Here is a 114,980-nt window from a genome sequence, read left to right on the forward strand (position 1 = left end):
CATCATCGGCGGCGAGATGCCTTTCGCTTTCAGTAGAAATGGCAGAAAGGTCAATAAGCCCATGCGCACGGCGGTGTCGAGTACGCCGATCGTGAACAGCAGTGAGAAGCCCGAGCGCGAACCGTTGCTGTTCTGGCTCGGCGCTTCGGCTGCGGACGGCTCGCTTGCTGGTATCGAAGGGAGAAAAAGTGCAATCACGGCCGCGACTAAAACGCCGATGGCCGACATCGCCCAGAGCGCATGGCGCCACGGCATGACGGTGATCAGAAGCGAGATAGCCGCAGGAAGCGCGGATTTTCCGAGGTCGCCTGCGAAGTTGTAGACGCTCAGCGGCCCGCGAGCGTTGCGCCCATACGCGCGCGCGACTGCTCCCGAAGCCAGTGGATGTTGCGTGCTCGAACCGCTTCCCGAGAGGGCGAGCGCGACGCACAAACCCAAGAGCGTTCCCGACATGCCGGCGACTGCATAGCCCAGCGCGGCCAGCAACGTACCCAACGCGAGCGTCACCGGCGTGCCCCACGCGCGCGCGAGGCGTCCGGCGGGCAATTGCAGCGTCGCCATCGTGCCCGCATAGACGCCGCGCACGATAGCGAGGGCGCCATAACCGAGTCCGAAGTCCGTCTGCCAGACCGGCAACAATGCGTAGATCATGTCGGTGTAGCCGTCGTGCAGCGCGTGCGCCGTGCATGACAGCCAGAGCACGCGCGTGCGTGACACGGAGGACGAGTTACCGGATGCGTTGGCCGCCGCCGTCGTTGGCAACGAAGAAGAGAAAGGTCTCATGTTTCAATCGAGTGGTGAAAGCGCGCGGCCTGGCGACTGCTCGAGCGTTTGTTGAGGCGCACCCATAGTCTATGGGTCGTCGGGAGCGACGCACAACTGACGTAAAATAGCGTCAGCCGGGAGAAAAAGTCACCACATGGACATAGACGAACGCACGGGTATGCACGCCGGAAACCTGCCTCCGTTGAATGCGTTGCGGCACTTCGAGGCGGTCGCGCGGTTGGGCAGTTTCGCTGCGGCGGCGGGCGATCTGCACGTCACGCACTGGGCGGTCGGCAAGCAGATCCGAATGCTGGAAGACTGGTTCGGCGTGCCTCTCTTTGAGCGGCGCTCGCGCGGCGTCGTCCCGACCGACGAGGGCGCCGCTCTGCTCAATGATGTCAAAGGTGCGTTTTCGCGGCTGAGCAGTTCGGTCACGCGGCTGCGCCACGAATCGATTACGCGTCGTGTTACCGGCGTCGTGCGCGTGAATACGCTGGCGAGCTTCGCGTTGTGCTGGCTCATACCGCGTCTGACCGATTTCCGCGCTCTTTATCCGGACATCGATGTGCGGCTTTCGACAACCTCACGCAAGCTGCGTTATGTCGGCGGCGCGTTCGACATCGGCGTGCGTTCGGGACCCGAGGACGCAGCGGGCCTCACGTCGACGCCGCTGATGCCCGACCTGCGCCTGCCCGCCTGTAGTCCAGCGGTGCTGCAAAGCCATCCGATCAGGACGGTTGCCGATTTGCGAAATCACACGCTGCTTCACTCGATGAGCACGCGCACGGCATGGTCCGACTGGTTACGCGAGGCCGGCGCGCCGGGCTTGCAGGGCGCGGGCCATCTCGACTTCGATCATGTCTTTCTGCAACTCGGCGCGGCGGCGGAAGGGCTCGGCGTGACGTTGGCATCGCTGCCGCTGATCGAGCGCGACATCGCGACCGGGCGTCTTGTGTGTCCGATATCCGAGCCGGCGGGGCGCGGACCCGATTACACCCTGGTCGTGAACACCGACCGGGCCCGCGACGACGCGGTCATCGCATTCGAGAAATGGATTCTCGCGGCCGCAGCGCGCAGTTCAGTGGTGCCGGCTCGACGCACATCGCGCAGGAAAGGGGCGCGGCGCTAGGTGGGTCGGCCACGCGACGCGCGGACTTATCGATCAATCCGGCGATGCAGGTGCGACCGACGCTCCCGCAATCCCATGTCGCGCCAGTGCTTCGGCGACGAACCCGGACGCTTTCATTTCCTCGACGAAGCTGCGCAGCGCGGATGCGGCCGCTTCGCCGCGGCTTTTCGGCGTGCCCATCGCCTGTTGAATCACCATGAAGCGTTCGTCGAGCAGGCGCAGCCCGGAAGCGGCTCGCGCATCGGCTTCGAGTTGCTGCTTTACGCCCGCGGCGACTTCCAGTCCCTGTTCGAGGAACGTTTGCACGACCGTCGGCGACGTCGGCGCGCGAACGATTTGCGCGGCCTTCAACTCTCGCGTGAGAAAGAGATCGTAAGCGCTGCCTTTGCCGACCGCGACGCGGTTATGCGGCTGATCGACGTCCGCATTGGTCCGCACAGGCGAGTCGTCGCGCACCAGATAGAAGCCTTCGATCAGCACATACGGCGCCGTGAATGCGATGGTCTCGCCACGCAACGGATCGACGGCGAAAAAGCCGAAGTCGGCGCGCTCTTCGCTGACGGCCTGCACCGATTTGCCCGCGGCGTCGAACACCACCAGTTCGAGCTCGACGCCGAGCTGCCTCGCGAACGCTCGCGCGAGATCGACGGAAACGCCGAACGGCTCGCCGGTTTGCGGGTCCTTGTTGGCGAGGATCGGATTGCCTAGGTTGATCGACGCGCGTAGTTTGCCGGTCGGGGTGAATGCGGAAATGACGGGTTGGGTGAGGGTCATGGTGTTGTCTCGTTGCGCTTGCGCATCGCGCGCGCCGTTCGGTTAGAGGACCGGTACAAGGTTCGAGGATTGCACTGATTCGCGAGAGTGCGTCGAGCGTCCATTCTTGAGCGAACGCGTCAGGCTCTCGTGAACCTACGTTAGAAGAATATCGTACGTTTGTGGATGTCGTGATTTCACGCGGATGCGGGTTTTGGGGGGCTTGTTGAATGAGGAGCTCTGTTTAGCTACGCAGCGTAGCTGCATGTTTTTGGGGCGGTCATCTTTGGTACGTCTCGGAGCGACAAGCATCGCTTGTGAGGCGTTTTCGTCTACTCCGGTTTTTGCTCGGACGTTTCCTACACCCGGTGAACAGCTGTTGCGGGCGGACGGCTGCCAATCTCGGTTATCTGGCTTCGGGTGGCCGATGCGGTTGTCGTGACGCACGGAAGGGCCGTTTGCCGCCGTTCGAGCCTCTCGGTCTATGACATTCAGTCGCCGGCTCCAGTTCGGATAGCGTACACTGAGGCGAAATGCGGTCCGGCAGATCATCGGCGTATTACGTCGCTCGGCGCAAGCATACTGAGTAGCGGAAAGTCCATTCAGCATCGTTTCTCACCATTGAGTCGCTCCTCCCCGCATCGCTCCAACTCGGGAGTTAATGTCGCGGCGAGGCCATTTACATTCCCCTATTTATAATGCCTGCTGTAGTGCCCAATCACGGTGATGCGGTGTGTGCGTTTCCAACAAGCGTTGGTGGTGTTGAATGGCCGCTCGACCTCGGGCCCAATGATGACGCGATATGCGCAAATCGGACTGGTACTGACGCAACGAACGAACCCCTTCGACATGGTCCAAGATGAGTAACGTGTGCGCTCTAGACAGAAGTGAAATACTGGCGAGGGCGGCTGATGGAACGCTCGTCGACGCCTTATTCAACGAGTACGGTCGCGTTTGCTTGAAAGACGACAGTCCTATGATCGGGCTGCTCATAGAAATGCACAACACGGGCGAAATCGATCTGCTCGCTGTCATTACACCAGAGGTAGTCGAGCGTCATCAGGGAACACGGTTCTTCGTTGGGCAGCATGTCTACGAGCGGCTAATCCCAACGATTTCGGGATCGGTCAGGGAAATGCTTCGCGTCGTCGAGGTTCTTCGAGTTGGCGGCGGCGACGACATGGCGGCCGGTCTCCATATCGAAAAGTTCGCCGCGTGGTGCGGAGCCGAATCGACGCGACCCGCGGATCTGCTTGCGTTAATCGACGAAGGCGTTCCGAACGCAGACAGCTATCTTGTCATCGCCATCAAAACCGGCGTCGAGGTCGACCACGCACTCTTCATGAGGCGTGCCTATGCGTTTCTAGAAAGCGGCACCGAGCGGCAGCGGTTAAGCGCGCTCAGTGCGTTGGGCCAAATCGAGATGCCGGACGCTGCTGAGTGGGACCGTCTACTAGTTGCACTCGCGGCGGCACAAGGTGCCAACGACAACGACGCGTTCCGCGGGCAACTGCTTTATGCCGCGGCGACCAAGGCTAAAGGCGCACCGGCCGAGCGCGTCGCGGAGCTTGAGCGGATCGCCGCCATAGCTGTCGCTGAAGGAGGGAGCCAGACGCTGCACTTTGCGGCCAGGATTCTTGCCTTCGAAGCTGAGTTCTTGACCGAGGATCTGCGGAAGAAGCTTCTGCACGCGCTTCTCGGAGTTGCAGGCCAGAACAACCGGACCATCGACCTGCTTGACATGGCGCTCTCGAAACTTGTCAAGGCGGGAGAAGTTGATCCAGTGCGTGAAATCGTCGAGAAGCTGCTCACCCGGCCCGAGGACGTCTTCGAACTAAAGAGCCTGGATTCGATGGTGCGCGCGGTCGTCGAAGATGCGGGCCATGCTCTTGCGGACTGGATGGTTGCATGGCTGCTCAACGGGGACTACCGCCTGTGCAGTGCGATGGACAGCGCCATGTTTGACGCTGGCCGGGACGAGCGAGCGCTTTCGGTCGACTTCTCTCGCTACGGATTGAGCGATGCGGAATATCCATATTTGGCGCGCAAGGCTATAGCAAGCTTTTTCCTGAAGCCGCTCCTCATGGTATCACTGCTAACTTCGCTGCTTCGTACAGCGTCGATGGCAGCGGCCATCAAGGTCGAAGAGCTGCTGATCGATCCCGTCCTGCGCAATTATGAGCGCGCATCGAGGGAGTATCTCGTGTCGGTCGCCGACGATGCGAACGATTCCGCCGCGGTAATGGCGCGGCGTGTGCTTGACGCACATGACATCTATCTCGAGGGTCTGAACGCGCCCGGACGGGTGCCTGAACTGCACCCGTCCGAACACGAGCGACAGCTTGAGTGGGAGCGGCGCACGGACAGTATGTCAGACGCAATGAGGAAGGCCCGAAAGGATTCCATCTTCACACAGATCGCAACCGAGTCGATGATGCTGTACGGCAATCGCGCGGTGAGCTGGATCGGTCTACCTGGCGAAAAGCCTCACCGGATCGAAACACAGCTGGGCAGCGTAAGTACGTCGTTTGAGATGCCCCGAGTCGACATCGTCGATCCCATCGGACTTCAGTTAATGCTCTTAACGTTCCAGTCAGAGGAGCCACCGCAATGAAGCTGGTCTTCAGACAGTATCTGGCCTCACTCAAGGAGCGGAAGGAGCTCGATGCCGTCCTCCCAGACCTCTTAAGCGAGCTCGGGTATACGGTGATCTCCCGGCCGACGGTCGGAACCCGCCAGTATGGAGTCGACGTTGCGGCTGTCGGCAAAGACGGCGACGACCGTCGAAAGTTGTTCCTCTTCTCGATCAAACAGGGAGATCTGACCCGCGCTGACTGGGATGGCAATCCTCAGGCGATGCGCAGTTCGATCAACGATATCCTCGACGTCTACATCCCGACACGCATTCCCGAAGCGTATGCAAAGCTAGAGATCGTGATCTGCCTTTGCTTCGGAGGCGAAATTCAGGAGGCCGTACGCGACAGCGTCACGCAGTTCACCAAACGGCATACGAGGGACGGCATATCGTTCGCGGAGTGGAACGGCGACTACATGGCCGGCCTGCTCGTTGACGGGGTTCTTCGCGAGCAGTTGGTCGACAAGGGTCTGCGCAACAGTTTCCAGAAGGCCGTTGCCATGATCGACGAGCCACAGGTCGCGTTCAAGCATTTCACAGCGCTCGTGCGAGGGCTTTGCGATGTCTCGGACACGACCCCGAGGCAGCGGGCGACGATTGTGCGGCAAATCTATATCTGCCTATGGGTCCAATTCGTCTGGGCCCGAGACGCCGAGAACGTCGAAGGTCCGTACCGAGCCAGCCAGTTGTCTCTCCTTTTGGCGTGGAACCTCATCCGTGACGATGTTGAGAATTCGACCAAGGCGGCGGAAGACGTCGGCTTGGCCTTCGCGGAGCTGGTGAAGCTTCACTTTCTGATTGGGGACGAGCTGCTAGGACGCAAGATCCTCCCGTTCGTCGACAAGGAGCATGCGATCTCGATGGCGGTCGAATCCGCATCGTCGGTAGACGTCAACCTGAAGCTTTTTGAATTGCTCGGTCGGATTGCAATGCGGGGGCTGTGGCATCTCTGGTTTGCTGCGGGACTCGATTCGCTGCCGACGTCTCGGGATGATTGGGACTGCCCGGAAGCGTACGAACTCGCGCAGAAGATCATCCAACTCATCAGAAACAATCCGATCCTTCTTACACCGGTAGCAGATGAGCAGTCGATCGAGATCGCGCTAGCGCTTGTATTCCTCACGATGCTAGGCGATTGGAGTAAGGCAGCAGCCAACTATGCGGCTAACATCATTGAGCGGACGACGTTCGCATTCAGGTCGAACAGCCGCTATCCCACTATCTACTCCGACTACCGCTCTTTACTCGCCCATCCTCGCGAAAATGCGGACGATTATCGTCAAGCGCAGACTAAGGGCAGCACTCTGTACCCGCTGCTTTCGCTTTGGGCGTCTTCGTTCGGTGAGGATGAAAGTGCAACATACCTTGCCAGTTTTGCAGCAAAGAACCTCGCCCATTGCAACATGCAGTTCTGGCTGGCTGCCGATGACAGTGAGGACAGTATTTACACGGCTAGCGGCAATCACGGAATTTCACTAGGCAATATTCCGATTACCGCCGACGCTGAAAGCGCGCTGAAAATCGTGGCGGACGAGTGCGCTCAATCTACCTCCTTCGACAAGTTGTCTGCCATCAGGCTAGGGCATTGGCCCATCCTTGCCATGGCATGTCAGCATCACCGCCTTCCATTGCCGCCCAATCTGTGGCTAACGCTCCTAAGAGAAAAACGCGCGAAAAGCCAAAGCGGTGATTGTGAACTTTGAAATGGCGGCAGCTAATGGCGGACGTTAGGCACGGCGTGGACTTCGGGCACCATCGACGTAGAGTCATCGCCAACAACAACTGCGCCGGATTCCCAAACACCGGCAGTCGCGAGTTGGACATCGCTGTGGTCAAAATGTGGGTTTGCCTGCTCTCGATATCATTCGCGCATCAAACATCCGCGATGTCAGATGATGCCTTAGACCATTAGACGGCCGAATTGATCTCCTGAGCCGCCGCGGAAATTACTGTGCTTCGAAGTCCGGATTGATGTAGTCGTTATGCGAGAACTACACGCGCGGATAGAGCAAGTCGAGTACGTACGGTCGATTCAGTGTGATTGAATGTCCGTTCGACTCGGACAACAGCTGCTGCCTAGCTCAAATGCGGATGGCAGGTAAGGACCGATCTGCGTCCGACGCTAACACGCACATCGCGTAACGCCTCACCTCCTACCGCCTCACGACCACCCGTCTACGAACCCCCGGCATTCCTCCACCCCACCACCGCCACCCCACCACCCCCACCACCCCCCGAGCCCCGCCACAATTTCATGGCATCATCGTATCCGCCTCTATTCCACGCTCAGGAGCGTACGCCATGCCGACTTATATTGTCTTCACGAAGGAAAGCACGCAGGCTCAGGACGAGCTCGACATCTACCAAAGCAAGGTGGGGGAGACCTTCAAAGGTCATCCCGTGAAGATTCTGGCTGCATACGGACCTCAGCAGGTCCTCGAGGGTGACGCGCCGGAGGGCGTCGTGATTGTCGAGTTTCCGTCGACTGAGACCGCGCGTGCGTGGTACGACAGCCCTGCGTATCAGGAAGTCGCACAGCATCGATTCAAGGGCGCCAAGTATCGCGCCGTTCTAGTGGAAGGCGTGTAAGAAAGGGCGGCGACGCGCGGGGTCGTGGACCTCAGCGGGCGATCACCACAATCGCAGCCTCACGTTGGCTGCGATAGTTCGACGTTCGTTCCTCGCTCATGTTTCTTTTCATTCGTCCGATGCGCGACGGCGCGCGTCGCGCGCACCTTCGGCTGCCGGTCGCGTAGCAACAGCGGCATCAAACGCCGATTCGCGGTCTGCGCCGCCCATTCGCAGTACGCGGCGCCGCCGAGCACCCAGCCTTCGAGGGTCGACTGCATCAGGTTATCGACGTCGTGATCGTCAAGACGCTGCGCGGCCAGATTGCGGTAAGCCTCGTGGCGCTCGATCGGCGTATCGCCGAGCGCCCGGTAGACCGGATGCTCCTTGATGAACCTGTCGATGCGCAGCCCGACGTGGTGCGCATAGCTCGACCACGGGTATTGTCCTGGCTCAGCCGCAAGGCGGTTGCGCACCGGCGCATGATCGATGACGTGGCTCGCGAGCAGAAAGTATCGCTCGGGCTCGATCACTGTCGCCGAGTACCCGCCACGCCAGATCATGCCGCGGCGTCCGTGGCGTCGGTTGAAGGTCTCGGCATAGCGGCGGCTGACCGCTTGCATCGCCATCGCCAGGCTCGACTCATAGGAAGGCGTGACGAGCAGCTGTACCGCGTCGGGCATCAGGACCCACGCGTGGACGGCCAGACCGGCGACGCGCGCTGCGTCTGCGAGGCAGGCGATGAAGTACAGATAGTCGCCTTCATCCAAAAACGCGTGCCCCGTGAACCCCTGCAAGATAACGTGCTGCGGTTGTTCTGGGACGTAGTGCCGTGCAAGCCGTGTCATGCTGAATTAACCGGAAATCCGATGTGAAAAAGCGATCCGACCGGAGTCGAACGTGTGGCGGTGTGTAACTGCCTATAGGACGAAATTCTATCGGCGGTGTGCGCGCGTTACGTGGCGAACAGGCCTTTTTTCCGGCCTCTTTTCATTGATTTGCCGATCGCAGCCGGTGTCCCTTTTGTGCCACCGCGGAAGAGCGGCGCCGCGTTTCACACCGCTTGACGCTCCGGTGTTTGGACCCGAAGGCGCGCAGCGCGATGAAGCGCAAAACATAATGTCGTTATGCTGCTAACCGACGTCGCATTCGCGATATGCCGGCGAGGCGGCGGACCGCTACATTCGGAACTCGAAAGCCCCAACGTCGCTAAACGGTGCCGCGCAGGACGAACGAGACTCAGCACGAATGAAACAGGCACCGGAACCGGCTGTGTGTCAACCAACGGGCACGTCCTCTTTAACGGACTTGCTACCGCTCGCCGATTGCGGAGAAAGGGCCGCGCCCCTCGCTGCCGCTGTCGAGTCACGCGAGCCGGCCTTTGGAAGCTTGCGCTCCACCGCGGTCCTGCTTCTCGGCTACGCGATTCTCATCACCGGCAACGGCCTGCTGGGCACGCTCATCTCGCTGCGCCTCTCGCAGCAGCAGGCGCCGTCGATCGTGATGGGCGTGGTGCAGTCGGCGTATTACGTCGGCTTCCTGTTCGGCGCGCTGTACGGTGGCGCGCTCATCGCGCGGGTCGGTCATCACCGCGCATTCGTGACATTGGCTGCGTCGTCGGCATGCTGCGCGCTCGGCTATGCGGTGTGGAGCGCGGCCTCGATGTGGGTGGCCTTGCGCTTCGTAACGGGCTTCTGTCTCGTCGGCATCTTTACGATCGTCGAAAGCTGGTTGCATCAGGTCGCGACGAACGCTCAACGCGGCCGCGTATTTTCGGCTTATCTGATCACCAATTATCTCGGCGTCGGCACCGGACAGTTCCTGATCGGACTCGCGGACCCCGGCGGCTTCGAACTCTTCAGCGCGGTCGCCGCGTTGTTCGCGGCGTCCCTGATTCCCGTCGCGCTGGCAGGCACCGCGCCCGCACCCGGCCACGCGCTCGAGGCGGCCGCTGCGTCCTGCGGCTCTCGCCTCGCGCGCGGACTGTCGGGGCTGCAGACCATCTACCGTTGGGCGCCGCTCGGCGTGCTCGCGTGCCTGTCGGCGGGTGTGCTCAATAGCGCGTTCTATACGATGCAGCCGGTGTTCATGCGGCGCCTCGGCTATCCGGTGCCGGAGGTGTCGCATTTCATGGGCTTCGCGCTGCTGGCCGCGCTGGTGCCGCAATGGCCCGTCGCACGGCTCGCCGACCGCTTCGATCGGCGCAAGGTGTTGTTGTGTCTCGCGGTCATCGCCGGATTGCTGAGCGTGCTGTTGTTTCTGCTGCGCGACGGCGCTCTGGTCCGGGCCTTCGGCTACCTCTATGTCGCGGTGGCTTTTTCCATGTACGGCGTCGTGACCTCGTATGTGAACGACTGCATTCCCGCCGATCAGCGCATCGCCGTGAGCGCCGGCCTTCTGCTGATCTTCTCCGTCGGCGCGAGCGCCGGCCCGACTCTCGCTTCCGCGACGATGGCGCTCGCGGGTCCGGCGGGGCTTTATCTGTTCACCGCGCTCGTCACAGGCGCGCTTGCCACGTTCACGCTGCGCAGCGTCTGGCGCCAGCAGGGAAGGTAACGCAAAGCCGCGCCTGGTCATGGGCGACCTCGCCAACCATGCGCTTAGTTGCCCGCCGATTTGCCCGCCGCCAGCGCCTCTTCTCGCTTCTTCCTGATTCAGTCACCGCACCGACCTGTCGCTTAAAGGACGGGGATAACCCTTAGCGATGCATAGCCCGTTCCCCGTGCCGCAAGGGAAACGCACCACGGCTCAATCGCGATGTCGCTTCCGTGACAAACGACGTCGAATGCAGATGAAGGGTTCCGGGTTTTGTCCGGATATCTTTGCCCGGTGGCGAAGCACACGGACACGCAACAGCGGAACGGAGACAACGTGGATACCCTTGCTTTCATGATCGACAACCTTGCGTCGATCATCAGGCTCACCGTTGAGCACATCGAGATCGTCGGGGTGGGCGTCGGTTTTGCCATCCTCACCGGCGTGCCGCTCGGCATCGCGATCACGGCCAATGAGCGCGCCGCGAGAGTGGTGTTGTACCTCGCGGCGATCCTGATGACTATTCCGTCAGTCGCGCTATTCGGTCTGATGATTCCGGTCCTGTCGTTGATCGGCCAGGGCATCGGCTTTCTGCCGACGGTCATCGCGCTCTTCCTTTATTCGCAACTGCCGATCGTGCGCAACACGTACACGGCGATCACTAACATCGATCCGGCGCTGCGCGAAGCGGCGCGCGGCATCGGCATGACCACGCGCCAGCGTCTGTGGAAAGTCGAGATCCCGATTGCGCTGCCCATCATCATGGCGGGCGTGCGCATGGCCGTGGTGATCAATGTGGGCATTGCCGCCGTCGCCGCCTATATCGGCGCGGGCGGCCTCGGCAAGCTGATCAGTCGCGGCATCTCGCAGTCGGACCCGCGTCAGCTGATTGCCGGCGCGATTCTCGTGAGCGTTCTGGCGATCGCCGCCGACTATGGCCTCGGCTGGGTGCAGCGCCTGTTGACGCCGAAGGGCCTTCGCAGCCCGTCGCGTACCGGCAGGCTTGCAGTGCGTCTCGGCGCGTGGGCGTCGTTCCGTAAATCTCCTCATCACGCGCAATAACCATGATCAAGCTCTCCAGCATCTCGAAGCGCTATGAAGGCGCCAGCGCCCCGGTGGTCGACGGCATCGACATGGAAGTCGGCGCGGGTGAAATCTGCGTTTTGCTCGGCCCGTCGGGCTGCGGCAAGACGACCACGCTGAAAATGATCAACCGTCTGATCCAGCCGACGTCGGGAAAGATTTTCATCGACGGCCGCGATACGGACGAGTTCGAAGTCGTCGAATTGCGCCGTCAGATCGGCTATGTGATCCAGCAGATCGGGCTCTTTCCCAACATGACGGTCGAGGAAAACATCAGCGTGGTGCCGCGTCTGCTCGGCTGGGACAAGACGAAAGCGAAGCGCCGCGCGGCCGAATTGCTGGAGATCGTCGCACTCGATCCGTCGATCTATTTGTCGCGCTATCCGAAGGATCTGTCCGGCGGGCAGCAGCAGCGCGTCGGCGTCGCGCGCGCACTGGCAACCGATCCGCCCGTCATGCTGATGGACGAACCGTTCGGCGCGATCGACCCGATCAATCGGGAGCTGATCCAGGACGAGTTTCTGCGCATCCAGCAGCAGGTCAAGAAGACGATCATGTTCGTGAGCCACGACATCGACGAAGCCGTGAAGATGGCCGACCGCATCGCGATCTTTCGCGCAGGCCGGCTCGAACAGTTCGATACGCCGGACACGATTCTCGCGAGGCCCGCTAGTCCGTTCGTCGCCGGCTTCGTCGGCGCGGACCGGGCATTGAAGCGGCTGCGCCTCGTGCGTGCAAAAGATGCTTTGTCCGCCTGCGAGTGCGCCGCGCGGGTAGGCGACAGCAGCGTTCGAGCGCGGGCGCTGCTCGAGCGGCACGGCGTCGAGCAGATCGTGTTGCTCGATGCCGCAGGCAAGCCGCAGGGCTATCTCGGCGCGGCGGAACTCGCGGCAATAGACGGCACGCTGACGGCGGCGCATGCCAGGCCCATGCGCGGCGTGGCGCGCGATTGCGACGATCTGCGCAGCGTGATTTCGTCGATGTTCGCGCTCGGACAAGCATGGCTGCCCACCGTCGACGACGAGGGCCGCTTCGTCGGCTACGTGAACCAGGCGCATATCGTCGACATGTTGCGTTTGCCCGCGGAGGTCTGCGCATGAAAAACATGAGAACACTGCTTTCACGCTGCGCAGTCCTCTTCGCGTGCGCTGCGCCGCTGCAGGCCCGCGCGGAGAACTGGCACAACTGGCTCGCGTCGATCGCGCAATATCGCAGCGATATCGTCTACCAGTCCATCGCGCAGATGACGATGGTCGCCATCGCGGGCAGCCTCGCGATCGTCGTCGCAGTGCCGCTCGGCATCTATCTGAGCCGCGAGTCGGGCAAACAGGCTCGCGTCGCTCAGGCGCTGATGCAGACGCTGAACATGGGGCAGGCCGTGCCCAAACTCGCGCTGCTCGCGCTCGCCATGAGCGTGCTCGGCATTGGACGATGGCCGTCCATCTTCGCGCTGTGGGTGGCGACGTTGCTGCCCATCGTGCTCAACACGCTCGAAGGTCTGCGCGCGGTTCCGCGTGCGCTGATCGAAGCGGCCACCGGCATGGGCATGACGCCTGCGCAGGTTCTATGGCAGGTGGAATTGCCCAATGCGCTGTACGTGATCTTCGCGGGCATTCGCACCGCGCTCGCCATTACCGTCGGCACCGCGCCGCTCGCGTTTCTCGTCGGCGGCGGCGGGCTCGGTGAACTGATCTTTACCGGCATCGACATGAACGACTTTTCGATGCTGCTGGCGGGCGCTATTCCAACCGCGGTCCTCGCGGTTCTCACAGACGTGCTCGTCGGACAGATGCAGGTGCATCTCGTGTCGCGAGGCGTCGCTTCCCAACGCTAGTTCCATCCCACGCATACGCGTTTTCCGAGGAAATCATGAAGACTACTTTTTTCAAGCGGGCCTGCGCGCTCGTCGCTCTCTCTTTTGCGTCCTCGTGGGCCATCAGTTGCGCGGCGGCCAGCGTGGTGGTCGGCGGCAAGAACTTCACCGAGCAGCAACTGCTCGCCGAAATGACCACGGAGCTACTGCAGGCAAAAGGCTTCACCGTCACGAAGAAGGATGGCCTGGGCAGCGCGGTGCTGCGCTCGGCGCAAGAGAATGGACAGGTCGACGTGTACTGGGAATACACGGGCACGTCGCTCATCACGTACAACAAGATCAATGACCGCCTGTCGCCGGAAGACACCTACAGGAAGGTCAAGGAACTCGATGCAGGCAAGGGCCTGGTATGGCTCGACCCTTCGCGTGCGAACAACACGTACTCGTTCGCGATGAATCAGGACGAAGCGAAGAAGCTGGGCATCGCGACCCTGAGCGATCTTGCAAGGGCGATTAAAGCAGGCAAGACGCTGACCTTCGCGTCCAATTCGGAGTTCTATGCGCGCCCCGACGGGTTGCGTCCGCTGCAAAAGCTGTACGGCTTCGAATTTTCGCAGGACGAGGTCAAGCGGATGGACTCCGGCCTCACGTATCAGGCGCTGAAGGATCGTCAGGTGGATATCGCGCTCGTCTTCGCGACCGATGGCCGCGTGCCCGCATTCAACTTCGTCATTCTGAAGGACGACAAGGGCTTCTTTCCGTCCTACGCGCTCACGCCGGTGATCCGCAAGGCGACGCTCGACGCCAATCCGAAGCTCGGGCCGATCCTCAACTCGCTGTCCGCAAAACTCGACGCACCGACGATGGCGCGCCTGAACGCATCCGTCGACGTGCAGAAGAAATCGTTCAGCGAAGTCTCGCATGATTTCCTGAAGCAAGCCGGTCTGCTGTAACGCACGCGACCCGATCAGATCAGAGAGACGAGAACATGCCTTCGCCTTCCCCCGAAGCGCCGCGAGACGGCGCGCTAAAAGTCGCGGCCGCGCAGATCGACAGTTCGTATGGCGATCTCGACACCAACCTCGGCAAGCATCTGAGCATGATCGACGAAGCGCGCCGGCGCGGCGTCGCGATGCTGCTCTTTCCGGAATTGTCCCTATGCGGCCATAGCGCGGGCAAGGACGCGCTGCAGCTTGCAATGCGTGTCGATCACCCGGCCATTGCGGCGCTTGCGCAAGCGAGCGTTGGTCTCCATACGTCGTTTGGTTTTATCGAAGAAGCGCCTGGTGGCCAGTTCTACAACAGCCAGGCGAGCGTGACGGAAGGCGCAATCGTGCACGTGCATCGCAAGATTCAACTGGCGACCTACGGCAAGCTGCGCGATGGCCTTTATTACGCGCCGGGAGCGGATCTCGGCGCGTTCGGCATCGACCGCGACTGGCGCGTCGCCACGCCGATCTGCAACGACCTGTGGAACCCCGCGCTCGTTCACGACCTGATGTGCGACGGCGTCACGCTGCTCGCCGCGCCGATCAGTTCCGCGCGCGAAGCGGTGGGCGGCGGCTTCGACAATCCGTCCGCGTGGGAACTGAACCTGCGCTTCTATGCGGTCACGTACGGGGTCGCGGTGGTCATGGCGAATCGCATCGGCACCGAAGGCATGCTGCGTTTCTGGGGCGGCTCGCGCATTCTCGATCCGTTCGGCAACACGGTCGCGATGGGCTCGACGACCGACGAAGAACTGGTGGTCGGCGAACTCGACTATGCGGCGCTGCGCGAAGCGCGCTTCCTGCTGCCGACCGTGCGCGATGCACGCGTCTATGCGGCGCGGGGCATCCGCGCGGCTCATTCACCTGTCAATACCTGAAGCGTCGTCTGCCATGCAAGATTTTCTCCTTACCGACGAAGACCGCGCGTTTCGCGCCGAAGCGCGCGCGTTCCTGCAACGCGAACTCGCGCCGCGCGCCGCGGACATAGAAGAGCGCCGCGACTGGGACGCCGTCAAACGCGTGGTGCGCGCGCTGGGCGAAGCCGGCTATTTGCGGCTGATGTTCGCGGACCTGTATCGCGGCTCGCTGACAAAGCCCGGTCTCACGCACGCGACGATCCTCTCCGAGGAAGCGTCCGCCATCAACTATGCGTTTGAGACCACCATCGCCACCGCGCTGAGCTGCGCCTATCCGCTGCATCGTCATGCCAGCAGGGAAGTGCGCGATGCGTATCTCGAACCGATTCTGGATGGCCGCGCGATCGGCGCGATCTGCGTGACCGAGCCCGGCACGGGCAGCGATTCCGCCGACATGCAAACGCGCGTCGAATACGACGCCCGCACCGACGAATGGGTCATCAACGGCTTCAAGCGCTATATCTCGAACGCGTCGGTTGCGGACGTCTATATCGCCTACGGCATCACGCCGCGCGATGGCCTGGAACGGCCGGGCATCACCGCTGTGGCCGTGCCCAAAGACGCGCGCGGCATCAGCTTTCCGCGCAACTATACGTTCATGGGCAGGCACGGCTGCATCGTCGGCGAAGTGAAGTTCGACGATTGCCGGGTCGGCGCGGATCACCTGTTGGGCGTGGCCGGCGAGGGCTTCGCAATCATGCGCGGCATGTTCAACTTCGAGCGCGCGATTCTGGGCGGCTCGGGCCTCGGCGTCGCGCGCAGTGCGTTCGACATCGCCCGATCGCATGCGCAAAGCCGCAGGACGTTCGGGCAGCTCCTCGGCTGCAAGCAACTGATCTGGGACAAGATCGCGCAGATGAGCTGGCGGATCGACGCCGCCGAACTCCTCACGTACCGCGCCACGAAGATGTACGACGCGGGCGCCGACGGCAAGGCGCTGATGAAGGAAGCGGCCATGGCCAAGCTCGTCGCGACAGAGACAGCGAATTTCTGTGTCAACGAAACCGTGCAGATATTGGGTGGCGACGGCCTTACCAAAGAATGCGGCCGGGCCGAACAGCTCTATCGCGACGCGCGCGCGCTGACGATTGTCGGCGGAACGTCGGAAATGGCGAAATACCTGATCGCCTCGCGCGATCTGCCCGATCTGAAGATCAACCTCTGAGCGCACTCCATTTCCATCATGCTGACCATTACCTCGCTGTTCGAAAACACGGTTGCGAAGTACCCCGACCGTCTCGCGCTGGTCTGCGCCGACGCGCGCTTGACCTACGCGCAATGGGACGTGCGCGTACGCGGACTCGCGCAGGCGCTGTTCGATCTGGGCGTGCGGCAAACGGATCGCGTAGCCATCTTCCAGAAGACATCGGATGCAACGGCCACCGCGTATCTCGCCTGTCAGTTACTCGGCGCGATTGCAGTTCCAATGAACTACCGGATGTCCGCGAACGACGCGGCGTTCATCATCCGCGATGCCGGCGCGCGGGCGCTGATTTACGACGATTCGATGCAGGCCGTCGCAGCGAAGGTCGAACAGGGCTTGCCCGATCTGCGCATCTATGTGCGTGTGACAGGACACGGCGGCCACGGCGATGAAGTTCCCGGCGACGGCGATGCGCCATCGCATCATCACGACTTCGATTCGCTGATAGACGGCACGCGTCATCGCGATGCGCCGCTGCCTCCCGTCACGCCCGAGGACATCTCGGCGCTGGTGTACACGTCCGGCACGACGGGGCGCCCGAAAGGCGCGATCCACACGCATGGCAACGACGTCGCGATCGCCACGAACTGCGTGATGGAGTACAGCCTGACGAGCACCGATTCGGCGCTTCATATCGCGCCGCTGTACCACGTCGGCGGCATGCAGGCGTATTTCATGCCGCACCTGATGGTCGGTGCGGCCAACATCGTTCTGCCGCGCTACGATCCCGAGCGCACGCTCGCCGCGATCGGCGAACATCGCATTACGACGCTCTTTGCCGTGCCGACGCAGATCCAGGACATGCTGTTCCATCCATCGTTCGCGCGGACCGATCACAGCAGCCTGCGGATGATCACCACGGGCGGCGCGGCCATTCCCGCCGCAGCGATGCAACGCGTCATCGACGAGTTCTGTCCGAATGTCTACAACGGCTACGGCATGACCGAAGCGAGCCTGACGCTGCTGCTGCATCCACGCGATGCACTGTCGCGCCTCGGGTCGTGCGGCAAGCCGACGCTGATCAGCACCTGCCGCGTCGTGACGAACGATGCGGAGCGCGCCGTGCCATCCACGGAAAGCGTGGCTCCTGGCGAAGTCGGTCAACTGATCGTACGCGGCCCGCAACTGGCGCGCGCGTACTGGAACAATCCCGTCGAAACGGCAAAGAAGTTTCGCGACGGCTGGCTCTATACGGGCGATCTCTTTAGCGTCGACGCAGGCGGCTATTTCCACTTTCACGGCCGCGCCGACGACATGATTGTCTCGGGCGGCGAAAACATCTATCCGCGGGAAGTCGAAGAGGTGCTGTATCACTGCCCCGGCGTGCAGGAGGCCGCGGTGATCGGCGTGCCCGATCCGAAGTGGGGCCAGGCGGTCACGGCGTTTGTCGTGCGCAGCGACGCACAGTTGACGGAGGACACCGTCATTGCGTTTTGCAAGGCGAGCGACGACCTCGCGCCATACAAGCGGCCCAAGAAAATACTGTTCGTGGAGCGCTTGCCGCTGAACCCGAGCGGCAAGGTGCTGCGCCGCGAACTGGCCGCATCGGTCGCCGAAGAACTTCTGCGCACGGGAACCTGAACATGAACGAACCGGTACTTTATGAACTGGACGGTGGCGTCGCCACGATCACGCTGAACCGTCCGGCAACGCGCAACGCACTCACCGAAATGGAAGTGGTCGACGCGCTGGTAGCGAGCCTCGCGCGCGCGCAAGCCGATCTGAGCGTCCGCGCAATCGTGCTGACGGGCGCGGGCCCCGCCTTCTCGTCGGGCGGCAACATCAAACACATGCGCGACGAACTCGGCACGTTCGCCGGCAACGCGGCACGAATACGCGAGAACTATCGGCGCGGCATTCAACGCATTCCGCGCGCGTTTCATGAACTGGACGTGCCTTGCATCGCCGCGGTGAACGGACCCGCGCATGGCGCGGGCTGCGATCTCGCGCTGATGTGCGATATCCGTATCGCCGCAGAAAGCGCGCTGTTCGCGGAGAGCTTCGCCAAGGTCGGCATCATTCCTGGCGACGGCGGCGCGTGGCTGCTGCCGCGTGCAATCGGTCTTTCGCGCGCCGCGGAAATGATTTTCACGGGCACGCCTATCGATGCCCAATGCGCGCTCGCGTGGGGGCTCGTCTCGCGGGTGGTGCCGGACGCGGAACTGCTGTCCGCGGCGAAGGAACTGGCGGCGCGAATCGCCGTCAATCCGCCCAACGTGCTGCGCATGAGCAAGCGCCTGATCCGCGAAGGACAGCGGATGGACCTGCCGAGCCTGCTGGAACTCTCGGCGGCTTTTCAGGGCATCGCGCATCGCACGGAGGATCATCGCGAGGCGCTCGCCGCGACTTTCGAAAAGCGTCCGCCGAATTACACCGGCGATTGAGGCGGGCCCGATAGCGCTTGCGCGCTCATGCGGCGATGGACCGGCGCGGCCCGATATGCGACAGTTTCCTCACCTTGGCCAATCCAGCATGGACATGCGCAGGAAAATGAACGATGAGGGTCCGCAACCGGCTTCCGCCCGCAGTCAAAAGTGGCCACGGGCGGAGGAGGGCGCACTGGCCGCCGCACTCGCCGCCGCGCCCACGGAAAGCACGGCGGATTCGAGCCGGGAGCGACGGCCCGACACGGAACGCATCGGCTTTTTCCTCGTACCCAACTTCTCGATGATGGCGCTCAGCTCCGCGAGCGAGCCGCTGCGCGCGGCTAACCGGGTGAGCGGCAAGCCGCTGTATAGCTGGCATCTCATCAGCGCCGACGGCGAGCCCGTGTCGTCGAGTTCCGGATTTTCGCTGCAGCCTGAATCCGCAATGACGTCGTCGATTGCCGTGGACCAGTTGTTCGTGGTGGCGAGCATCGGTGTGGAGAACTACCGCAACGAGCGGGTGTTCGACTTTTTGCGCCGCTATGCCGCGACAGGCAAACCGCTCGGCGGCGTGAGCCTCGGCACGATGATCCTCGCGCGCGCCGGGCTGCTCGACAAGCGGCGTTGCACGATTCATTGGGAAGCGTTGAAGGCGCTCGCCGACGAGTTTCCTTCGCTCGCGGTCACGCGCGACCTCTATTGCATCGACGGCGACCGGCTGACATGCGGCGGCGGCACCGCGGCGATCGATCTGATGCTGGACGTGATCGCGCGCGCGCATAACCACCGGCTTGCCGCCGATGTCGCCGATCAGTTCCTGCATACGCGGATTCGCGCGTCGCAGGAAAGCCAGAAAATGGCGATCCAGTGGCGCTACGGTATCGAGGATCGGCGCATCGTCAATGCGATCACGCTGATGGAGCAGAACATAGAGCGCCCCGTTCCTGTGCAGACACTCGCCTCGCTGGTCGGTATCTCGCCTCGCCAGTTCGAGCGCATGTGGCTCAAGCATTTCGACATGGGACCGTCGCAGTTCTATCTGGGCGTGCGCCTGAAGGCGGCGCAAAAGCTCCTGCATGAATCGACCGCTTCGATCTTCGACATTGCGATGCAGTGCGGGTTTGCCAGCGCTTCGCATCTGGGGCGGTGTTATCGGAAGGTCTTTGACGTTACGCCGGGACAGGAACGTAACGTCAAGGGGAAGTGAAGCTGCCGTTGCGAGTGTAGTATTCCACAGTATATCGGCGTCGGCCGTGACAAGGGCATCGATCATGTCAAGCGAGTGGAAGCGCCGCATCAGGCTGTTTATCCAGCGTTTCTGGCAGCCCACAAGCGCATGCATGACGTGCATGCCGGGTAGCTGGGGCAACATCATGAGCCTTGTCCACTGGACGATTGCATTCCGGACCGGTTTGCTCACCGGGCTCCTGGCCATACTTCTGACTTTCACACCTGCAGCGAAACTCTACGGGCATCGTTACGGCAATGCGCTTGTCGTCGGCGTGCTGACAACGATAGGCGACGCCTACTCGCACGCGAGTCACTACCCAATCCCCTACGTCGAGCACATCCTGACGGGGGCTATTTCAGGTCTTCTGGCGCTGGTTGCGTCATATCTTTTCGAAGACCGCGCGCGTCGTGTGCGGCAGGTGTGGGCGCGGCTTTTCGGGTAGCAACGCCGACTCCACGCACCCAACCTATACACACATATAATTTTCCCGGCAGGCTTTTCTCCCTAAGATGGGAACACCTGAACGGCGGGCGAAGCAACAGCGTGCCGCCGTAATCGCATGTATGGCAGAGGATCAGTCGCTTGCATTCCCATCCGATAGCTTCGATTATCGACGACGACGAATCCGTCCGTATCGCCACATCGAGTCTGGTTCGTTCGCTGGGTTGGGACGTGCGGCTCTATGCGTCGGCCGAAGATTTTCTCGCCTCCGGCCAGATCGCGGATGTCGCGTGCGTCATCTCCGATGTCCAGATGCCGGGCATGAGCGGGCTTCAGTTGCAACGCCGTCTGATCGACGACGGAATCACGCTGCCGGTCATCTTTATCTCCGCGTTCGCATCGGACGCGGTGCGCCGCCAGGCGTTGGACGATGGCGCGCTGTGCGTGCTGAGCAAACCTGTCGATGGCGCGGCCATATTGCGTTGCCTCGAAACGCTGCAGGCGGAACGCGGCGAGCCTTGATTAAGGCTTCGTCGCAAAGGGACTTAACGGTTGGATACCGAAAAACTCAGATAAGATAACTGCCGGATTAAATGGGTCGGCGTCCCGCGTGTCTGACTTCGATGCGCCGTTATGGCGGCGCGAGACAGGGTCCCCGGTACTCGTCAACGAACGTTTACCTCGAATGCCTATGCCAGCATCGCCTCGTTTCGTCTCCCTCCTTCTCGCGCGGCGCGCTCAATCGCCGACATGATATTCCGCTCACACGCCGACGAACCGATGCGGCATGACCCACGCGTGTTGTCCGTTCTCGCGGCGGCAGTCGCGCTCGTCGTATTCCTGATCGACGCATTCACGCCACTCGATATTGCGATCGCCGTGCTGTACGTGGTCGTGGTGTTGCTCGTCGCGTCGACGAGTTCGCGGCCCGCTGCGATTCTCACGTCATGGGGTTGCGTGGCGCTCACGGTGATCGCCTTTGCAATGTCCCACGACGAGCACTACTCGGGCGGCCCGGTCGCGCGCTGTCTCGTGAGCCTGCTCGCGATCGCGACGGCGTCGGTGCTCGCGCTGCGCAATCAGAAGAGCACGGCGACGCTGCAGGAGCAGTTGCAGTTACTCGATCTGACGCATGACGCGATTGTCGTGTACGACATGAACGATCTGATCACGTTCTGGAATCAGGGCGCGGAACAACTCTATGGATGGACTACGCAACAGGCGATCGGTCAGCCGGTGCATGAGCTGACGCAAACGCGCTCGTCGGTCTCGCTCGACGAAATTCGCCGCGAGTTGTTGCGTTCCGGGCGCTGGCAAGGCGAACTGCAGCATGTGCGCAATGACGGCACAACGGTCGTCATTTCGAGCCGCTGGGCGCTGTGGCGCGATGCGAAAGGCAAGCCGCGCGCCGTGCTCGCCACCAACAACGACATTACCGTCCGCAAGCAGATGGAAGGCGAGTTGCGGCGCCAGAAGGACGAATTGCGCGCGACCATCGACGCGATTCCAGGCATGGTCTGGAGTTCGTCGAGCGATGGGCGGCTCGTCTTCATCAACCGTCGCTGGAACGAACTGGGCGTGACGTGCGTGGAGAACGACGGCGACATCTGGCGCTCGATCGTTCATCCCGACGACTGCGGCGCGATGCAGCACGCCTGGCACGAAGCCATTGCAACGGGCGCGCCGTTCGAAAGCGTGTCCCGCATCCGGCACAGCGATGGCGTCTACCGGTGGATGCATATCGGCGCGGAACCGCTGCGCGATAGCGCCGGCAAGATTTTGCGCTGGTATGGCGTGAACACCGATATCGAAGAACGCAAACAGGCCGAGCAGGCGCTCGCGCGCAGCGAGGCGTTTCTGTCCGACGCGCAGCGTTTGAGCCGCACCGGCAGCATCGCGACGAAACTGCCCGGCGGCGAGATGTGGTGGTCCGACGAAACGTATCGGATCTTCGACTATTCGAAAGACGTCGCGCCCAGCTTCCAATTGATCCTCGCGCGCGCGCATCCGGAAGACATCGCGCTGATGAGGCAGGCTTATCAGCAGAGTCTCGCGGGCGTGCCGTTGATTGATCTCGAACATCGCCTCGCGATGCCCGATGGAAGCGTCAAACATGTGCACTACGTCGCGCGTCTCGCCGCACCGCAATCGGCGAATCCCGAATACGTCGGCGCGCTGATGGACGTGACCGAACGGCGGGCGGCGCAGGAAGCGCTCGACCGCTCGACGGCCGAACTCGCGCACGTCACGCGTGTGACGATGCTCGGCGAACTGGCCGCGTCGATCGCGCACGAGGTCACGCAGCCGCTTGCGGCGATCGCCACGTGCGGCGACGCCGCGCTGCGCTGGCTGAACCGTCCGCAGCCCGATCTGAAGGAAGTCGGCCAGTCGATTAACCAGATGATTCACGACGCGCGGCGCGCGAGCGATGTGATCCGCCAGATACGGTCGATGGCGCAAAAGCGCGATCCTAGCCACGCGGTGCTCGATCTGAACGCTATAGTGAGAGAATCCATCGAACTCGTGCGGCGTGAGCTGGATGCGCACCGCGTCGAAGTGGATGCCGATTACGCGAGTCCCCCGCCGTCGGTCTGCGCCGACCGCGTGCAGTTGCAGCAGGTCGTGATCAACCTCGTGATGAACGGCGTGCAGGCCATGTCGGGCATCACGGCCCGGCCGCGGGAATTGCGGATTCGCACGCGCTCTTTCGACGCGCGGCACGCATTGGTGGTCGTGGAAGACTCCGGCACGGGCATCAGCGAAGAGAACGCCGGGCGGCTTTTCAACGCATTTTTCACGACGAAGGCGGAAGGCATGGGAATGGGACTGTCGATCTGCCGCTCGATTGTCGAGGCGCACGGCGGCCGGATCTGGGCGGAATCTCAAGGGGGAAAGGGTGCCGTGATGCAGTTCGTTCTGCCGCTCGATGAGGCAAAGCGCAATGAGCACTGAACCGGTCAACGCGACTAGCGCGATGGTTTATGTCGTCGACGACGACGCGTCGATGCGCGAAGCCGTCAGCATGTTGCTGCGCTCCGTCGGCTTGCGCGTTGAACTGTTCGCGTCCGCGCAGGAATTCCTTGCGTTCCCGAGACCGGACGTGCCGAGCTGTCTGATTCTCGATGTACGGCTCAAAGGGCAAAGCGGCCTCGCCGTGCAGGAACAGATTGCCGCGGGCGAATTGCGCGTGCCGATTATCTTCATGACCGCGCACGGCGATATCGCGATGTCGGTCAAGGCAATGAAGGCCGGCGCAATGGACTTTCTCGCCAAGCCGTTTCGCGATCAGGACATGCTGGACGCCGTGGCGAGTGCGCTCGGCAAGGACGAGGAACGGCGCGAAGCGGACCGCTCGGTCGCGGACCTGCGCCGCCGCTACGCATCGCTCACGCCGCGCGAGCGCGAAGTGATGGCCTTCGTCGCGAGCGGCCTGATGAACAAGCAGATTGCCGCCGAAATGAACCTGAGTGAGATCACCGTCAAGATTCACCGCGGTCAGGCGATGAAGAAGATGGAGTCGCGCTCGCTTGCCGATTTCGTGCTGAAGGCCGAAGCGCTCGGCGTCAAACCGCCACAAGGCACGACTACGCCACCGCGCATTCAGCGCGGTTAAAGCGCGTCCAAGTGCGTTGAAGTGCGTTAAAGCGCCGGAGGCTGTCATGCGAATACTGATTATCGAAGACGAACCGAAAACGGGCGCCTACCTGAAAAAGGGCCTTGAAGAATCGGGCTATTCCGTCGACGTCGCCAACGACGGCGCCGATGGTCTGCTGCTCGCGCAGGAGCAGGACTACGACGTGATCGTGCTCGACGTGATGCTGCCGACCATGGACGGCTGGGCCGTGCTGAAAGTCCTGCGCGCCACGCGCACCACGCCGGTGCTGTTCCTCACCGCGCGCGACGACGTGAGCGACCGCGTGCGCGGTCTCGAACTCGGCGGCGACGACTATCTCGTCAAGCCGTTCGCGTTCGTCGAACTGCTCGCACGCGTGCGCACGCTGGCGCGGCGCGGCCCGCCGCGCGAAAGCGAACTGCTGAAAGTGGGCGATCTGGAAATCGACGTGAACCGTCGGCGCGTGCGCCGCGGCAACACGCGCATCGATCTGACGCCGCGTGAATTCTCGCTGCTGCAACTGCTCGCGCGCCGTCAGGGCGAAGTGCTGAGCCGCACGCAGATCGCGTCGTATGTGTGGGACATGAACTTCGACAGCGACACGAACGTAGTCGAAGTGGCGATTCGCCGGCTGCGCGCGAAGATCGACGACGACTTCCCGATCAAGCTGATACAAACGGTGCGCGGCGTCGGCTACGTGATCGAATTGAAAGAGACCGATTGATGGCGGCGCGCTCGCTGACCACCACGCTTGCGCTTGCCTTCGCTGGAACGACGTTGATGGTGTTTGCGCTGGTCGGCAGCGTGTTGTATTTCGCGCTCGACCGCGAGGTCAAGCAGCAGGACGATCTCGACATCGTGCTGATCGCGCGCCATACGCGGCGTCTCGCGCAGGAAATCGCGACGCTTGCCGATTTGCGCGCCCATGAAGACCGGCTGACGAGCCAGGTGCTGGGCAATCTCGCGATGTCGATGGAAGTGCGCGGCCCCGACCGCAAGCTCGTGTTCGAGCACAACACGGCGGGCATCGCCGATCCGGCCGTGCCGTCGCCGACCCTGGCGAATCCGCTTGGCGCGTCGCAGCGTATCGCTGAGACCAGCATCGTGGAATGGCACAACGCGCGCGGCGTGCCTGTGCGCGGGCTCGCAGCGGATGCGGTGCTGGGCGACGGCACGCCCGTCACGCTGGTCATCGCGCGCAATATGACGGACCGCTGGCGTCTGCTCGATTACTATCGCGAGCGTCTTTATGGCGCGGGCCTGGCCGGCATGCTGCTCGCGTTCCTGATGAGCTGGATGCTGGTGCGCGAGTCGCTGAAGCCTTTGCGCGAGATGGCGGGCAAGGCCGCGACGATCACCGTCGACAAGCTCGACACGCGCATAAAAGTCGATAACGTACCGAGCGAACTCGCCACGCTGGTCGTCTCGCTGAACGCGATGCTCGACCGGCTGCATGGCGGCTTTCAACGCATGTCGCAATACACGGCCGATCTCGCGCACGATTTGCGCACGCCGCTCGGCAATCTGCGCGGCTCGACCGAAGTCGCGCTCGCACGTCCGCGCTCCGCCGACGAATATCAGTCGCTGCTCGCATCGAATCTCGAGGAATGCGAGCGGATCTCGCGCATGATCGAAAGCGTGCTGTTTCTCGCGCGCGCCGAGCATCCGCAGTTCGTCACGACGTTGAGCGAACTGGATGCCGCGAAGGAACTCGCGCGCATCGCCGAATACTTCGAAGGCGTCGCCGACGATGCCGGCGTGCATCTGCAAGTGACGGGCGGCGGCCGCGTCCATGCCGACGCCGAGTTGTTCCGCCGCGCGGTCAGCAATCTGCTCGCCAACGCGATCCGCTATACGCCGCGTAACGGCACGATCACACTCGACGCGCAGGATACGCCGCACGGCTTGCGCGTGACCGTCGCGAATCAGGGTGCGCCGATCGACCCTTCGTTGCTCGAACGCATCTTCGACCGTTTCTATCGCGTCGATCCTTCGCGCAAGAGCGATCCCGAGTCGACGGGTTCGACGGGACTCGGGCTCGCCATCGTGCGCACGATCATGGAGTTACATGGCGGCTCGGCGCACGCCGAAAGCGACGCACAGAGCACGCGCTTCATTCTGACCTTTGCGCATCGGTAAGCGTCGCGCGATCCCAGCCGCCGCCTAGCGCCTTCAACAACTGCACGCTCGCATCGACGCGGCGCGCGTCGATCTGCTCGGCCGTGCGCTCGTTGGTGAGCGCGATGGTCTGCGCCGTGACGACATCCAGATAGCTGACGGCGCCCGCCTGATAACGGTTCGTCGTGAGCTTCAGCGCGAGTTCCGCCGCTGATGTCGCACGCTGCTCGCTATCCGCTTCACTGGCGAGCGTGGTGAGCGCGGAGAGGTTGTCCTCGACCTGTTGAAACGCAACCAGCACCGTTTGACGGTAATCGGCGACCGCGCCGTCGTACTGTGCGTTCGCGCCTTTGAGCGCGGCATCGCGGCGGCCGCCGTCGACTAGCGTGCCGGCGAGTTGCGAGCCGATCGACCAGAAGAGGCTCGGCGCGGTAAGCCACGGCGCGAAGAACGTGCTTTCGAGTCCCGCTGTGGCCGAAAGCGTCAGGTCCGGATAGAAGGCCGCATGCGCCTCGCCGATCTGCGCATTGGCCGCGGCGACGCGCCGCTCGGCGGCGGCGATGTCGGGTCTGCGTTCGAGCAATTGCGACGGCAGGCCCGCAGGAATCTGCGGCAGCGCGATGTCGCGCACCTGTTGCGGCAGCGCGAACGACGAAGCGGGCACGCCGATCAGCGTCGCAATCGCGTGTTGCAACTGCGCGCGTTGCACGTCGATATCGCTGTCCATCGTGCGCGTGCTTTCGAGTTGGGTCTGAGCTTGCGCGACGGCGGAGGCGTCGATGGCTCCGTCGTTCAACTGCTGCTGCACGATCTTCAATGCAGCGGTGTACGCCGTGACGGAATCGTCCAGCAGTTTCTTTTGCCGGTCGAGCGAGCGCAGATCGAAGTAGTCGAGCGCGAGATCGCTTGCGATGGAGAGGCGCACCGATTCCAGATCAGCCTCGCTTGCCTGCGCATTGTCGCGTGCGTTGACCGTTGCATCCTTCACGCGGCCGAACAGGTCCGGCTCCCAGATCGCCGACACGCCCACCGAATAATCGGGCACCGTCTTGCCCGCGAGCGAATGGCCGAGGACGTTCTGCGACAAACGCGCGCGCGATTGCGCGGCGCCGGCGGTGATCGTCGGCGCATAGCCTGCGCGTTGATAGTCGACCATCGCGCGCGCTGCCTGCAACTGCGCCACTGCCTTGGCCACAGTCTGATTGGACACATCGACGCGCGCTTCGAGACGGTTCAGTTCGTCGTCGTTGAAGAGCGTCCACCAGGGGCCGCGCGGCTGTGCATCGGCCGGAGCCGCGACAGCCCAGCCGGGCGCGGCCGTGCCTGCATAGTGATCGGGCACATCGACAGAGGGATGCGTATAAGAAGGCAGCGTCGAGCACGCAGTCAGCGCGCACGCAACGCCGATTGCAAGGTGCCTGCGAATGGATGCTACGGGTACGTTGAGCATGATCATGCGCCTCGCTTAGCCGTGGAGCGCAGCGGATGCCACGACGCGTACCGCTTCACCGTTGCTGATAGCGTCGCCGGGATTGTTGATCACGCGATCCGTTGCTTCGACGCCCGTAGCGATTTCCACATAGGTGCCGAAATCGCGGCCGATCGTCACCGTCTTTAGCTGCACCGTATTGCTCTTGCCGATCACCGCGACGGTTACGCCGTCGGGCCTGAACAGCAATGCGCTGACGGGCAGTTCGAGCGCGGGATGCGCGGTCTGCAACGCGAGATGCACCTGCGCATACGCACCTGGCAATAACGCGCCGTCGTGATTGTCGACATCGACTTCGACACGCAACGTGCGGCTCACGGGATCGATCGCATTGGCGGAGCGCGCGACGGTAGCTGCAAAGCGGCGTCCGGGATATTGCTGCGTCGTCAGATAAAGCTGCGTGCCCGTTGAGATGCTGCTCGCGTCGTCCTGCGGCACGTTGACGAAGATACGCAGGCGGTCGGTCTGTTCGATATGAAAGAGTTCGCCAGGCATCCCCGCGAGCCCCGGCGATCCGCCCGACGTCACCAATGCGCCCACATCGACGTTGCGTACGGTGACCACGCCGTCGAACGGCGCGGTGACTTTTTCATACGACACCAGTTCGGTGAGCCGAGCGACGTTCGCCTGCGCGGATTGCAACGCCGCGAGTTTGGCTTCGCTGTCGCTCGTCTTCGCGTCGGTGTCCTGCTGCGAAACGGACTGCGTTTTCAGCATCGTTTGCCAGCGCTGAGCGGTGCTGTTCGCGAACGCGTAATTTGCTTTTGCCGTGGCTTCGTCGGCGCGCGCCTGTTTTAGTTGCGCGTCGAGTTCCGGCGTCTGGATGTCTGCGAGCGTCTGCCCGGCTTTGACTTTCGTGCCAATGTCCGCGTACCAGTGCTGGACGTAGCCGCTCGTGCGTGCATAGATCGACGCGTCGGCGTACGGCGTCACGGAACCCGGCAACAACAGTTCCTGCGATGCCGGTGCGCGCGTCGGCGCGACTGTTTCGACGGGCACTTCGCGCTGCGCGTCGACCTGCTCGGTGAGCGCGGTGCTTGCATGCAAACGCGGCACGATGCCGAGTGCCAGCAATGCGGCGGCGACTGCGGCGAGCGCAACGGGCAATATCAAGCGACGGCGCTTCACGGCTTCGTTATTCGCAGCGTCGCGCGAAACGGGCAGGGCGTTGGTGTGCGTGGCCGCATCAGGCGTCGGCGGCAGATCGGACGTAGTCATGGCGGTTCCTTATTGAGCGTGTGGTGTCAGCGACGCATCGGCGGCACGGTGCGCGCGGCGCTTGGCGAGCCACGCATGCACCATCCCGAACACGACGGGGACGAACATGAGCGTGGACAGCGTGCCGATCGCGAGGCCGCCGATCACCGCACGTCCGAGCGGCGCGTTCTGTTCGCCGCCGTCGCCGAGACCGAGCGCCATCGGCAGCATGCCGATCAGCATCGCGAGCGCCGTCATCAACACAGGACGAAAGCGGTTGAAGCCCGCATCGAGCGCGGCCGCAAGCGGCTCCATGCCGTTTTGCAACGACTCGCGCGCGGTGTTGATCACCAGAATGCTGTTCGCCGTCGCGATGCCGATACAAAGAATGGTTCCTGTCAGCGCGGGGACGCTCAAGGTCGTGTGCGTCGCGAACAGCATCCATGCAATGCCGGCCAGGGACCCAGGCAGACCGCTGATGATGATCAACGGATCGAGCCACGACTGAAAGTTCACGACCATCAGCAGATAAACGAGCGCGATCGCGAACACGAGTCCTGCGCCAAGGCCCGCGAACGATTCGTTCATCGACTGCACCTGTCCGCGGATCACGATGGACGAGCCGGGCGGCAATTGCGCGCGCGCTTCATCGACGAGCTTCGTGACGTCGGCAGCGACGCCGCCGAGATCACGTCCTTGCGTCGACGCGAAAATGTCGAGCACCGGTTGCACGTTGTAGTGCGAGACGACGGCCTGTTGCGAGCCGCGCGACATCGTGCCGAGCGTGCCGAGCTGGTTTTGCGGATCGACGCCGACCTGATTCGTCGTCAACGGAATGTTCGACAGCGTTTGCAGCGAATGAATGTCGTATTGCGGCACTTCGGCCAGCAGCGGATAGCTGACGCCGTTCTTGGGGTCGAGCCAGAAGTTCGGCGTGGTCTGCGAACTGCCGGACAGCGCGATCAACAGGTTCTGCGCGACATCGCGCTGCGTGAGGCCCGCCTGCATCGCTTTCGTGCGATCCACGTCGACGTTGATGGCCGGCGCGTCGCCGGGCTGCTGGATACGCGCATCGACGAGTCCGCGCACGCCGCGCAGTTGCGCCAACAGATGGTCGGCGACCACGCGATTCGCCGCGAGCTTGTTGCCGACAATCTGCACGTCGATCGGCGCGGGCAAACCGAAGTTCAGAATCTGGCTGACGATGTCGGCGGGCAGGAACGCGAATGTCACGCCGGGAAAGGCCGTGTTCAGTACGTCGCGCAGTTGCGCGACATATTGCGCGGTGGGTTTGTGATCCGGCTTCAGCGTGACCATGATGTCCGCGTCTTCGGAGCCGATCGGGTCCGACGAGTCGTACGTCAGGTTGATGCCGCTCACCGGCACGCCGATGTTGTCGAGCACGGCAGCCTGCTGCGACTGCGGAATCACGGTTCGAATCTTTGCTTCGACCTCATCGGTCAGGCGCGCGGTTTCCTCGATGCGCATGCCTGTCGGCGCGCGCAGATGCAGACGGATTTCTCCGGTATCGACAGCGGGGAAAAAGTCACGTCCCGCGAACGGAATCAGCGCGAGCGAAGCGAGACATAGCGCGAGATAAATCGGCAGAAAGCGGCGGCGGTTTGCGATCGCGCGTTGCAGCACGGAGCGATAGCGATTGCGCAGCGCTTCAAAGCGCTGCTCGAAGCGCACTTGAAAACGGGCAAACACGTTCTTGCGGCGCTGCGCGGAATCACCTGCTTTCGAAGGCGCGCGCATCAGATACATGGCAAGCGTCGGGATCAGCGTGCGCGAGAAAAAGTACGACGCGCACATCGCGAAGACGACGGCCTCGGCCATCGGCACGAACAGGTAACGGGCGACACCGGATAACAGAAACATCGGCACGAACACGATGCAGATCGACAGCGTCGACACGAACGTGGGCACCGCGATTTCGCCGGAGCCGTTCAGAATCGCGTCATGCAGCGGCGCGCCCTTTTCAAGGTGATGCGTGATGTTTTCGATCGCGACGGTTGCGTCGTCGACGAGAATGCCGACCGCGAGCGCGAGTCCGCCGAGCGTCATGATGTTGATGGTTTGCCCGAGCGCGGCCAGTGCGATCAGCGACGTCAATACCGCGAGCGGAATCGACACGGCGATGATGAGCGTCGCGCGCCAGCTGCCGAGAAACAGCAGGATCATCGCGGCTGTGAGACACGCGGCGATCAGACCTTCGCGCACAACGCCGGAAATCGCGGCCTTCACGAATACCGACTGATCGGACAGCGGCACGATGTTCAAGGCCTTCGGCAGACCCGCGGCGATCCTGGGCAGCATCGCCTTGACCTGCTGGATGATCGTCAGCGTCGACGCGCTTCCGGTTTTTTCGACTTGCAGCAAGGCGGCACGCTTGCCGTCGCTGCGCACCATGTTGGTTTGCGGCGCATAGCCGTCGATCACATGCGCGACGTCGCGCACATACACGACGCCGCCTTTTACCGTCTTGATCGGCAGATCGTTGAGCTTCGCGACCGTGTCGGTGCTGCCGTTCATCTCGACGTTATATTCGCGCGAGCCGATCTTCGCTGTGCCGCCCGGCAGTATCAGGTTCTGCGCGTTGACTGCGTTGACCACGTCGATCGGTGCGAGTCCTTTTGCCTGTAGCGCTCGCGGATCGAGTTCGACCATGATCTGGCGAATCTTGCCGCCGAATGGCAGCGGCACTGCGGCGCCCTGAACCGTGGCGAGTTGTGTGCGGATGAAACTGTTGCCGAGGTCATAAAGAGACTGCTCTGGCAGCGTATCGCTGGAAAGGCCAAGCTGCAGCACTGGCACCGTCGATGCGTTGTACGTGATGATGTTCGGCGGCAACGTGCCGGGCGGCAGCACGCGCAGAATCGACGCCGAGTTCGACGCTGCTTCCGCGATCGCGCGATTGATGTCGGCGCCAGGGTGAAAGAAGATCTTCACGACCGACACGCCGTTCAACGACTGCGATTCGATGTGCTCGATGTCGTCCACGTCGGAAGTCAGCGCGCGCTCGTAGTTCGACGTGATTCGACGCGCCATGTCTTCGGCGGAGAAGCCGTTATACGACCAGACAATGCTGACGACGGGAATGTCGATGTTCGGAAAGATGTCCGTGGGCGTGCGAATGATCGCAAGTGGCCCGAGTATAAATAGCAGCACGGCCAGAACAATGAAGGTGTACGGCCGCTGCAGCGCGAGTCTGACAATCCACATAACGTTTTCCTGGACGATGGCGGTCGGAATGCCCTGTGCGAAAGCGACGCAAACGGGGCTTCGTAATGGGAGGCAGTGTGCCGGGCAGGCACTTACTCGCGAGTGACGGACACATTACAAGTCCGTCATCTATGCAGATGAGAGCGCCGTAACGAATGGATCGGCGTTGGGATAACCGTATGAACCCGATAAAGGGCTAAAGATGACAAGCATGTAATGCGGGAGTCACCATTGAGTCAGCAGCGGTTGCGCAGAATGCAACCACTCCTTCACGACTAGCGGTGAAGGTTTCAAAGGCTCCGTTTATCGTGAACGCAGCCGCTACTCAACGATAGGTGAACCATCATGAAAGCACTTCTGAACGCTGTCCTCGTCTCCTGCGCATTGGCCGCACCCGCTCTTGCATTTGCGCAAACCACCAATGGTCCCGTTACACGCGCCGAAGTGCGCGCCGATCTCACGCGTGTCGAACAGGCAGGCTACCAGCCGGTCGCTTCCGATGCGTCCTATCCCGCCGACATTCAGGCTGCCGATGCGAAAGTGGCCGCAGCGGATTCGGCGCTCAGCATGACGTCGAAGGGCGGCGTTGCAATGGAGGGCTCGTCGCAGTCGGGCGCGACGACCGCGCGCGCTTCATCGGGCCATTCGTCGGGCAACGGCAAGTCGATCTTCTTCGGCCATTGATGGCGGCGGGGCGCAGCTGACCTGCGGTATCGCGTGTCATGCTGAAAAGGAAAGCTGCATCACGAAAGCCCTTCGCCGGCCGCGGCATGACGCCCGCGCAACCAGCCGATACTCGCGAGCAGCAGCACGGCGAACACGATCAGCATGGTCGCGACCGCGAGAATCGACGGGTCGATGGAATCGCGAATGCCGCTCCACATGCGCCGGGGCACTGTCGTTTGATCCGGGCCGCCGATGAACAGAATGACGATCACTTCATCGAACGAGGTCGCGAAAGCGAACACACTGCCGGTCGCAACCGCCGGCGTGATGAGCGGCAAGGTCACGCGTCTGAACGCGACCCAGGGGCGCGCGCCGAGCCCGGACGCCGCGCGCAACAGGCTGTGATCGAACGAAAGCAATGATGCAGTTACCGTGATTACGACGAATGGCGTGCCGAGCGCCGCATGCGCGAGCACCACGCCTGGATATGAATTCACCAGGCCGAGCGGCGCGAAGATCAGATAGAAGCCGGCGGCGACAACCACGATAGGCACGATCATCGGCGAGATGATGAGCGGCATGATCAGCGAGCGCAGTGGAAACTGCGCGCGCGAAAGACCGAGCGCCGCGAGCGTGCCGAGACAGGTGGCAATCAGCGTGGAAGCCGCGCCGATGCCGATGCTGTTAAGCAGCGCCCGCTGCCAGTCCGGGCTTGTCAGCGCCTGCTCGTACCAGCGCAGCGAGAAGCCCTGCATCGGATACGAGAAGTACGAACCGGAATTGAACGAGAGCGGAATGATCGCGAGAATCGGCGCGACGAGAAAGAGCAGCACGAGCGCGGTATGCACCCGTACCCAGCGCGCGGCGATGCGTTCGGTCAGCATCTTGTTGCGTTGATCTTGCATGTCGTTCCTTCGTCGTGTGCCTGTTTTTTCGATCGACTCGTCGATTGTTCGACTCATCGACTCAACCGAAGCGCAGGCGGTCGATACCGACAATGCGGTTGAACAGGAAATAAAAGATCGCCGTGAAGATCACGAGATAAGCCGACAGCGCACCGGCAAGGCCCCAGTTCAACTGCGTATTGGTCTGCATCGCGATGAGCTGACTGATCATTTCGTCGCCCGCGCCGCCGAGCAGCGCCGGCGTGATGTAGTAGCCGAGCGCAAGCACGAACACGAGGAAGCAGCCGGCGCCGACGCCCGGCAGCGTCTGCGGCACATAGATCCGCATGAACGCGGTGAACGGATGCGCGCCGAGCGATTGCGCCGCTCGCATATACACCGGCGACACGCCTTTCATCACCGAGTAAATCGCGAGGATCAGGTAAGGCAGCAGCACATGCGTCATGCCAATGAGGACACCCGTGCGATTGAAGATGAGCGGCAGCGGATGCGTGGCGAGCCCGAGACTCATCACCAGGCTATTGATCACGCCGCCCGGTTGGAGCAACACATACCACGCGGTCGTGCGCACAAGCAGCGAAGTCCAGAACGGCACGATCACGAACAGCATCAGCCGGTTGCTGCTTTTCTCGGGCAGATTCGCGAGCAGCCACGCGACCGGATAACCGAGCACGAGACATAGCAGCGTGACCGTCGCGCTGATCGAAACCGTTCGCACGAACGCCGCCCGATAGACGGACGCATTGTCCGGCACGAACGCGACGGCGCCTTGCGGCGTCATCTGCGCATCGACGGCGGCGAGCAGGTAGTCGGGCGTCGGCGACGCGGCGGCTCGCTTCAGCAAACGCCACGTCTCCGGCGTATTCCAGCGCTCGTCGAGTTCGACGAGCGCAGGTTTCCACGCGGGCGGCGCGTCCGTTGGCAGTTGCCGGGCGGTGCGCATCAACAGGCTGCGAAACTCGGGCATCGAGAAGTTCAGCCGCCGCGCGACGGTGCCGATCTGTCCGCTTTGCCGCGCCTCGGCGAGCCCCGCGGCGAGTAGAGCGAACATGTGTTCGTCGGGCACGCCGTTACCGTCCCACGCATTCAGCGCACGCGTGAGCGCGGGCATGCTGTCGGGCACTTCGCGATTCTGAACGCTGCGTGCCAGCAGCAGCGTGATCGGCGCGATGAACGTCGACAGCAGAAAGACGAGTAGCGGCAACGCAAGCAGCAGCGCCTGCATGGATGCGCGGCGGCGCGCCTTGTTAAACGACGCGCGGCCGTCGCCTTTCGTCGGAGAGCCGGGGGCCATGGCTCGGGCGGCAGTGGGCATGCTGGTGGTCACGTTGGGCTCTCGTCGGACGATGCGATGGTGTTACTGCGTCAGCCACACCTGGAAGCGCTTGTTGATCTGGTCGGCGTTGTCGGCCCAGAAGTTCGCGTTGATCTGCAATGCGCGCTTGAAGTTATCGGGCGCGGTCGGCAGATCGGCAAGGCGCTGCTTGTCGACGAGCGCGATCGCGTCCTTGCGCGGCGGCGCATACGCGATGTACTTCGACAGGTCCGCATAGGCCTTCGGCTGCGAAGCCGACGCGATGAACTTCGCCGCCAGATCCGCATGCTTCGCGCCGGTCGGAACGCCCCACCAGTCGAAGTCATAAACCTGCGCGTCCCACACGGTCTTGAAGGGCTTGTTGTCCTTCTGCGCGGCATCGGAAATGCGGCCGTTGTAGGCCTGCGTCATCACGACCGCGCCGTCCGCGAGCAACTGCGGCGCCTGCGCGCCCGACTCCCACCACACAATGTTCTTCTTGATCGTGTCGAGCTTCTTGAACGCACGGTCGACGCCCGCGGGCGTGGCCAGCACCTTGTACACATCTTTCGGCGCGACGCCGTCCGCGATCAACGCCCATTCCATCGATACCTTCGGCGACTTGCGCAGGCCGCGCTTGCCCGGGAATTTCTGCAGATCGAAGAAGTCGTTGACCGTGCTCGGCGCGGTCTTCATCTTGCTCGCGTCGTACGCATAGACCGTGGACCACACCATGCTCGCGACCGCGCAATCGCTGATCGAGCCGGGGATGAAGTCGCTCGTCTTGCCGATCGTCTTCTTGTCGAACTTCTGCAGCAGGCCTTCGTCGCAGGCGGTGATCGCGTCGTTGGTTTCGAGGTCGATCAGGTCCCACGTGGTGTTCTTCGCCTGCTCCATCGCGGAGAGTTTCGCGAGACCGCCGTCATACGATTCGGTCGAGAAGCCGACGCCCGTCGCCTGCGTGAACGGCTCGAAATAGGCTTTCTTCGCCGCTGCTTCGTACGCGCCGCCGAAGGTCACGACAGAGAGCGTCTCCGCTGCCTGCGTGGTCACGGTGGCGAATGCGAGTACGGCGAGTGCGGCGCATTGTGCTTTGATGATAGTGCGCATGTCAGTTGGCTCCTGCTGGTGCGGTCGTGATGATGGAAGGGGAGGGCGGTGTGGATACGTGAATCGCCGGCGCGCTGCTGCGCGCGCTCATCGCGAGAATCTTGCAGTCGTCATGGCGCCAGGCGACGTCGATCTCGCTGCCGGGTGTCGGCAACGCGTGACGCTGCGTATTGGGCACTTTCACGACGATGGAATCGCGCGAGCCGAGCGTCAGATGTACGCGATGGTGATCGCCGCAATACACCAGTTCGTCGACGCGCGCGCGCACGACGTTGTCATGTTCGGTCGGCTGCGTGCCTTCGGCGCCCGGAATATGCGCGCGTTCGGGGCGCAGCGCGAGCATCGCTTCGTCGCCGGCGTGCAGGCCGTTTTCGCAACGGCCGCGAATCATGCTGCCGTTCGACAGCGCAAGCGTGGCCCAGCCTTCGTGCGCATTCACGACGCGCCCGGTCAAGCCATTGTTCTCGCCGACGAAGTTGGCGACGAATGCGTTCTGCGCGTTCTCGTACAGTTCGCTCGGCGTGGCGGCCTGCTGGATGCGTCCATCGGAGAACACGGCGACGCGGTCGGACATGGTCAGCGCCTCGGCCTGATCGTGCGTCACGTAGACGATCGTGAGCGACAGCTCGCGATGCAGCCGCATGATTTCGTATTGCATGGTTTCGCGCAGGCGCTTGTCGAGTGCGCCGAGCGGCTCGTCCATCAGCACCACGCTCGGCTCGAACACGAGTGCGCGTGCAAGCGCGACGCGCTGCTGCTGCCCGCCGGAAAGCTGCGACGGACGACGGTTCGCCAGATGCGGCAATTCGATCATCTCGAGCGCGCGCTTTACGCGCGCCTTCTGCTCCGCGCGGCCTACGTGCCGCACGGAAAGCGGAAACGCGACGTTTTCCGCAATCGTCAGATGCGGAAACAGCGCGTAGTTCTGAAACACCATGCCGATGTCGCGTTGATGCGGCGGCTTGTCGTCGAGCCGGCGGCCGTCGAGACGAATCTCGCCGTGAGTGGGCGACTCGAAGCCCGCCAGCATCATCAGCGTGGTCGTCTTGCCCGACCCCGAGGGCCCGAGCAGCGACACGAATTCTCCCTTGCTCACGTCGAGATTCAGGTCGTCCACGACAAGCTGAACGCCGTCATACGTTTTGCTCACGCGCGAGAGCGAGATGAAGGAAGGGTTTGACATCGTGATCGCGTCCTGTCTTTGTTGCGTCGTCATCAAGGTGCGAGCTTCGCCGCGGCGATCCTGCCGGCGAGGTAGCGCGCGAAGTCATAGTTGGGCCGCTCGAGATGGCTCAGGTGGCCCGGCTTCGCGAGCGGCGCATGCACGCCGCGAAAGACCGCTTCGACGCCGCGTTTGTCTTCCGCATTGACTTCGTCGAGCAGTTTTTTCAGCGTGCTCATGTGCGCGTTCGCTTCGGGGTCCGCGATGAACTCCGGCGCGAGGCCGCCGCCGAAACGGATATGCACGCGCCCCACGCCTTGCGGTTGCAGCACGAGATACCAGAAGTAACCGGGCGTCAGCGTGACGAGATGCGTCGGGTAGATCGCGAGCAGCGCCGTCGTCTTGCGCCAATGTCCGGTGAGACGCGTGTTGTCCGGATGCGCATTGCCGATGGGCAAGGACGCTTCCTTCGTGATCCAGTGATAGTTGAAAGCGGGACTGCCGGGCGGGCACTCCATTTCGTCCAGCCGCGAATGCGGACCCACCGTCGCGCGATGCAGCATCGGCAGGTGATAACTCTCCATGAAGTTTTCCGCGAGAATCTTCCAGTTCGTGTCCCACACGTGCTCTTCATGGAAGGTTTCGATGTAGTCCGACATGCCGTATGCGCCGATCAGCTCGTTCAGGCCGGCGAGTTGCGTGTGCACGGGCGGCGCGTTGGCATCGAGCGTCACGTAGAGCCAGCCTTGCCATTCCTCGCAACGCACGGACGGAAGCCGGTAGCTCTCCTTGCAGAAGCCCTGTTGCCGGTCCATTAGCGGTGCACCTTGCAGCGCGCCGTCGAGCGAATAATTCCACGCGTGATAAGGGCAGACGATTCGGCGCACGTTGCCGCGTCCTTCGAGCAGCACCGACATGCGATGCAGGCACACATTCGACATCGCCTTGAGCTGCATCTGATCGTCGCGCAATACGACGACAGGTTGTGCGCCAAGACGCGCCGTCAGGTAATCGCCTGGCGCTTTGAGCGAACTCGCGCGGCCGACGCATTGCCATTCGCGCTGGAAGATCGCGCGCTCTTCAAGCGCGAGAAATTCGGGCGACGTGTAGACGCCGGGCGGCATCGAATGCGCCTCGCCGAAGGGCCTTTCGCAACCGGCTTGCAGGTCGTCGACCAGCGCTTGCACTGCGATCGTCGTTGCCGGGTCGGTCATGGTGTTCCCCTCGGTTTGTCACGATAAGAGCGCGCCGGTGCGGGTTCTCGCGGTGTGGCGCTCGACATGGACACCAATCTATCAAGCCAATTTAGAAGCCGAAATATTGTTTTCAGATACAAAGCAAAGGTTTTGACTATGCAGCGCGCGCCGTACTCGAAGGCGGCGATTGCGTGCTTCAAATCATGCGTCGATGTGCAGTCGGCGAATGTAGTTTTCGCAGAACGACGCGAAGCGATGCACGACCTGGCGCGGCTTCATCGTGCGCGATTGCGCGATGCCGAGCATCGTTGCGTTGACGTTGTCCTTGAAGCGCTTGATGACAAACTCTTCGCCATCCACGGTGCGATTCGATTTGAGCGGAAAGTTGAGCAGGCTATAGCCGAGACCGTTGGCCACCATGCCGCGCACCACTTCCGGCTGCGACGAGCGGAACGCGGGCACCGGGCGGCTGCCCACCGCGTCGAACAGTGCGGCGAAATACTCGCGGCTGTGCGGCAGATCGAGCATCACATAAGGCTCGGGCAGCAGGTCGGCGAGCGACACCTTGCGTGCGCGTGCAAGACGATGCGTCCGCGGCAGGATCGCGTAAGGCGGCAGCGAGAGCAGCGGCGTGAAGGCGATGTCTTCAGTCAGATCCAGGCTATAGGTGAGGGCGATATCGAGCGAACCATCGTGCAGTCCTCGCAAGAGCCCGTCCTGATGCGCCTCCACCGTACGAAACGAAATGCCCGCATGCTCGCCGGTAAAGCGGCTGATAAGCCCCGGCATGAGCGGCGGCGCAAGCGACACGAGACAGCCGAGCGCGATGGCGCCGGTCATGCCGCCGTCCATTTCCTTCGCGGTGGTTTGCAGTTCTTCCGCGATCTTCAGAAGATTGCGTGCTTGCCCCAGCAGGTCGCGCCCCGCTTGCGTGAGCGACAAACCGCTCGCGTGATGCCGTATGAAGAGTTGCACGCCGAACGACACTTCCAGGTCCGCGAGCGCCGTCGAGATCGACGGCTGCGAGATGTGCAGGCGCTTCGCGGCCGCCGTGAAAGACAGCGCTTCCGCCGTGACGACGAAGTAGCGCAACTGGCGCAATGAGTAGCGCAACGGGTGACTCTCCATCGACAACACTCCCTCTCTTCAAGGTTCTCAATCGTCCGATTGTGAGGTCGTCAAAAAGTGCTGCATAGGGAAAACCGATGCGCTGCATTTTTTTAATATGTTTTTCAGATTCTGATCCGGCGAGTAGATTTTCACGAAAGTATTTCCGCCTCTTCAGAAGGACACAGTCATGACAGTGGAAACAACGTCAATCGATACGCTGGTGGTCGGCGCCGGCCAGGCCGGCGTCGCGATGAGCGAACATCTGAGCAAGCTCGGCGTGCCGCACCTCGTGCTTGAACGTGCGCGTATCGCCGAGCGCTGGCGCACAGGACGCTGGGATTCGCTGGTTGCCAACGGTCCCGCGTGGCACGATCGTTTCCCTAATATGGAGTTCGCCGACGTCGACCCCGACGCGTTCGCGGGCAAGGAGCAGGTCGCGGACTATTTCGTTGCATATGCAAAGAAGTTCGACGCGCCGATCCGCACCGGCGTCGAAGTGAAGCAGGTCGTGCGCAACGCGAGGCGGCCCGGCTTCACCGTCGAAACGTCGGACGGAATCATTCAGGCCAACCGCGTGGTGGTCGCCACCGGCCCGTTTCAGCGCCCCGTCATTCCGCCGATCGCGCCGCAAGACGCCGCGCTCACGCAGATTCATTCCGCCGACTATCGCAATCCCGCGCAATTGCCCGAAGGCGGCGTGCTGGTAGTGGGCGCGGGATCGTCGGGCGTACAGATCGCGGACGAATTGCAGCGTGCGGGCCGGCGCGTCTATTTGTCGGTCGGCGCGCATGATCGTCCGCCGCGCGCCTATCGCGGCCGCGACTTCTGCTGGTGGCTGGGCGTGCTCGGCGAATGGGACGCCGAAGTGATGAAGCCCGGCAGGGAACACGTCACGATTGCGGTGAGCGGCTCGCGCGGCGGTCATACCGTCGACTTCCGGCGTCTCGCGCATCAGGGCGTCACGCTGGTTGGTCTGACGAAGTCGTTCAACGACGGCGTCGTCAGCTTCGAAGACGATCTCGCGGCAAACATCAGACGTGGCGACGAAAACTATCTGTCGCTGCTCGACGCCGCCGACGCGTACGCCGAGCGCAACGGTCTCGATCTTCCGCAAGAACCGGAGGCGCGCATCATTCCGGCCGACCCGGAGTGCGTCACGCATCCGTCGCACGATCTGGTTCTGGCTGAAGCGGGCGTGACGTCGATTGTGTGGGCGACCGGCTATGCAGTGGACTTCAACTGGCTGAAGGTCAACGCGTTCGATGAAAAGGGTAAGCCGACGCATCAGCGCGGCGTATCGAAAGAGCCGGGCATCTATTTTCTCGGCTTGCCGTGGTTGTCGCGCCGCGGCTCGGCGTTTATCTGGGGCGTGTGGCACGACGCGAAGCACATTGCCGATCATATCGCCACGCAGCGCAAATATCTGGCGTATTACGATGGGCCGCAGCCTCAGGCTTCGATCAGCAACGCGGATGATGCGGATAGTTCAAACGATGCATCCGCCGCTTCACGCGTTCATAAAGTCAGCGAGATCGGCGTGAGCTGATCGCTACGCCAACGCCGACCCGCGATCCATTTCTCCCTGCATTTCCAGCATTCAAAGGTGCATTGATGAGCCAACCGACGCATACCCGTATCCGCATGTTCAACACGAAGGACACGTATCCGAACCAGACGCTCGATAACGATCTTTGCCAGGCTGTGCGCGCCGGCAACACCGTCTATGTGCGCGGCCAGGTCGGCACGGATTTCGAAGGGCGCCTCGTCGGACTCGGCGATCCGCGCGCGCAAGCCGAGCAGGCGATGAAGAACCTCAAGCAATTGCTGGAAGAAGCCGGCAGCGATCTCTCTCACGTCGTCAAGACGACCACGTATCTAACCGACGTCCGCTATCGCGAGCCGGTTTATCAGGAAGTCGGGAAGTGGCTCAAAGGCGTGTTTCCCATTTCGACAGGCCTCGTCGTGGTCGCGTTGGGGCAACCGCAATGGCTGATGGAAATCGACGTCATCGCCGTGATTCCGGATGGATGGACGCGGCCGCAAGCGTAAGGAGCGGGACATGACATTCTCTATTGTCGGACGTTGTCAGCAAACGGGGCAACTCGGTATCGCGATCAGTTCATCGAGCATCGCGGTAGGCGCGCGCTGCCCGTGGGTGCGTGCCGGCGTCGGCGCGGTGGCGACGCAGAACGTCACGCTGCCCGCGCTCGGCCCGCAGGTTCTCGATCTTCTCGCGAGCGGACAATTCGATCCCGCCGCCGCGCTCGACCGCGCGCTCGGCGCGAGCGAGTGGAGCGAATACCGGCAGGTGACGGTGGTCGATAGCCAGGGCCGCGTCGCATTCTTCAGCGGCAAGGAAGCGTTGGGCACGTATCACGCCGTGGCCGGCGTGCAATGCGTCGCCGCGGGCAACATGCTCGCCGGCGTCCACGTGATCGAGGCGATGGTCCCGGCGTTCGAGCAGACCTCCGGCGCGCTTGCCGACAGATTGCTCGCCGCGATGCATGCGGCGATGGCCGCCGGCGGCGAGGCGGGGCCCGTGCATTCGGCGGCGCTCAAGATAGTGGGCGACGTGAGCTGGCCGATGGTCGACTTGCGTGTCGATTGGGCCGACGACGATCCTATCGGTCAACTCGACGGTTTGTGGCGCGCATATCGGCCGCAAATGCAGGACTACCTGACGCGGGCGTTGAACCCGACCGCCGCGCCGAGCTACGGAGTGCCCGGCAATGAATGACAGATCCAGCCGCGCGCTGCTCGCCGAGTTGATCGGCTTTGACACGGTCAGCCGCGAATCGAATCTGGACATGATCGAGTTCGTTCGACAATACCTCGCTGAACTCGGCGTCGAAAGCGAGCTTTTCTACAACGCCGAGCGCACCAAGGCCAATCTGTTCGCGACGATCGGACCGCGCGAGCGAGGCGGCATCGTGCTGTCCGGCCACACTGACGTCGTACCCGTGGAAGGCCAGGCGTGGGCCGTGGAGGCCTTCCGTCTCACCGAGCGCGATGGACGGCTGTATGGTCGCGGCACGGCCGACATGAAGGGTTTTATCGCGTCGGTACTGGCGGCAGTGCCCACGTTTGTCGAACGCGAATTGACGTTGCCCGTGCACCTCGCCTTTTCGTACGACGAGGAAGTCGGATGCCTCGGCGTGCGGCCGATGCTCGCGGAACTCGAACGGCGTACGCCCAAGCCGGCCTTGTGTTTGATCGGTGAGCCAACGGAACTCAAGCCCGTGCTCGGCCATAAAGGCAAGCTCGCAATGCGCTGCCATGTAAAGGGCGCACCGTGCCATTCGGCGTATGCGCCCTACGGCGTCAATGCCATTCAGTACGCGGCGCGCATGATCGGCCGTCTCGAGGAAATTGGCGAACAACTGGCGCAGCCCGAGCATCACGACGAGCGCTTTGATCCGCCGTTTTCAACCGTGCAGACAGGCGTGATCAAAGGCGGCCGCGCGCTGAACATCGTGCCGGCGGAGTGCGAATTCGATTTCGAAGTGCGCGCGCTGCCGGGCTTCAATGCTCACCAGGTAGCCGACGAATTGCAGACCTACGCCGAAGGCGAACTGCTGCCGAAAATGCGTGCCGTGAAGTCAGACGCGGACATCCGCTTTCATTCGCTGTCCGCTTATCCGGGGCTGGCTACTTCGCCCGATAGCGAAGCGGCGCGTCTTCTCGCATTGATTAGCGGATCGAACGAATTCGGCACGGTCGCGTTCGGCACCGAAGGCGGACTTTTCGACGAGGCGGGCATTCCGACCGTGGTCTGCGGACCCGGCAGCATGGACCAGGGACACAAGCCCGATGAATTCATCACGAGCGAGCAACTGAGCGCCTGCGACGCAATGTTGACCCGCCTCGCGGACCATCTTTCCGCCGCTTAGGAGACAAACTTGAATACTTCGCAAGCGAACGCATCACCGTTGATTGAAAAGCACACCATTGGTTATGTGCCGCCTGAAGAACGTCATGGCAAGGTGCGCGATCTCTTCACGCTATGGTTCGGCGGCAACATTGCTCCGTTGCCGATCGTGACCGGCGCGCTCGGCGTGCAGATCTTCCACTTGAACCTGGTGTGGGGCATCGTGGCGATTATCGTCGGCCAGGCGGTGGGCGGCGTGCTGATGGCGCTGCATTCCGCGCAAGGTCCGCAAATGGGCATTCCGCAGATGATCCAGAGCCGCGCGCAATTCGGTTCATGGGGCGCGCTGCTCGTCACTGTGATTGCAGGTGTGATGTACGTCGGCTTCTTCGCATCCAATATCGTGCTTGCCGGAAAGTCCCTGCATGGCATTGAAGCCGGCGTGCCGGTGCCCATCGGCATTGTGATTGGCGCGGTGGGTTCGGGGCTGATCGGAATCATCGGCTATCGGTTCATTCATATCCTGAACCGCATTGGAACGTGGGTGCTCGGCGTCGGCATTGTTATCGGTTTCGGCTATATCTTCACGCATATTTCCACTGGCGACTTTCTGACTCGCGGCGGATTCAATTTCGCCGGCTGGCTCGCGACTGTGTCGCTATCGGCTCTTTGGCAAATTGCTTTTGCTCCGTACGTGTCCGACTATTCGCGCTATTTGCCGGCGAACGTGCGAGTCGCGTCGACGTTCTGGGCGACCTACCTCGGATGCACGATCGGCTCGACGCTCGCGTTTGCATTCGGCGCGGTGGCGGTGCTCGCAGTGCCGCCCGGCGTCGACGCAATGGACGCGGTCAGGCAGGCCACCGGCCCGCTCGGCTTGCCGATGCTCGTGCTGTTCCTGTTGAGCGTGATCAGCCACAACGCACTCAATCTGTACGGTGCGGTGCTGGCTGCGATTACGTCGATGCAGACGTTTGCCTATCGCTGGGTTCCCACGGCGAAGGCGCGCGCGGTGTTGTCCATTGTGATTCTGCTTGCATGCTGCTACGGCGCGATTGGCGCTTCGACGAACTTCGTCGGCAACCTGGTCGATCTCGTGCTCGCGCTGCTGGTCGTGCTGGTGCCGTGGACAGCAATCAACCTGATCGACTTCTATGTCATTCACAAGGGCAAATACGACATTCAGTCGATCTTTCAGGTGGACGGCGGCATCTACGGCCGCTTCAATCCGCAGGCGCTGATTGCGTACGCGGTCGGCATCGTCGTGCAGATTCCGTTCATGAACACGCCGATGTATGCGGGCCCGGTGCCGAAGTATCTGGACGGCGCGGACCTGTCCTGGCTGATCGGTTTGTTGCTGACGTCGCCGCTGTATTACTGGCTGGCTTCGCGCGACAGCCACTATCGGCGGAGGCAGGCGGGCGCGAGTGTCGTGCGTCGGACCACGCCGACGATGAGCGTATCCAAAGCCGATTCGTAAGATGTACTGGAGCATGACGATCACGCCGGCGCCCGATTTTATTTTCTATTGACGAATCTTTCCGCACTGAACGATAGTCGGGGCCCAAAAGATCCGTTAATTCCAGGCTCCGTGCGTGAACGACACAACCCGCTCTTCCTCATCGCGCGCTGACCACGTCTACTACAGCGTGCGCGACGATATCTTCGAGATGCGTCTGTTGCCGGGCGACCGGCTCACGGAAGGCAGCATCGCCGAACGCTTCGGCGTGTCGCGCACACCCGCGCGCGAGGCGCTGCAGCGTCTGCAAAGCGACGGCCTGATGCGCGGCTATGTGCGTGGCGGCTGGGAAGTCGTACCGATCGATCTCAAGCGCTTCGAAGATCTGTACGAGATGCGCAAGCTGATCGAAACCTTCGCGGTGGGCCGGCTGGTTGCCGCCGATTCGTTGTTGTCGGGCAGCGTGCAGCAAGTGCTCGATCGGCTCGATGCGATCTGGAAAGTGCCCCGTGCACAGCGTATCCGCGACGGACGCGAGATGGTCGCGCTCGACGAAGCCTTCCATCAGGCGCTTGTGATCGCCGCCGACAACGCGGAACTGAGCGCCGCGATGCAGCGCGTGACGGATCGCATCCGCGTGATGCGGCGGCTCGATCTCGTCTATGGCGACTGCATCGACGAAACCTACGACGAACACATCGCGATTCTCGACGCGATCCGCAATCGCGAGACGGAGCGGAGCGTCGCGTTGGTCGGCCGTCATATAGAAGGCAGCCGCTCGGAAGTGCGCGGGCTGACCGCCGAACGCCTGCAACATGCGCGCACCGCAATGGAGCCGCACGGCGCTCCGTATGCACCACCCAGGTCGCGCCGCACTACCTAGGGTCATCACCTAGTCAACACCTAGTGAACGCTGATTCGCCGGAAGCCTTATGTAGCGGACGTTTCACTCCGCGGCGTTTATTGGCATGGTTCTCGCATATCTGATCTGCATGTATACAAGCAAATCTGCCGGGAAAACATGTCGTCCGAACAACTGAATTCAACGCGCGCGACTCGGGGCATGGCGGTCGCGCCGCACGCGCTCGCCGCCCAAAGCGCGCTCGCGGTCCTGCGCGACGGCGGCAACGCGGTCGAGGCGATGATCTGCGCCGCCGCGACGATCGCCGTGGTCTATCCGCACATGAACAGCATCGGCGGCGACGGTTTCTGGCTGATCTCGCGCCCAGGCGCGGCGCCGGTCGCGATCGAGGCGTGCGGTGCGGCGGCGCTTGCCGCGACCATCGACGAATACCGTTCGCGCGGGCTCGCAGCGATTCCGACGCGCGGACCGCTCGCGGCCAATACCGTGGCAGGCACCGTGTCGGGTTGGCAACTCGCGCATCGCTGGTGGGCGGACACGCTCGGCGGCAAGATGCCGATCAAGCGTCTGCTCGAAGACGCGATCCATTACGCGCGACACGGCGTGCCGGTCACGCGCAGCCAGTCGCAGTGCGTCGCGAGCCGGCTCGATGAATTGCGTCCGGTTGCCGGCTTCGCCGAAACGTTTTTGCATGGCGAGCGCGTGCCGGCCACCGGTGAGCTGTTCATTGCGCCGCGCCTTGCCGCGACCTTGCAGCATCTCGCCGATGCCGGCCTCGACGATTTTTATCGCGGCGATCTCGCCCGCAGCATGGCGGGCGATCTGCAATCGGCCGGCTCGCTGCTCACGCTCGCGGATCTCGAACGGCACGAGGCGCGGTTTCGTACGCCGCTTGCGCTCAAGCACTCGCTCGGAACGATCTACAACATGCCGCCGCCCACGCAAGGGCTCGTGTCGCTGCTGATTCTCGGCATGCTCGACCGCGTGCTGACGAACGACATGGACCCGCTCGGTCCCGAGTTCGTGCATGCGTGCGTCGAGGCGACCAAGCTGGCCTTCGCCGTGCGCGACACCGCGATCACCGATCCGGACCACATGCGCGCCGATCCGCGCGCGTTTCTCGAACCCACCGCGCTCGACGCAATGGCCGCGCGCATCTCGCCGACGCAGGCCGCGCCGTGGGGCGCCGGCCGCGGGCCGGGCGACACGGTGTGGCTTGGCGTCACCGATAGCGACGGCGTGTCGGTGAGCTTCATCCAGAGCATTTATCACGAGTTCGGCAGCGGCATCGTGCTGCCGGAATCGGGCGTCAACTGGCAGAACCGCGGCTGCAGTTTCTCGCTCGACGAAGGCGCGCTCAATCCGCTGACGCCGTTGCGCAGGCCATTTCATACGTTGAATCCGGCGCTCGCACGTTTCGACGACGGCCGCACGATGGTCTACGGAAATATGGGCGGCGACGGTCAGCCGCAATCGCAGAGCGCGGTGTTCTCCCGCATCGCCAACTTCGGCTGGAATCCGCAGGCCGCGATCGACGCGCCGCGCTGGCTGCTCGGCCGCACATGGGGCCAATCGACTGACACGCTCAAGCTGGAGGCGCGCTTCGCACCGGACACCGTGGCGAATCTCGAAGCGCTGGGCCACGAGGTCGAGACGATGCAGCCTTACGACGAAGCAATGGGACACGCGGGCGCAATCGTTCGGTATCCCGATGGATTGATCGAAGCGGGCCACGATCCGCGCAGTGACGGCGCCGCCGCGGGCTGGTAAGCCTACAGGCGTTTTTTCAATCGAACCGCAGGTCCGGCCTATCGGCCCGGAGGACGCTGCACGTCCGCCGCTTGCCGGCGGGCATTCGCTCAGTAACCGGAGTCACGATGAACACACGCTCTCAACCCATGACATCCGCGGAAATCGGGAACGTCTCGACGTCCGCCGCGCACAACCGCTGGCTACAGCTTGGACTCGGTCTCGTCTGCATGATGGCGATCTCGAGCCCGCAATACGTCTGGACGCTGATGACCAAACCGCTCGCCGCGAAGCTGGGCGTTGCGCTGCCCGAACTGCAAGTGACGTTCTCGCTGCTGATCATTCTGCAAACTTTCTTCTCGCCGTTCCAGGGCAAGCTGATCGACCGCTTCGGTCCGCGTGTGCTGATCTCCATCGGCACGGTCATGTCGGGTTTGAGCTGGGTGCTGGCTTCGCAGGTGCAAAGCGCGCCGATGCTTTACCTGACGTATGGCGTGGTCGGCGGATTGGGAACCGGCATCGTCTATGTCGGCGTCGTGGGTCTGATGGTGCGCTGGTTCCCGAAGCAGCGCGGCTTCGCGGCGGGCGCCGTGGCGGCCGGCTACGGCATGGGCGCGATCGTCACGACGTTTCCGATTGCGACGTCGTTGCAGGCTCGCGGCATCGACGCCACGTTGTGGATATTCGGCATTGCGTTCGCGCTGGTCGGCTTGCTGGCCTCGCAAGGATTGCGCGTGCCGCCTTCGCACGAAAGCGTCGCTGCGAGCGCAGCCGGCTCCGGCGTTTCGGTGGTGGCGAATCTGCGTCCGTCGCAAACGCTGAAGACGCCCGTCTTCTGGCTGATGTTCGCGATGATGACGATGATGTCCACCTCGGGCCTGATGGTCACCTCGCAAATGGCCACCTTCGCCGCCGACTTCGGCGTGACCCAGGTACTTGTATTCGGCATGGCGGCGCTGCCGCTCGCGCTGACCATCGACCGCTTCACGAACGGCCTCACGCGGCCGCTGTTCGGCTGGGTGTCCGACAAGCTGGGCCGCGAAAACACGATGTTCATCGCGTTCGCGCTCGAAGGCGTCGCGATGGCGCTGTGGCTTTTCACGCGCGATAACGCGGTGCTGTTCGTGCTGCTGTCGGGCGTGGTGTTCTTCGGCTGGGGCGAGATTTTTTCGCTGTTCCCGTCGACGCTGACCGACACCTTCGGCACCCGTCATGCCACCGAGAACTACGGCTGGCTGTACATCTCGCAGGGCATCGGCTCGATCTTCGGCGGGCCGCTCGCGGCACTGATGCATCAACACGCGGGAAGCTGGGTGCCGGTGTTCTCGACGGCGATCACGCTCGACATCGTGACCGCGCTGCTCGCGATTGCCGTGCTCAAACCGATGCGCCGCCGTTTTCTTGCCGCGCCGCAGGGTGTCTGACGCGACGGCCGCAGCTTCTGCCGACGCACCATGAATCGTGATCGAGGAGCATGCATGTCAGTTCAACTCGCGTTACGCAATATCCGTAAATCGTTTTCGAACAAACGGGGTTCGGTGGACGTACTCGGCGGTCTCACGTTCGACATCCACGAACGCGATTTCGTCAGCATCATCGGACCGTCGGGCTGCGGCAAGACGACGGTGTTCAATGTGATCGCCGGGCTGCTCGAGGCGGACAGCGGCGAGATCGTCTATCGCGGGCAAGCGGTGGACGGATTGCGCGGCAAGGTCGGCTACATGATGCAGCGTGACCTGTTGCTGCCGTGGCGCACGGTGTTGCAGAACGTGCTGATCGGCCCCGAGCTTTCCGGCATGCCGGCGGCCGAGGCGCATGAAATGGCGATGGAGTATCTCAACACCTATGGCCTTGCCGGCTTCGAGAACGCTTATCCGCGCATGTTGTCGGGCGGCATGCGCCAACGCGTGGCGTTGATCCGCACGTTGATCAACGATCCCGACATCATTCTGCTCGATGAGCCGTTCTCGGCGCTCGACTATCAAACGCGCCTGTATCTGGAGGGCGTGCTGATGGAAGCGGTCGAGACGTTCCACAAGACCGTGGTGCTGGTCACGCACGATATCGACGAAGCCGTCGCGTTGTCGAAGCGCGTCGTCGTGCTCGGCGGTCGGCCTTCGCAGGTGAAGAAGGTCTACGACATCGACATTGCCGCGCGTTCGCCGATCGGCGCGCGCAGCGATCCGAACTTCGCGGGCTATTTCCACGCGTTGTGCGGCGAACTGGACATCCAGACCGAGGTGAGGGCGGCATGACGCAATCCGTTTCCATCGATAAAAGCGCTGCGGCGCGGCGCGCGCCTCGCGCACGCGCGCGGCGGCTCGTGCTCGACAGCGGCTGGGGCCGCTCGCTGCTGCAACTCGCGGCGGTGGTCGCTTTCTTCGCGATCTGGGAAGGCGCGGCGCGCGTTGGCTGGGTCTCGAACTTTCTGGTCGGCTCGCCGGCGAAAATTTTCGACGCGCTGCTGCGCGACATCCGCTCTTATCAGTTGTTCGTCGATACCGGCTATACGCTCTTCGAAGCCATTCTTGGCTTCGTGTTCGGCACCGCGGTCGGCTCGGTGTGCGGGCTCGCGCTCTGGTACTCGCCATTCGTCGCGCGGCTGATCGAGCCGTTCATCGTCGCAATCAATAGCGTGCCGAAGATCGCGTTCGCGCCCATCGTGATCTTGTGGTTCGGCACCGGTCTGATATCGAAAGTCGCGCTGGCGATTTCGCTGACTGCGATCGTCGCGTTGATTGCGGCCTACGAGGCCGCCAAAGACGCCGATCCCGATCTGCAGGCGCTGCTCGTCCGCCGACAAGAAAGTGACGATTTCGCAGGCGTTCCAGTCGATGCTTTATCTGCCGCTCTATGTCGCGATCGACGGCGGCTTCTTCACGAAGGAAGGGCTCGACGTCACCAAGCAAACGGCGGGCAGCCCGAGCGCGGCGCTGTCGGCCGTGCTGTCGGGTAGCGCCGATTTCTCGCTGCACGGACCGGAGTGGACGGCGGTCGCCGCGGAGAAGGGCGCCGATGTCGACATCATCGCCAACGTCGTGAACGGCGCGGCGGTATGGATTGCCACCGCGCCCGGCGTCAAATTCGACAGCATCAAGGACGTGAAGGATCAGGTTGTCGTGTCCGGACAGATGCCGACCACCAGCACCTCTTTGTTCTTCAAGCTGCTGAAGGAAAACGGCATGTCGCAGAGCGACGTCAAGCTGATTCAGGTGCCGCTCGGTTCGGAGATTGGACCGCTCGTGGCCGGGCAGTCGAAGATCGCGGTGATGTATGAGCCGGGCCTCGACCAGGCCGTGGCAAAAGGCATGAAAGTCGTGCTCGGCTTTCCGAAGCTCTATGGCGAGTACGCGTTTTCGTCGATTTCGGCGAAGCGCGGCGTCGATCCCGATGCGGCCGCACGCTTCGTGAAGGGCCTGCAAAACGCGCTGCGCTACATGCAAAGCAATCCGGCGGAAACGCAGGCGATCGCGCGCAAGGAATTCCCGACGCTCGATGCGGCCGTGGTGGATGCGGCCGTCAAGCGCATGCTGACCGAAGGCGTGTATCCGAAGAGCGTCGACATCACGCCGAAAGCGCTGGCCGTTGCAATGGATACGCAAATCGCGCTCGGCAACCTGAAGCAGCAGCCGAAGTACGATACGTTCGTCGTCCACAGTTATATCCAGCCCGCGCTTGCCGCGAAATAAACAGCTTTTCGACGCTCTCATGACCCTATTCAATCAAGCACCGACCATCGGCGAAATACGCGCGGCGCTCGCCGCCGGTGACGCCACGCCTGCGCAATACGTTTCGGACGCTTACGAGGCCGCGCGACATTCGCAAGCGACGTTGCACGCGTTCTGTTATCTGCCCGACGCACCGCCGGATACGTTCGTCGATGCGACGGCGCCGCTTGCCGGCGTGCCGGTTGCGGTGAAGGATGTCATCGATACCGCCGACATGCCGACCGAATTCAACTCGGCGGCGTACAAGGGGCGGCGCCCCGAGCGCGATGCGCGGGTGGTGGCGCGCTTGCGGGCCGCCGGCGCGACGGTTATCGGCAAGACGGTGACGACCGAGTTCGCGTGGCGCCATCCGGGACCGACGGTTAATCCGTGGAATGGCGCGTTTACGCCGGGCGGATCGTCCAGCGGTTCGGCGGCGGCGGTGGCGGCCGGTATCGTGCCGCTCGCGCTCGGCACGCAGACGCAGGGCTCGGTGATCCGTCCGGCGGCTTATTGCGGCATCGTCGGATTCAAGCCTACGTATGGCACGATTGCGCGAACCGGGGTGTTGCCGCTGGCGTGGTCGCTCGATCACGTTGGACTGTTCGCGCGACGCGTCGCGGACGTGGCGTATGTGCTGAAGCTCGTCGCGGGCGTCGACGTCGCGGACCCGCACGCGTCGCATGTGGCCGCCGTCGCGCATAGCGCAGGCAAGCGGCGCATCGGCGTGTTGTCGAAGCAGGCAGGCGGCGCGATAGAGCCGGCGCAGCAAGCCGCGCTCGACGTGCTGGCGGCGCAACTCGCGCGCGACGGCGCGGAGATCGTCGCGGTGGATTTGCCGGAGGAAGTCTTCGCGACGCCCGCGTATGCGCTGCAACTGATGGCGGTGGAAGCCGCGATCACGCATGGCGAACTGGTCGAGCGCACGCCCGAACTCGTGAGTCCGGCGATGCGCGGTCTCGTCGATGAAGGGCGCAAGTTGCCGGCCACCACCTACGCGCGGATCAAGGCCGCGCAGATGCCGATGGCGCAGCGCTTTCATGCGTGGCTGACGCAAACCATGACGCTCGACGCGCTGCTGGTCGCGCCCGCTACCGGCGAGCCGCCGCGCGGGCTCGACTATACGGGCGATGCCTCGTTTTGCGCGCCGTGGACTTTCCTCGGCGTGCCCGCTGTGACGGTGCCGATGCGATTTGGGCCGTCGGGCTTGCCGCTCGGCGCGCAACTGGTGGGCGCCGCGCAGGACGACGCCGGCTTGCTGGCGTTGGCGGAGTGGGTCGAGGCGCGCACGGGTTGGGAAGACGCGGTGACGCAGCGGCGCAGTGTATGACGACGTGGAGTAATCGGGCCGGTCGCGCTGGTTTGATGACAAATCTGTAATACAGACGACGGCGTCCGGCAAGCAACGCTGCCGATAATGAGAGGTCTTCGAACCTTTATCGGCAGACACGTCATGCGTTTTCTTCATTCCACGCTTGCAAAGATTGTTGCCACCGCCGTCGGTCTGCTCGTGCTGATCGGCGGCGGCGCGTTTGCATTCGTCCGTTCAGGAATTTACGACGTATCGGCGAGTTCGAAAGACAATCCGTACCTGGCCGCGACGCTGCATGCGACCTACGAAGCGTCTCTGCACCGGCATGGGGGACGCGACATCGCACCTGGCGATCTACTGTCGCTCGAAAACGTTCGGGCCGGTGCGCGCATGTACGACGCCAACTGTGCGACCTGTCACGGCGCGCCGGACAGTCCGCTGAGCGCGGTGGGTCAAGGCATTCAGCCGGCCGCGCCCTCGCTGCTGGCTGCGCAACGCCGCAATAAGCCGGAGCTGATGTTCTGGGTCATCAAGCATGGCGTCAACATGACGGCGATGCCGTCGTTCGGGAAGACGCAGTCTGACCAGACGCTCTGGCAGGTGGCGGCGTTTATCTACGCCGAGCGCGGGGTATCCAAGGAACAGTATGACGGGATGGTGCAGGGCGTGCCGGGCACCGCCGCGCCGTCAGCCCGCATTGCGTCGGGCGCTCACGCTCAATAAGAGCCCCAAGTTAACGAACACGAGATGAAGCGCTTCCTGATCACGCTGCAATGCGTAGTGATCCTGACTGGTTGCGCGGCACAGGATATGAAGCATCCGGCGACGCGCGATCGGGTTACTCGCGGACAGATCGTCGATTACGACGGCAATGTCTGTCACGAACAAAACATGCACGTGAAAATGCCAGCGTGTTCTTTGCCTCATATGTCGACCACATGCTATTCAGATGGTCCGCGGCATCGGCTATGTGATTAACAGCAAGCGATGAATTTCCGCGGTGCTGCTGCACCGGTTACATCAGCGAGTACTATGGAAAGCGGAACTGGTAAACGGTCGTCGGCGGGCAGGCGCGGTTCATGCGCGGCATTCCTGATGAATACGCTGGCGATTGCTGTTCGATGGGAGACGTCGATGACTACGATACTTAAATCACGAGTGACGATGGGACTGCTCGTCGCGAGCTGCATGGCCGCTACGGCCACTGCGCACGCGGATGACCGCCTCTTGAAGCTGCTGCAACTGCAAACCTTGAATCGCACGGCCCCGACTGCTGCGCCAAACAAAAAGAACAATGCGGCCGATAACAGCACGCGCAAGGACGAAGGAGCGGACGGCCGATCGTCCCAACCACAGCCCTACAATCGCGGCTCGCAGAGTGGCAGTACACCGCCCAGGCGACCGTAACGGCTGCTGCCATTTTTACCGTCGCGGCATGATCGCTGGCAGGAGCGCCCGCTCAACCCGCCGTGAGTGTGAGTTCAGCGGTGCTCCCGACATAGTCATACTTATTGACGCTTCGAAGCCTCCTTCTTCAGCTTCTTCGCGTCTTTCTTTTCCTTCGGCGTCTTGGTAGCGACTTTCTTTTCCGTCTTTTTCGCGTCGTGGGCTTTGCTCATGATGACTTCCTTTTTTATGTAAGACTTTCACAGTGTTCGACTCGACGCGTGCAGATATGCAGGCATCTGTCGATTCACCAATTTAATTGCCACGCGCATTACCGGCGTGAGCCAGGATCAGTGCCTCGGGCCTTTCATTCCCTCCGCTTCCATAGCGGCATTGCGCTCCTCGCTTGCTTCAATCGGATCCATTGTCTCGTCGGAAAAGGTTGTCGCGCGTTCGGCGGCGGATCTCACTTCGTCCACCGTCGCACCGGCTTCTGTGTCTTCGTCTAACGGCGGCACAAGCATGTCTTTGAGTAGAAGCTCCAGCTCCGGCGTGTCCCACGGCTCGCCTCGCCGGCTTTTCGTCTTTATATAGTGCCTGACTTCTGCGTCCTGCTCGGGAGTCAATGGGAGACCGCGAAAGGTGCCTCGAGAGGTAGAGTCGTCCATTGCGCTGCTCCCGGAATTCAGTACCTCAAGTGTAGTCCTGTTGGCTTCGGAAATCGCGAACTATTGGTCAGGCGGAGCTATATCAGCACGATATCGTACTGTTCAGTTTTAGATGCTACCTGCGCATGTCCGCAATATCTCGGGCGATATGGCGAGCCCGATTCGGTCGCCGCGTTCGCGGTTCATCGAACCATCAACTACATTCATGCGCGCTCGCATTCGGACTTGACGAAGTCGACGAACGCGCGCAGCGGCGCGGGCAGGTAGCGGCGTCCCGGATAGTAAAGATAGGGCCCGGGAAAGCGCAACCACCACGGCTCCAACACCGGTTCGAGGGCGCCGCTTTCAAAGTGCGGACGGAGCCAGTCGTCGAATAACTGCACGATGCCGTTGCCCGCGAGCGCGACGTCGACCGACAGTTCCGCGGAGCTCCCCGTGCGCACGATCAACGGCCCCTGCGGCTCGATCCGCACGGTTTTGCCGTCGCGTTCGAAGAGCCATTCGGCTATTGCGCCGCTAGAGAAGCGGTGCCGCAGACAGGCATGCCGCACAAGATCGTCGGGATGTTCGGGCCGTCCGTGCCGTGCCAGATACGCCGGTGAGGCGCCGAGCGCCATGCGCTGCTCGCGCGGGCCGATAGGCACCGCGATCATGTCCTGCTGGAGGCTTTCACCGTACCGGATGCCCGCGTCGCAGCCTGCGGACAACAGATCGACGAAGCTGTCGTCAGCGACGACTTCCAGTTCGATCTCCGGATACATCGACAGAAACGCCGGCAGTATCCGCGGCAGGATGAGCCGCGCGGCGACCACCGGTACGTTCAGCTTGAGCTTGCCGAACGGCTTGTCGCGGAATTGATTGACCACGTCGAGCGCCGCTTCCAGTCCGTCGAGTGCGGGCTTGAGCTGCGACAGCAGGCGCGTGCCCGCTTCAGTCGCAGCGACGCTGCGCGTCGTGCGATGCAGCAGCCGCACGCCGGTGCGCGTTTCGAGGCGGCGCACCGCTTCGCTGACGGCGGACGGACTGCTGCCGATTGCGCGTGCAGCGTCGCGGAAACCGCCAGCTTCTATCACGGCGACGAACGCCGTCAAATCCTTGATGTTCGGTGCAATGGTCATTGTTCGTCTATTCCGCACAGCCCGTGCGGTGTGCGCAGGCTTATCGTCCGGCATGCCGGTCATTACGATCGACGCATGTTCAATGGAGGAATCGCCATGCCAGCAAGTAAGATCGCAATCGTCACCGGCGGCAGCCGGGGTCTAGGCCGCAACACAGTGCTGAGGCTCGCGGAGCGCGGCATCGACACTGTCTTCACGTATCACGTGAATCGCGCGGCCGCCGACGAAGTGCTCGCCAAAGCCCGCGCCACAGGGAGCAGATCGGCGGCCTTAAAGCTCGATACCGGCGACGCCAGTGCGTTCGATGCATTCGTCACGACGCTGCGCGACACGCTGAGGGAATGGGGCGCCGACCGCTTCGACTACCTCGTCAACAATGCAGGGAACTCGCATCATAACCGCATCGAAAACACGACTGAAGCCGAGCTGGACGCACTCTACAACATCCACTTCAAGGGCGTGTTCTTTCTGACGCAGAAGCTGCTGCCGCTGATTCGCGATGGAGGCAGAATCGTCAACGTTTCGAGCGGACTCACGCGCATCATCGTACCGGAGAGCGGGCCTTACGGTTCGATGAAGGCCGCCGTCGAAACGCTGACCAGGTATCTGGCGAAGGAACTCGGGCCGCGCCGCATCGCGGTCAATGTGGTCGCGCCGGGCGCTGTCGAGACGGATTTCAGCGGCGGCATCGTGCGTGACAACCCGGAGATGAACCGGCGCATCGGGGAGATGACCGCGCTCGGCCGCCCCGGCGTGCCCGACGACATCGGCCCGATGATTGCCTCGCTCCTGTCGGAGGACAATCGCTGGATCAACGCTCAACGCATCGAGGTGTCAGGCGGGCTCGCGATCTGACGCTGCCATTCATTCACTCATTCATTCAGGCGACGGCGCGCACGCTCGATATGCGCGCCGCTTGCCGACCAGTCACGAAATGGAACCAGTGCGGGAATCGGCACGCCGCACAGGCTCCGCAGTTTTACTGCAAAGGGTTTTTCAATCGCGCAATTTCACCGGCGCCATGCGTGGCATGAGCAGATGGATGATGCCGAGCGCGACCAGATAGGCCGATGCGCCAACCGCGAAGAGCGCCCAATACTGGCCGGTGCGCTGCAGCGTCTCGCCGATCACGCCCGAGTAGAAGAACGAGCCGACCATGCCCGCGACGCCGCCGATGCCGACCACCGTGCCCACCAGGCGGCGCGGGAACACATCACCTACCAGCGTGACGAGGTTCGCCGACCATCCCTGGTGCGCCGCGGCGGCCAGACCCACTGCGAAGACCGCGTACCAAAGGCTTTGGAAATGTGAGAGGGTGGCAATCGGCACGACGCACACCGCGCAGATTCCCATCGAGATCTTGCGCGCAAAGTTGGGCTTGTTATATCGCGCCATCAGGTGCGACGAGAGCCACCCGCCGGCCACGCTGCCGACCGACGCCATCGTGTAGATCGCGATCAGCGGCAAGCCCAGATTGCGGATGTCGATGTGCCTCGATTCATTGAGCCACTTGGGCAGCCAGAACAGATAAAACCACCACACGGGATCGGTCAGCAGCTTGCCGACGATAAAAGCCCACGTCTCCCGATACTTCAGCACGGAAAGCCAACTGACCGATTGTTCGACGGCTTCGTCGCGGTCCGAATTGATGTAATCGAGTTCGCTCTTCGACACCGACGGATGCTGCGCAGGCTGCCGGTACACGAACAGCCACACCGCGAGCCAGATGAAACCCGTGGCGCCGCCCGCGATGAAGGTCGCACGCCAGCCCCACATGACCGCCGCGATCGGCACGAAAGCCGGCGCGACGATTCCGCCGATGGTGGCGCCCATGTTCCAGAGGCCCGTCGCCAACGCGCGTTCTTTCTTCGGAAACCACGTGGCCGTGGTGCGGATCGCGACCGGAAAGTTGGCCGCTTCGCCAAAACCGAGCAGACCTCGCACAGCCGCAAAGCCCGGTACGCTCGACGCCACCGCGTGCAGCATTGCGGCGAGACTCCACATTGCCATTGCGCTGCCGTACACGGCCTTCGTGCTGAAGCGGTCCGCGATCCGGCCAAAAATCGCGAGGCCGACCGCATAGGCGACAGTGAACACCATGACCGTCTGCGCATACTGAACCTGATTCCAGCCGATGTCCTTCTGCAGCAGCGGCGCGAGCAGGCCGAGCATCTGACGATCCATGTAGTTGATCGTCGTCGCAAAGAAGATCAGCGCGCAGATCGTCCATCTATAGCGGCCGACCGCGCTTTGCGCGCCGGCGGCTTGGGCTTCCATTATTTTCATTGTGTCTCCGGAGATTTTGAGGATGGTTGCGCCGGCGCGCGGTCGGGAAAGCCGCTTAACGCGCGGTGCGAACGGTCCTTTAAAAGCGCGGGTTCTTGCCGCTAAAGGCCGGGTCGTACTTTCGCATCTGCGCCAGGTCGTCGCGATTGCGCACGCCGCACGATAGGTACTGCGCGTGCAACTCCGCGAGCCGCTCGCGGTCGAGTTCGACGCCAAGGCCCGGCGTGTCCGGTATGCGGACCGTGCCGTTATCGAACTTCACGCGGCCGCCCTTGATGACTTCTTCTTCCTGCCACGGATAGTGCGTATCGCACGCGTAGGTCAGGTTCGGGATGCTGGCGGCGACATGCGTCATCGCCATCAGGCTGATGCCGAGATGCGAGTTCGAGTGCATCGACATGCCGAGATCCCACAGCTTGCACATGCGCGCGAGCGTCTGTGTTGCGCGCAGCCCGCCCCAGTAGTGATGGTCCGACAGCAGCACCTTGACCGAGCCCATTTCGGCGCCGCGCCGGAAATCTTCCATGGTCGTGATCACCATGTTGGTCGCGAGCGGCAGGCGCGTGTGCCTGGCGAGTTCCGCCATGCCGGCGAGGCCGGGGCACGGATCTTCGTAATACTCGAGCAGGTCGTCGAGTTCAGGCGCGGCCGCGATGCTCGTTTCCAGCGTCCAGTTCGCATTCGGGTCGAGCCGCAGCGGCATGCCGGGGAACGCGTCGTGTAGCGCGCGCATGCATGCTATTTCGTGCTTCGGCTCGAATACGCCGCCCTTCAGCTTGATGCTCTGAAAACCGTACAGGCCGATCATGCGGCGCGCCTGCGCGACGATCTGCTCCGGGCTCAGGCCTTCGCCCCAGGCGTCGGGCGCATAGGGTTTATCGACGTGCTCCGCGTACTTGAAAAAGAGGTAGGCGCTGTAGGGAACGGCATCGCGAACCTTGCCTCCCAGCAGATCCACGACCGGCGCGCCGACAATCTGCCCTTGCAGGTCGAGCATGGCGACTTCGAGCGCGCTGATTACTTTGGGCGCGTTTTTCGCCGAATGGGAGCCGGGCGCCAGTTCGAACTCAACCGCGCCGGGACTCGCCTTGATCGCGCCTCGCACGCGTTCTTCCATGCGGTTCAGGTCGAACGGCGAGAGGCCGGTCACGAGCGCCCTGGCCTCTTCGAGCACGCGCAGCATGGGCTCGTCGCCGTAAGTTTCGGAGATGCCGACGCGGCCGTCGCTCGTTTCCAGTTCCAGAATGGCGCGCAACGCCCAAGGTTCGTGAATCCCGGCGGCGTTCAGCAGCGGGCCGTCGCGAAAGGCGATCGGAGTGATTCGAACCTGCGTGATGGTGATGTCGCGAGTCATGGCGTGAAGGTCTTCAATGAAGAAAGCGAACAAGGTGACGCGATGGTAAAGCACTAATGTATTAGTGCGTCAGTAGGGTAACTACTCAGGCGCGGCCGGCGCGGCAACGCGCCGAGGCCTTACTGGAAGGGGCGGGCGTCGGCTATAGTACTAATGTCTTAGCCAGTGTCCTTTGCCGGCTGCGCCCGCTTTCCCGCTTTTAGCGCTTCGGTTTGCCATGAAAAACAACGCCAGCTCTTCCGTGGTGACCCGGCTCGACCGGTCCCGCCATGCCGCGCCGCAAGTATTCGAACGACTGCGCGAAATGATTCTTTCACTCGAACTGACACCGGGCACGGTGCTCTCGCGCGCTGAGCTCGCAAATCGCTATGGTTTGAGCCAGACGCCGGTGCGCGACGCGCTGATGAAGCTCGGTGAAGAAGGCCTCGTCGACATCTTTCCCCAGCACGCGACCGTCGTCAGTCAGATCAACGTGAGCTCCGCGTTGCAGGCGCATTTCCTGCGCCGTTCGATAGAACTGGAAGTGGTGCGGACCCTCGCCGAGCAGCACGATGCCGCGCTTATCGCGGAGTTGCGCGCCACCATCGCGAGGCAAACCGAACTACTGGACCTGAACAACTACGAGCGCTTCGCGTTGTTCGACCAGACGTTTCATCGTCAGATGTACGAGGCCGCGGGCGTGCCGCAGTTGTGGGACCTGGTGCGCAGGCTGAGCGGCCATATCGACCGGTTGCGTCGTTTGCATTTGCCCGTCGAGGGCAAGACGATGGCGGTGGTGCAGGAGCACACAGAAATTGTCGATGCTATCGAACGCGGCGACGCGACCGCCGCGCAGGCGGCGCTGCGCGGGCATCTGTCGGGAACCCTGCATCAGATCGAGCAGATTCGCACCAGTCATCCGGACTTTCTGACCGACGATTGAAACGCGGCACAGTGTGTCTGTGTGAAGGCTCGCGAGCGGGCAGCCTTGCTGGAACTGCTGCGCTGGCCGCAGTGCGCGCAGTTTTTCGATGTCTGCGCGGAACGCCTCGGCCGTAGGTGGAGCTACATCAGCACGATATCGTACTGCTCCTGACTCAGATTCGACTCCACCTGTAACGACACCGGCTTGCCGATAAAGTCGATCAGCATCGCCAGATGCTGCGACTCTTCCTCGAGGAAAAGATCGATCACCTGCTGCGACGCCACCACGCGAAACTCGCGCGGATTGAACTGCCGCGACTCGCGCAAAATCTCGCGCAGCACGTCGTAGCAGACCGTGCGCGGCGTCTTCACCTGGCCCTTGCCCTGGCAAACGGGGCAGGGTTCGCACAGCACATGCGCGAGCGACTCGCGTGTGCGCTTGCGCGTCATCTCGACAAGCCCGAGTTGCGAAAAACCGTTCACCGTCACGCGCGTACGGTCGCGCGACAACGCTCGCTTCAGCTCGCTCAGCACCTGGTCGCGATGCTCGACGTTTTCCATGTCGATGAAGTCGATGATGATCACGCCGCCCAGATTGCGCAGCCGCAATTGGCGCGCAATGGTATGCGCCGCTTCGAGGTTGGTCTTGAAGATCGTGTCGTCGAAATTGCGCGCGCCGACGTAGCCGCCCGTATTCACGTCGATGGTGGTCATCGCCTCGGTCTGGTCGATCACCAGGTAGCCGCCCGACTTCAGGTCGACACGGCGCGATAGCGCGCGCTGAATTTCCGCCTCGATGTTGTACAGATCGAAGAGCGGCCGCTCTCCCGTGTAGTGGTGCAGTTTCGAGGACACGGCAGGCGTGAATTCGGCAGCGAAATCGGCCAGCATCTGATACGTCTCGCGCGAATCCACCTGGATGCGCGACGTCTCGTCGTTGACGAAATCGCGCAGCACCCGCTGCGCGAGATTCAGATCCTGATAGAGCAAACTGGTCGGCGGCATGCGCTGACCTTGCGACAGAATCGTCGCCCATGTCTTGCGCAGATACGCGACGTCTGCGGCAAGCTCTTCGCTCGTCGCATCTTCGGCAATGGTGCGAACGATGTAGCCGCCTTTCTCATCGGCGGGCAGCACGGCGGTCAAACGCGCGCGCACCGCTTCGCGCTCGGCTTCGCTCTCGATCTTCTGCGAAATGCCGATATGCGGTTCCTGCGGCAGATACACGAGCGTGCGGCCGGCAATGCTCACTTGCGTGGAAAGCCGCGCGCCCTTCGTGCCGATCGGGTCCTTCACCACCTGGACCATCAGCGTCTGACCTTCGAACACGATCTTTTCGATCGGCTGATGCGGCGTTTGATGTTGCGGCTCACCGGCAATGCGCGGATGCCATATATCCGCGACATGCAAAAACGCGGCACGTTCGAGACCGATGTCGATAAACGCCGATTGCATGCCCGGCAACACGCGCACGACCTTGCCGAGATAGACGTTGCCGACGCGGCCCCGCGACAGCGTTCGTTCGACGTGAAGTTCCTGGACGGCGCCTTGCTGGACGAGCGCGACGCGCGTTTCCTGCGGCGTGACATTAATCAGGATTTCTTCATTCATGGTGTTGTTCTAGAAGTCGATGCGCGCTGCACGCAGAAGGGCAGCGGTTTCAAAAAGCGGCAAACCCATGATACCTGAATAGGACCCGTCGATATGCTCGATAAACTCCGCGGCGCGCCCTTGCACGCCATAGGCGCCCGCCTTGCCGAGCGGTTCGCCGCTCGCCACGTAGCGGCGAATCGCGTCCGCGTGCAGCGCAGCAAAGCGCACCTTCGACACAGACAGCGCGGCCGGCAACAACTCGCCCTGTGCATCGACGACGGCAACCGCGGTCAGCACTTCGTGATCGCGGCCCGCGAGGCGCGTGAGCATCGCGGCGGCGTCGTCGGCGTCGAGCGGTTTGCCGAGAATCGCGTCGTCGATGGTGACCGTTGTATCCGCAACCAGAATCGGTCGCGCGGCATGAGCGCCGGCTACGAGACGCGCATGCGCGGCGCGCGCTTTAGCCACGCACACGCGCTGCACATAGTCGCGCGCACGCTCACCTGGCAGTTCGGCTTCGAGCGCTTCGGCATCTTCGTCGGGGCGCGGCAGCAGCAACTCGAAGCGCACGCCGATCTGTTGCAACAACTCCTGACGGCGCGGACTCTGCGACGCGAGATAGACGAAAGGATGCAGCGAGGCAGCGGACGTTGGCATAACGAGTCTCGTTGGAACGGATTAGCGGTAGCGCGATGATGTCGGGCGCGAAGTGCGGACAGGCGTTATCGCGCTGCGCTCGCGTGCAAAGGCGCGGGGACGGACGCCATTGAAGCAATGCGTCGCGTGCGCCGAGTGGTGATGCAATACGATGCGGCGCGGGACGTGGCGCGTCACCGTCCGCGTCTGCTCACACGCGATGATAGGGGTGATTTTGCGTGATGGTCCACGCGCGGTAAAGCTGTTCGGCGAGCAGCACGCGCACCATCGCGTGAGGCAACGTGAGGCTCGACACGCGCAGCAGCAGGTCGGCGCGCGCCTTCAGTTCGGGGTCGAGTCCGTCAGCGCCGCCGATCAGAAACGCGACGTCGCGGCCGTCCTGCTGCCAGCCGGGCAGGGCGCCCGCAAGCTGCATGGTGGTCCAGTCCTTGCCGCGTTCGTCGAGCGCGACAATGCGCGCGTTCTTCGGCAGCGCGGCTTCGATCTTCACGCGCTCGGCGGCCATCACGCTTTCGGCCGAGCGCGCGGACGAACGCTGCTCCGGCTTGATCTCGCGCAGTTCGATGCGCAGCTCGGGCGGCATGCGTTTCGCGTATTCGTCGAAGCCCGTCGCGATCCAGTCCGGCATCTTGTGGCCGACGGCGAGAATGTGCAGTTTCATCGAGCTTTAGAGCGCTGCTCGCGGACGTCTACAGTGAACGGATCGAAGAGAACCGGGCAAAGCCCGCTCACTTGCGTCGCGTGGCGGTCTTGCGCGCGGGCTTTTTGACGGCCGGCGCTTCGTCGTCCTCGTCTTCTTCGTCGGGCTCGCTCGAACGCGCGCCGCCGAACGGATCAGGCGTCGACAGCTTCAGACGCACCGGCTTGTCGCCCCAGATTTCCTCGAGGTTGTAGTACTGGCGCAGCGCCGGTTGCAGGATGTGGACGATCGCGTCGCCGCAATCCACCAGCACCCATTCGCCGATGTCCTCGCCCTCGGTGCTGATGATGTCGCCGCCGGCTTCCTTCACGCCTTCGCGCACGCTCGAGGCGAGCGCCTTGGTTTGCCGGTTCGACGTGCCGCTCGCGACGATCACGCGATCGAACAGCGCGGTCAGGTGGCTGGTGTTGAACACCTTGATGTCTTGCGCCTTGACGTCTTCGAGAGCGTCGACGATCACGCGTTGCAGTTTGCGAATATCCATGAGGTTACCAGTGGTACAGATGATGTTGAAGAATGTAGTCCCACACCGCGGTGGGGACGTGGCTTGCGGCCTCGCCGTGCTGTTCGCCGCCTACATGGGCAAGCCGCTGGCTCACCTGTTCGCGCAGATGCGCGCGAATGTCGGTGGCCGAAACGTTGAACGCGAGCGTCGTGTCGATCAGCAAGTGGCCGCAAGGCGTGGCTTGCAAGACCTCGGCGCCGGCGCGGCGCGCGTCGATTTCCTGCGCGACGGCGGGCGGAATCGACGCGAGATCGAATCCGGGCCGCGTGGCCGCGCAGATGTGCGCGAAGTCGAACAGGCGCCGCCAGTCGCGCCATGTGTCGAGCTTCACCAGTTGATCCGCGCCGATCAGCAACGCAATGGACGTCTCGTTGCCTTCGCGTTCGCGCCAGTGTTGCAGCGTGTCGACGGTGTACGTCGGGCCTTCGTGCTCGATTTCGTCGCTGGCGACTCGCACCTCGACGCCCGGCAACTTCAGTTCGCTTGCCGCCGCGCGCGTCATTGCAAGCCGATGCACGGCCGGCGACACGTCCGCTTTCTGCCACGGCTGGCCGGCCGGCAGCAGCACGAGCTCGGTCAGACGCAGCACGTGGGCGAAACGCCGCGCGAGCGCGAGGTGGCCGTCGTGGATCGGGTCGAAGGTGCCGCCGAGCAGACCGATCCGGCGAGGCAGCGCAACGGGATGAGCGTTCGGCTTCAGGTAAAGATCCTTTGTCGTGGCCAGGTGGCGGGCAGTGCGGGCTTCCGGAATTGCGGGGCGCTCACAGCACTCAAACCCACTCGCGCGGCACGAGAAAATCGCTATAAAGGCGCGCTTCCGGCGTGCCCGGCTCGGGCTGCCAGTTGTAGCGCCAGTTCGCCACAGGCGGCATCGACATCAGAATCGATTCGGTGCGTCCGCCGCTCTGCAGCCCAAACAGTGTGCCACGGTCGAAGACCAGATTGAACTCGACGTAGCGTCCGCGCCGGTAAGCCTGGAAATCGCGCTCGGCCTGGCCGTACGGAATGTTGCGGCGCTTTTCGATGATCGGCAGGTACGCTTTGAGGAATCCCTCGCCCACGCTTCTCATCATCGCGAACGATTGATCGAAGCCCGGCGCCGAGTAATCGTCGAAAAAAATCCCGCCGATGCCGCGCGGCTCGTTCCTGTGCTTGAGGAAGAAATACTCGTCGCACCAGCGCTTGAAACTCGGATAGAGGTCGGCGCCATAAGGCTCGAGCGCATCGCGGCACACGCGATGAAAATGCCGCGCGTCTTCTTCGTAACCGTAGTACGGCGTCAGGTCCATGCCGCCGCCGAACCAGAACACCGGCTCTTCGCCGGGCTTGGTCGCGATCAGCAGGCGCACGTTCATATGCACGGTCGGGCAGTGCGGATTGTGCGGATGCAGCACGAGCGACACGCCCATTGCCTCGAAGCCGCGCCCGGCCAGTTGAGGACGCGCCGCGCTCGCGGAGCCCGGCAACGCGTCGCCGGCGACGTCCGAAAAGCCGATGCCCGCGCGCTCGAAGAAGTCGCCGCCTTCGAGAATCCGCGTGCAGCCGCCGCCGCGCAGCTTTTCGCCGGGCGTGCGCTGCCATGCGTCGGTGGCGAAGGGCTTGCCGTCGAAGGCGCCCAGGGTGTCCGCAATCTGCGTTTGCAGGCCTTGCAGCCAGGTGCGCACGGCTTGTGCGTCGTAGCTCGAATCGGTCATCAATGCAGGTGCTGAAGGCGGCACGCCGGTGCCGCGGGTTCGTCGTGAAGCGCCGCGCTGGGTGGGGCGGAGGTTGCCGCAAAGGTGCGGCCGTTCAGTGCGGATTGCCGCCGCGCGGCAACGAGCCGCCGCCAACCCGCAGTGTAGCGCCGTTGGCGCGGCACACGGGCAGGGCGGCATGGCGGACTGGCGCTTCAGTGCTTGCCTTCGGTCCTGGCGTCGTGCTTGCGGTTCAATGCGCGATAGCCGATGTCGCGCCGGTACTGCATGCCGTCGAACGAAATCTGGTTGATCGTTTCGTACGCGACCGACTGCGCGCTGCGCACCGAATCGGCCAGACCCACCACACACAGCACACGGCCGCCCGACGTGACCAGCTTGCCGTCCGCGTAAGTCGTGCCCGCATGGAACGTGACCGAATCCGCCGTTTCCGCCGGAATGTCGTTGATGCGGTCGCCCTTGCGCGGCGTGTCCGGATAGTTGTACGCGGCGAGCACCACGCCGAGCGCGGTGCGGCGGTCCCACTCCAGTTCGACCGTATCGAGCGTGCCGGCAATCGCCTGCTCGACCACCTTCGAATAGTCGCCCTTCAGACGCGCCATGATCGGCTGCGTTTCCGGGTCGCCCATGCGGCAGTTGAACTCGAGCGTCTTCGGATTGCCTTGCGCGTCGATCATCAGACCGGCGTACAGGAAACCCGTGTAGCGGATGCCTTCCTTCTCCATGCCGCGCACTGTCGGCAGGATGATTTCGCGCATCACGCGCGCGTGCAGTTGCGGCGTGACGATAGGCGCGGGCGAGTACGCGCCCATGCCGCCGGTGTTCGGGCCCTGATCGCCGTCGAGCAAACGCTTGTGGTCCTGGCTCGACGCGAGCGGCAGCACATGCTTGCCGTCGACCATCACGATGAAGCTCGCTTCCTCGCCCGCCAGAAACTCTTCGATCACGACGCGCGCGCCGGCGTCGCCGAGCTTGTTGTCCGACAGCATCATGTCGACGGCGGCGTGCGCTTCTTCCAGCGTCTGCGCGACGACCACGCCCTTGCCGGCAGCCAGGCCGTCGGCCTTGATGACGATGGGCGCGCCCTTCGCAGCGAGATACGCGTGCGCGGCGGCGACATCCGCGAACGTTTCGTACTCGGCCGTCGGAATCGCGTGGCGTTTCATGAACGCCTTCGCGAAGTCTTTCGAGCTTTCGAGCTGCGCCGCTTCCTTCGTCGGTCCGAAAATCTTCAGACCGCGCGAGCGGAACAGATTGACGATGCCCGCGGCGAGCGGCGCTTCCGGCCCGACCAGCGTGAAGGCGATCTGTTCCTTCTCGACGAAATCGGCGAGCGCAGCCGGCTCGGTGATGTCGACGTTGCGCAGGCGCTCGTCCTGCGCGGTGCCGCCGTTGCCAGGAGCCACGTAGACGAGCTGGACCCGCGGCGATTGCGCGAGCTTCCATGCGAGCGCATGTTCGCGACCGCCGGAACCGACGACGAGTAACTTCATGTGAATCCCCGAGACTTAAAAACCAAAAACGGCGGCCGCCCTGTGCGGCGGCGAGCCGTGCAATAACAGTGAGTTCCGCCATGTTCGCAGCCGGTTGTGGCGGCGCAACGCATGGCGAACCCGGACGAGGGCAGCGCGACAGGACGCCTCAGCGCCGTCCCGGCCAGGCCCGTTCAGCAGCAACGTTGAAACCGGCCGGCGGCATGCGCACAAAGGCGGCTTGCCCGGCCAGCGGCTTCATTCGTCGGCGATCGCGGCGTTTGTATAGACTTCCTGCACGTCGTCCAGATTTTCCAGCGCGTCGAGCAGCTTCTGCATTTTCACGGCGTCGTCGCCGGTGAACTCGACTTCCGTCTGAGGTTTCATCGTGACCTCGGCCACTTCGGCCTTGAAGCCCGCGGCTTCGAGCGCGGTCTTCACCTTCGGGAAATCGTTCGGCGGGCAGAGCACTTCGATGCTGCCGTCCTCGTTCGTCACCACGTCGTCGGCGCCGGCTTCGAGCGCCGCTTCCATCAGCTTGTCTTCGGGCGTGCCCGGCGCAAACAGGAACTGGCCGACGTGGTCGAACATGAACGACACCGAGCCGTCAGTGCCCATGTTGCCGCCGTTCTTCGAGAACGCGTGACGCACTTCCGCGACCGTGCGCGTGCGGTTGTCGGTCATGGTGTCGACGATCACCGCCGCACCGCCGATGCCGTAGCCTTCGTAGCGGATTTCTTCGTAGTTCGCACCGTCGACGCCGCCCACGCCGCGCTGGATCGCGCGGTTGACGTTGTCTTTCGGCATGTTGGCGTCGTACGCCTTTTCGACGGCGAGCCGCAGACGCGGATTCGAGTCGATGTCGCCGCCGCCCATGCGTGCCGCGACCTGAATTTCCTTGATGAGCCGCGTCCAGACCTTGCCGCGCTTGGCATCGGCCGCTGCTTTCTTATGCTTGATGTTGGCCCATTTCGAATGACCCGCCATACCTTTCTCCGTCGCGCGCGCCAGCGGGGCGCGCAGTGTGCAATTGTCGTTGCGATTTTTCAGGCGCTCGTCAAGGCGCCTCGATGTCAAATTCGTGCCGGCCGTTCTGCCCGGCTGCGCGCCGCCGGTTTTGGCTGATTGCCTGCGCTGCATGGCGCACCGGAACGCCCGCCGCGCCTCGCGCTGCGCGCGAGGCCGCGCTTCGAGTGGATTCGAATTTTATCACGCCGCGGGGGTGCGGCAGCGGCGGGCGTGGCCTGAGATTGCCCGACATTGCACGGAAACTATGCGTGCGCGGCGCGAACCAGGCGCCGCACACCGGCTTTTCGACAACGCTCAGTTCTTCGTGCCGAACAGCCGGTCGCCCGCGTCGCCCAAGCCCGGCACGATGTACGCGTGCTCGTTCAGATGCGAATCGAGCGACGCGACGAAGAGCTTCACGTCGGGATGCGCGTCCTGGAACACCTGCACGCCCTCGGGCGCGGCGACAAGCGCGAGGAACAGGATGTTCTCGCCGGCCACGTTGCGGCGCTTGAGCACGTCGACCGCATGCACGGCCGAGTAGCCGGTCGCGACCATCGGATCGCACAGAATGAACACGCGGTCTTCGAGATCAGGCAGGCGCACCAGGTATTCGACCGGCCGATGGTCCTCGGCCCGATACACGCCGATGTGGCCCACACGCGCCGACGGCACCAGTTCGAGCAAACCGTCCGACATGCCGATGCCCGCGCGCAGCACCGGCACGATCGCGAGCTTCTTGCCGGCGATCACCGGCGCGTCGATCTCGACGAGCGGCGTGTTCAGGCGGCGCGTGGTCATCGGCAGATTGCGGGTGATTTCGTAGCCCATCAGGAGCGTGATCTCGCGCAGCAGCTCGCGGAACGTGCGCGTGGACGTGTCCCGGTCGCGCATGTGCGACAGCTTGTGCTGGATCAGCGGGTGATCGAGGATGAAAAGATTGGGGAAACGGCTGTCCTGAGTCATGGCGGGGGCACACGCGGCGGGTAAGAGATCGATTCGAGGCCGATTCGGAGATCGGTTCGGCGCTTCGCCCGGCCGGCGAACACAACGTGCGACGACCGGCGAACGCGCCACGGCGCAAGTTTACCGAAAGAGTGCCACCCGAAGATACCGAAGATTGCAGCGGGCCGGCGCAGCCTGGCACCGATTCTTCTAGAATCGGGGGAAACTTTGCAACCATCGGCAAGACGCCAGCGAGGAGAACGCACACATGGACATGGGAATCGCAGGACGCACGGCGCTGGTTTGCGCGGCGAGCAAGGGCCTGGGGCGCGGCTGCGCGGAAGCGCTCGCCGCCGAAGGCGTCAACCTGACGATCGTCGCGCGCACCGCCGAGACGCTCGAGGCGACGGCCGACGAGATTCGCCGGCAAAGCGGCGTGCAGGTGAACACGGTCGCGTGCGACATCACCACGCCCGAGGGCCGGGCCGCGGCGCTCGCCGCCTGTCCGCAGCCGGACATTCTGGTCAACAATGCGGGCGGCCCGCCGCCGGGCGACTTCCGCAACTTCACGCACGACGACTGGATTCGCGCGCTCGAAAGCAACATGCTGACGCCGATCGAACTGATCCGCGCGACCATCGACTCGATGAGCGCGCGCGGCTTCGGGCGCATCGTCAACATCACGAGTTCGGCGGTGAAGGCGCCTATCGACGTGCTGGGCCTCTCCAACGGCGCGCGTTCGGGCCTGACCGGTTTCGTCGCGGGCCTCGCGCGCAAGATGGCGCCGACCGGCGTCACGATCAACAACCTGCTGCCGGGCATGTTCGACACGGATCGCATCGCCGTCACGATGGCGGCGACCGCAAAATCGCAAAACATTTCCGTCGATCAGGCGCGCGAGCAGCGCATGAAAGCGATTCCCGCGGGCCGCTTCGGCACGCGCGACGAGTTCGGCCGCGCCTGCGCGTTTCTGTGCAGCGTGCATGCGGGCTACATCACGGGGCAGAACTGGCTGATCGACGGCGGCGCGTATCCGGGCACTTTCTAGACGCGTGCAGTCGTCTTCTTCGCAGCGCCTGCCCGACAAGCAGCCCAGCAGTCAGCAATTCCAGCAGCATCACAACAACGACAATCACAACGGTTTCAGGAGTCTTACGACATGACCACCCGCATTGCGCTGATCGCGCACGATCACAAGAAGGACGACATCGTCGCGCTGGCCGGCGAATACGTCGACACGCTGCGGCGCTGCGACATCATCGCGACCGGCACGACGGGCGGACGCATCAGCGACGCGCATGGGCTGCAGGTCGAGCGCATGCTGTCGGGCCCGCACGGCGGCGACCTGCAGATCGGCGCGCAACTCGCGGAAGGGCGCGTGGACATGGTGATCTTTCTGCGCGATCCGATGACGCCGCAACCGCACGAGCCGGACATCAACGCGCTCGTGCGGGCGTGCGACGTGCACAACATTCCGTGCGCGACGAACATTTCGACGGCGCGCATGGTGCTCGACGCGCTCACGCTGCGTATCACGCAGCAGGTTTGACGCCGCACGCGCGCGGCTGATCGGCAAACACTCATTGGCAACATTCAACGGCAACATTCAACGGCAGCATAAATAGCCGGCATTCCATCAAGGAGACGTGAATGGTCAAGGCAATCCGATTCGATCAAACCGGCGGTCCCGAGGTCATGAAATGGGTCGACGTCGAAGTGGGCGACCCCGGCCCCGGCGAGATTCGCATTCGTCAAACGGCGGTCGGGCTCAACTATATCGACGTGTACTTCCGCACCGGCCTGTATCCGCTGCCGTTGCCGGGCGGCCTCGGCATGGAAGCCGCCGGCGAAGTGATCGCGCTCGGCTCGGGCGTGAGCGATCTGAAAACGGGCGACCGCGTCGCGTATGTGGCGAGGCCGCCCGGCGCGTATGCGCAGGAGCGCGTGCTGCCGGCGGCGCAGGTCATCAAACTGCCGGATGCGGTCAGCGACGAACAGGCCGCCTCGGTGATGCTGCAAGGTCTCACCGCGCAGTATCTGCTGCGCCGCACGTATCGGGTGAAGGCCGGCGACACGATCCTGATCCAGGCCGCGGCGGGCGGCGTCGGCCTGCTGGTGTGCCAGTGGGCGAAGGCGCTCGGCGCGACTGTGATCGGCACGGTCGGCTCGGACGAAAAAGCGGAGATCGCGAGAGCGCACGGCTGTGACCACGCGATTGTCTATACGCGCGAAAACTTCACGAAGCGCGTGCGCGAGATCACCAACGGCGCGGGCGTGCCGGTGGTGTACGACTCCATCGGTAAAGATACGTTTGCCGGCTCGCTCGATTGCCTCGCGCCGCTCGGCATGTTCGTGAGCTTCGGCAATGCGTCGGGGCCGTTGCCGCCGATCGACTCGTCGGAATTCGCCGGACGCGGCTCGCTGTTCTTCACGCGCCCGACGTTGTTCACGTATATGGGCAAACGCAGCGACTACGAAGCGATGGCCGCCGAACTCTTCGACGTGCTGGTTTCCGGCAAGGTGAAGACGAACATCAACCAGCGCTACGCGCTTGCCGACGTCGGTCAGGCGCATGCGGACCTCGAGGCGCGCAAGACCACGGGTTCGACGATACTGCTGCCGTAGTTTTAGTTTTCCCGAAGTTTCGCGTTTCACAGGAAGGGCCGCTCCATCTCGCGATGGAGCGGCCCTTTTGCATTGCGAGTCTCTCCGTTTACGCGATTTTTATACGGCCTGTACAAGCTTTGATCGGGCCTTTACGCGCGCGCGCCTATCGTTGCGGCTATCCAAAGTCCGTCAATGGAGAACAACAATGGATGTGCTGTACGTCGGAGCCATCGCGCTCTTTGCCGCGCTGACCTTTGCATTGATCGCCGGTTGCGAGAAGCTGCTGCTCTCCCGCAGACAGGGAGCGCGCTCATGAACTGGATGCTGTGGATGTCGGGTGCGGCGACCGCGCTGCTGTTCGCGTACCTGGTCTATGCGCTGTTGCGCGCGGAGGACATCGAATGAATTCGAACAATGTCCTGCAAGCCGGGCTCTTTATCGTCGTGCTGCTCGCTGCGGCCGTGCCGCTGTCGCGCTATCTCTGCGGCGTGATGGACGGGAGTTCGCGCGTGCTGCGCGTCGGCGGACCGATCGAGCGCCTGTTGTATCGCGCGGCCGGCGTCGATCCGTCGAGCGAAATGAGCTGGAAGCATTACGCGGTCGCGGTGATCGCGTTCAACGCGCTGGGCGTCGTGTTTCTCTATGCGCTGTTGCGCGTGCAGGGCTGGCTGCCCGGCAATCCGCAGCAGCTTGGCGCGATGACCGTCGACGGTGCGTTCAATACGGCGGTCAGTTTCGTGACCAACACGAACTGGCAGGACTACACGCCGGAGCAGACAGTCGGTTATCTCACGCAGATGCTCGGCCTGACCGTGCAGAACTTCTTGTCGGCGGCGACCGGCATCGTGGTGGTGATCGCGCTGATTCGCGGCTTCGCGCGCCATACCGCGCAAACCATCGGCAACTTCTGGGTCGACCTGACGCGCGTGACGCTTTACGTGCTGCTGCCGATGTCGGTCGTGTTTGCAGCGCTGCTGATGAGCCAGGGCGTGATCCAGAACTTCAAGGCCTACGAAGACATCCCCACGTTGCAGACGACGACTTACGCCGCGCCGAAACTCGATGCACAAGGCAATCCGTTGAAGGATGCCAAGGGCAATGCGCTGACGGTCGACACGCCGGTTAAAACGCAGACCATCGCGATGGGCCCGGTTGCGTCGCAGGAAGCGATCAAGATGATCGGCACGAATGGCGGCGGTTTCTTCAACGGCAATTCGGCGCATCCGTATGAAAACCCGACGCCGTTATCGAACTTCCTGCAAATCTTCGCCATCCTGATCATTCCATCGGCGCTCGCTTTGGTGTTCGGCCGCATGATCGCGGATCGCAAGCAGGGCGTCGCGGTGCTGGCCGCGATGACGATTGCATTCGGCGTCTGCGTGTTCGGTGAAATCGGCGCCGAACAGAGCGGCAATCCGGCGTTTGCCGCGTTGCACGTCGATCAGTCGGCGAACGCGATGCAGTCGGGCGGCAACGCCGAGGGCAAGGAAACGCGCTTCGGCATCGCGCAATCCGGCATCTTCACGATTGCGACGACGGCGGCTTCGTGCGGCGCAGTCGCGAATACGCACGACTCGTTGACGCCGATCGGCGGCCTCTATCCGCTGCTGTTGATGCAGCTTGGCGAGGTCATCTTCGGCGGTGTGGGCTCGGGTCTTTACGGCATGCTCGTGTTCGCGCTGCTCGCGGTGTTCGTCGCGGGTTTGATGATCGGCCGCACGCCCGAGTATGTCGGCAAGAAGATCGAAGCGTATGAGATGAAGATGGTCTCCATCGTCGTGCTGCTGACGCCGTTGCTCGTGCTGGTGGGCACGTCGATCGCGGTGCTGAGCGACGCGGGCAAGGCCGGTATCGCCAATCCGGGCCCGCATGGCTTCTCCGAAATCCTCTACGCGTTCAGCTCGGCGGCGAACAACAACGGCAGCGCGTTCGCGGGCCTCACGGTGGGCACGCCGTTCTACAACTGGCTGACCGCCATCGCGATGTGGTTCGGCCGCTTCGGCACGATCGTTCCGGTGCTCGCGATTGCCGGCTCGCTCGCCGCAAAGAAGCGCATCGGCGTGACGGGCGGCACATTGCCGACGCATGGGCCGCTTTTCGTCGTGCTGTTGCTCGGCACGGTGCTGCTGGTTGGCGCGCTGACGTACGTGCCCGCGCTTGCGCTCGGGCCCGGCGTCGAACATCTGATGATGATGGGCGCGCATTGACGCGGCCATGAGTCAACGCGACATTCGAGGATTCAATGACTGAACACAATGCAACGATGTCCATGTTCGACCCGGCGCTGCTGCGCCCGGCGATCGCGGATTCATTCAGGAAGCTCACGCCGCGCACGCAATTCCGCAACCCGGTGATGTTCTGCGTGTACGTGGGCAGTATTCTGACGACGGTTCTCTGGCTCGCCGCGCTCGCCGGCCAGGCCGAGGCGCCCGCGGGTTTCATTCTCGCGGTCACGCTGTGGCTGTGGTTCACGGTGCTGTTCGCGAACTTCGCCGAAGCCCTCGCGGAAGGCCGCTCGAAAGCGCAGGCCGCGTCGCTTCGCAGCGCGAAGAAAGACGTGATGGCGAAAAAGCTCAACGAGCCGCATCCGAAGTCGCCGATCCGCATTGTCACGGCCTCGGACTTGCGCCGCGGCGACGTGGTGCTGATCGAAACCGGCGACGTGATTCCCGCCGACGGCGAAGTGGTCGACGGCGTCGCATCCGTCGACGAATCGGCGATTACGGGCGAATCCGCGCCCGTGATTCGCGAGTCGGGCGGCGACTTTTCGTCGGTGACGGGCGGCACGCGCGTGCTGTCCGACTGGATCGTCGTGCGCGTCACGGCGAATCCCGGCGAGGCGTTTCTCGACCGCATGATCGCAATGGTCGAAGGCGCGAAGCGTCAGAAGACGCCGAACGAAATCGCGCTGACCATCCTGCTGGTCGCGCTGACGATCGTGATGCTGCTCGCAACCGCGACGCTGTTGCCGTTCTCGATGTTCTCCGTGGAAGCCGCGCATCTGACCAATTCGGCGGGCCACGTGGTGACGATTACCGCATTGGTCGCGCTGCTCGTGTGCCTGATTCCGACCACCATCGGCGGATTGTTGTCGGCCATCGGCGTGGCCGGCATGAGCCGCATGATGCAGGCGAACGTGATCGCGACCTCGGGCCGCGCGGTCGAAGCGGCCGGCGACGTCGACGTGCTGCTGCTCGACAAGACCGGCACGATCACGCTCGGCAACCGTCAGGCGTCGCTCTTTATTCCTGCGCCGGGTTTGACCGAAGAAGCGCTCGCGGACGCGGCGCAGCTTTCGTCGCTGGCCGACGAAACGCCTGAAGGCCGCAGCATCGTCGTGCTGGCGAAGCAGCGCTTCAATATCCGGCAGCGCGATATGGCCTCGCTGCACGCGGAGTTTCTCGCGTTCACCGCGCAAACACGGATGAGCGGCGTCGATCTTGCACCAAAAGGCACGTCTGCCGATGCGTCTCGCCGCGAGATTCGCAAGGGCGCCGCGGACGCGGTCAAGCATTACGTCGAAGCCAACGGTGGCCGTTTCCCGAACGAAGTGAGTCAGGCGGTGGCCGAGGTCGCGCGGCGCGGCAGCACGCCGCTTGTCGTCGCTGAGAAAAGCGAGCAGGGCGCGCGCGTGCTCGGCGTGATCGAGTTGAAGGACGTGGTCAAAGGCGGCATCAAGGAGCGCTTTGCCGAGCTGCGCAAGATGGGCATCAAGACCGTGATGGTGACGGGCGACAACCGGCTGACGGCTGCGGCGATTGCGGCGGAAGCCGGCGTCGACGATTTCCTCGCGGAAGCCACGCCCGAGGCGAAGCTCGCGACGATTCGCGCGCACCAGGCCGAAGGCCGGCTCGTGGCGATGACCGGCGACGGCACCAACGACGCCCCTGCGCTCGCGCAGGCCGACGTCGCCGTCGCAATGAACACCGGCACGCAGGCCGCGAAAGAAGCGGGCAACATGGTCGACCTCGATTCGAATCCGACCAAGCTGATCGAGATTGTCGAGATCGGCAAGCAGATGCTGATGACGCGCGGCTCGCTCACCACGTTCTCGATTGCGAACGATCTCGCGAAGTACTTCGCGATCATTCCGGCCGCGTTCGCGACCACCTACCCGGCGCTCAATGCGCTGAACGTCATGCATCTCGCGACACCCGCGTCCGCGATCATGTCGGCGGTGATTTTCAATGCGCTGATCATCGTGCTGCTGATTCCGCTCGCGTTAAAGGGCGTGCGCTATCGCGCGCTCGGCGCGGCCGTTCTGTTGCGACGCAATCTGCTCGTGTACGGACTCGGCGGAATCGTGGTGCCGTTCATCGGCATCAAGTTGATCGATATGGTGCTGGCCGCATTCGGCTGGGTTTGAAGCGGCTTGTCTTGAAGGAGTGATCGTCATGAAGAATTTGTTGCGTCCGTTGCTCGTTATCTTTGCGGTGCTGAGCGCCGTGACCGGTCTCGCTTATCCGGCGGTGATGACCGCAGTGGGTCAAACGCTCTTTCGCGACCAGGCGAACGGCAGTCTGATCGAGCGCGACGGCAAGGTGGTCGGTTCGAAGCTGATCGGTCAGCAGTTCGACGCGCCGCAGTACTTCTGGGGACGGCTGTCGGCGACGAGCCCGATGCCGTATAACGCGCAGGGTTCGGGCGGCTCGAATCTCGGGCCGACGAATCCGGCGTTGCTCGATGAAGTGAAAGGCCGCATCGACGCGTTGAAGGCAGCGGGCACCGACATGTCGGCACCTGTGCCGGTCGATCTCGTGACATCGTCGGGAAGCGGACTCGATCCTGAGATCAGCCCGGCGGCTGCCGCGTATCAGATCGGACGCGTCGCGAAAGCGCGCGGACTTGCGCCGAACGAAGTAGAGGCGCTGGTCGACCGTTATACGAGCGGGCGGCAATTGGGCATGCTCGGCGAGCGGCGCGTGAACGTGCTGCAACTGAATCTTGCGCTGGATGAGATGAAGCGCGGCTGAGCGCGTCGCTGACGCACAATGCCGGCGATTGCACGCGGCTTCGGCCACAAGCCCATTTGCATCTGATTTGCGGCCGGGCCGCCGCCGTGCCACCATTGCACGCACCGCCGCGCGCCCACCATCAAAACATCAAAGCATTCACGCATGAACCGCCCCGATCCTGACGAACTGCTCGACAAGCTGCAGCGCGACGAACAAAAGCGTCAGCGCGGCAAGCTGAAGATTTTCTTCGGCGCATCGGCGGGCGTCGGCAAGACGTATGCGATGTTGCAGGCGGCGCGTCGCCGTCGCGACGAAGGTGCGGACGTGGTCGTCGGCATCGCCGAAACGCATGGGCGTGGCGAAACGGCGGCGCTGCTCGAAGGTCTCGACGTGCTGCCGCTCGCGCACATCGAGTATCGCGGCCGCAAGCTCGGCGAGTTCGACCTCGACGCGGCGCTGGCCCGCAAGCCGCAACTGATACTCGTCGACGAACTCGCGCATTCGAATGTGCAAGGCGCGCGGCATCTGAAGCGCTGGCAGGACGTGTATGAACTGCTCGACGCCGGCATTGATGTGTACACGACCGTCAACGTTCAGCACCTCGAAAGTCTGAACGACGTGGTGGGGCAGATCACCGGCATTCGCGTGTGGGAGACGGTGCCCGACCGCGTGTTCGATCGCGCCGACGAAGTCACGCTGGTCGATCTGCCCGCCGAGGAATTGCTCGATCGCATGCGCGACGGCAAGGTGTATCTCGCGCAGCAGGCCGAGCGCGCGGTGCGCAACTTCTTTCGCAAAGGCAATCTGATCGCGCTGCGCGAGCTTGCCTTGCGACGTACGGCCGATCGCGTCGACGCGCAAATGCGTGAATATCGCGCGGACCGTTCAATCGAGCGAATCTGGCAGGCGCGTGAGCGCTTGCTGGTGTGCGTCGGCCCCGGTCCCGAAGCGCCGATGCTGGTGCGCGCGGCGGCGCGTCTTGCCGCGAGCCTCAAGGCCGACTGGATCGCCGTGTATGTCGAAACGCCCGCGCTGCAGCGTTTGCCCGACGCGCGCCGCGAACGCACGCTCAACGCATTGAAGCTCGCCGCGGAACTCGGCGCGGAAACGGCGACGCTCGCGGGCGCGGACGCCGTGGCCGCGCTGACCGGTTATGCGCAGGCGCGCAATGTGTCGAAGCTGGTGGCGGGCGCATCGGCACGCACCGGCATCCGGCGCTGGCTGCGCCGGCCGCTTGGTGAGCGTCTCGCCGAACACGGCGGTCATGCGGACGTCACGCTGATTCGCGCTTCGTCCGATAGCGGCGGCGACCACGAGCGCCGCCTGTTGAGCACGACGACCAACGCATGGCGCGACGCGTTGAGCGCCGCGCGCGAGCGCCGCTCGCCGCCGCGTGCATACGGTTGGGCGCTCGCGATCTGCGCGGGCATCACCGCGGTGGCGAGCCAACTGAACGAGCGCATCGATCTGACGAACCTCGTCATGCTGTATCTGCTCGGCGTGATTTTCGCGGCGGTGAAACTCGGGCGCGGGCCCGGCGTGCTGCTGTCGTTCATGAGCGTCGCCGCGTTCGACTTTTTCTTCGTGCCGCCGCGCCTGTCGTTGTCGGTGTCGGATACGCAATATCTGCTGACGTTCTTCGGCATGTTGCTGACTTCGCTCGTGATCAGCCATCTCACGTCGAGCTTGCGGCGCGAAGCGCGGATCGCGCGGCGTCGCGAGCAGCGCACCGGCGCGATGTACGCGATGGCGCGCGAACTCGCGGCAGCGCTGACTACCGAGCAGATCGTCGGCATCGGCAGCCGTCACGTGAGCGAAGTGTTCGGCGCGCGCGTCGCGATCCTGTTGCCGGACAGCGCGGACCGCGTGAAGCAGAAGATCGAAGACCCCGACGCGGCCATCACGCTCGAAGGCGAACTGCTCGATACCGACGTCGGCCAGTGGGTCTACGATCACGAGAAGCCGGCCGGCCACGGCACCGACACCCTGCCGGCCGCAGCCGCGCTGTATCTGCCGCTGAAGGCGCCGATGCGCACGCGCGGCGTGCTCGCGGCCGTGCTGCGCGACGAGCGCGAGTTGAACGCGCCCGAGCAGCAGCGCATGCTCGACGCGTTCGCCGCGCAAATCGCGCTCGCGCTCGAGCGCGTGCATTACGTGGACATCGCACGCGACGCGCTCGTCAATATGGAATCCGAACGTTTGCGAAACTCGTTGCTGTCCGCGATTTCGCACGATTTGCGTACGCCGCTCACGACCATCGTCGGCTTTTCGTCGATGCTGGCGCAATCGCGCGAACACGCGGCCGACGCGCGGCGCGACGACGAGCTCGTGGACGCGATCCATGAAGAAGCGCTGCGCATGACCGGCATCGTGACCAATCTGCTCGACATGGCGCGCCTGCAGGCGGGCAGTCTGCAATTGAACCGGCAATGGACGCTGCTCGAGGAAACCGTGGGCGCCGCGCTACGTGCGTGCAAGCGCGTGCTGAGCGGGCATCCGGTGCGGGTCGAACTCGCCGCGGATTTGCCGCTGCTGCAGCTCGACGCCGTGCTGATGGAGCGGCTCTTCTCGAACCTCTTCGAGAACGCGGCGAAATACACGTCGACGGGCACGCCGTTGACGATCGGCGCGCAGCGTTTCGACGCGGACGGCAAGTCGTTCGTGCGCGTGACCATCGACGATAATGGGCCGGGGCTGCCCGCCGGGATGGAAACTCGCGTGTTCGAGAAGTTCACGCGCGGCGAGAAGGAATCGGCGAAGCCGGGCATCGGGCTCGGTCTCGCGATTTGCCGCGCGATTGTCGAAGCGCATGGCGGCAGCATCGGCGCGGTGAATCGCATGTCGGCGGGAACGGACGAGGCGGCGGGCAGCCGCGTCGAAGGCGCGCGTTTCTGGTTTACGCTGCCGGTTGAAACGCCGCCGGACGTGCCCGACCTGCCCGAAGCCGCCGACGCGCCAGATGCGCCCGACGCACTGCAAGACCAATCCGCCGAAGACCGATCCGCCGACAACATGAACCCGAACCCGCTTGCCAAACCGACCCATGAGTGACCCGAGCATCACCGTCGTTCTGATCGAAGACGAAAAGCAGATCCGCCGTTTCGTGCGGACGGCGCTCGAAGACGAGGGCATCGTCGTGCATGACGCCGAGACCGGCAAGCAGGGTCTCGTGGAGGCCGCGACGCGCAAGCCCGACCTCGTGATCGTCGATCTCGGCCTGCCCGATACCGACGGCCTCGACGTGATCCGCGAATTGCGCGGCTGGAGCGAACTGCCGGTGATCGTGCTGTCGGCGCGCACGCAGGAAAGCGAGAAAGTCGCGGCGCTCGATGCCGGCGCCGACGATTACCTGACCAAGCCGTTCGGCGTCTCGGAACTGCTCGCGCGGATTCGCGCGCACCTTCGGCGGCGCAATCAGGGCGGCGCGAACGAATCGCCGCAAGTGCGCTTCGGCGCGGTGAGCGTGGACCTCGCGTTGCGCCAGGTCACGCGCGACGGCGCGGCGGTCCATCTGACGCCGATCGAATACCGGCTGCTCGCGACGCTCGTGCGCCACGCCGGCCGCGTGCTGACGCACCGGCAACTGCTGCGCGACGTGTGGGGGCCGTCGCACGTCGAGAGTTATCACTATCTGCGCATTTATATGGCGCATCTGCGCGGCAAGCTCGAGCGCGATCCGGCGCAGCCCGAGCATATCGTCACGGAGACGGGCGTCGGCTATCGGCTGGTCGGCGTCGTGTGAGCAGAGCGGCGACTTGCGGCCGCGCAGCAAGATGGTGCAGGCGTCGTTATAATTACGGACCGTAAGGACGACCTTACGCCATTTACAAACGGGGACGGCCCCATCTGATCATGGAGCTGTTTCATGTCCTGGATTCTTCTGTTCATCGCCGGTCTGCTCGAAGTCGCGTGGGCGGCCGGTCTCAAGAGTTCCGACGGTTTTACCCGGCTGTGGCCTTCTGTCTTCACCATCGTCACGGCGCTCGGCAGCTTTATCCTGCTTGCGATGGCGATGCGGCAGTTGCCGCTCGGCACGGCCTACGCGGTCTGGACCGGCATCGGCGCCGTCGGCGCCTTCGTTTTCGGCATCGTGATGATGGGTGAAGCGCTGACGGCCGCGCGCGTGGCGAGCGCGGCGCTGATCGTCGTCGGGCTGATCGGGCTCAAGCTCTCGTCCGGGCATTAAGCGCGCGGCATCAGCACGCGCATCGGCATACTCACGCGCCGGTCGCTACCGGCGCGGCCTTTGCCTCTGCTGCATAGTCCGCCAATTTGCAAGCCACTCTGCGTTCTGCGAATTAACGTGGCTATAATGAGATGGAAACCAATCTGAAATTGCCCGCGGCCTGCCCGGCGCGGCCGGCTTGGCGCGGGTCTGACGACTTCGGTGCGGCGGCTCATCCCTGATTGCCCCCGAAGCGCCCGGCACGCACAGCGCGCCTGGAGGCGGCCATGCTTGAATCACTTTCGCTTGCTGCGGGGCTCTCATGGGGCAGCGGCCTGCGCCTCTATCTGACGGTCCTGCTGGCCGGCGTGTTCGAGCGCCTCGGTCTGATTCATCTTCCCGATACGTTGTCCGCGCTGTCCTCGCCGTGGGTGATCGGCGTGGCGGGCGTGCTGACCGTCACCGAATTTCTCGCCGACAAGATTCCCGCGTTCGATTCGCTATGGGACGCGATTCACACCTTCATCCGCATTCCGGCCGGCGCCGTGCTCGCAGCCGGCGCGTTGGGCCATGCCGATCCGGCGCTGCTGACGGTCGCCGCGCTCGCGGGCGGCACACTGGCGGGCACCGCGCATCTGACGAAAGCGGGCACGCGCGCGCTCATCAATCTGTCGCCGGAACCGGTGTCGAACGTCGTCACGTCGACGGCTGAAGACGGTTTCGTGTTCGGCGGCATTCTGCTCGCGCTGTTCGTGCCGCTGCTGTTTCTGGTGCTGATCGTGGGCTTTCTGGTGCTCGCCGGCTGGGTCTTGCCGCGTCTGTGGCGCGGCGTGCAGGGCGGCTTTCGCGGCATGGCGACGCATATGGTGTCGCGCCTTGCGAGGAGCAGGCACGATTGAGCGATACAGCCGGACGTTCCACGGCGCGGGTCGCCGTCCCCGCGGCGCGCCGCTTTAGCGTCGGCGATCTGCTGCGCCAGGCGCTGCGCATGACGGCGCGCGACTGGCGCGCCGGCGAACTCACGATGCTGCTGCTCGCGCTCGTGCTCGCCGTGGCGGCGCTCGCGAGCGTCGGCTTTCTCGCCGACCGCTTGCATCAGGGCCTGGAGCGCGACGCGAGACGCATGATCGCCGCCGACTTCATCGTGCGCGCCGATCATCCGGTCGATCCGCAGTTCGCGCGCGAGGCCGCGGCGCTCGGCCTGAACACCGCCACCACGGCGATTTTCCCCAGCATGATCAACTCGAGCGGCGCGCAGCCGGTGTCGCGGCTTGCCGCGATCAAGGCGGTGTCGCCGGGTTATCCGTTGCGCGGCGCGCTGCGCATCGCGCCCGGGCCGGGCGCTCCGGATCGAGCCGCGCAATCCATTCCGCCGCTTGGCACCGTCTGGGTCGATCAGCAATTGCTCGACGCGCTGAAGGTGCGCGTTGGCGACACTGTGAAGGTCGGCAACCGCAGCTTCACGATCGGCGCGATGATCACGCGCGAACTCGACCGCGGCTTCTCGTTCGTCAATTTTTCGCCGCGCCTGATGATGCGCGCCGATGACGTGCAGTCCACCGGCCTGATCACGTTCGGCAGCCGCGTGACGTACCGGCTGCTGGTGGCCGGTGCGGATCCATCGGTCGCACGTTTCGCGCAGTTTGCGCACGGCAGGGTGGACGGCGGCAAGATGCGCGGCGTCGCGCTCGAATCGTTGCAGGACGGCCAGCCGCAAGTGCGTCAGACGCTCGATCGCGCCGGTCATTTCCTCACGCTCGTGTCGCTGTTGACCGCGCTGCTCGCGGCCGTGGCGATTGCGATGGCCGCGCATCGGTACATGCGCCGGCATCTGGACGGCTGTGCGGCGATGCGCTGTCTCGGCGTCAGTCAGTCCACACTGCGGGCGCTGTTTACGCTGGAATTCGTCGGTGTCGGCGTGGCGGGCGGCGCGCTCGGCGTGGCGCTCGGCTTTCTCGGCCATCTCGCGTTGCTGACGTCGCTCGGCAGTCTGATCGACGTCGAATTGCCGTACCCGACGGCATGGCCCGCGCTCCAGGGCATTGCGGCCGGTCTCGTGCTGCTGCTCGGTTTCGCGCTGCCGCCGCTGCTGCCGCTGACGCGCGTGCCGCCGGTGCGCGTGCTGCGCCGCGAGTGGGGCGAAGCGGGGCGCACCGCGTGGGCCGCGTACGCGCTCGGCATCGTGTTGTTCGCGGCGCTGCTGATCGTCGCGGCGGGCGAGCTGAAGCTCGGCGGCATCGTCGCGGGCGGGTTCGCGGGCGGGCTGCTGGTGTTTGCGTGCATCGCGCGGCTCGCGTTGTGGGCGGCGGCGCGCGCGGTGCGCAGCGAGCGCGTGAATGCGGGAATCGGCTGGCGTTACGCGCTGGCGTCGCTGGAGCGGCGCAGCGGCGCGAGCGCGTTGCAGATCACGGCGCTCGGCATCGGCCTGATGTGCCTGCTGCTGATCGCGATGACGCGCAACGACCTCGTGGCCGGCTGGCGCAAATCGACGCCGCCCGATGCGCCGAACGAATTCATCATCGACATTCAGCCGGATCAGCGCGAAGCCGTCACGCATTATCTCGACACGCACGGCGTGCCCGGCACCGTGCTCTCGCCGATGGTGCGCGGCCGGCTGACCGCGATCAACGGCAAGCCGGTCAACCCGGATTCGTTCAAGGGCGACGACGCGCGACGGCTCGTCGATCGCGAATTCAATCTGTCGTACACGACGCAGTTGCCGGACGACAATCGCATTTCCGCCGGCACCTGGTATGGCGACACGAAGGCTCCGCAGATTTCGATCGAAGAGGGGCTCGCCAAGCTTATCAACGTGAAGCCCGGCGATGTGCTGCGTTTCGACGTGACCGGCTTGCAGATCGACGCACCGGTCACGAGCGTGCGCAAGCTCGACTGGGGTTCGTTCAAGGTCAACTTCTTCGTGCTGATGCCGCCCGCCGCGTTGCAGGATTTCCCGGCTACGTTCATCACCAGTTTCCATTTGCCCCCGGAAAAACGCGCGACTATCGACGGTCTGATCGCCGCCTATCCGAACCTGACGGCCATCGACACCGGTCCGATTCTCGCGCAGGTGCAGCGCGTGCTGCAGCAGGTGATCGGCGCGGTGCAGTTCCTGTTCGCGTTCACGCTCGCCGCGGGCGTGCTGGTGCTGTACGCCGCGCTCGCCGGCACGCGCGACGAGCGTATGCGAGAATCCGCGCTGCTGCGGGCGCTGGGCGCGTCGCATCGCCAGGTGCGCGCGGTGCAGATCGCGGAGTTCGTCGCGGTCGGCGCGCTTGCCGGCCTGATGGCCGCGATCGGCGCGCAGGTGATCGGCTGGATTCTGGCCACGCGCGTGTTCCAGTTCTACCTGGATTTCAACCCGTGGCTGCTGCCGGCGGGAATCGCGGCCGGCATCGCCTGTGCGGCGGTCGGCGGCTGGCTGAGCTTGCGGCATGTGTTGTCGCGTCCCGCGTTGCAATCGCTGCGGGACGCCTGATTATTTTCCGTTGATGAGTGGTTATGAGTGAGATCGACAACGAAGTCTCCGCGGCGCAGCCGACGGCCTTCGAACTGGTCGGCGGCGAAGCGCGCGTGCGCGAACTCGTCGACCGTTTTTACGACCTGATGGACCTTGAAGCAGAGTTCGCCGGCATTCGCGCGCTGCATCCCGAATCGATGGACGGTTCGCGCGACAAGCTGTTCTGGTTTCTGTGCGGATGGCTGGGCGGCCCCGATCATTACATCAGCCGCTTCGGGCATCCGCGGTTGCGCGCGCGGCATTTGCCGTTCGCGATTGCATCGAGCGAACGCGATCAGTGGCTGCGCTGCATGGCCTGGGCGATGGAAGACATCGGGCTTGACGAGCCGCTTAGAGAACGCCTGCTTGGTTCGTTCTTCGAAACGGCCGACTGGATGCGCAACCGCAATGGCTGACGCTGAACGCGCGGCGCCGCCTCGCACGCCGGCGGATCTCGCCGCTTACAGCGCGCTCGATCCGCGAGCGCGCGAGGTGCTCGACTGCTGGTTCGGCGCGCCCGATGCGCCGGGCTTCGGTGAGGCGCGCAAGCAGTGGTTTTCCGCCGACGAATCGTTCGACGCGATGCTGCGCGAACGTTTCGGAACCCTTATCGATGCGGCGCGCGACTCGCGCCTCGACAGTTGGACGGCCACGCCGCTCGGCGCGCTTGCGCTCGTCATCGTGCTCGATCAGTTTTCGCGCAACTGCCATCGCGACACGGCGCGTGCGTTTGCAGCGGATCACAAAGCGGTGGAGATCGCGCAGCAGATGGTGGCGAGCGGCGCGGATCGGCTGTTGCCGAGCGCGCATCATCGCGCGTTTGCCTATCTGCCGTTCGAACACGACGAGGCGCCGGCGAGCCAGCGGGAGTCGCTGCGTCTTTTTAAAGCGCTCGCCGGGGAGCCTGGTGGCGAGTCGTATTATTCGTTCGCCGTTAGGCATGCGGAGATCGTCGAGCGCTTTGGGCGCTTTCCGCATCGCAATGCGGTGCTTGGGCGGGAATCGACGGCGGAGGAAATCGCGTTTTTGCGCGAGCCAGGGTCGTCGTTTCAGTCGCGGCGGGCGAGGAAGCGGGCGCGCGGTAGTTAGCGGCGTGCCGCGCAGCGCCACCCGGCGTCAGGTTACCGACCATCAACCACAGCCGGCACCGTCGGCGTGCGCACAAAAACGCGCAACAACTCGTCGGTATCGCCGGGACGCGCGCCCGACCAGAAGAGCCGCCAGTCGCCCGTCGGTTGAAGTGCGTTGTTGCGGCGGCTTTCGACGATCAGCCATGTGCACTCGGTCGTGCGCGGGTTCGCGGTCGGCTGATGCTCGATGTCGGTGAAGTAGTCGAGCATCGGCGCCTCGGATTCGCCGAGCCCGACGCTCGCCATGCAATCGCCGTCGTTCCATTGCGCGCTCAGCGCGGCGCCGAGGTTCTCGAACACCGAGCGGTAGCTTTTCGCGTAGTCGAGCCACGGCAGCAGCAGCGTGCTCACGAGTCCCCACGCGACGATCGCGCCCGCGCACCAGCTCAGCACACCGCGCCATTTGCCCGCGTACTTGAAGGCGGGCAGTAACCATAGCCAGCCGAGCGTCATCACTAATGCCGCGGCGATCAGCGCGGGTTTCATCGGCAAGACCCAGTCGAGCGGCAGCCATCGGCCGAGCCGGTGCAGCGAAGCATGCGTGTTCGCCGGACTGCTCATGATCGACCACACGATCCACGCGAGCGCCGCCACGCTGCCGAACAGCACGCGGCTCGCCATGTCCCACACCACATGCAGACGCGGCGGCAGGCGCTCGACGCCTTGCATCGCCAGCAATGCGAGCGGCGCGATGAACGGCAGGATGTACAGCTCGCGGATCGTCGCCGAGCTTTGCAGCACGGCGAAGCCGACACCCGCGAAGATCGCCGGCAAGGCGACGCGCGGATCGCGCCAGCGCTGCCATGCGCCGCCGCCGAGCGCGGCCAGCACAAGCGGCGCGACTGGGAAGCCGACGCTTAGGACCGTGCGCAGCACGAACAGCCGGCTTTCGCTTTCGGAGCCGAGTTCGGCGACCGAAAAACCGAAAAAGCGGCCGACGTTGTTATCCCACAGCCAGACCTTGAAGAGCGCCTCGGAGCGCAGATAGAAGCAGATCGGCCAGATCAGCGCGAACGGCGTGCAGACGAGCGCCGCGACGCCGAGCGCGGCGGCGAAACTGCGGCTGCGGCACGCGCGGTAGAGCGCGAACACTGCGCAGACGGTCGCGCCGAAAACCAGCGGCACGAACAGGCCCTTGGCGAGAAACGATACGCCGACGCCCGCGCCGAACATCGCCGCGCCGCTCAGAATCGCGTGCCGGCGCTCGCGCGCGGCGTCGGCGGAAAGGCGCTCTTGATGGCCGTCGTAACGAAGATGCGCGAGCACGAGTTCGAACAATCCGCAGAAGCCGATCGCCGCGCCGGCCATCAACGCGACGTCGGTCATCATGTCGTGCACATGCTTGACGACGACGAGCGTGCCGCCGAACAGCGCCAGCGTGCCGATCACGCGCAGGTCGAACCAGCTCGGCGCATTCACCGCGCGGCGCGCGACGCGGGCCGTGTAGTAGACCGTCAGGCCCGCGAACAGCGCACTCGCGAGCCGCGCCGCGTCGTGCAAGGGCAGGTAGCGGCCGAACATCCACGCGAAGCTCGCGGCCACCCAGTCGTAGACAGGCGGTTTTTCGACGAACGGCTGCCCGGCGTTGGTCGGCACGACGAGATCGCCGGTGTCGAGCATGTGCTGGACGATGCCGAACGTGTACGTCTCGTCCTGTTTCCAGGGATCGTGTCCCAGGGTGCCGGGCAGCAGCCACGCGCAGAGGATGGCGAGGGCGATCAGGTACGTTAGCGGGCGTGAGGCGCTGAGCGTGTGCCAGCGCGGGGCGCGGCTGTTGCCGTTGCTGTTGCTGTCGTTTGAGTGGTCCGCAGGCGGTGAGCCGATGGTGGGTTCGTTGCCTGCGGCGGGTGCGTGAGGTTTGGAGGGCTTGGCTGGTCGGGCTGGGGCCGCGGCCTCGGCGGTCAGGGCTTGGGCCGTATTGGGACTGTTTGCGGCAAGGTCGGCCGAGCGCGCATGCTCGGCACTGTCGATGAGACCGGCCATGTGCGCTTGCGGCGCGTTGTCGATGAGGCTGGCCATGTGCGCCTGCTGTGCGCTGTCGATAACGCCGGCCACGCGCACTTGCGGCGAGCTATCGACAACGCTGGCCGGCGCGGACACCGCTGCCGCGGCGTTCCCGTTGCGCCACGGTGCGGAAGGTTTTTCTTGCATGAAACGAATCTCTGGTCGCGGTGCGCGGCAGCATCGCGCGCACGATGTTCTGGCTTGCGTCGCACGAGGCCGCGCGATTCCCGCGATTGTAGTCTCCGATTATTACGACCGATTACACGTGCGACGGCGCACGGATGCGGCGATTGCGCCTGCCGTGGCGGTGGATATAGCGGGCAGTGGAAGCAACGCGAGGCTTATCTAGGAGCGCCGCGTGAGCCGACGGACCGGAGAGCGGAAAGAGGGCGGAAGGGATGAGGAAGGAGCGCTTAACGGAGGCGGAGAAAAGCCGAATGCATTGCAGAAAGAGCGCCGAAGTAAGGCGAAAAAAAACCGGAAAGATTGCAACGAAACGCGGAAGAAATGCGGAACGAACGCGGAAGAACGAGGCGGAAGAACGAGGCGGAAGAACGAGGCGGAAGAACGAGGCGGAAGAACGAGGCGAAAGAACGAAGGCGAAAGAACGAAGGCGAAAGAACGAAGGCGAAAGAACGAAGGCGAAAGAACGAACGCCGAACAACAGCAGACCAACCCCCGCCGCCTAACGCCCCCCAGCGACATCCACAACCGCCCCAGTGACATACGACGCGGCGTCACTCAACAACCACACGATGGTCTCAGCCACTTCATCAGCCCGGCCCGGACGGCCCAATGGCGTCGCCGCGCCGAGTTGCGCCGCACGCTCGGGCTTGCCGCCGCTCGCGTGGATTTCGGTATCGATGAGCCCAGGCCGCACTGCATTGACACGCACGCCGCGCGGCCCGAGTTCCTTCGCGAGGCCGAGCGTCATCGTATCGACTGCGCCTTTGGAGCCTGCGTAGTCGACGTATTCGTTGGGCGAACCCAAACGCGCCGCCGCCGACGACACATTCACGATCACGCCGCCCACGCCGCCGCGATCCGTCGACATGCGCCGCGCGGCTTCGCGCGCGCACAGATAGGCGCCGAGCACGTTGACGTCGAACATGCGCGTGAGGCGTGCGAGATCCATATCGGCAAGCGGCATGGACGGCGCGACGATGCCCGCGTTGTTGACGAGCGCGTCGAGCCGGCCGAATTTCTGCACGACCGCGTCGAACATGGCGATGACGTCGGCTTCGTTTGCGACGTCGCCGGCAATCGGCAGCGCGCGTCCGCCGGCTCGCTCGACTTCAGCGACGGTTTCCTCGGCGGCCGCGAGATTCCGCGCGTAGTTCAGGCCCACCGACCAGCCGCGCGCGCCGAGCAAGCGCGCGGTCGCGCGGCCGATGCCGCGGCTGCCGCCGGTGATGAGAACGGTTTGAGTCATCGCAACCTCGACATGCCAAGTAGAGTGAGCGCTGGAAACGCAGCGGGACAAAACGCAGCGGGAAAAAACCCAACGAAAAGCGACGCAGAAAGCGAAGCTAAAAAACGAGAGCAAAGCCGAGAACGCACGGAGAAACCCGCGGCGCTCTCAGCCGCAAGCGCAGCCGCCCCCGCTCAAACCGCTTCCCGCTTAACCGCCCACTTATCCGCAACCGGCGGCTGATACCGTTGCAGCTTGCCGATCAGCGTGGCCGCATCGGAGTCGATCTGCAGGATATCGACATACGTCTGCCGCATGAAGCCTTCGTCCACCGTGTGCTGCAAGAGCTTCATCAACGGATCGTAAAAGCCGTCGATATTGAGCAGCGCCACCGGCTTGTGGTGGTAGCCGAGCTGCGCCCACGTGTAGACCTCGAAGAACTCTTCGAGCGTGCCCGCGCCGCCCGGCATCGCGACAAACGCATCCGAGAGATCGGCCATCATCTTCTTGCGATGATGCATGTCGGGCACGACGTGCAACTCCGTCAGGCCGTTATGACCGACTTCCTTGTTGACCAGCAGTTCGGGAATCACGCCGATCGCGCGGCCGCCTTCGGCCATCACCGTGTCGGCGATCTCGCCCATCAGCCCGACCTTGCCGCCGCCATACACAAGCGCCAGGTCGGCTTCGACCAGCGCGCGGCCGAACGCACGCGCGGCCTCTGCATACAACGGTTTGGCTCCATTCGCGGAGCCGCAATACACACACACCGACTTCATGAAAAACGTCCTATTCGTTGCGAGGCGCGGCGCCTTCCTTCGGCGGCAGATAGTCGTAGAACTCGCGTTTCTCGAGCTTGCCCGAAACGAGATCGTCGAAAATTTGCCGTGAGCGGCCGCGCAGATAAGGCGCCATCAACGACACGATCTGCACGCTCACCTGATGCAGTTCCGCGCGAATCGTCTCCTGCTCGTTGTATTTGCGCGGATTCATCACGAACTGATACGACAGCCAGTACGTTGCGATCACACCGATGTTCGTGGCGATCACCTGCAACTCGTCCGGCGTGGCGACCATTTCGCCGTCGGCCACGAGCTGATCGCAGAACTGGCTCGCAAAGCGCACCTTATGGCTGATGATCTGCTTGAAGTGCGTTTCGAGCGTGCGGTTGCGTGCGAGCAGATCGTTCAGATCGCGATACAGGAAGCGATAGCGCCACGTGAAATCGACCATGTACTGCAGATAGGACCACATTTCGTCGATGGTCGCGCGATGGTCGTCGGGAAAACGCAGACGCTTTTCGATCTCCTGCTCGAACTGGCTGAAGATGCTGTTGATGATGTCGTCTTTGTTGCGGAAGTGGTAGTACAGGTTGCCTGGACTGATTTCCATTTCCTCGGCGATCGTCGTCGTCGTGACGTTCGGCTCGCCGATTTCGTTGAACAGTTTCAACGACAGTTCGAGTATCCGTTCGCGCGTGCGGCGGGGAGGTTTGGCTTCCATGTCGTCCGGCCCTGGTTACGCCGGGTTGGGCGCGCGGCGGCGTGCCGCTGCTGTAGGTCCACCCGGACGCGGTTGCTGTTTTTTAAGACTGCCGGACGATTATAAACCGAGCGTTCGAATCTCTAGCGGGTACTCAGGGTTTCCATGAGCTTCACAGCCACGCTTTCACCCAATCAACGCCGAGCGGGCCGACGATCAGCCCCCACGTCATCACGCACATGCCGAGCGCGACCATCACCGCGGCGCTGCCCAGGTCTTTCGCGCGGCGCGACAGCTCGTGCCGTTCGAGCGAGATACGGTCGATGGCCGCTTCCACGCTCGAATTCAGCAACTCGACAATCAGCACGAGCAGCACCGAGCCGAGCAGCAACACGCGCGAGACGGGCTCAACCGGAACCAGCACGCCGCACGGCAGCAGAATCGCGGCCAGCGTCAGCTCCTGACGAAACGCGCTTTCCTCGCGGATCGCCACGCGAAAACCCGCGAGCGAGTTTTTCATCGCGTGCCACGCGCGCGTGAGGCCGCGATTGCCCTTGTACGGATTGAACGGCAGCGGCGCGAGCGGATCGTCGGGGCTGAGCGGCTCGTGCTGGATTTCGGCTGCGGCGTGTGAGCCGTGCCGGTTGATGCCGGCGTTTTCGTCGCCGTCGCCGTCAAGGCGGCTGTGGCGAGCGTGGCCTTCGTGGCCGCTCATGCGATGGGCTTCTGCATGGTTCATGACGGCGGACTCGCTAATGCTATCGAACGGCTCGACGCTCGCGGCTTCGTGGTCATCATGGTCGTCGCGGTCGTCGCGGTCGTCATGGTTGACGCGAGCGTCGTGAGCATCGCTGCCGGCGTGCGCGGCGCGCAGCGCGCCGTTCGCGGACGCGCGGCTTGCAGGAGAAGATCGGCTTCGCATGGACAACCCGGCGCGCCGCGTCACGCGGCTGCGCTTTCCTCGCGATACGACGCGCGCGGCAACGGCTTCAGATGCGCGGCGAATTGCTCGGAGGCCGCGGCCCACGAGAAGCGCTCGGCCCACGCGCGTGCATGCGCGCGGTCGATCTTCAGCGCTTCGAGACACGCTTCGCGCAGGTCTTCGTCCATCGCGCCGGCGCCGCCGTCGCCGAGTACGTCGATCGGGCCGGTGACCGGATACGCCGCTACCGGCGTGCCGCAGGCGAGCGCCTCGAGCAGCACCAGACCGAACGTATCGGTGCGGCTCGGGAACACGAATACATCGGCTGCCGCGTAGACTTTCGCGAGTTCAGCCTGCGACAGCACGCCGAGATAATTCGCTTGCGGATAGCGCGACTTCAGTTCCGCGAGCGCGGGGCCTTCGCCGGCAACCCACTTCGAGCCCGGCAAATCGAGCTTCAAGAATGCCTCGACGTTTTTCTCGACGGCCACACGCCCCACATACAGAAAGATCGGCCGCGCGGTGTTGAGCACCTTCGAGTCCATCGGATGAAAAATCTCGAGATCGACGCCGCGTGTCCACAGCACGACGTTCGTGAAGCCGAATTTCTCGAGGTCGTTCCTGACCACGGGCGTCGGCGCCATCACCGCGAGCGACGGCTTGTGGAACCAGTGCAGGAACTTGTACGTCGCGGCGAGCGGAATGCCGAAGCGCGCCTGCACATACTCGGGAAAGCGCGTGTGATAAGCGGTCGTGAACGGCAGCTTGTGCTGGATCGCGTAGGCGCGCGCGGCCATGCCGAGCGGACCTTCGGTGGCGATATGCAGCGCGTCCGGTGCGAACTCGCCGATACGCTGACGCAGCTTGCGGCGCGGCATCAGCGACAAGCGGATCTCGGGATACGTCGGGCAGGGGATCGTCCTGAATTCGAGCGGCGTCAGCAGATCGACGCGATGGCCGAGTTCGGTCAGCTCGCGCGTGGTGTTCTTGAGCGTGCGCACGACGCCGTTGACCTGCGGTTCCCATGCGTCGGTGACGATCATGATCTTCATCGGTTTGCTCCTCGGATGGTTCGTCGATTCGGCCCAGCGGACTGGAGAGCGGCGTTGCGTCAGGCAGTCGCCCGGGCTTTTTGCACGCCGGCTTGCGGGCTGCGCATCGCGGTCCAGTAGATCACCTTGAGTTCGCCTTCATAGGTTTCGACGAGCGCCGACAGGCTTTCGACCCAGTCGCCGTCGTTGCAATACAGCACGCCGTCGATGTCGCGAATCTCGGCTTTGTGGATGTGTCCGCAGACCACGCCGTCGCAGCCGCGGCGGCGCGCTTCGTCGGTCATCACGCGTTCGAACGACGAGATGAAGTTCACCGCGTTCTTGACCTGGTGCTTCAGGTATTGCGACAGCGACCAGTACGGAAAGCCGAGCCGGCTGCGGATCCGGTTGAACCAGCGGTTCAGGATCAGGATCATCGTGTAGAGCGTGTCGCCGAGATACGCGAGCCATTTCGCGTGCTGGATCACGCCGTCGAACAGATCGCCGTGGACGATCCACAGGCGCTTGCCGGCGAGCGTCGTGTGAAACGCCTCGCCGCGCACGTGGATGTCGCCGAACGCGAGGTCGCAGAACTGACGCGCGGCTTCGTCGTGATTGCCGGGCACGTAGATCACTTGCGTGCCTTTGCGCGCCTTGCGCAACACCTTCTGCACGACGTCGTTGTGCGCCTGCGGCCAGTACCAGCCTTTCTTCAACTGCCAGCCGTCGATGATGTCGCCCACCAGATACAGGTATTCCGACTCGTTATGGCGCAGGAAGTCGAGCAGATACGGCGCCTGGCAGCCGCTCGAGCCGAGGTGGATGTCCGACAGCCAGATCGTGCGGTAGCGGTGCGGCTCGGCGTGCTCGTCGTCGTGTTGCGGCGTCTCGGTGTCGATCGGCTGGGGCACGGCGGGCAGCGCGAAGCCGTGGCTAGGGCTGGATTCCGGACGGAACGCGACGGGGTCGACGCTCGGGCCGGTCTGGCGGAACAGGGAAGTCGCGGACGTTTTGGAGTCCATGGCTCACGCGTCGAGTTGCAGTGCCCGTATTGGGCCTACCACGCGTGACGGTGCCGTGACAGTCACGAGAAGTTCTTATTACTGCGGGAGCGATGGGAGGTGATGCGATGTGATGCGAGATCAGGCGATAGCGAAGCGTTTGCTTCGCGTGGTGGATGCGCGGTTCAGTGCGCGGTCGACTGCGCGACGCGCGCGTGCAATGTCTAGCGCGCGACTTCGATCACGCGCGTGCCGGCGAGCCGGTCATGCAGAAACTGGCGGCTCGCGCCGAGGCGCCCCGTGGCCGCCCACAGCACGAACCAGATTCCGGCGATCGCAAGAGTTTGCGGTAAGCGCAACCCGAGCAGCGGATGAAGCGCGAGCGGCGGCAGAAACCATAGCCACGCCAGCAGATAGCGCCCGACGGCGCGCCACGCGGAGAGCGGTGCGCCATTCGCTGTGACGACGCGCAGGCGCCAGGTTTTCATCGGCAGCGTCTGGCCGCCGTGGGTCCAGAACCAGACGAAATACAGACCGACGACGAACCCGATCCACGTCGCCATCACGTTGTGATGCGTGAGCCCGTTGCGCTGCTGCGTGAGCGTGCTGAACAGATACCCCGCGATAAACACGACGCCGAACAGCAGCAGCGCTTCGTAAAGCAGCGCGGCGAGGCGGCGGCGAACGCTCGGGGAATTGCCTGGTGAAGTGGACACGGCAACGGGCGAACTCGCGCTGGACGCGGTGCCCGAATCGGGATTGACGGTGGCGGAAGTGGCGCGCGATTCGGACACGGGCAGCGCCGCTTACGAACCGTTGAAGATGGACGGCGCTTCCGCCGGCGAAACCGGCAGCGGCGTGGCCGGCACGAAGCTGCCGGCCGCCGGAATGCCCGGCAGCGACGCCGGGCTCGGCAACGACGCGGCCGCAGCGGCCGCGCTGGCCGACGGCGTGCCGCTCGCGGCGCGCTCACGCGCATTGACCAGACGGTCGAGCCCCTTGATCTCGCTGCGGCCCGACGGCGGTGCGCTGACCACACTCGGACGCCGCTTATGCTCGCTTGCGGCGAGCCGCTGCTTCTGTTCCTCGGGCAGTTCCTGATACGCCTTCCACGCGTTCTGACGCGCTTCGCGCGGCAACTGCTTCGAGACCTGATAGTTCTCGCGTGCAACGCGCCGCTGATCGGGCGTCATGCGGACCCATTCGGTCATCCGGTCGTGCAGGCGTTTTTGCGCTTCCGGCGACAGCTTCGAGTAACGCGACGCGATTTTCAGCCACTTGCGCTTGCGCTCGTCGCTGAACGAATCCCACTGCGCCTCGAATGGCGCGAGCGCGATATGCTCGGCCGCGCTCAGGCGCGACCAGGCCATCGGGCTTTTACTGCCGGGCAGGCTCGGCAATTCGACGCCGAGCGTGGGTGCGGGCGCGGGCGCCACGCCGTTGCTGTTCGCAACGGGCGCGCCGGCGGGCGAGGGGCTCGGGTAGAAGCGCGGATACGTGGCGGCAAACGACACGAGCGCCGCTATCGCACATCCGAAAACAACGGCCAGACCGCGCTTGTAGCTCACCCGAACGATCTCCCGCTCAGTGGGCGCGCGAAAGATACGCGTTGAAGCCGTGGTCGAGATAGGCATTGAGCGGCAGGTCGTCGCTTAACATGGCGGCATCGATATCGGCGAGTTCGGCCGTGCGTTGCTGGTCTTCCCAGTAGGCAATGCCGACGAGGCTCACGACCAGCGCGGCGAGCGGCCACGCCAGCGCGAAGCGGCGCAGCGGCGAACGGCGGCGCTCTGGGCGTTGTTCATCCGGCAGACCGGACGGCACGCCCGCAAACGACGGGACGAACACCGGCGCGGCGGCGGTTTCGGGCTTCTTGCGGGCAAGCGCGGCACGGCGGGCGGCGGCCAGCCGGTCGACGGCGGCGGACGGAATGCCGGCCGCGTTTTCGTCGAGCGCGCGGCGCACCTGGCGGGCGAACTCGAGTTCTTTTGTTTCGAGGGAGCTCATAGCGTGATTCCTTTGGCCTTGAGCGCTTGCGCCAGCGTGTGGGTGGCCCGCGAGCAGTGCGTCTTCACACTGCCTTCGGAGCAGCCCATGGCGGCGGCAGTCTCGGCGACATCCATATCTTCCCAATAACGCATGAGAAACGCCTCCCGTTGACGTGCCGGCAACTTTTGGATCTCGTCGTCGATCATTTGCAAGACCTGTTCGCGCTCGAGTTTCTGCTCGTTGCTCTCGGCGCCGGCCGAGCCTTGCTGCGCCTCGAAGGTTTCCAGCGGATCGAATTCGTCGTCGTCGGCATTACCGAACGACGAAAACAGGCTCACCCACGTATTGCGCACTTTCGCACGACGGAAATAGTCGTGCATCGCATTCTGCAGAATACGCTGAAACAGCAGCGGAAGCTCGGCCGCGGGACGGTCGCCATATTTTTCGGCGAGCTTGATCATCGCGTCCTGCACGATATCCAGCGAGGCGTCGTCGTCCCGCACGGCGTAGACCGTCTGCTTGAATGCGCGCCTTTCGACGCCCGCCAGAAAGTCGGCGAGTTCCTTGTCTGATGCCATCCGTTTGGGGGTCGGCGCAGCGAGCGTGCGCGTAATCGGTCGAAAAATGTCGTAAAACCCGCGGATGCTAACAAATTTTTGCGCGAGCAGGGGCGAAACGTGGGACCGCCGCTGTCGTCGCGAGGCGGCGCGTCGGTCATTAAAGGGCGTCCCGGCGGGCGTTGGGGCAATATTTGCTTGACCGCGCGGACGTCTGCCGCTATCGTCGCTGGTTCGCAATATAAGTGACTTGTCTCATTGAGGTGTGGCCCAAGAAGCTCACCTGTCAACTGGACGCGCCGCTTGAACCCGAGCCACAAGCCCGGCAGAGAGCACCCGATCAATTTTTTGCCGAAAATTCGAAAGGTGAATCAAATGAATATGCCCAGCGCGGAATTCTCCACGTCGGATACCACTCCACAACACGAAGCTGACTCTATCGGCGCCACCGTGCTCATGAAGGCACTGGCCGACGAAGACGTCGAATTTGTTTGGGGCTATCCCGGCGGCTCGGTACTCTACATTTACGACGAGCTGTACAAGCAGGACAAGTTCGAGCACATCCTCGTGCGCCACGAACAGGCCGCGGTTCACGCCGCCGACGCGTATGCGCGTTCCACCGGCAAGGTCGGTGTGTGCCTCGTGACCTCCGGCCCCGGCGTCACCAATGCGGTGACCGGCATCGCCACCGCCTATATGGATTCGATCCCGATGGTCGTGATCAGCGGCCAGGTGCCGACTGCCGCGATCGGCCAGGATGCGTTCCAGGAGTGCGATACGGTCGGCATCACGCGTCCTTGCGTGAAGCACAACTTCCTCGTGAAGGACGTGCGCGACCTCGCCGCCACCGTCAAGAAAGCCTTCTACATTGCCCGTACCGGCCGTCCCGGCCCGGTGCTGATCGACATTCCGAAAGACGTGTCGAAAGCGCCTTGCCAGTACGAGCCGCTCAAGAGCGTGTCGCTGCGCTCGTACAACCCGGTCACGAAGGGCCACTCCGGCCAGATTCGCAAGGCCGTGTCGCTGCTGCTGTCGGCGAAGCGCCCGTACATCTACACCGGCGGCGGCATCATTCTCGCGGACGCATCGCGTGAGTTGAACCAGTTCGCCGATCTGCTCGGCTATCCCGTCACCAATACGTTGATGGGTCTGGGCGGCTACCGCGCGAGCGACAAGAAATTCCTCGGCATGCTCGGCATGCACGGCACGTACGAAGCCAACATGGCCATGCAGCACTGCGACGTGCTGATCGCCATCGGCGCGCGCTTCGACGACCGTGTGATCGGCGACCCGGCGCACTTCGCGTCGCGTCCGCGCAAGATCATCCATATCGACATCGATCCTTCTTCCATTTCCAAGCGCGTCAAGGTCGACATTCCTATCGTCGGCGACGTGAAGGAAGTGTTGAAGGAGCTGATCGAGCAGTTGCAAACAGCCGAGCATGGCCCGGACACCGCGGCGCTCGCCGACTGGTGGAAGGACATCGAAGCCTGGCGCGCGAAAGACTGCCTGAAGTTCGACCGCAAGAGCGACATCATCAAGCCGCAGTACGTGGTGGAAAAGGCGTGGGAACTGACTGACGGCAACGCGTTCGTCTGCTCCGACGTCGGCCAGCATCAGATGTGGGCGGCCCAGTTCTATCGCTTCAACAAGCCGCGCCGCTGGATCAACTCGGGCGGCCTGGGCACGATGGGCTTCGGCCTGCCGGCGGCGATGGGCGTGAAGATGGCGCACCCGGACGACGACGTGCTGTGCATCACGGGCGAAGGCTCCATTCAGATGTGCATTCAGGAGCTGTCCACCTGCAAGCAGTACGCCACGCCCGTGAAGATCATCTCGCTGAATAACCGCTATCTGGGCATGGTGCGCCAGTGGCAGCAGATCGAGTACAGCAAGCGCTATTCGCATTCGTACATGGACGCGCTGCCCGATTTCGTGAAGCTCGCCGAAGCGTACGGCCACGTCGGCATGCGTATCGAACGCACGGCCGACGTCGAGCCGGCGCTCAAGGAAGCGCTGCGCCTGAAAGATCGCACCGTGTTTCTCGACTTCCAGACCGACCCCACCGAAAACGTCTGGCCGATGGTCCAGGCCGGCAAGGGCATCACCGAGATGCTCATGGGTTCGGAAGATCTATAACGACGGTTTGTAGCGCCGGCTTCGTCACGAACGTCTTCAAAAAAGACGCAGTCGGACGAAGCGGCGCCGGACTGTTCGCAGACATCGACAAAACATCTGGAAGAAGCGAATCATGAGACACATTATTTCCGTCCTGCTCGAAAACGAACCGGGCGCGTTGTCGCGCGTCGTCGGTCTCTTCTCGGCACGCGGCTACAACATCGAAACCTTGACGGTGGCTCCGACCGAAGACCGTTCGCTGTCGCGCATGACCATCGTCTCCATTGGCTCGGACGACGTGATCGAACAGATCACGAAGCATCTGAACCGCCTGATCGAGGTGGTGAAAGTGGTCGACCTTACCGAGGGCGCCCACATCGAGCGCGAGCTGATGCTGATCAAGGTGAGGGCGGTCGGCAAGGAACGTGAAGAGATGAAGCGGATGTCGGATATTTTCCGCGGCCGCATCATCGACGTCACCGAAAAGACCTACACGATCGAACTGACGGGCGCGAGCGACAAGCTCGACGCCTTCATCGAAGGACTCGACTCCACGGCAATTCTCGAAACGGTCCGCACGGGCAGTTCGGGCATCGGCCGCGGCGAGCGCATTCTGAAGGTGTAACGCGCAGCGTCCGATCCTGGCCGGTGGCGCTCATCACTATCCGGCCTTGCAGCACAACATTCGCAGTATCTGAATCTCTCGAATCATCGAATTTAGCCAAGGAACCGACATGAAAGTTTTCTACGACAAGGACGCCGATCTCTCCCTCATCAAGGGCAAGCAGGTCACCATCATCGGCTATGGCTCGCAAGGCCATGCGCACGCGCTGAATCTGAAGGAAAGCGGCGTGAACATCACGGTCGGTCTGCGCAAGGGCGGCGCATCGTGGAGCAAGGCTGAGAATGCCGGCCTGCAAGTCAAGGAAGTGGCGGAAGCCGTGAAGGGCGCGGACGTCGTCATGATGCTGCTGCCGGACGAGCAGATCGCAGAAGTCTACGCAAAGGAAGTGCACGCAAACGCCAAGCAAGGCGCTGCGCTGGCATTCGCGCACGGCTTTAACGTGCACTACGGCCAGGTGATTCCGCGCGCCGACCTCGACGTCATCATGATCGCGCCGAAGGCGCCGGGCCACACGGTTCGCGGCACCTACTCGCAAGGCGGCGGCGTGCCCCACCTGATCGCGGTTGCGCAGGACAAGTCGGGCGCAGCACGTGACATCGCGCTGTCGTATGCTGCGGCGAACGGCGGCGGCCGTGCCGGCATCATCGAAACGAACTTCCGCGAAGAAACGGAAACCGACCTGTTCGGCGAACAGGCCGTGCTGTGCGGCGGTACGGTCGACCTGATCAAGGCCGGCTTCGAAACGCTGGTGGAAGCGGGCTACGCGCCGGAAATGGCGTACTTCGAATGCCTGCACGAACTGAAGCTGATCGTCGACCTGATCTACGAAGGCGGCATCGCGAACATGAACTACTCGATCTCGAACAACGCCGAATACGGCGAGTACGTGACGGGTCCGCGCATCGTGACGGCTGAAACGAAGAAGGCGATGAAGGCCGTGCTGACCGACATCCAGACGGGCGAGTACGCAAAGAGCTTCATCATCGAGAACAAGGCCGGCGCACCGACGCTGCAATCGCGCCGCCGTCTGACGGCCGAGCACCAGATCGAGCAGGTCGGCTCGAAGCTGCGCGCCATGATGCCGTGGATCGCGAAGAACAAGCTGGTCGACCAATCGAAGAACTAAGAAGTCCGTTTTATCGCCTGAAACCGGCGCGGCGCATCGCCGCATGCGCCGGTCATGCAAAAAGCCGCCCGAGGGTGCTGAACCCCGGGCGGCTTTTGCTATCCTACGGTTTTACGTGCGACACGCACGCTCGTGTCCGTCAGCCCCACGTTACGGGGCATCGACTAGAGGGTTATTGAGGAAGGTCTCGACTGGACTCACCATGCCCTCCGCAGGCGGTTCCCTTGTGAGCCGCACTTTAAGAAGTAGATGTGTCCTTCGGGGCACACCTTAGTAGTGAACACGGGACACGGTGCAGTCTGCCGTCAACCGTATTGCATTGACCTGATTACCGTCAGGTCCCGCCCAGTCAGCGGCTTCATCTCCGCCGACAGGGCGGGGTGATGTGTGCAATTCCCGCGCCCTCGGGCAACGGAGTCGCTGAACGATACGAGCGAAAGCTCGGCGTGTCATTGTTCGGCCTCGCTGGCTGCATTGGCGAGGGTAGTGAACCTGCTGTACGACCAGCAGTAGCCTAAGAAGACATGCGTCACTGGCAACGGTGAGGTGTGAAGCTCTTCCAACAATGTACCCCCCGGAAGTTCGGGCGGACGGTCGTTGTGAAACGACCATCTGGAAACTCCAAGCAGCAACGGGGTTGAGGGGCTAGGCTGGCTGATACGGTTAACACAAGTGAACTGCTGATAAACCTCGTAAGTAGGACGGTGCCAAAGCTGCTGATAGGCATCAACCAAAAGGTGTGCGGTCGGATAGCTCGCTGTAAATTCGGGCTACGTCGTCTTCGGACCGCCGGGGAATAGGCAGAACCTAAGTCGGTCGTGTGACATGCCGGGAACGTGGTAAGCCTGTATGGTTGCCGGCGCAGTTAGGCTGGCAGGCGGACCGTGAGGAACGCTGTTGATTGTGCAGGTAGAGGACGACGGAAAAAGCGAAGGCCGGGCTGTAATGGTCCGGATAGAGGTTGAGACATTACCTCACGCGAAAGCGGGCAGACTTCCGTCTGGTCTACCGTCGCAAGACGGCTGACTGACCTTTAGCTGGAACTGGTGATTGCTGGCGGCTTCTTAGTCGTCAGTGTTTGTTGTTTACCCCCTTGCGGGAGCAGATCGCTCCCGCAAGGGGTGATCTGTTCTCCGCTCGGGATTCACTTCTTCGAGTAGGAGAGCAGCATGAGAGTGTCTATCCGAGAGGATGGATCTGCGCTTTCCCACGCGCCGGACAACTGGTACGCCGTAGATTGGCGACGGGTTGAACGGAACGTGAGAGGGATGCAGATACGAATTGCGAAGGCGACGCGGGAAAGTGACTGGCGCAGGGTGAAAGCCCTGCAAAGGATGCTGACCCGCACGTTGTCCGCGAAGCTGTATGCGGTACGACGTGTTACGCAGAACCAGGGTGCGCGAACGGCGGGAGTCGATCGCGAACTGTGGGATTCACCTGAGAGCCGATGGGAAGCTATCGGCAGGTTGAAACGGCGCGGATATAAGCCTCTGCCATTACGGAGAGTCTTTATCCCCAAGGCCAATGGGAAAGAACGCCCTCTGGGCATTCCAACCATGCGGGACAGGGCGATGCAGGCCTTGTATCTGCTGGCCTTGGAGCCGGTGTCGGAATCGACGAGCGACCCGAACTCGTATGGGTTCAGGTTAAACCGCTCGACGGCTGACGCCATGTCGCAGATCTTCGTTGCCATGTCCCAAAAGGGTTCAGCCCGATGGGTATTGGAGGCGGACATCAAAGGCTGCTTTGACCATATCAACCATGAATGGCTGGAAAACCATGTCCCGATGGACAAGGAGATCCTCCGGAAATGGTTGAAGGCTGGCCTGATTTATAAAGGCCAGCTACAGGCGACTGAGGCTGGTACGCCGCAGGGAGGGATCATCTCCCCGACGTTGGCGAACGTGACGTTGAACGGGCTGGAGCGTGAACTGATTGCGCACCTCGGTGCGAAATTCGGAATCGCAAAGGCCAAGAAGCTGAAAGTGAATGTGGTGCGGTACGCGGATGACTTCGTGATTACTGGCGACTCGCAAGAGGTGCTGGAGCAGGAAGTTTGGCCTTGGGTGGAAGCATTCCTTGCCGGTAGAGGATTGCAACTCTCCGAGGAGAAAACACGGATCACGCACATTGACACAGGCTTTGATTTCCTTGGGTGGAATTTCCGAAGGTACTCGGGAACGCTACTTATCAAGCCGAGCAAAAAGAACGCGCGAGCGTTCTATCGCAAGGTGGCGGAAACGATCAACGGTAACAAGACGGTGAAGCAGGCGAGTCTGATCCGGCTGCTGAACCCGATGCTACGAGGCTGGGCGCGGTATCACAGTCCCGTAGTAGCCAAAGAGGCGTACAGCCGCATGGAGTCTTTGATTTTCCGGAGACTCTGGCGGTGGTCTAAGAGGCGGCACCCGAGCAAGAGTGCCGACTGGGTGAGAAAGAAGTACTTTCACTCAGAGGGCAGCCGACACTGGGTGTTTGCTGTTCCAGTGGTTCGTGAAGCAGGAAAGGGGTTACTTGAGCTGTACCAGATCAGCGGTACTGAAATCAGGCGACACAGAAAGGTCAAAGGGGCGTTCAACCCATTTGACCCAGAGTGGGAGCAATACGGCGAGCAGTTGCGCGAGGCACGCATGGAACATTCGATGCGACACCGGCGACAATGGGTCTCGTTGTACATGTCACAGAGCGGGTTGTGTGCGCACTGTAGATGCGCTCTGACGAAGGAAACCGGTTGGCATGACCATCATCTGGAGTATCGGATGCATGGTGGATCGGATGCTCTTTCGAACAGGGTTTTGCTTCACCCGGACTGCCACCGGCAAGTGCACGCAGGTAAAATTGCAGTAACTAAGCCGGCCCGGGACTAACCCCGGGCTTTGTTTGTAGATTTGAGCCGTATGCGGGGAAACTCGCACGTACGGTTCTTAGGGGGCTCCTCTTCCGCGAGGAAGGGGGGCTACCCTCCAAAAATACTGAAGCCATCCATGAATTACCCACATCCGATCATCGCGCGAGAAGGCTGGCCGTTTATCGCCATCGCGGCCGTTGTTGCCTTACTGGTTCACGCTTTCGCGGGGTTCGGCTTTGCTTGGATCTTCTGGCTGATCCTGATCTTCGTCGTGCAGTTCTTCCGCGATCCGGCGCGCCCGATTCCGACGCAGGCCAATGCCGTGCTGTGTCCCGCGGACGGCCGCATCGTCGCAGTGGAAACCGCGCACGATCCGTATGCCAATCGTGAAGCGCTGAAAATCAGCGTGTTCATGAACGTATTCAACGTGCATTCGCAGCGCTCGCCCGTGGACGGCGCGATCTCGAAGGTCGAATATTTCCCCGGCGCGTATCTGAACGCCGCGGTGGACAAGGCCTCGCTCGAAAACGAGCGCAATGCGATCGTGATCGAAATGGCCGGCGGGCAAACGGTGACGTCCGTGCAGATTGCCGGTTTGATCGCGCGGCGTATTCTTTGCTACGTCCGTGCAGGCGAGCCGCTTACGCGCGGTCAACGGTATGGCTTTATCCGCTTCGGCTCGCGTGTCGACGTTTATTTGCCGGTGGGCAGCCGTCCGCGTGTGTCGATCGGCGAGAAGGTGTCGGCGTCGTCCACGATTCTCGCTGACCTGTAAAGCGGCACAAAGGAGATTGTCCGAATGGCCGCATTCAAACCGCGCCGACCGCGCAACAGTGGACCGCTGCCGCGTCCGTTCCGTCGCAACAAGCCGATCGTCGCGGAGTCGCCGGCGGTGGACAGCCGGCGCGCGCAGCGTCAGCAATTCCTGAGAAAGCGCGGCATTTATCTGCTGCCGAACGCGTTCACCACGGCCGCGCTGTTCTGCGGTTTCTTCGCCGTCGTGCAGGCCATGAACGTGCGCTTCGAAATCGCGGCCATCGCGATCTTCGTGGCCATGGTGCTCGACGGCATGGACGGCCGCGTCGCCCGTATGACGCATACGCAAAGCGCATTCGGCGAGCAGTTCGACAGTCTGTCCGACATGGTGTCGTTCGGCGTCGCGCCGGCGCTCGTCATGTATGAGTGGATTCTGAAAGACCTCGGCCGATGGGGCTGGCTCGCGGCGTTCGTCTATTGCTCGGGCGCGGCGTTGCGCCTCGCGCGCTTCAACACGAACATCGGCGTGGTCGACAAGCGGTTCTTCCAGGGCATGCCGAGCCCGGCGGCGGCGGCGCTGATTGCGGGCTTCGTGTGGCTCGCCACCGACAACCGCGTGCCGCTCAAGCTCGTCTGGCTGCCGTGGGTCGCGTTCGTGCTGACCATCTATGCGGGCGTGACCATGGTCTCGAACGCGCCGTTCTATAGCGGCAAGGCGCTCGACGTGCGGCATCGCGTGCCGTTCGGCGTGATTCTGCTCGTGGTGGTCGCGTTCGTGCTGGTTTCGTCCGATCCGCCGCTGATGCTGTTCGGCCTGTTCGTGCTGTACGGTTTGTCCGGCTATGTGTTCTGGGGTTACCAGGTGCTGCGTGGCCGGGGCAATCCCGCTCGTTCGGTCGCGCACGACAGGTAGCCGGCCGCCTCGCGCGCGTGTCGCTCGAAGCTTGTGCTGCATGAGAGAACGGCGTCCTTCGGGGCGCCGTTTGTTCTTTGGCAAGCCACCATTGCGATGCTGTCCGCGGACACCGGCGAGGCGCTTGCCAGCCGCGCCTGGCGTGAATTGCACGGCGGGTGGAATGCCGCTATAGTCGTTGGATGACTGTGCCGGCGATGCTTTCTTCCGCAGCAACGGCGCGAGGCCAGGCGGTTCGGCGAATGGCAGTGCAGTGCGCGCCGAGCGTAATGCAAGCCGCAGTTTGAATCGCAGAATAAAGCCAGCTTGACCGTGCATGCGCCGTGTATCGACGCGCCAACCGCTAGAGTCGCGGCTCGCGGTCTGCGGTCCGGTCGAGTGCCTCGGAGCCCTAACGGCGACCGCATCCATTCCAATATCCGACTCCCACAATCGAACGACTCCGCAGGAGACTCCTCATGTCCGACAAACTGATCATATTCGACACTACGCTGCGTGACGGCGAACAATCGCCTGGCGCATCGATGACGAAAGAAGAAAAAATCCGCATCGCCAAGCAACTCGAGCGGATGAAAGTGGATGTGATCGAGGCAGGCTTCGCGGCGAGTTCGAACGGCGACTTCGACTCGATCCAGACCATCGCCGGGTTGATCAAGGAGAGCACCGTCTGCTCGCTCGCCCGCGCGAACGACAAGGACATCCAGCGCGCGGCCGACGCGCTCAAGCCCGCCGAGCGTTTCCGCATTCACACGTTTATCGCGACGTCGCCGTTGCACATGGAAAAGAAGCTGCGCATGACGCCCGATCAGGTGTTCGAGCAAGCGAAGCTTGCCGTGCGCTTCGCACGCAAATTCACGGACGACGTGGAGTTTTCGCCGGAAGACGGCAGCCGCTCGGACATGGACTTCCTGTGCCGCGTGCTCGAAGCGGTGATTGCGGAAGGCGCAACCACCATCAATATCGCCGATACGGTCGGTTACGGCGTGCCGGAGCTGTACGGCAATCTCGTCAAGACGCTGCGCGAGCGCATTCCGAACTCGCACAAGGCGGTGTTCTCGGTGCATTGTCATAACGACCTCGGTATGGCGGTCGCCAATTCGCTCGCGGGCGTGCAGATCGGCGGCGCGCGTCAGGTCGAGTGCACGATCAATGGTCTCGGCGAGCGGGCGGGCAATACGTCGCTCGAGGAAATCGTGATGGCCGTGAAAACGCGCAAGGATTATTTCGGGCTCGAACTCGGCCTGGATACGACGCAGATCGTGCCGGCTTCCAAGCTGGTGTCGCAAATCACCGGTTTCGTCGTGCAGCCGAACAAGGCCGTGGTCGGCGCAAACGCGTTCGCGCACGCGTCGGGCATCCACCAGGACGGCGTGCTGAAGGCGCGCGACACCTACGAAATCATGCGCGCGGAAGACGTGGGCTGGAGTGCGAACAAGATCGTGCTCGGCAAATTGTCGGGCCGCAATGCGTTCAAGCAGCGTCTGCAGGAACTGGGTATCGCGCTCGACAGCGAAGCGGAACTCAACACGGCATTCGCACGCTTCAAGGAACTCGCGGACCGCAAGTCGGAGATTTTCGACGAGGACATCATTGCGATCGTCACCGAGGAATCGGCTGAGGCGCAGCAGAAAGAGCACTACAAGTTCGTGTCGCTGTCGCAGCATTCGGAGACCGGCGAGCAGCCGCACGCGAAAATCGTGTTCGCGGTGGACGGCAAGGAGATCACCGGCGAGGCGCGCGGCAACGGTCCCGTGGACGCCACGCTCAACGCAATCGAAACCGAAGTCGGCAGCGGTTCGGAGTTGCTGCTTTACTCGGTGAACGCGATCACCACCGGCACGCAGGCGCAGGGCGAAGTGACGGTGCGGCTTTCGAAGAGCGGGCGTATCGTCAATGGCGTCGGCACCGATCCGGACATCGTGGCTGCGTCGGCGAAGGCGTATATCTCGGCGCTCAACAAACTGCATTCGAACTCGGACAAGCTGAATCCGCAGCGGTCGGAGTGAGCTCGCACGGAGCGCTTGTCGATAGATAGAAAGATGAAGCCCCGCGCCTCGAATGGGCGCGGGGCTTTTTTGATGCGGCGTGCGCGTGCCGCTCGCACGCCGCCGTCTCCCCACGTTACTCCGTGGCCGGGCGCCGCATCGACCAGCCGCGCGCCGCGCGCGCCTGCGCGCGCACCTGATGCCGCACTTCGACGGAAATGCCGCGGCGAGGCGCATCCTCGACGAAGCTGTCGAGCAGCTCACGCACGTCGTGATCGACGAAATCCGCGCGCGTCGCATCGACGATCAGCGTGGCGCCGTCGGGAATCTGCTGCAGGTAGTGTTTGAGCGGCACTTTGCCGAGAAACGACACGTCCTTGCGGAACGACAGCAGAAAATGATCGCCGTGTTGCGCGAGCACGATCGGGCGGCGCAGATTCGCATACAGCGCGAGCAGCACGCTGCACAGAATGCCGAGCACGATGCCGATCAGCAGGTCGGTCGCGAGCACGCCGACCAGCGTGACGATAAACGGTGCGAAGGGCGCGAACCCTTGCTTCGCGACCGCGACGAACAGCGACGGCTTGGCGAGCTTCACGCCCGTGAAAATAAGAATGGCCGCGAGACAGGCGAGCGGAATCAGGTTGATGACGCTCGTCAACGCAAACACGCTGACCAGCAGCAGTACGCCGTGAATGATCGCCGACAGACGGCTTTGCGCGCCGGCATGCACGTTCGCGGAACTGCGCACGATCACTGCGGTGATCGGCAGCCCGCCGATCGCACCCGCAATCAGATTGCCCACGCCTTGTGCCTTGAGCTCGCGATCCGGCGGCGCGGGACGGCGTTCGGGGTCGATCTGCTCGACCGCCTCGAGGCTCAGCAAGGTTTCGAGACTGGCGACGATGGCGAGCGTGATCGCGACGCGCCACACGTCCGGATTGACGAGCTGCGCGAAATGCGGCCCGAAATCGGCCCACTCGAGCGCGACGCTCAAGGCCGCGAACGATTCGAGCGACGGCAACGCCACGCGATGCTCGGCGGCCGGCGCGAGCGATGGCGCGAGCATCGTCAGCAGCAACGTTGCGCCGATCCCGAGCAGGACGACCGCAAGCGGCGCGGGCACGATGCGCACCAGCGCGAAGCGGCGCATGGGCCGTGTTTCCCAGGCCATCAGGATCGCGAGCGATAGCAGCGTGATGATGCACGCGACCAGCGACACCGCGCCGAACGGCGCCATGATCGTGCCGCCTGCTGGCGCGGCGCCCGGCGCTTGGCCGTTGACGAGCCCAAGTGCGAGCGGGAACTGCTTGACGATCAGCAGGATACCGATCGCGGCAAGCATGCCCTTGATGACCGGCGACGGCACATACGCGGCAAAGCGCCCCGCCTTCAGCACGCCGAAGCCGAACTGGATCGCGCCGGACAACAGCACGGCCGCGAGAAACGCGGAAAAGCTGCCGAGCTGCGCGATTCCGTCGACGACGATCACGACGAGACCCGCCGCCGGTCCGCTCACGCTCAGGCGCGAGCCGCTCAGAACCGCGACGACCAGCCCGCCGACGATGCCCGAGACGAGCCCGGCAAACGGCTCGACGCCCGACGCGTTCGCAATGCCGAGGCATAGCGGTAGAGCCACCAGAAAAACGACGATGCCCGCAAGCATGTCGCGCTGAAATGTCGAAAAAAAAGCTCGAAGATTCATGGTGTCGGTGCAGAAATAGGTGAGGCCTGGTAAGAGGCGAAGGCTGAACCGGATAGGCATGCGCGCGGCGGCGGCACGGACGCGTGCCACGCTTGCGCTGCGCGCTACGCGCTACGCGCTACGCCGCGCTGTGGGCGGCTGTCTCGCAGGTCATCGCGTCGTCGGCCTCGTAGCCCGACGTGAGCACTTTGAGGCGTCCGTCTTCCAGCGCGAAGATCCAGCCGTGCACAAGCGGCGCCTGCTCCGCGTCGCGCACGATCGGATTCGCGCGAAGCTGGCGCACCTGTTCGAGCACGTTCAGTTCGGCCAGGCGGTCGACGCGCTCACGTTCGCTTGCGCGCGCGTCCAGTTCGTCGTGATGGGTCCTCGCGAGCGAGCAGAGCGGCGCGATGCGGCGGTTCACATGCGGCAGGCTCGGATCGGGCGGCAGCAGCGACGCACGCACGCCGCCGCAGCCGTAATGTCCGCAGACGATCACGTGAGCGACCTTCAGCACGCGCACCGCGTATTCGAGAACGCTGGCGGAGTTGTCGTCGTCGGGATTGAAGAGGTTGGCGATATTGCGATGGACGAACAGGTCGCCCGGCTCGCAATGCGTGATGGTTTCGGCGGGCACGCGGCTGTCCGAGCAGCCGATCCACAGCACATGCGGATTCTGACCGCGCGCCAGTTCACGGAAGAACCCGGGGTTGCGCTCGGCGGTGTCGTGTGCCCATGCGACGTTGGCGACGAGAAGGCGTTTAGGACGATTCATCGATAGCGGCTCCAAAAAGGGGCGCATCGTCCGGTGCAGGAATCACGGCCGTGCCGTGTGGTCGCGCTCGTCGTTGGGCAGATCGACCAGCACCGGTTCAATGCTTACAAAAGCCTTTCTAACAAAAAATTAATCGTCTGTGTGTGAAATAAAATTCGTCGTGATGCGAAATAAATAAAAAAAAGCCGCTTGGGTGAGCGGCTTTTGGAGATTCGTGCGTAGTGAATGACAGCGCGGGCTAGAACAGGTTCCGGCGATCTGGATCGTGCAGCGGATCGGGCGTTTTCTGCGTGAGACGCAGCACACCCTGGTCGTCGAAATAGAAGCTGAACATCATGTACCAGTAGTTGTCCTCGAGATAGCGATAGGTCCAGACCTCGCGCTTCATCAACGGGAAGTAGGACGTTTCGACCGGGCGGCCGAAATTCACCAGCACCTCGCCCCTCGTCCATTTGCCGACTTCGGCGCGGTAGAACTCGTTCGGCTGCAAAACCTGGCGCACATTGACGATCTTGCCGGACGCGTCGATGTCGGCCGCGGTGGTGGTTTCGCCCATCGGCTGCGTGGGCCACATCAGCCGCTTGCCGCCGTTCGGCAGGTCGTAGCTTTCGCGCGGCGGGCCGAGGCGCGCGACGATCGTCGATTCATCCGCGCCGGCCTGATATTGCTGCCAGGGCTGCGCGCAGCCGGCGAGCGCGAGCACGCTCAGGCAGACGAGCGCCGCGCGGCGCACGCGCCCGCGCACGTCAGCGGGCGCCCCGGTCGAGGCCGCCTTGCGGTGATGGCGGTTGAACATGAATTCCTCCAATGGCTTGAGTGGCGGTTTTTCTTGTCGATACAGAACATTTTGACACGCGGCGCCGGGAACATGTGCCCGCCCGCGCGCCGGTTGGCCGGCTTGCACGATAACGGCTCGCGCGGCTTGCTTATTCCATCGCGCGCGCCCTATGATCCGCGCTTTGACGAATCAGACGGACGCGGACGATGGCGAACTGGCACAGCAAGACGGCGGCGGTATCGGTGGCAATGTCGGTGGCAATGTCGGTGGCGATGGCGGCGATCTCGGCGATGTCGGCAACTTGCGCCGTCGCGGCCGAAACCGCGCCCAGGCCAGCCGGCGCGCCGATCCAGCTCGCGTTGATCGAGGGCATGTCCGGTCCGTTCGCGAACGCCGGCGCGGCCGTGGAGCGCAATCTGCGCTTTGGCGTCGAGCAGGTCAACGCGCGCGGCGGCGTGAAGCTCGCCGACGGCGCGCATCCGTTGGAACTCGTCGTGCTCGACAGCAAGGGCGGCACCGAAGAGGCACTCACGCAACTGCGCGCGGCGGCGGATCGTCACATCGGCTACATCCTGCAGGGCAACAGCTCGGCGGTGGCGGCGGCGCTCATCGGCGCGATCGACAAGCAGAACAGCCGCGAGCCGGGCAACCGCGAGCTGTTCCTCAATTATTCCGCCGACGACCCCGCGCTGACCAACGCCAACTGCAGTTTCTGGCACTTCCGCTTCGACGCGCACGCGGGCATGCGCATGGACGCGCTCGCCGACGTGATCCAGCGCGACATGGCCGTGAAGAAGGTGTATCTGCTGAACCAGGACTACAGCTTCGGCCATGACGTCAGCAGCCTCGCGCGTTCCGCGCTGCGAGCGAAGCGCCCGGACATCGCCGTGGTCGGCGACGAATTCCATCCGATTGGCCGCGTCAAGGACTTCGCGCCGTACGTCGCGAAAATGCGCGCGAGCGGCGCGGACGCGGTGATCACCGGCAACTGGGGCAACGACCTGACGCTGCTCGTGAAGGCGGCGCGCGAACAAGGTTTCGATGCGAAGTTCTACACGTTCTACGGCAACAGTCTCGGCGCGCCGGCGGCGCTCGGCGAGGCGGGCGTGGGACGCGTGATCGCCGTGGCCGACTGGCATCCGAACGCGGGCGGCGCGGCCTCTGATGCGTGGTACGAAGCGTTCCGCGCGCGTTTCCCGGCCGCGCAGGACGACTACCCGGTGTTGCGCATGCCGCTGATGATCGAAACGCTCGCCGCCGCGATGAACCGCGCGCAGAGCGCCGATCCGACGGCGGTTGCGCGGGCGCTCGAAGGCATCCGGTTCGACAACGGCTTTCACGCGTCGTGGATGAGGGCGGACGATCATCAACTGATCCAGCCCCTGTACGTGATGGAGATGGATAAAGCCGGCACGCGCGGCGTGCATTTCGATAACGAAGGCTCGGGTTTCGGGTTTCGCACGGTGCTCGCGTTGCCGGCGGAACGCACGGTGCCGCCGACCGTCTGCAAGATGAAAAGGCCGTGAGCGGCGAGAGTGGCCAGATCGGCCGCTGCGCTGCGTCGTCGCGAGGCCGTCTGGAACCGCCATTGAGCCCGGCGCTGCGGGATTCGCGGCGGGATCGCACTGTGCTACAATACGCGTCCCGTTGCGGTGCTGGACGTCGGCAAGCTCTCCAAAAGAGCGCTTTGCGGCGCCGGTTGCACGGGTAACCCACGGCACGGCCTTTCTTCCGTGACCGCCTGTCTAGTTCTCAAGGAAATCGACATGTCCGCAGTTGATACAAGCAAGAAGTCCGAAGTCGTCGCGCAATTCGCACGCGCAGCTAACGACACCGGCTCCCCCGAAGTTCAGGTCGCGCTGCTCACGACCCGCATCAACGAACTGACCGTTCACTTCAAGGCACACGCGAAAGATCACCACAGCCGCCGCGGTCTGCTGCGCATGGTGAGCCGCCGTCGCAAGCTGCTCGACTACCTGAAGGGTAAGGACGCGGATCGTTACCGCGCACTGATCGAGAAGCTGGGTCTGCGTAAGTAATCGGCCAGTCGTTCAGCAAGATGCCTGTGTCAGTTCCGCTGATGCAGGCATTTTGTTTTTGCACGGTGCGCTTCGTGTGACGCGCACTGCCTGAATTCCTCGGCGGCGTGCTGGTTCGCGCGGCGGGGCAGGAAGCGGTAAATGCAGTAATAAGCACGACAAATGCAGTAGAAAAGCAGCAGTAGAGCAAGCAGAAGAAGCAGAAATAGAAACATGGCCGGGCTTCAGGGCGGAGCTTTGTGTCATTCCAGCGGTTCGCGCGCGTTCGCCATGCAGGCGGCGCGGCGCGTGGCTCTCTGGAATGGCATAACACACCTCTTCCCATGCGGCGCCGGTTCTGGCGTTGCCGCGCCGCTTCTGGTCCGCGCGGCATTACGATGAGGAAAAGCAATGACTATGTTCAGCAAGATCGTCAAAGAATTTAAGTGGGGACAACATAACGTTCGCCTGGAAACCGGCGAAATCGCTCGCCAGGCGAGCGGCGCGGTGATCGTCGACGTCGAAGACACCGTTATCCTGGCGACCGTGGTCGGCGCCAAGACCGCCAAGCCGGGCCAGGACTTCTTCCCGCTGACCGTCGACTATCTCGAGAAGACTTACGCCGCCGGCAAGATTCCGGGCGGTTTCTTCCGCCGCGAAGGCCGTCCGTCGGAAGGCGAAACGCTGATCTCGCGCCTGATCGACCGTCCGCTGCGTCCGCTGTTCCCGGAAGGCTTCTACAACGAAGTGCAGGTCGTGATTCACGTCCTGTCGCTGAATCCGGACGTTCCCGCTGACATTCCCGCGCTGATCGGCGCGTCGGCGGCACTCGCCGTGTCCGGTCTGCCGTTCAACGGCCCGGTCGGCGCAGCGCGCGTGGCTTACATCAACAACGAATACGTGCTGAACCCGACGCGTCCGCAAATGAAGGAATCGGCGCTCGACCTGATCGTCGCCGGTACGGAACGCGCGGTGCTGATGGTGGAATCCGAAGCGCAGCAACTGAGCGAAGAGGTGATGCTCGGCGGTGTGGTGTTCGGCCACGAGCAAATGCAGATCGCGATCGACGCGATCCACGATCTGGTCCGTGAAGGCGGCAAGCCGGAATGGGATTGGCAGCCGGCGGCGAAGAACGAGCCGCTGATCGCACGCGTGACGGAACTGGCGCAAGCCGAACTGCTCGCGGCTTACCAGATCCGCGACAAGCAGGCACGTTCGAGCAAGCTGAAGGAAGTCTACGCAGCCGTTTCGGCGAAGCTGGAAGAAGAAGCCGCGGCAAGCGGCACCGTGGCGGCCGACAAGGCAACGGTCGGCAATGTGCTGTTCGACATCGAAGCGAAGATCGTCCGTACGCAGATCCTGAACGGCGAACCGCGTATCGACGGCCGCGACACGCGCACCGTGCGCCCGATCGAAATCCGTACCGGCGTGCTGCCGCGTACGCACGGTTCGGCGCTGTTCACGCGCGGCGAGACGCAGGCGCTGGTGGTGGCCACGCTCGGCACGAAGGGCGACGAGCAGAACATCGACGCACTCGAAGGCGAGTACCGCGAGCGCTTCATGCTCCACTACAACATGCCGCCGTTCGCGACCGGCGAAACGGGCCGCGTCGGTTCGCCGAAGCGCCGTGAAATCGGTCACGGCCGTCTCGCCAAGCGCGCGCTGGCCGCCTGCCTGCCGAGCGCCGACGAATTCGGCTACTCGATTCGCGTCGTGTCGGAAATCACGGAATCGAACGGTTCGTCGTCAATGGCTTCAGTGTGCGGCGGCTGCCTCGCGCTGATGGACGCCGGCGTGCCGATGAAGGCGCACGTCGCCGGCATCGCGATGGGCCTGATTCTCGAAGGCAACAAGTTTGCCGTGCTGACCGACATTCTCGGCGACGAAGATCACCTCGGCGACATGGACTTCAAGGTGGCGGGCACGGAACAAGGCGTGACCGCGCTGCAGATGGACATCAAGATCCAGGGCATCACGAAGGAAATCATGCAGGTCGCTCTCGCGCAAGCGAAGGAAGGCCGCATGCATATTCTCGGCAAGATGACGTCGGCCGTGTCGGGTGCTAACACGCAACTGTCCGAGTTCGCGCCGCGCATGATCACCATCAAGATCAATCCGGAAAAGATCCGCGACGTGATCGGCAAGGGCGGTTCGGTGATCCGCGCGCTGACGGAAGAAACCGGCACGACGATCGATATTTCCGACGACGGCGTCGTGACCATCGCCAGCACCAGCAGCGAAGGCATGGCCGAAGCGAAGAAGCGTATCGAGAACATCACGCTCGAAGTCGAAGTGGGCCAGGTGTACGAAGGCACGGTGCTGAAGCTGCTGGATTTCGGCGCGATTGTGAACATTCTGCCGGGCAAGGACGGTCTGTTGCATATCTCCGAGATCGCGAACGAGCGCATCAAGGACATCAACGACTACCTGAAGGACGGCCAGCAAGTGAAGGTCAAGGTCATCCAGACGGACGAGAAGGGTCGTGTGCGTTTGTCGGCGAAGGCGTTGCTGAACGACGGCGCGTCGAGCGCGCCGCAAGGCGAACCGACGCCGCAGTAAAGCGGTAGCGGGACAACGGCCGGCAGCGCGAATGCGCGCCGGCCGTTTTTCATGGTGGACAGGGTGGATTGCGTTGCAAATGGATGCTGAAGCGTGGTGCAAGGGGTACGCTGCTTGCATTGCGTGGCCTCGCGAAAATCGCGCTTTTCGCGCGTGTCGCACGTGATTGCCGCGATCCGGCGACAATGCGAATGAGGTCCCGGCAAGCGCGGACGAACGCAGTAGGCAACGCAATCCAATCTTGGAGTTGACGCAGATGAAAGCGATCGAAATCACGGAATTCGGAGCGCCGGAAGTTCTCAAGCTCGCGGAGCGGCCCACGCCGCAGCCGAAAGCAGGCGAGGTGCTGATCAAGGTGGCGGCTTCCGGCATCAACCGTCCCGACGTGTTTCAGCGCAAGGGCGCGTATGCGCCGCCTCCGGGCGCGTCGGACTTGCCCGGGCTGGAAGTGGCGGGGGAAATCGTCGGCGGCGACATCGACGGGAAGAATAATCCGTTCGGTCTGAAAATCGGTGATCGCGTGTGCGCGCTGCTGGCGGGCGGCGGCTATGCCGAGTATGCGGTCGCGCCCCTGTTGCAGTGCTTGCCGGTGCCGGGCGGTCTGTCGGACGTCGAGGCGGCGTCGCTGCCGGAAACCTTCTTCACGGTCTGGAGCAACGTGTTCGATCGCGCGCAGCTCGGCAAGGGCGAGGGCGGGCCGAACGAAACCTTGCTGGTGCAGGGCGGCTCGAGCGGCATCGGCGTGACCGCGATCCAGATTGCGCATGCGCTGGGCTTTCGCGTGTTCGCGACCGCCGGCTCGGACGACAAGTGCCGCGCGTGCGAAGCGCTGGGCGCCGAGCGGGCGATCAACTACAAGACGGAAGATTTCGTCGAAGTCATCAAGTCGTTGACCAACGACCGCGGCGTCGACGTGGTCCTCGACATGGTGGCGGGCAGCTACGTGTCGCGCGAGCTGACCGCGCTGGCGGACGGCGGGCGCATCGTGCTGATTGCCCTTTTGGGCGGCGCGAAGGCGGAGCTGAATCTGAACGAGGTGCTGCGCCGCCGTTTGACCGTGACCGGTTCGACGCTTCGTTCGCGGCCAATCGAATTCAAGGCGAAAATCGCCGCACAGCTCAAGGAGCAGGTGTGGCCCCATCTCGAGGGCGGGCGGATCAAGCCTGTCGTGCATCGCGTGTTTCCGGCCGCGCAGGCCGCCGACGCCCACGCGCTGATGGAGAGCAGCACGCACGTCGGCAAGATCGTGCTGACCTGGGGCGACGACGCCTGATGCGCGGCC

Annotated in this window: 103 protein-coding genes (1 of these 103 running past the window's edge); 63 read left to right on the plus strand and 40 right to left on the minus strand. The window is 63.3% G+C overall.

Annotated elements, in window-relative coordinates; translation table 11 throughout:
• On the minus strand, positions 1–783 hold the 5' portion of the coding sequence (locus AB6809_RS16520) for an MFS transporter (protein ID WP_029969914.1). It extends 432 nt beyond the left edge of the window; the window shows 783 of its 1,215 coding nt (coding positions 1–783); it begins with the start codon at positions 781–783; its stop codon lies beyond the left edge, outside the window.
• Between the two features lie 136 nt (positions 784–919).
• Here AB6809_RS16520 and AB6809_RS16525 point away from each other — a divergent pair, with 136 nt between their 5' ends.
• Complete coding sequence (locus tag AB6809_RS16525) at positions 920–1,894, plus strand: LysR substrate-binding domain-containing protein (RefSeq protein ID WP_029969912.1); 975 nt, start codon at positions 920–922, stop codon at positions 1,892–1,894.
• Positions 1,895–1,927: 33 nt separating this feature from the next.
• Here the strand turns inward: AB6809_RS16525 and AB6809_RS16530 are convergent, their stop codons facing one another.
• Positions 1,928–2,668 carry an ABC transporter substrate-binding protein gene (locus AB6809_RS16530; protein ID WP_029969909.1) on the minus strand — a complete coding sequence of 247 codons (741 nt, stop codon included), beginning with the start codon at positions 2,666–2,668 and terminating at the stop codon, positions 1,928–1,930.
• Between the two features lie 955 nt (positions 2,669–3,623).
• On the opposite strand from AB6809_RS16530, the gene AB6809_RS16535 reads away from it, so the two are divergent.
• From AB6809_RS16535 to AB6809_RS16545, 3 genes are all read left to right on the plus strand, one after another.
• Complete coding sequence (locus tag AB6809_RS16535) at positions 3,624–5,261, plus strand: hypothetical protein (protein ID WP_310034555.1); 1,638 nt, start codon at positions 3,624–3,626, stop codon at positions 5,259–5,261.
• Positions 5,258–6,985, plus strand: a complete 1,728-nt coding sequence (locus AB6809_RS16540; RefSeq protein WP_029969907.1) for a hypothetical protein — start codon at positions 5,258–5,260, stop codon at positions 6,983–6,985. The genes AB6809_RS16535 and AB6809_RS16540 overlap by 4 nt, the downstream gene beginning before the upstream one ends.
• A gap of 598 nt (positions 6,986–7,583) precedes the next feature.
• On the plus strand, positions 7,584–7,871 hold the full coding sequence (locus tag AB6809_RS16545; RefSeq protein WP_029969905.1) for a DUF1330 domain-containing protein: 288 nt from the start codon (positions 7,584–7,586) through the stop codon (positions 7,869–7,871).
• A 59-nt stretch (positions 7,872–7,930) separates the two neighbouring features.
• Here the strand turns inward: AB6809_RS16545 and AB6809_RS16550 are convergent, their stop codons facing one another.
• Entirely contained in the window at positions 7,931–8,698 is a 768-nt protein-coding gene (locus AB6809_RS16550) for a transposase (RefSeq protein WP_035570241.1), read from the minus strand.
• Between the two features lie 541 nt (positions 8,699–9,239).
• Here AB6809_RS16550 and AB6809_RS16555 point away from each other — a divergent pair.
• The 16 genes from AB6809_RS16555 (at position 9,240) to AB6809_RS16630 (ending at position 26,181) form a co-directional block, all read left to right on the plus strand.
• Positions 9,240–10,406, plus strand: coding sequence for an MFS transporter (locus tag AB6809_RS16555; RefSeq protein ID WP_244230973.1), 1,167 nt, complete (start codon positions 9,240–9,242; stop codon positions 10,404–10,406).
• A gap of 315 nt (positions 10,407–10,721) precedes the next feature.
• Positions 10,722–11,447: an ABC transporter permease gene (locus AB6809_RS16560; RefSeq protein WP_029969901.1), complete on the plus strand. Its 726-nt coding sequence runs from the start codon at positions 10,722–10,724 to the stop codon at positions 11,445–11,447.
• 2 nt (positions 11,448–11,449) lie between these two features.
• Positions 11,450–12,568, plus strand: a complete 1,119-nt coding sequence (locus AB6809_RS16565; protein WP_029969899.1) for an ABC transporter ATP-binding protein — start codon at positions 11,450–11,452, stop codon at positions 12,566–12,568.
• Positions 12,565–13,302: an ABC transporter permease gene (locus tag AB6809_RS16570; RefSeq protein ID WP_371026874.1), complete on the plus strand. Its 738-nt coding sequence runs from the start codon at positions 12,565–12,567 to the stop codon at positions 13,300–13,302. The genes AB6809_RS16565 and AB6809_RS16570 overlap by 4 nt, the downstream gene beginning before the upstream one ends.
• A 35-nt stretch (positions 13,303–13,337) precedes the next feature.
• Positions 13,338–14,234: a glycine betaine ABC transporter substrate-binding protein gene (locus tag AB6809_RS16575; RefSeq protein ID WP_006048302.1), complete on the plus strand. Its 897-nt coding sequence runs from the start codon at positions 13,338–13,340 to the stop codon at positions 14,232–14,234.
• Between the two features lie 35 nt (positions 14,235–14,269).
• Positions 14,270–15,148 (plus strand): nitrilase-related carbon-nitrogen hydrolase, encoded by an 879-nt coding sequence (locus AB6809_RS16580; protein WP_006048301.1) that lies wholly within the window; start codon positions 14,270–14,272, stop codon positions 15,146–15,148.
• Positions 15,149–15,161: 13 nt separating this feature from the next.
• Positions 15,162–16,352 carry an acyl-CoA dehydrogenase family protein gene (locus tag AB6809_RS16585; RefSeq protein ID WP_029969894.1) on the plus strand — a complete coding sequence of 397 codons (1,191 nt, stop codon included), beginning with the start codon at positions 15,162–15,164 and terminating at the stop codon, positions 16,350–16,352.
• An 18-nt stretch (positions 16,353–16,370) separates the two neighbouring features.
• Positions 16,371–17,972, plus strand: a complete 1,602-nt coding sequence (locus AB6809_RS16590) for a class I adenylate-forming enzyme family protein (RefSeq protein ID WP_371026875.1) — start codon at positions 16,371–16,373, stop codon at positions 17,970–17,972.
• 2 nt (positions 17,973–17,974) lie between these two features.
• Complete coding sequence (locus tag AB6809_RS16595; protein WP_029969891.1) at positions 17,975–18,775, plus strand: crotonase/enoyl-CoA hydratase family protein; 801 nt, start codon at positions 17,975–17,977, stop codon at positions 18,773–18,775.
• A gap of 106 nt (positions 18,776–18,881) precedes the next feature.
• Complete coding sequence (locus tag AB6809_RS16600) at positions 18,882–19,964, plus strand: GlxA family transcriptional regulator (protein WP_244230974.1); 1,083 nt, start codon at positions 18,882–18,884, stop codon at positions 19,962–19,964.
• Positions 19,965–20,028: 64 nt separating this feature from the next.
• Positions 20,029–20,430, plus strand: a complete 402-nt coding sequence (locus AB6809_RS16605; RefSeq protein ID WP_006048296.1) for a hypothetical protein — start codon at positions 20,029–20,031, stop codon at positions 20,428–20,430.
• Positions 20,431–20,570: 140 nt separating this feature from the next.
• The gene (locus tag AB6809_RS16610) at positions 20,571–20,951 is read left to right on the plus strand and encodes a response regulator transcription factor (protein WP_006048295.1); all 381 of its coding nucleotides are present in this window, start codon (positions 20,571–20,573) and stop codon (positions 20,949–20,951) included.
• 228 nt (positions 20,952–21,179) lie between these two features.
• Positions 21,180–23,381 carry a PAS domain S-box protein gene (locus AB6809_RS16615; protein WP_029969887.1) on the plus strand — a complete coding sequence of 734 codons (2,202 nt, stop codon included), beginning with the start codon at positions 21,180–21,182 and terminating at the stop codon, positions 23,379–23,381.
• Positions 23,371–24,042: a response regulator transcription factor gene (locus tag AB6809_RS16620; RefSeq protein WP_006048293.1), complete on the plus strand. Its 672-nt coding sequence runs from the start codon at positions 23,371–23,373 to the stop codon at positions 24,040–24,042. The genes AB6809_RS16615 and AB6809_RS16620 overlap by 11 nt, the downstream gene beginning before the upstream one ends.
• A gap of 46 nt (positions 24,043–24,088) precedes the next feature.
• Positions 24,089–24,766, plus strand: coding sequence for a heavy metal response regulator transcription factor (locus tag AB6809_RS16625; protein ID WP_029969886.1), 678 nt, complete (start codon positions 24,089–24,091; stop codon positions 24,764–24,766).
• The gene (locus AB6809_RS16630) at positions 24,766–26,181 is read left to right on the plus strand and encodes a heavy metal sensor histidine kinase (protein WP_029969885.1); all 1,416 of its coding nucleotides are present in this window, start codon (positions 24,766–24,768) and stop codon (positions 26,179–26,181) included. The genes AB6809_RS16625 and AB6809_RS16630 overlap by 1 nt, the downstream gene beginning before the upstream one ends.
• Here AB6809_RS16630 and AB6809_RS16635 read toward each other — a convergent pair.
• From AB6809_RS16635 to AB6809_RS16645, 3 genes are read right to left on the minus strand one after another with little or no spacing between them, the layout of a single operon-like run.
• Positions 26,156–27,610 (minus strand): efflux transporter outer membrane subunit, encoded by a 1,455-nt coding sequence (locus AB6809_RS16635; RefSeq protein ID WP_371026876.1) that lies wholly within the window; start codon positions 27,608–27,610, stop codon positions 26,156–26,158. The genes AB6809_RS16630 and AB6809_RS16635 overlap by 26 nt on opposite strands.
• A gap of 15 nt (positions 27,611–27,625) precedes the next feature.
• Positions 27,626–28,867 carry an efflux RND transporter periplasmic adaptor subunit gene (locus AB6809_RS16640; protein WP_029969883.1) on the minus strand — a complete coding sequence of 414 codons (1,242 nt, stop codon included), beginning with the start codon at positions 28,865–28,867 and terminating at the stop codon, positions 27,626–27,628.
• Between the two features lie 9 nt (positions 28,868–28,876).
• Positions 28,877–32,071, minus strand: a complete 3,195-nt coding sequence (locus tag AB6809_RS16645) for an efflux RND transporter permease subunit (RefSeq protein ID WP_029969882.1) — start codon at positions 32,069–32,071, stop codon at positions 28,877–28,879.
• A 345-nt stretch (positions 32,072–32,416) separates the two neighbouring features.
• Between AB6809_RS16645 and AB6809_RS16650 the strand changes: the two genes are divergently transcribed.
• Entirely contained in the window at positions 32,417–32,755 is a 339-nt protein-coding gene (locus AB6809_RS16650; protein WP_029969879.1) for a DUF4148 domain-containing protein, read from the plus strand.
• Positions 32,756–32,814: 59 nt separating this feature from the next.
• On the opposite strand, the gene AB6809_RS16655 is transcribed toward AB6809_RS16650, so the two are convergent.
• From AB6809_RS16655 to AB6809_RS16680, 6 genes are all read right to left on the minus strand, one after another.
• Positions 32,815–33,642 carry an ABC transporter permease gene (locus tag AB6809_RS16655; protein ID WP_006048286.1) on the minus strand — a complete coding sequence of 276 codons (828 nt, stop codon included), beginning with the start codon at positions 33,640–33,642 and terminating at the stop codon, positions 32,815–32,817.
• 61 nt (positions 33,643–33,703) lie between these two features.
• The gene (locus AB6809_RS16660) at positions 33,704–34,957 is read right to left on the minus strand and encodes an ABC transporter permease (RefSeq protein WP_029969874.1); all 1,254 of its coding nucleotides are present in this window, start codon (positions 34,955–34,957) and stop codon (positions 33,704–33,706) included.
• Positions 34,958–34,999: 42 nt separating this feature from the next.
• Positions 35,000–36,046: an ABC transporter substrate-binding protein gene (locus tag AB6809_RS16665; RefSeq protein WP_006048284.1), complete on the minus strand. Its 1,047-nt coding sequence runs from the start codon at positions 36,044–36,046 to the stop codon at positions 35,000–35,002.
• A 1-nt stretch (position 36,047) separates the two neighbouring features.
• Positions 36,048–37,229: an ABC transporter ATP-binding protein gene (locus AB6809_RS16670; protein WP_029969872.1), complete on the minus strand. Its 1,182-nt coding sequence runs from the start codon at positions 37,227–37,229 to the stop codon at positions 36,048–36,050.
• A gap of 32 nt (positions 37,230–37,261) precedes the next feature.
• Positions 37,262–38,422 (minus strand): SRPBCC family protein, encoded by a 1,161-nt coding sequence (locus AB6809_RS16675; protein WP_029969871.1) that lies wholly within the window; start codon positions 38,420–38,422, stop codon positions 37,262–37,264.
• Positions 38,423–38,605: 183 nt separating this feature from the next.
• On the minus strand, positions 38,606–39,532 hold the full coding sequence (locus tag AB6809_RS16680) for a LysR family transcriptional regulator (protein ID WP_029969870.1): 927 nt from the start codon (positions 39,530–39,532) through the stop codon (positions 38,606–38,608).
• Positions 39,533–39,701: 169 nt separating this feature from the next.
• Between AB6809_RS16680 and AB6809_RS16685 the strand changes: the two genes are divergently transcribed.
• The 14 genes from AB6809_RS16685 (at position 39,702) to AB6809_RS16750 (ending at position 53,449) form a co-directional block, all read left to right on the plus strand.
• Complete coding sequence (locus tag AB6809_RS16685) at positions 39,702–41,060, plus strand: NAD(P)/FAD-dependent oxidoreductase (protein ID WP_029969868.1); 1,359 nt, start codon at positions 39,702–39,704, stop codon at positions 41,058–41,060.
• A gap of 65 nt (positions 41,061–41,125) precedes the next feature.
• Positions 41,126–41,563 carry a RidA family protein gene (locus AB6809_RS16690; protein ID WP_006048278.1) on the plus strand — a complete coding sequence of 146 codons (438 nt, stop codon included), beginning with the start codon at positions 41,126–41,128 and terminating at the stop codon, positions 41,561–41,563.
• Between the two features lie 10 nt (positions 41,564–41,573).
• Positions 41,574–42,251, plus strand: a complete 678-nt coding sequence (locus AB6809_RS16695) for a DUF1028 domain-containing protein (protein WP_006048277.1) — start codon at positions 41,574–41,576, stop codon at positions 42,249–42,251.
• The gene (gene argE, locus AB6809_RS16700; protein ID WP_029969865.1) at positions 42,244–43,404 is read left to right on the plus strand and encodes an acetylornithine deacetylase; all 1,161 of its coding nucleotides are present in this window, start codon (positions 42,244–42,246) and stop codon (positions 43,402–43,404) included. Before AB6809_RS16695 ends, argE begins: the two co-directional genes overlap by 8 nt.
• A 9-nt stretch (positions 43,405–43,413) precedes the next feature.
• The gene (locus tag AB6809_RS16705; RefSeq protein WP_029969863.1) at positions 43,414–44,862 is read left to right on the plus strand and encodes a cytosine permease; all 1,449 of its coding nucleotides are present in this window, start codon (positions 43,414–43,416) and stop codon (positions 44,860–44,862) included.
• Positions 44,863–44,977: 115 nt separating this feature from the next.
• Complete coding sequence (locus AB6809_RS16710) at positions 44,978–45,724, plus strand: GntR family transcriptional regulator (protein WP_029969861.1); 747 nt, start codon at positions 44,978–44,980, stop codon at positions 45,722–45,724.
• 138 nt (positions 45,725–45,862) lie between these two features.
• The gene (locus AB6809_RS16715) at positions 45,863–47,473 is read left to right on the plus strand and encodes a gamma-glutamyltransferase family protein (RefSeq protein WP_371026877.1); all 1,611 of its coding nucleotides are present in this window, start codon (positions 45,863–45,865) and stop codon (positions 47,471–47,473) included.
• Positions 47,474–47,580: 107 nt separating this feature from the next.
• Entirely contained in the window at positions 47,581–48,876 is a 1,296-nt protein-coding gene (gene oxlT / locus AB6809_RS16720) for an oxalate/formate MFS antiporter (RefSeq protein WP_029969859.1), read from the plus strand.
• Positions 48,877–48,930: 54 nt separating this feature from the next.
• The gene (locus tag AB6809_RS16725; protein WP_029969858.1) at positions 48,931–49,707 is read left to right on the plus strand and encodes an ABC transporter ATP-binding protein; all 777 of its coding nucleotides are present in this window, start codon (positions 48,931–48,933) and stop codon (positions 49,705–49,707) included.
• On the plus strand, positions 49,704–50,408 hold the full coding sequence (locus AB6809_RS16730; RefSeq protein WP_371026878.1) for an ABC transporter permease: 705 nt from the start codon (positions 49,704–49,706) through the stop codon (positions 50,406–50,408). The genes AB6809_RS16725 and AB6809_RS16730 overlap by 4 nt, the downstream gene beginning before the upstream one ends.
• A complete protein-coding gene (locus AB6809_RS16735; protein WP_371026884.1) occupies positions 50,314–51,141 on the plus strand; it encodes an ABC transporter substrate-binding protein in 828 nt (275 codons plus the stop codon). The genes AB6809_RS16730 and AB6809_RS16735 overlap by 95 nt, the downstream gene beginning before the upstream one ends.
• A gap of 19 nt (positions 51,142–51,160) precedes the next feature.
• Positions 51,161–52,489: an amidase gene (locus AB6809_RS16740; RefSeq protein ID WP_029969854.1), complete on the plus strand. Its 1,329-nt coding sequence runs from the start codon at positions 51,161–51,163 to the stop codon at positions 52,487–52,489.
• 123 nt (positions 52,490–52,612) lie between these two features.
• Positions 52,613–53,194 (plus strand): cytochrome c, encoded by a 582-nt coding sequence (locus AB6809_RS16745; protein WP_310034531.1) that lies wholly within the window; start codon positions 52,613–52,615, stop codon positions 53,192–53,194.
• Between the two features lie 24 nt (positions 53,195–53,218).
• On the plus strand, positions 53,219–53,449 hold the full coding sequence (locus tag AB6809_RS16750) for a hypothetical protein (RefSeq protein WP_371026879.1): 231 nt from the start codon (positions 53,219–53,221) through the stop codon (positions 53,447–53,449).
• A gap of 758 nt (positions 53,450–54,207) precedes the next feature.
• On the opposite strand, the gene AB6809_RS16755 is transcribed toward AB6809_RS16750, so the two are convergent.
• Positions 54,208–54,525, minus strand: coding sequence for a hypothetical protein (locus AB6809_RS16755; protein WP_006048264.1), 318 nt, complete (start codon positions 54,523–54,525; stop codon positions 54,208–54,210).
• Between the two features lie 203 nt (positions 54,526–54,728).
• On the minus strand, positions 54,729–55,643 hold the full coding sequence (locus tag AB6809_RS16760; protein WP_029969848.1) for a LysR family transcriptional regulator: 915 nt from the start codon (positions 55,641–55,643) through the stop codon (positions 54,729–54,731).
• 96 nt (positions 55,644–55,739) lie between these two features.
• Between AB6809_RS16760 and AB6809_RS16765 the strand changes: the two genes are divergently transcribed.
• Positions 55,740–56,498 (plus strand): SDR family oxidoreductase, encoded by a 759-nt coding sequence (locus tag AB6809_RS16765; RefSeq protein ID WP_029969847.1) that lies wholly within the window; start codon positions 55,740–55,742, stop codon positions 56,496–56,498.
• 141 nt (positions 56,499–56,639) lie between these two features.
• On the opposite strand, the gene AB6809_RS16770 is transcribed toward AB6809_RS16765, so the two are convergent.
• A complete protein-coding gene (locus tag AB6809_RS16770; protein ID WP_006048260.1) occupies positions 56,640–57,929 on the minus strand; it encodes an MFS transporter in 1,290 nt (429 codons plus the stop codon).
• A 79-nt stretch (positions 57,930–58,008) separates the two neighbouring features.
• Complete coding sequence (locus tag AB6809_RS16775) at positions 58,009–59,283, minus strand: glucarate dehydratase family protein (protein ID WP_053858985.1); 1,275 nt, start codon at positions 59,281–59,283, stop codon at positions 58,009–58,011.
• A gap of 217 nt (positions 59,284–59,500) precedes the next feature.
• On the opposite strand from AB6809_RS16775, the gene AB6809_RS16780 reads away from it, so the two are divergent.
• A complete protein-coding gene (locus AB6809_RS16780) occupies positions 59,501–60,205 on the plus strand; it encodes a GntR family transcriptional regulator (RefSeq protein WP_029969844.1) in 705 nt (234 codons plus the stop codon).
• Positions 60,206–60,327: 122 nt separating this feature from the next.
• Here the strand turns inward: AB6809_RS16780 and rng are convergent, their stop codons facing one another.
• From rng to upp, 9 genes are all read right to left on the minus strand, one after another.
• A complete protein-coding gene (rng, locus tag AB6809_RS16785; protein ID WP_029969842.1) occupies positions 60,328–61,797 on the minus strand; it encodes a ribonuclease G in 1,470 nt (489 codons plus the stop codon).
• Between the two features lie 9 nt (positions 61,798–61,806).
• On the minus strand, positions 61,807–62,436 hold the full coding sequence (locus AB6809_RS16790; protein ID WP_029969840.1) for a nucleoside triphosphate pyrophosphatase: 630 nt from the start codon (positions 62,434–62,436) through the stop codon (positions 61,807–61,809).
• A 190-nt stretch (positions 62,437–62,626) separates the two neighbouring features.
• A complete protein-coding gene (gene rlmH / locus AB6809_RS16795) occupies positions 62,627–63,097 on the minus strand; it encodes a 23S rRNA (pseudouridine(1915)-N(3))-methyltransferase RlmH (protein WP_006048255.1) in 471 nt (156 codons plus the stop codon).
• A gap of 67 nt (positions 63,098–63,164) precedes the next feature.
• Entirely contained in the window at positions 63,165–63,620 is a 456-nt protein-coding gene (gene rsfS / locus AB6809_RS16800; RefSeq protein ID WP_006048254.1) for a ribosome silencing factor, read from the minus strand.
• Between the two features lie 4 nt (positions 63,621–63,624).
• Positions 63,625–64,341 carry a nicotinate-nucleotide adenylyltransferase gene (locus AB6809_RS16805; protein WP_371026885.1) on the minus strand — a complete coding sequence of 239 codons (717 nt, stop codon included), beginning with the start codon at positions 64,339–64,341 and terminating at the stop codon, positions 63,625–63,627.
• A 70-nt stretch (positions 64,342–64,411) separates the two neighbouring features.
• The gene (hemF, locus tag AB6809_RS16810) at positions 64,412–65,335 is read right to left on the minus strand and encodes an oxygen-dependent coproporphyrinogen oxidase (protein ID WP_006048252.1); all 924 of its coding nucleotides are present in this window, start codon (positions 65,333–65,335) and stop codon (positions 64,412–64,414) included.
• A gap of 194 nt (positions 65,336–65,529) precedes the next feature.
• Positions 65,530–66,828: a phosphoribosylamine--glycine ligase gene (gene purD, locus AB6809_RS16815; protein WP_029969835.1), complete on the minus strand. Its 1,299-nt coding sequence runs from the start codon at positions 66,826–66,828 to the stop codon at positions 65,530–65,532.
• Positions 66,829–67,065: 237 nt separating this feature from the next.
• Positions 67,066–67,794, minus strand: coding sequence for a YebC/PmpR family DNA-binding transcriptional regulator (locus tag AB6809_RS16820; RefSeq protein ID WP_027776629.1), 729 nt, complete (start codon positions 67,792–67,794; stop codon positions 67,066–67,068).
• Between the two features lie 336 nt (positions 67,795–68,130).
• The gene (upp, locus tag AB6809_RS16825) at positions 68,131–68,781 is read right to left on the minus strand and encodes a uracil phosphoribosyltransferase (protein ID WP_006048249.1); all 651 of its coding nucleotides are present in this window, start codon (positions 68,779–68,781) and stop codon (positions 68,131–68,133) included.
• A gap of 247 nt (positions 68,782–69,028) precedes the next feature.
• Here upp and AB6809_RS16830 point away from each other — a divergent pair, with 247 nt between their 5' ends.
• The 15 genes from AB6809_RS16830 (at position 69,029) to AB6809_RS16900 (ending at position 85,075) form a co-directional block, all read left to right on the plus strand.
• Positions 69,029–69,808 carry an SDR family oxidoreductase gene (locus tag AB6809_RS16830; protein WP_006048248.1) on the plus strand — a complete coding sequence of 260 codons (780 nt, stop codon included), beginning with the start codon at positions 69,029–69,031 and terminating at the stop codon, positions 69,806–69,808.
• A gap of 111 nt (positions 69,809–69,919) precedes the next feature.
• A complete protein-coding gene (locus AB6809_RS16835; RefSeq protein WP_006048247.1) occupies positions 69,920–70,309 on the plus strand; it encodes a methylglyoxal synthase in 390 nt (129 codons plus the stop codon).
• Positions 70,310–70,410: 101 nt separating this feature from the next.
• Entirely contained in the window at positions 70,411–71,385 is a 975-nt protein-coding gene (locus tag AB6809_RS16840; RefSeq protein WP_029969831.1) for a quinone oxidoreductase, read from the plus strand.
• Between the two features lie 187 nt (positions 71,386–71,572).
• Positions 71,573–71,683, plus strand: a complete 111-nt coding sequence (locus AB6809_RS16845; RefSeq protein ID WP_006048245.1) for a hypothetical protein — start codon at positions 71,573–71,575, stop codon at positions 71,681–71,683.
• Complete coding sequence (kdpF, locus tag AB6809_RS16850) at positions 71,680–71,772, plus strand: K(+)-transporting ATPase subunit F (protein ID WP_006048244.1); 93 nt, start codon at positions 71,680–71,682, stop codon at positions 71,770–71,772. The genes AB6809_RS16845 and kdpF overlap by 4 nt, the downstream gene beginning before the upstream one ends.
• Complete coding sequence (gene kdpA / locus AB6809_RS16855; RefSeq protein WP_029969829.1) at positions 71,769–73,574, plus strand: potassium-transporting ATPase subunit KdpA; 1,806 nt, start codon at positions 71,769–71,771, stop codon at positions 73,572–73,574. The genes kdpF and kdpA overlap by 4 nt, the downstream gene beginning before the upstream one ends.
• 35 nt (positions 73,575–73,609) lie before the next feature.
• Positions 73,610–75,733 carry a potassium-transporting ATPase subunit KdpB gene (kdpB, locus tag AB6809_RS16860; RefSeq protein ID WP_029969828.1) on the plus strand — a complete coding sequence of 708 codons (2,124 nt, stop codon included), beginning with the start codon at positions 73,610–73,612 and terminating at the stop codon, positions 75,731–75,733.
• A 28-nt stretch (positions 75,734–75,761) separates the two neighbouring features.
• A complete protein-coding gene (gene kdpC, locus AB6809_RS16865; RefSeq protein WP_029969826.1) occupies positions 75,762–76,340 on the plus strand; it encodes a potassium-transporting ATPase subunit KdpC in 579 nt (192 codons plus the stop codon).
• Positions 76,341–76,484: 144 nt separating this feature from the next.
• Positions 76,485–79,373, plus strand: a complete 2,889-nt coding sequence (locus AB6809_RS16870) for a DUF4118 domain-containing protein (RefSeq protein WP_371026880.1) — start codon at positions 76,485–76,487, stop codon at positions 79,371–79,373.
• The gene (gene kdpE / locus AB6809_RS16875) at positions 79,366–80,064 is read left to right on the plus strand and encodes a two-component system response regulator KdpE (RefSeq protein WP_029969824.1); all 699 of its coding nucleotides are present in this window, start codon (positions 79,366–79,368) and stop codon (positions 80,062–80,064) included. Before AB6809_RS16870 ends, kdpE begins: the two co-directional genes overlap by 8 nt.
• Before the next feature lie 123 nt (positions 80,065–80,187).
• A complete protein-coding gene (gene sugE / locus AB6809_RS16880; RefSeq protein ID WP_006048237.1) occupies positions 80,188–80,508 on the plus strand; it encodes a quaternary ammonium compound efflux SMR transporter SugE in 321 nt (106 codons plus the stop codon).
• Between the two features lie 266 nt (positions 80,509–80,774).
• Entirely contained in the window at positions 80,775–81,386 is a 612-nt protein-coding gene (locus AB6809_RS16885) for a DUF4126 domain-containing protein (protein WP_006048236.1), read from the plus strand.
• Complete coding sequence (locus AB6809_RS16890; RefSeq protein WP_029969822.1) at positions 81,383–83,965, plus strand: FtsX-like permease family protein; 2,583 nt, start codon at positions 81,383–81,385, stop codon at positions 83,963–83,965. Before AB6809_RS16885 ends, AB6809_RS16890 begins: the two co-directional genes overlap by 4 nt.
• A 23-nt stretch (positions 83,966–83,988) precedes the next feature.
• On the plus strand, positions 83,989–84,402 hold the full coding sequence (locus AB6809_RS16895) for a group II truncated hemoglobin (RefSeq protein ID WP_006048234.1): 414 nt from the start codon (positions 83,989–83,991) through the stop codon (positions 84,400–84,402).
• Complete coding sequence (locus AB6809_RS16900; protein WP_029969819.1) at positions 84,395–85,075, plus strand: DUF924 family protein; 681 nt, start codon at positions 84,395–84,397, stop codon at positions 85,073–85,075. The genes AB6809_RS16895 and AB6809_RS16900 overlap by 8 nt, the downstream gene beginning before the upstream one ends.
• 32 nt (positions 85,076–85,107) lie before the next feature.
• Here the strand turns inward: AB6809_RS16900 and AB6809_RS16905 are convergent, their stop codons facing one another.
• The 11 genes from AB6809_RS16905 to AB6809_RS16955 form a co-directional block, all read right to left on the minus strand.
• Entirely contained in the window at positions 85,108–87,267 is a 2,160-nt protein-coding gene (locus AB6809_RS16905; RefSeq protein ID WP_029969818.1) for a glycosyltransferase family 39 protein, read from the minus strand.
• 538 nt (positions 87,268–87,805) lie between these two features.
• Complete coding sequence (locus tag AB6809_RS16910) at positions 87,806–88,552, minus strand: SDR family oxidoreductase (RefSeq protein ID WP_029969817.1); 747 nt, start codon at positions 88,550–88,552, stop codon at positions 87,806–87,808.
• A 173-nt stretch (positions 88,553–88,725) separates the two neighbouring features.
• Positions 88,726–89,310, minus strand: coding sequence for a TIGR00730 family Rossman fold protein (locus tag AB6809_RS16915; protein ID WP_371026881.1), 585 nt, complete (start codon positions 89,308–89,310; stop codon positions 88,726–88,728).
• A gap of 10 nt (positions 89,311–89,320) precedes the next feature.
• Positions 89,321–90,034: a TetR/AcrR family transcriptional regulator gene (locus tag AB6809_RS16920; protein WP_006048229.1), complete on the minus strand. Its 714-nt coding sequence runs from the start codon at positions 90,032–90,034 to the stop codon at positions 89,321–89,323.
• A gap of 151 nt (positions 90,035–90,185) precedes the next feature.
• Complete coding sequence (locus tag AB6809_RS16925) at positions 90,186–90,935, minus strand: diacylglycerol kinase (RefSeq protein ID WP_081653044.1); 750 nt, start codon at positions 90,933–90,935, stop codon at positions 90,186–90,188.
• Positions 90,936–90,955: 20 nt separating this feature from the next.
• Positions 90,956–91,987: a glycosyltransferase family 1 protein gene (locus AB6809_RS16930; RefSeq protein ID WP_029969815.1), complete on the minus strand. Its 1,032-nt coding sequence runs from the start codon at positions 91,985–91,987 to the stop codon at positions 90,956–90,958.
• Positions 91,988–92,046: 59 nt separating this feature from the next.
• A complete protein-coding gene (locus tag AB6809_RS16935; RefSeq protein WP_006048226.1) occupies positions 92,047–92,988 on the minus strand; it encodes a UDP-2,3-diacylglucosamine diphosphatase in 942 nt (313 codons plus the stop codon).
• A 203-nt stretch (positions 92,989–93,191) separates the two neighbouring features.
• A complete protein-coding gene (locus AB6809_RS16940) occupies positions 93,192–93,683 on the minus strand; it encodes an RDD family protein (protein WP_035570260.1) in 492 nt (163 codons plus the stop codon).
• 90 nt (positions 93,684–93,773) lie between these two features.
• Entirely contained in the window at positions 93,774–94,535 is a 762-nt protein-coding gene (locus AB6809_RS16945) for a DUF3106 domain-containing protein (protein WP_029969811.1), read from the minus strand.
• Between the two features lie 16 nt (positions 94,536–94,551).
• The gene (locus AB6809_RS16950) at positions 94,552–94,974 is read right to left on the minus strand and encodes a DUF3619 family protein (RefSeq protein WP_006048223.1); all 423 of its coding nucleotides are present in this window, start codon (positions 94,972–94,974) and stop codon (positions 94,552–94,554) included.
• Positions 94,971–95,534 (minus strand): RNA polymerase sigma factor, encoded by a 564-nt coding sequence (locus AB6809_RS16955; protein WP_006048222.1) that lies wholly within the window; start codon positions 95,532–95,534, stop codon positions 94,971–94,973. The genes AB6809_RS16950 and AB6809_RS16955 overlap by 4 nt, the downstream gene beginning before the upstream one ends.
• Before the next feature lie 354 nt (positions 95,535–95,888).
• Between AB6809_RS16955 and AB6809_RS16960 the strand changes: the two genes are divergently transcribed.
• The 7 genes from AB6809_RS16960 to AB6809_RS16990 all read left to right on the plus strand — a co-directional run bounded on the left by AB6809_RS16960 (position 95,889) and on the right by AB6809_RS16990 (position 105,905).
• Positions 95,889–97,652, plus strand: a complete 1,764-nt coding sequence (locus AB6809_RS16960) for an acetolactate synthase 3 catalytic subunit (RefSeq protein ID WP_006048221.1) — start codon at positions 95,889–95,891, stop codon at positions 97,650–97,652.
• Between the two features lie 112 nt (positions 97,653–97,764).
• Positions 97,765–98,256 (plus strand): acetolactate synthase small subunit, encoded by a 492-nt coding sequence (gene ilvN, locus AB6809_RS16965; RefSeq protein WP_025602412.1) that lies wholly within the window; start codon positions 97,765–97,767, stop codon positions 98,254–98,256.
• 109 nt (positions 98,257–98,365) lie between these two features.
• Positions 98,366–99,382, plus strand: coding sequence for a ketol-acid reductoisomerase (gene ilvC / locus AB6809_RS16970; protein ID WP_006048219.1), 1,017 nt, complete (start codon positions 98,366–98,368; stop codon positions 99,380–99,382).
• A gap of 1,169 nt (positions 99,383–100,551) precedes the next feature.
• Positions 100,552–102,249 (plus strand): group II intron reverse transcriptase/maturase, encoded by a 1,698-nt coding sequence (gene ltrA / locus AB6809_RS16975; protein WP_371026882.1) that lies wholly within the window; start codon positions 100,552–100,554, stop codon positions 102,247–102,249.
• Between the two features lie 117 nt (positions 102,250–102,366).
• On the plus strand, positions 102,367–103,005 hold the full coding sequence (locus AB6809_RS16980; RefSeq protein WP_006048218.1) for a phosphatidylserine decarboxylase: 639 nt from the start codon (positions 102,367–102,369) through the stop codon (positions 103,003–103,005).
• Positions 103,006–103,029: 24 nt separating this feature from the next.
• Positions 103,030–103,899: a CDP-diacylglycerol--serine O-phosphatidyltransferase gene (pssA, locus tag AB6809_RS16985; RefSeq protein ID WP_006048217.1), complete on the plus strand. Its 870-nt coding sequence runs from the start codon at positions 103,030–103,032 to the stop codon at positions 103,897–103,899.
• Between the two features lie 458 nt (positions 103,900–104,357).
• The gene (locus AB6809_RS16990) at positions 104,358–105,905 is read left to right on the plus strand and encodes a 2-isopropylmalate synthase (RefSeq protein ID WP_029969809.1); all 1,548 of its coding nucleotides are present in this window, start codon (positions 104,358–104,360) and stop codon (positions 105,903–105,905) included.
• A gap of 115 nt (positions 105,906–106,020) precedes the next feature.
• Here the strand turns inward: AB6809_RS16990 and AB6809_RS16995 are convergent, their stop codons facing one another.
• From AB6809_RS16995 to AB6809_RS17010, 4 genes are all read right to left on the minus strand, one after another.
• Positions 106,021–107,589 (minus strand): SulP family inorganic anion transporter, encoded by a 1,569-nt coding sequence (locus AB6809_RS16995; RefSeq protein WP_029969808.1) that lies wholly within the window; start codon positions 107,587–107,589, stop codon positions 106,021–106,023.
• Positions 107,590–107,707: 118 nt separating this feature from the next.
• Positions 107,708–108,343, minus strand: coding sequence for a carbonic anhydrase (locus AB6809_RS17000; RefSeq protein ID WP_029969807.1), 636 nt, complete (start codon positions 108,341–108,343; stop codon positions 107,708–107,710).
• A gap of 238 nt (positions 108,344–108,581) precedes the next feature.
• Complete coding sequence (locus AB6809_RS17005; RefSeq protein ID WP_029969806.1) at positions 108,582–109,139, minus strand: hypothetical protein; 558 nt, start codon at positions 109,137–109,139, stop codon at positions 108,582–108,584.
• A gap of 130 nt (positions 109,140–109,269) precedes the next feature.
• The gene (locus tag AB6809_RS17010; RefSeq protein ID WP_371026886.1) at positions 109,270–109,494 is read right to left on the minus strand and encodes a hypothetical protein; all 225 of its coding nucleotides are present in this window, start codon (positions 109,492–109,494) and stop codon (positions 109,270–109,272) included.
• Between AB6809_RS17010 and AB6809_RS17015 the strand changes: the two genes are divergently transcribed.
• The 4 genes from AB6809_RS17015 to AB6809_RS17030 all read left to right on the plus strand — a co-directional run bounded on the left by AB6809_RS17015 (position 109,412) and on the right by AB6809_RS17030 (position 114,971).
• Positions 109,412–110,647: a branched-chain amino acid ABC transporter substrate-binding protein gene (locus AB6809_RS17015; protein ID WP_044020723.1), complete on the plus strand. Its 1,236-nt coding sequence runs from the start codon at positions 109,412–109,414 to the stop codon at positions 110,645–110,647. The two genes, AB6809_RS17010 and AB6809_RS17015, sit on opposite strands and share 83 nt — an antisense overlap.
• 240 nt (positions 110,648–110,887) lie before the next feature.
• A complete protein-coding gene (gene rpsO / locus AB6809_RS17020; protein WP_006048211.1) occupies positions 110,888–111,160 on the plus strand; it encodes a 30S ribosomal protein S15 in 273 nt (90 codons plus the stop codon).
• 390 nt (positions 111,161–111,550) lie between these two features.
• On the plus strand, positions 111,551–113,698 hold the full coding sequence (pnp, locus tag AB6809_RS17025) for a polyribonucleotide nucleotidyltransferase (RefSeq protein WP_029969803.1): 2,148 nt from the start codon (positions 111,551–111,553) through the stop codon (positions 113,696–113,698).
• A gap of 256 nt (positions 113,699–113,954) precedes the next feature.
• On the plus strand, positions 113,955–114,971 hold the full coding sequence (locus AB6809_RS17030; protein WP_029969801.1) for an NAD(P)H-quinone oxidoreductase: 1,017 nt from the start codon (positions 113,955–113,957) through the stop codon (positions 114,969–114,971).
• Positions 114,972–114,980 lie beyond the last annotated feature (9 nt).

The sequence above is a fragment of the Paraburkholderia sp. RCC_158 genome, assembly GCF_041355255.1.
Taxonomy (GTDB): Bacteria; Pseudomonadota; Gammaproteobacteria; order Burkholderiales; family Burkholderiaceae; genus Paraburkholderia; species Paraburkholderia graminis.

What these genes read in the sequence shown, in the direction of transcription:
- oxlT (WP_029969859.1), top strand. Translation starts at nt 47,581, where the DNA reads ATGAACACACGCTCTCAACCCATGACATCCGCGGAAATCGGGAACGTC.
- AB6809_RS16605 (WP_006048296.1), top strand. Translation starts at nt 20,029, where the DNA reads ATGTCAAGCGAGTGGAAGCGCCGCATCAGGCTGTTTATCCAGCGTTTC.
- AB6809_RS16755 (WP_006048264.1), bottom strand. Translation starts at nt 54,525, where the DNA reads ATGGACGACTCTACCTCTCGAGGCACCTTTCGCGGTCTCCCATTGACT.
- AB6809_RS16820 (WP_027776629.1), bottom strand. Translation starts at nt 67,794, where the DNA reads ATGGCGGGTCATTCGAAATGGGCCAACATCAAGCATAAGAAAGCAGCG.
- AB6809_RS16900 (WP_029969819.1), top strand. Translation starts at nt 84,395, where the DNA reads ATGGCTGACGCTGAACGCGCGGCGCCGCCTCGCACGCCGGCGGATCTC.
- rng (WP_029969842.1), bottom strand. Translation starts at nt 61,797, where the DNA reads ATGAATGAAGAAATCCTGATTAATGTCACGCCGCAGGAAACGCGCGTC.
- AB6809_RS16870 (WP_371026880.1), top strand. Translation starts at nt 76,485, where the DNA reads ATGAACCGCCCCGATCCTGACGAACTGCTCGACAAGCTGCAGCGCGAC.
- AB6809_RS16655 (WP_006048286.1), bottom strand. Translation starts at nt 33,642, where the DNA reads ATGCAAGATCAACGCAACAAGATGCTGACCGAACGCATCGCCGCGCGC.
- AB6809_RS16550 (WP_035570241.1), bottom strand. Translation starts at nt 8,698, where the DNA reads ATGACACGGCTTGCACGGCACTACGTCCCAGAACAACCGCAGCACGTT.
- AB6809_RS16615 (WP_029969887.1), top strand. Translation starts at nt 21,180, where the DNA reads ATGATATTCCGCTCACACGCCGACGAACCGATGCGGCATGACCCACGC.
- AB6809_RS17000 (WP_029969807.1), bottom strand. Translation starts at nt 108,343, where the DNA reads ATGAATCGTCCTAAACGCCTTCTCGTCGCCAACGTCGCATGGGCACAC.
- AB6809_RS16670 (WP_029969872.1), bottom strand. Translation starts at nt 37,229, where the DNA reads ATGTCAAACCCTTCCTTCATCTCGCTCTCGCGCGTGAGCAAAACGTAT.
- AB6809_RS16575 (WP_006048302.1), top strand. Translation starts at nt 13,338, where the DNA reads ATGAAGACTACTTTTTTCAAGCGGGCCTGCGCGCTCGTCGCTCTCTCT.
- AB6809_RS16690 (WP_006048278.1), top strand. Translation starts at nt 41,126, where the DNA reads ATGAGCCAACCGACGCATACCCGTATCCGCATGTTCAACACGAAGGAC.
- AB6809_RS16525 (WP_029969912.1), top strand. Translation starts at nt 920, where the DNA reads ATGGACATAGACGAACGCACGGGTATGCACGCCGGAAACCTGCCTCCG.
- AB6809_RS16595 (WP_029969891.1), top strand. Translation starts at nt 17,975, where the DNA reads ATGAACGAACCGGTACTTTATGAACTGGACGGTGGCGTCGCCACGATC.
- AB6809_RS16665 (WP_006048284.1), bottom strand. Translation starts at nt 36,046, where the DNA reads ATGCGCACTATCATCAAAGCACAATGCGCCGCACTCGCCGTACTCGCA.
- AB6809_RS16620 (WP_006048293.1), top strand. Translation starts at nt 23,371, where the DNA reads ATGAGCACTGAACCGGTCAACGCGACTAGCGCGATGGTTTATGTCGTC.
- AB6809_RS16915 (WP_371026881.1), bottom strand. Translation starts at nt 89,310, where the DNA reads ATGAAGTCGGTGTGTGTGTATTGCGGCTCCGCGAATGGAGCCAAACCG.
- AB6809_RS16640 (WP_029969883.1), bottom strand. Translation starts at nt 28,867, where the DNA reads ATGACTACGTCCGATCTGCCGCCGACGCCTGATGCGGCCACGCACACC.
- AB6809_RS16740 (WP_029969854.1), top strand. Translation starts at nt 51,161, where the DNA reads ATGACCCTATTCAATCAAGCACCGACCATCGGCGAAATACGCGCGGCG.
- AB6809_RS16835 (WP_006048247.1), top strand. Translation starts at nt 69,920, where the DNA reads ATGACCACCCGCATTGCGCTGATCGCGCACGATCACAAGAAGGACGAC.
- ltrA (WP_371026882.1), top strand. Translation starts at nt 100,552, where the DNA reads ATGAGAGTGTCTATCCGAGAGGATGGATCTGCGCTTTCCCACGCGCCG.
- AB6809_RS16570 (WP_371026874.1), top strand. Translation starts at nt 12,565, where the DNA reads ATGAAAAACATGAGAACACTGCTTTCACGCTGCGCAGTCCTCTTCGCG.
- AB6809_RS16780 (WP_029969844.1), top strand. Translation starts at nt 59,501, where the DNA reads ATGAAAAACAACGCCAGCTCTTCCGTGGTGACCCGGCTCGACCGGTCC.
- AB6809_RS16765 (WP_029969847.1), top strand. Translation starts at nt 55,740, where the DNA reads ATGCCAGCAAGTAAGATCGCAATCGTCACCGGCGGCAGCCGGGGTCTA.
- pnp (WP_029969803.1), top strand. Translation starts at nt 111,551, where the DNA reads ATGACTATGTTCAGCAAGATCGTCAAAGAATTTAAGTGGGGACAACAT.
- AB6809_RS16775 (WP_053858985.1), bottom strand. Translation starts at nt 59,283, where the DNA reads ATGACTCGCGACATCACCATCACGCAGGTTCGAATCACTCCGATCGCC.
- AB6809_RS16895 (WP_006048234.1), top strand. Translation starts at nt 83,989, where the DNA reads ATGAGTGAGATCGACAACGAAGTCTCCGCGGCGCAGCCGACGGCCTTC.
- AB6809_RS16950 (WP_006048223.1), bottom strand. Translation starts at nt 94,974, where the DNA reads ATGAGCTCCCTCGAAACAAAAGAACTCGAGTTCGCCCGCCAGGTGCGC.
- sugE (WP_006048237.1), top strand. Translation starts at nt 80,188, where the DNA reads ATGTCCTGGATTCTTCTGTTCATCGCCGGTCTGCTCGAAGTCGCGTGG.
- AB6809_RS16660 (WP_029969874.1), bottom strand. Translation starts at nt 34,957, where the DNA reads ATGCCCACTGCCGCCCGAGCCATGGCCCCCGGCTCTCCGACGAAAGGC.
- rsfS (WP_006048254.1), bottom strand. Translation starts at nt 63,620, where the DNA reads ATGGATATTCGCAAACTGCAACGCGTGATCGTCGACGCTCTCGAAGAC.
- AB6809_RS16600 (WP_244230974.1), top strand. Translation starts at nt 18,882, where the DNA reads ATGAACGATGAGGGTCCGCAACCGGCTTCCGCCCGCAGTCAAAAGTGG.
- AB6809_RS17010 (WP_371026886.1), bottom strand. Translation starts at nt 109,494, where the DNA reads ATGCCCTCGATCAACGCGAGCTGGATCGGCGCGCCGGCTGGCCTGGGC.
- AB6809_RS16630 (WP_029969885.1), top strand. Translation starts at nt 24,766, where the DNA reads ATGGCGGCGCGCTCGCTGACCACCACGCTTGCGCTTGCCTTCGCTGGA.
- AB6809_RS16925 (WP_081653044.1), bottom strand. Translation starts at nt 90,935, where the DNA reads ATGCGAAGCCGATCTTCTCCTGCAAGCCGCGCGTCCGCGAACGGCGCG.
- AB6809_RS16840 (WP_029969831.1), top strand. Translation starts at nt 70,411, where the DNA reads ATGGTCAAGGCAATCCGATTCGATCAAACCGGCGGTCCCGAGGTCATG.
- AB6809_RS16955 (WP_006048222.1), bottom strand. Translation starts at nt 95,534, where the DNA reads ATGGCATCAGACAAGGAACTCGCCGACTTTCTGGCGGGCGTCGAAAGG.
- AB6809_RS16905 (WP_029969818.1), bottom strand. Translation starts at nt 87,267, where the DNA reads ATGCAAGAAAAACCTTCCGCACCGTGGCGCAACGGGAACGCCGCGGCA.
- AB6809_RS17015 (WP_044020723.1), top strand. Translation starts at nt 109,412, where the DNA reads ATGTCGGCAACTTGCGCCGTCGCGGCCGAAACCGCGCCCAGGCCAGCC.
- ilvC (WP_006048219.1), top strand. Translation starts at nt 98,366, where the DNA reads ATGAAAGTTTTCTACGACAAGGACGCCGATCTCTCCCTCATCAAGGGC.
- upp (WP_006048249.1), bottom strand. Translation starts at nt 68,781, where the DNA reads ATGACTCAGGACAGCCGTTTCCCCAATCTTTTCATCCTCGATCACCCG.
- pssA (WP_006048217.1), top strand. Translation starts at nt 103,030, where the DNA reads ATGGCCGCATTCAAACCGCGCCGACCGCGCAACAGTGGACCGCTGCCG.
- kdpE (WP_029969824.1), top strand. Translation starts at nt 79,366, where the DNA reads ATGAGTGACCCGAGCATCACCGTCGTTCTGATCGAAGACGAAAAGCAG.
- AB6809_RS16645 (WP_029969882.1), bottom strand. Translation starts at nt 32,071, where the DNA reads ATGTGGATTGTCAGACTCGCGCTGCAGCGGCCGTACACCTTCATTGTT.
- AB6809_RS16585 (WP_029969894.1), top strand. Translation starts at nt 15,162, where the DNA reads ATGCAAGATTTTCTCCTTACCGACGAAGACCGCGCGTTTCGCGCCGAA.
- AB6809_RS16695 (WP_006048277.1), top strand. Translation starts at nt 41,574, where the DNA reads ATGACATTCTCTATTGTCGGACGTTGTCAGCAAACGGGGCAACTCGGT.
- AB6809_RS16930 (WP_029969815.1), bottom strand. Translation starts at nt 91,987, where the DNA reads ATGAAGATCATGATCGTCACCGACGCATGGGAACCGCAGGTCAACGGC.
- AB6809_RS16980 (WP_006048218.1), top strand. Translation starts at nt 102,367, where the DNA reads ATGAATTACCCACATCCGATCATCGCGCGAGAAGGCTGGCCGTTTATC.
- AB6809_RS16960 (WP_006048221.1), top strand. Translation starts at nt 95,889, where the DNA reads ATGAATATGCCCAGCGCGGAATTCTCCACGTCGGATACCACTCCACAA.
- AB6809_RS16750 (WP_371026879.1), top strand. Translation starts at nt 53,219, where the DNA reads ATGAAGCGCTTCCTGATCACGCTGCAATGCGTAGTGATCCTGACTGGT.
- rlmH (WP_006048255.1), bottom strand. Translation starts at nt 63,097, where the DNA reads ATGAAACTGCACATTCTCGCCGTCGGCCACAAGATGCCGGACTGGATC.
- AB6809_RS17030 (WP_029969801.1), top strand. Translation starts at nt 113,955, where the DNA reads ATGAAAGCGATCGAAATCACGGAATTCGGAGCGCCGGAAGTTCTCAAG.
- AB6809_RS16725 (WP_029969858.1), top strand. Translation starts at nt 48,931, where the DNA reads ATGTCAGTTCAACTCGCGTTACGCAATATCCGTAAATCGTTTTCGAAC.
- AB6809_RS16580 (WP_006048301.1), top strand. Translation starts at nt 14,270, where the DNA reads ATGCCTTCGCCTTCCCCCGAAGCGCCGCGAGACGGCGCGCTAAAAGTC.
- AB6809_RS16680 (WP_029969870.1), bottom strand. Translation starts at nt 39,532, where the DNA reads ATGGAGAGTCACCCGTTGCGCTACTCATTGCGCCAGTTGCGCTACTTC.
- AB6809_RS16885 (WP_006048236.1), top strand. Translation starts at nt 80,775, where the DNA reads ATGCTTGAATCACTTTCGCTTGCTGCGGGGCTCTCATGGGGCAGCGGC.
- hemF (WP_006048252.1), bottom strand. Translation starts at nt 65,335, where the DNA reads ATGACCGATTCGAGCTACGACGCACAAGCCGTGCGCACCTGGCTGCAA.
- AB6809_RS16590 (WP_371026875.1), top strand. Translation starts at nt 16,371, where the DNA reads ATGCTGACCATTACCTCGCTGTTCGAAAACACGGTTGCGAAGTACCCC.
- AB6809_RS16545 (WP_029969905.1), top strand. Translation starts at nt 7,584, where the DNA reads ATGCCGACTTATATTGTCTTCACGAAGGAAAGCACGCAGGCTCAGGAC.
- AB6809_RS16535 (WP_310034555.1), top strand. Translation starts at nt 3,624, where the DNA reads ATGATCGGGCTGCTCATAGAAATGCACAACACGGGCGAAATCGATCTG.
- AB6809_RS16790 (WP_029969840.1), bottom strand. Translation starts at nt 62,436, where the DNA reads ATGCCAACGTCCGCTGCCTCGCTGCATCCTTTCGTCTATCTCGCGTCG.
- AB6809_RS16770 (WP_006048260.1), bottom strand. Translation starts at nt 57,929, where the DNA reads ATGAAAATAATGGAAGCCCAAGCCGCCGGCGCGCAAAGCGCGGTCGGC.
- AB6809_RS16745 (WP_310034531.1), top strand. Translation starts at nt 52,613, where the DNA reads ATGCGTTTTCTTCATTCCACGCTTGCAAAGATTGTTGCCACCGCCGTC.
- ilvN (WP_025602412.1), top strand. Translation starts at nt 97,765, where the DNA reads ATGAGACACATTATTTCCGTCCTGCTCGAAAACGAACCGGGCGCGTTG.
- AB6809_RS17005 (WP_029969806.1), bottom strand. Translation starts at nt 109,139, where the DNA reads ATGTTCAACCGCCATCACCGCAAGGCGGCCTCGACCGGGGCGCCCGCT.
- AB6809_RS16995 (WP_029969808.1), bottom strand. Translation starts at nt 107,589, where the DNA reads ATGAATCTTCGAGCTTTTTTTTCGACATTTCAGCGCGACATGCTTGCG.
- AB6809_RS16635 (WP_371026876.1), bottom strand. Translation starts at nt 27,610, where the DNA reads ATGCTCAACGTACCCGTAGCATCCATTCGCAGGCACCTTGCAATCGGC.
- AB6809_RS16845 (WP_006048245.1), top strand. Translation starts at nt 71,573, where the DNA reads ATGGATGTGCTGTACGTCGGAGCCATCGCGCTCTTTGCCGCGCTGACC.
- AB6809_RS16715 (WP_371026877.1), top strand. Translation starts at nt 45,863, where the DNA reads ATGTCGTCCGAACAACTGAATTCAACGCGCGCGACTCGGGGCATGGCG.
- AB6809_RS16650 (WP_029969879.1), top strand. Translation starts at nt 32,417, where the DNA reads ATGAAAGCACTTCTGAACGCTGTCCTCGTCTCCTGCGCATTGGCCGCA.
- AB6809_RS16910 (WP_029969817.1), bottom strand. Translation starts at nt 88,552, where the DNA reads ATGACTCAAACCGTTCTCATCACCGGCGGCAGCCGCGGCATCGGCCGC.
- AB6809_RS16730 (WP_371026878.1), top strand. Translation starts at nt 49,704, where the DNA reads ATGACGCAATCCGTTTCCATCGATAAAAGCGCTGCGGCGCGGCGCGCG.
- purD (WP_029969835.1), bottom strand. Translation starts at nt 66,828, where the DNA reads ATGAAGTTACTCGTCGTCGGTTCCGGCGGTCGCGAACATGCGCTCGCA.
- AB6809_RS16990 (WP_029969809.1), top strand. Translation starts at nt 104,358, where the DNA reads ATGTCCGACAAACTGATCATATTCGACACTACGCTGCGTGACGGCGAA.
- AB6809_RS16565 (WP_029969899.1), top strand. Translation starts at nt 11,450, where the DNA reads ATGATCAAGCTCTCCAGCATCTCGAAGCGCTATGAAGGCGCCAGCGCC.
- AB6809_RS16675 (WP_029969871.1), bottom strand. Translation starts at nt 38,422, where the DNA reads ATGACCGACCCGGCAACGACGATCGCAGTGCAAGCGCTGGTCGACGAC.
- rpsO (WP_006048211.1), top strand. Translation starts at nt 110,888, where the DNA reads ATGTCCGCAGTTGATACAAGCAAGAAGTCCGAAGTCGTCGCGCAATTC.
- AB6809_RS16760 (WP_029969848.1), bottom strand. Translation starts at nt 55,643, where the DNA reads ATGACCATTGCACCGAACATCAAGGATTTGACGGCGTTCGTCGCCGTG.
- AB6809_RS16540 (WP_029969907.1), top strand. Translation starts at nt 5,258, where the DNA reads ATGAAGCTGGTCTTCAGACAGTATCTGGCCTCACTCAAGGAGCGGAAG.
- AB6809_RS16830 (WP_006048248.1), top strand. Translation starts at nt 69,029, where the DNA reads ATGGACATGGGAATCGCAGGACGCACGGCGCTGGTTTGCGCGGCGAGC.
- kdpF (WP_006048244.1), top strand. Translation starts at nt 71,680, where the DNA reads ATGAACTGGATGCTGTGGATGTCGGGTGCGGCGACCGCGCTGCTGTTC.
- AB6809_RS16625 (WP_029969886.1), top strand. Translation starts at nt 24,089, where the DNA reads ATGCGAATACTGATTATCGAAGACGAACCGAAAACGGGCGCCTACCTG.
- argE (WP_029969865.1), top strand. Translation starts at nt 42,244, where the DNA reads ATGAATGACAGATCCAGCCGCGCGCTGCTCGCCGAGTTGATCGGCTTT.
- AB6809_RS16935 (WP_006048226.1), bottom strand. Translation starts at nt 92,988, where the DNA reads ATGGACTCCAAAACGTCCGCGACTTCCCTGTTCCGCCAGACCGGCCCG.
- kdpA (WP_029969829.1), top strand. Translation starts at nt 71,769, where the DNA reads ATGAATTCGAACAATGTCCTGCAAGCCGGGCTCTTTATCGTCGTGCTG.
- kdpC (WP_029969826.1), top strand. Translation starts at nt 75,762, where the DNA reads ATGAAGAATTTGTTGCGTCCGTTGCTCGTTATCTTTGCGGTGCTGAGC.
- AB6809_RS16685 (WP_029969868.1), top strand. Translation starts at nt 39,702, where the DNA reads ATGACAGTGGAAACAACGTCAATCGATACGCTGGTGGTCGGCGCCGGC.
- AB6809_RS16920 (WP_006048229.1), bottom strand. Translation starts at nt 90,034, where the DNA reads ATGGAAGCCAAACCTCCCCGCCGCACGCGCGAACGGATACTCGAACTG.
- AB6809_RS16530 (WP_029969909.1), bottom strand. Translation starts at nt 2,668, where the DNA reads ATGACCCTCACCCAACCCGTCATTTCCGCATTCACCCCGACCGGCAAA.
- kdpB (WP_029969828.1), top strand. Translation starts at nt 73,610, where the DNA reads ATGACTGAACACAATGCAACGATGTCCATGTTCGACCCGGCGCTGCTG.